The 115,343-nt window shown below is 57.9% G+C and carries 105 protein-coding genes (2 of these 105 running past the window's edge); 61 read left to right on the top strand and 44 right to left on the bottom strand.

The features are described 5' to 3' along the window. The 10 genes from GH722_02180 to GH722_02135 all read left to right on the top strand — a co-directional run. On the top strand, positions 1–930 hold the 3' portion of the coding sequence (locus GH722_02180; GenBank protein ID MRG70564.1) for an rRNA cytosine-C5-methylase. The gene continues 369 nt to the left of window position 1, outside the view; only the last 930 of its 1,299 coding nucleotides appear in the window; its start codon lies beyond the left edge, outside the window; it ends in the stop codon at positions 928–930. A 205-nt stretch (positions 931–1,135) separates the two neighbouring features. Continuing rightward, on the top strand, positions 1,136–2,686 hold the full coding sequence (gene guaA, locus GH722_02175) for a glutamine-hydrolyzing GMP synthase (GenBank protein ID MRG70563.1): 1,551 nt from the start codon (positions 1,136–1,138) through the stop codon (positions 2,684–2,686). A 49-nt stretch (positions 2,687–2,735) separates the two neighbouring features. Continuing rightward, positions 2,736–4,790 (top strand): acyltransferase family protein, encoded by a 2,055-nt coding sequence (locus GH722_02170; protein ID MRG70562.1) that lies wholly within the window; start codon positions 2,736–2,738, stop codon positions 4,788–4,790. Between the two features lie 101 nt (positions 4,791–4,891). Beyond that, a complete protein-coding gene (locus tag GH722_02165; GenBank protein MRG70561.1) occupies positions 4,892–5,212 on the top strand; it encodes a metalloregulator ArsR/SmtB family transcription factor in 321 nt (106 codons plus the stop codon). Further along, complete coding sequence (locus tag GH722_02160; protein ID MRG70560.1) at positions 5,209–5,703, top strand: polyketide cyclase; 495 nt, start codon at positions 5,209–5,211, stop codon at positions 5,701–5,703. Before GH722_02165 ends, GH722_02160 begins: the two co-directional genes overlap by 4 nt. Positions 5,704–5,821: 118 nt before the next feature. Then, on the top strand, positions 5,822–6,442 hold the full coding sequence (locus GH722_02155) for a methyltransferase domain-containing protein (protein MRG70559.1): 621 nt from the start codon (positions 5,822–5,824) through the stop codon (positions 6,440–6,442). A gap of 58 nt (positions 6,443–6,500) precedes the next feature. Next, on the top strand, positions 6,501–6,878 hold the full coding sequence (locus GH722_02150) for a hypothetical protein (GenBank protein ID MRG70558.1): 378 nt from the start codon (positions 6,501–6,503) through the stop codon (positions 6,876–6,878). Between the two features lie 65 nt (positions 6,879–6,943). Beyond that, positions 6,944–7,423: a copper chaperone PCu(A)C gene (locus GH722_02145; GenBank protein MRG70557.1), complete on the top strand. Its 480-nt coding sequence runs from the start codon at positions 6,944–6,946 to the stop codon at positions 7,421–7,423. Continuing rightward, the gene (locus tag GH722_02140; protein ID MRG70556.1) at positions 7,423–8,037 is read left to right on the top strand and encodes an SCO family protein; all 615 of its coding nucleotides are present in this window, start codon (positions 7,423–7,425) and stop codon (positions 8,035–8,037) included. Before GH722_02145 ends, GH722_02140 begins: the two co-directional genes overlap by 1 nt. Positions 8,038–8,075: 38 nt before the next feature. Next, on the top strand, positions 8,076–8,213 hold the full coding sequence (locus GH722_02135; protein MRG70555.1) for a hypothetical protein: 138 nt from the start codon (positions 8,076–8,078) through the stop codon (positions 8,211–8,213). An 18-nt stretch (positions 8,214–8,231) separates the two neighbouring features. Here the strand turns inward: GH722_02135 and GH722_02130 are convergent, their stop codons facing one another. The 4 genes from GH722_02130 to uraH all read right to left on the bottom strand — a co-directional run bounded on the left by GH722_02130 (position 8,232) and on the right by uraH (position 11,771). Then, positions 8,232–9,029, bottom strand: a complete 798-nt coding sequence (locus GH722_02130) for a DUF2927 domain-containing protein (protein ID MRG70554.1) — start codon at positions 9,027–9,029, stop codon at positions 8,232–8,234. Then, a complete protein-coding gene (locus tag GH722_02125) occupies positions 8,926–9,789 on the bottom strand; it encodes an oxaloacetate decarboxylase (GenBank protein MRG70553.1) in 864 nt (287 codons plus the stop codon). The genes GH722_02130 and GH722_02125 overlap by 104 nt, the downstream gene beginning before the upstream one ends. A 134-nt stretch (positions 9,790–9,923) precedes the next feature. Further along, on the bottom strand, positions 9,924–11,162 hold the full coding sequence (locus GH722_02120) for a cysteine desulfurase (GenBank protein MRG70552.1): 1,239 nt from the start codon (positions 11,160–11,162) through the stop codon (positions 9,924–9,926). 249 nt (positions 11,163–11,411) lie between these two features. Beyond that, entirely contained in the window at positions 11,412–11,771 is a 360-nt protein-coding gene (gene uraH / locus GH722_02115; protein ID MRG70551.1) for a hydroxyisourate hydrolase, read from the bottom strand. A 163-nt stretch (positions 11,772–11,934) separates the two neighbouring features. Between uraH and puuE the strand changes: the two genes are divergently transcribed. Genes puuE through GH722_02100 form a run of 3 tightly spaced genes read left to right on the top strand, consistent with a single transcriptional unit; the run spans position 11,935 to position 14,878 of the window. Then, positions 11,935–13,359 carry an allantoinase PuuE gene (puuE, locus tag GH722_02110; GenBank protein MRG70550.1) on the top strand — a complete coding sequence of 475 codons (1,425 nt, stop codon included), beginning with the start codon at positions 11,935–11,937 and terminating at the stop codon, positions 13,357–13,359. 14 nt (positions 13,360–13,373) lie between these two features. Then, the gene (gene alc / locus GH722_02105; GenBank protein ID MRG70549.1) at positions 13,374–14,384 is read left to right on the top strand and encodes an allantoicase; all 1,011 of its coding nucleotides are present in this window, start codon (positions 13,374–13,376) and stop codon (positions 14,382–14,384) included. Then, positions 14,381–14,878 (top strand): ureidoglycolate lyase, encoded by a 498-nt coding sequence (locus GH722_02100; protein ID MRG70548.1) that lies wholly within the window; start codon positions 14,381–14,383, stop codon positions 14,876–14,878. The genes alc and GH722_02100 overlap by 4 nt, the downstream gene beginning before the upstream one ends. A 52-nt stretch (positions 14,879–14,930) precedes the next feature. Here the strand turns inward: GH722_02100 and GH722_02095 are convergent, their stop codons facing one another. The 7 genes from GH722_02095 to GH722_02065 form a co-directional block, all read right to left on the bottom strand. Next, a complete protein-coding gene (locus tag GH722_02095) occupies positions 14,931–15,464 on the bottom strand; it encodes a cupin domain-containing protein (protein ID MRG70547.1) in 534 nt (177 codons plus the stop codon). A gap of 27 nt (positions 15,465–15,491) precedes the next feature. Beyond that, a complete protein-coding gene (locus tag GH722_02090) occupies positions 15,492–17,384 on the bottom strand; it encodes a TRAP transporter fused permease subunit (protein MRG70546.1) in 1,893 nt (630 codons plus the stop codon). A 63-nt stretch (positions 17,385–17,447) separates the two neighbouring features. Further along, on the bottom strand, positions 17,448–18,374 hold the full coding sequence (locus GH722_02085; protein MRG70545.1) for a TAXI family TRAP transporter solute-binding subunit: 927 nt from the start codon (positions 18,372–18,374) through the stop codon (positions 17,448–17,450). A gap of 254 nt (positions 18,375–18,628) precedes the next feature. Next, positions 18,629–19,516: a prephenate/arogenate dehydrogenase family protein gene (locus tag GH722_02080; protein MRG70544.1), complete on the bottom strand. Its 888-nt coding sequence runs from the start codon at positions 19,514–19,516 to the stop codon at positions 18,629–18,631. Beyond that, a complete protein-coding gene (locus GH722_02075; GenBank protein MRG70543.1) occupies positions 19,516–20,604 on the bottom strand; it encodes a histidinol-phosphate transaminase in 1,089 nt (362 codons plus the stop codon). The genes GH722_02080 and GH722_02075 overlap by 1 nt, the downstream gene beginning before the upstream one ends. Before the next feature lie 4 nt (positions 20,605–20,608). Then, complete coding sequence (locus GH722_02070) at positions 20,609–21,505, bottom strand: chorismate mutase (GenBank protein ID MRG70542.1); 897 nt, start codon at positions 21,503–21,505, stop codon at positions 20,609–20,611. 72 nt (positions 21,506–21,577) lie between these two features. Further along, positions 21,578–22,342 carry a methyltransferase domain-containing protein gene (locus tag GH722_02065; protein MRG70541.1) on the bottom strand — a complete coding sequence of 255 codons (765 nt, stop codon included), beginning with the start codon at positions 22,340–22,342 and terminating at the stop codon, positions 21,578–21,580. 63 nt (positions 22,343–22,405) lie between these two features. Here GH722_02065 and gloB point away from each other — a divergent pair, with 63 nt between their 5' ends. Genes gloB through GH722_02050 form a run of 3 tightly spaced genes read left to right on the top strand, consistent with a single transcriptional unit; the run spans position 22,406 to position 24,485 of the window. Next, complete coding sequence (gloB, locus tag GH722_02060) at positions 22,406–23,176, top strand: hydroxyacylglutathione hydrolase (protein ID MRG70540.1); 771 nt, start codon at positions 22,406–22,408, stop codon at positions 23,174–23,176. Positions 23,177–23,235: 59 nt separating this feature from the next. Further along, complete coding sequence (locus GH722_02055; protein MRG70539.1) at positions 23,236–24,060, top strand: EamA family transporter; 825 nt, start codon at positions 23,236–23,238, stop codon at positions 24,058–24,060. Continuing rightward, positions 24,057–24,485 carry a cupin gene (locus GH722_02050; protein MRG70538.1) on the top strand — a complete coding sequence of 143 codons (429 nt, stop codon included), beginning with the start codon at positions 24,057–24,059 and terminating at the stop codon, positions 24,483–24,485. Before GH722_02055 ends, GH722_02050 begins: the two co-directional genes overlap by 4 nt. Positions 24,486–24,492: 7 nt before the next feature. On the opposite strand, the gene GH722_02045 is transcribed toward GH722_02050, so the two are convergent. Beyond that, on the bottom strand, positions 24,493–25,260 hold the full coding sequence (locus tag GH722_02045; GenBank protein ID MRG70537.1) for a hypothetical protein: 768 nt from the start codon (positions 25,258–25,260) through the stop codon (positions 24,493–24,495). Then, positions 25,260–26,870 carry a hypothetical protein gene (locus GH722_02040; protein MRG70536.1) on the bottom strand — a complete coding sequence of 537 codons (1,611 nt, stop codon included), beginning with the start codon at positions 26,868–26,870 and terminating at the stop codon, positions 25,260–25,262. The genes GH722_02045 and GH722_02040 overlap by 1 nt, the downstream gene beginning before the upstream one ends. A 77-nt stretch (positions 26,871–26,947) precedes the next feature. On the opposite strand from GH722_02040, the gene GH722_02035 reads away from it, so the two are divergent. From GH722_02035 to GH722_02025, 3 genes are read left to right on the top strand one after another with little or no spacing between them, the layout of a single operon-like run. Beyond that, on the top strand, positions 26,948–27,328 hold the full coding sequence (locus GH722_02035; GenBank protein ID MRG70535.1) for a hypothetical protein: 381 nt from the start codon (positions 26,948–26,950) through the stop codon (positions 27,326–27,328). 27 nt (positions 27,329–27,355) lie between these two features. Beyond that, positions 27,356–27,946 (top strand): hypothetical protein, encoded by a 591-nt coding sequence (locus GH722_02030; GenBank protein MRG70534.1) that lies wholly within the window; start codon positions 27,356–27,358, stop codon positions 27,944–27,946. Positions 27,947–27,965: 19 nt separating this feature from the next. Then, a complete protein-coding gene (locus GH722_02025) occupies positions 27,966–29,663 on the top strand; it encodes a HAMP domain-containing protein (protein MRG70533.1) in 1,698 nt (565 codons plus the stop codon). 46 nt (positions 29,664–29,709) lie between these two features. Here the strand turns inward: GH722_02025 and GH722_02020 are convergent, their stop codons facing one another. Both GH722_02020 and GH722_02015 read right to left on the bottom strand, forming a co-directional pair. Further along, positions 29,710–30,798: a 4-oxalomesaconate tautomerase gene (locus GH722_02020; protein ID MRG70532.1), complete on the bottom strand. Its 1,089-nt coding sequence runs from the start codon at positions 30,796–30,798 to the stop codon at positions 29,710–29,712. Between the two features lie 233 nt (positions 30,799–31,031). Next, positions 31,032–33,434, bottom strand: a complete 2,403-nt coding sequence (locus GH722_02015) for a HAMP domain-containing protein (GenBank protein ID MRG70531.1) — start codon at positions 33,432–33,434, stop codon at positions 31,032–31,034. 188 nt (positions 33,435–33,622) lie between these two features. Here GH722_02015 and GH722_02010 point away from each other — a divergent pair, with 188 nt between their 5' ends. Beyond that, entirely contained in the window at positions 33,623–34,204 is a 582-nt protein-coding gene (locus GH722_02010; protein MRG70530.1) for a hypothetical protein, read from the top strand. 19 nt (positions 34,205–34,223) lie between these two features. Here GH722_02010 and GH722_02005 read toward each other — a convergent pair whose 3' ends face one another. After that, complete coding sequence (locus GH722_02005; protein MRG70529.1) at positions 34,224–35,093, bottom strand: EamA family transporter; 870 nt, start codon at positions 35,091–35,093, stop codon at positions 34,224–34,226. Positions 35,094–35,285: 192 nt separating this feature from the next. On the opposite strand from GH722_02005, the gene GH722_02000 reads away from it, so the two are divergent. Both GH722_02000 and GH722_01995 read left to right on the top strand, forming a co-directional pair. Continuing rightward, positions 35,286–36,059, top strand: coding sequence for a UTRA domain-containing protein (locus tag GH722_02000; protein MRG70528.1), 774 nt, complete (start codon positions 35,286–35,288; stop codon positions 36,057–36,059). Continuing rightward, complete coding sequence (locus tag GH722_01995) at positions 35,971–37,329, top strand: acetyl-CoA hydrolase (protein ID MRG70527.1); 1,359 nt, start codon at positions 35,971–35,973, stop codon at positions 37,327–37,329. Before GH722_02000 ends, GH722_01995 begins: the two co-directional genes overlap by 89 nt. A 3-nt stretch (positions 37,330–37,332) precedes the next feature. Here GH722_01995 and GH722_01990 read toward each other — a convergent pair whose 3' ends face one another. From GH722_01990 to GH722_01975, 4 genes are all read right to left on the bottom strand, one after another. Beyond that, on the bottom strand, positions 37,333–38,577 hold the full coding sequence (locus GH722_01990) for an MFS transporter (protein ID MRG70526.1): 1,245 nt from the start codon (positions 38,575–38,577) through the stop codon (positions 37,333–37,335). A 65-nt stretch (positions 38,578–38,642) separates the two neighbouring features. After that, on the bottom strand, positions 38,643–40,544 hold the full coding sequence (locus GH722_01985) for an AMP-binding protein (GenBank protein MRG70525.1): 1,902 nt from the start codon (positions 40,542–40,544) through the stop codon (positions 38,643–38,645). Between the two features lie 85 nt (positions 40,545–40,629). After that, the gene (locus GH722_01980; protein MRG70524.1) at positions 40,630–41,493 is read right to left on the bottom strand and encodes a carboxyvinyl-carboxyphosphonate phosphorylmutase; all 864 of its coding nucleotides are present in this window, start codon (positions 41,491–41,493) and stop codon (positions 40,630–40,632) included. Between the two features lie 141 nt (positions 41,494–41,634). Then, positions 41,635–42,831, bottom strand: a complete 1,197-nt coding sequence (locus GH722_01975) for an ABC transporter substrate-binding protein (protein ID MRG70523.1) — start codon at positions 42,829–42,831, stop codon at positions 41,635–41,637. A 202-nt stretch (positions 42,832–43,033) separates the two neighbouring features. Between GH722_01975 and GH722_01970 the strand changes: the two genes are divergently transcribed. After that, on the top strand, positions 43,034–43,561 hold the full coding sequence (locus GH722_01970) for a hypothetical protein (GenBank protein ID MRG70522.1): 528 nt from the start codon (positions 43,034–43,036) through the stop codon (positions 43,559–43,561). An 82-nt stretch (positions 43,562–43,643) separates the two neighbouring features. On the opposite strand, the gene GH722_01965 is transcribed toward GH722_01970, so the two are convergent. The 5 genes from GH722_01965 to GH722_01945 form a co-directional block, all read right to left on the bottom strand. After that, positions 43,644–44,717 carry a BMP family ABC transporter substrate-binding protein gene (locus GH722_01965; protein ID MRG70521.1) on the bottom strand — a complete coding sequence of 358 codons (1,074 nt, stop codon included), beginning with the start codon at positions 44,715–44,717 and terminating at the stop codon, positions 43,644–43,646. A 43-nt stretch (positions 44,718–44,760) separates the two neighbouring features. After that, positions 44,761–45,684, bottom strand: a complete 924-nt coding sequence (locus GH722_01960) for an ABC transporter permease (protein MRG70520.1) — start codon at positions 45,682–45,684, stop codon at positions 44,761–44,763. Continuing rightward, positions 45,681–46,730, bottom strand: coding sequence for an ABC transporter permease (locus GH722_01955; GenBank protein MRG70519.1), 1,050 nt, complete (start codon positions 46,728–46,730; stop codon positions 45,681–45,683). The genes GH722_01960 and GH722_01955 overlap by 4 nt, the downstream gene beginning before the upstream one ends. Positions 46,731–46,761: 31 nt before the next feature. Continuing rightward, positions 46,762–48,294, bottom strand: coding sequence for an ATP-binding cassette domain-containing protein (locus GH722_01950; protein MRG70518.1), 1,533 nt, complete (start codon positions 48,292–48,294; stop codon positions 46,762–46,764). Between the two features lie 149 nt (positions 48,295–48,443). Then, entirely contained in the window at positions 48,444–49,763 is a 1,320-nt protein-coding gene (locus GH722_01945) for an MFS transporter (protein MRG70517.1), read from the bottom strand. Between GH722_01945 and GH722_01940 the strand changes: the two genes are divergently transcribed. The 5 genes from GH722_01940 (at position 49,729) to GH722_01920 (ending at position 53,946) form a co-directional block, all read left to right on the top strand. After that, complete coding sequence (locus GH722_01940) at positions 49,729–50,514, top strand: helix-turn-helix domain-containing protein (GenBank protein ID MRG70516.1); 786 nt, start codon at positions 49,729–49,731, stop codon at positions 50,512–50,514. The two genes, GH722_01945 and GH722_01940, sit on opposite strands and share 35 nt — an antisense overlap. A gap of 85 nt (positions 50,515–50,599) precedes the next feature. Beyond that, the gene (locus GH722_01935; protein MRG70515.1) at positions 50,600–51,613 is read left to right on the top strand and encodes a zinc ABC transporter substrate-binding protein; all 1,014 of its coding nucleotides are present in this window, start codon (positions 50,600–50,602) and stop codon (positions 51,611–51,613) included. A gap of 48 nt (positions 51,614–51,661) precedes the next feature. Then, positions 51,662–52,246 carry a DUF1007 family protein gene (locus GH722_01930; GenBank protein MRG70514.1) on the top strand — a complete coding sequence of 195 codons (585 nt, stop codon included), beginning with the start codon at positions 51,662–51,664 and terminating at the stop codon, positions 52,244–52,246. Then, complete coding sequence (locus tag GH722_01925; GenBank protein ID MRG70513.1) at positions 52,092–53,228, top strand: hypothetical protein; 1,137 nt, start codon at positions 52,092–52,094, stop codon at positions 53,226–53,228. The genes GH722_01930 and GH722_01925 overlap by 155 nt, the downstream gene beginning before the upstream one ends. Before the next feature lie 58 nt (positions 53,229–53,286). Then, the gene (locus GH722_01920) at positions 53,287–53,946 is read left to right on the top strand and encodes an HAD-IA family hydrolase (protein ID MRG70512.1); all 660 of its coding nucleotides are present in this window, start codon (positions 53,287–53,289) and stop codon (positions 53,944–53,946) included. A 337-nt stretch (positions 53,947–54,283) separates the two neighbouring features. Here the strand turns inward: GH722_01920 and GH722_01915 are convergent, their stop codons facing one another. Further along, positions 54,284–54,880, bottom strand: coding sequence for a CDP-alcohol phosphatidyltransferase family protein (locus GH722_01915; protein ID MRG70511.1), 597 nt, complete (start codon positions 54,878–54,880; stop codon positions 54,284–54,286). Then, the gene (locus tag GH722_01910; protein ID MRG70510.1) at positions 54,877–55,866 is read right to left on the bottom strand and encodes an NAD-dependent epimerase/dehydratase family protein; all 990 of its coding nucleotides are present in this window, start codon (positions 55,864–55,866) and stop codon (positions 54,877–54,879) included. The genes GH722_01915 and GH722_01910 overlap by 4 nt, the downstream gene beginning before the upstream one ends. Before the next feature lie 96 nt (positions 55,867–55,962). On the opposite strand from GH722_01910, the gene GH722_01905 reads away from it, so the two are divergent. Then, positions 55,963–56,724 carry a TSUP family transporter gene (locus tag GH722_01905; GenBank protein ID MRG70509.1) on the top strand — a complete coding sequence of 254 codons (762 nt, stop codon included), beginning with the start codon at positions 55,963–55,965 and terminating at the stop codon, positions 56,722–56,724. Here GH722_01905 and GH722_01900 read toward each other — a convergent pair. The 4 genes from GH722_01900 to GH722_01885 are packed head-to-tail and all read right to left on the bottom strand — an operon-like array spanning position 56,674 to position 60,825. Continuing rightward, entirely contained in the window at positions 56,674–58,521 is a 1,848-nt protein-coding gene (locus GH722_01900; protein MRG70508.1) for a HAMP domain-containing protein, read from the bottom strand. The two genes, GH722_01905 and GH722_01900, sit on opposite strands and share 51 nt — an antisense overlap. Beyond that, the gene (locus GH722_01895; GenBank protein ID MRG70507.1) at positions 58,521–59,450 is read right to left on the bottom strand and encodes a hydroxyacid dehydrogenase; all 930 of its coding nucleotides are present in this window, start codon (positions 59,448–59,450) and stop codon (positions 58,521–58,523) included. The genes GH722_01900 and GH722_01895 overlap by 1 nt, the downstream gene beginning before the upstream one ends. Then, positions 59,447–60,208 (bottom strand): hypothetical protein, encoded by a 762-nt coding sequence (locus GH722_01890; GenBank protein ID MRG70506.1) that lies wholly within the window; start codon positions 60,206–60,208, stop codon positions 59,447–59,449. The genes GH722_01895 and GH722_01890 overlap by 4 nt, the downstream gene beginning before the upstream one ends. Beyond that, complete coding sequence (locus GH722_01885) at positions 60,208–60,825, bottom strand: hypothetical protein (GenBank protein MRG70505.1); 618 nt, start codon at positions 60,823–60,825, stop codon at positions 60,208–60,210. Before GH722_01885 ends, GH722_01890 begins: the two co-directional genes overlap by 1 nt. An 87-nt stretch (positions 60,826–60,912) precedes the next feature. Between GH722_01885 and GH722_01880 the strand changes: the two genes are divergently transcribed. Together GH722_01880 and GH722_01875 are read left to right on the top strand one after the other, a co-directional pair. Next, positions 60,913–63,522, top strand: coding sequence for an MMPL family transporter (locus GH722_01880; protein MRG70504.1), 2,610 nt, complete (start codon positions 60,913–60,915; stop codon positions 63,520–63,522). A gap of 36 nt (positions 63,523–63,558) precedes the next feature. Further along, the gene (locus GH722_01875) at positions 63,559–64,539 is read left to right on the top strand and encodes a flippase-like domain-containing protein (GenBank protein MRG70503.1); all 981 of its coding nucleotides are present in this window, start codon (positions 63,559–63,561) and stop codon (positions 64,537–64,539) included. Positions 64,540–64,562: 23 nt separating this feature from the next. Here the strand turns inward: GH722_01875 and GH722_01870 are convergent, their stop codons facing one another. Then, entirely contained in the window at positions 64,563–67,574 is a 3,012-nt protein-coding gene (locus tag GH722_01870) for an EAL domain-containing protein (protein ID MRG70502.1), read from the bottom strand. Beyond that, positions 67,571–68,092, bottom strand: coding sequence for a heavy metal-binding domain-containing protein (locus tag GH722_01865; protein MRG70501.1), 522 nt, complete (start codon positions 68,090–68,092; stop codon positions 67,571–67,573). Before GH722_01865 ends, GH722_01870 begins: the two co-directional genes overlap by 4 nt. Before the next feature lie 223 nt (positions 68,093–68,315). On the opposite strand from GH722_01865, the gene GH722_01860 reads away from it, so the two are divergent. Continuing rightward, on the top strand, positions 68,316–68,738 hold the full coding sequence (locus GH722_01860; protein ID MRG70500.1) for a hypothetical protein: 423 nt from the start codon (positions 68,316–68,318) through the stop codon (positions 68,736–68,738). A gap of 15 nt (positions 68,739–68,753) precedes the next feature. On the opposite strand, the gene GH722_01855 is transcribed toward GH722_01860, so the two are convergent. Beyond that, positions 68,754–70,757, bottom strand: coding sequence for a protein meaA (locus GH722_01855; GenBank protein MRG70499.1), 2,004 nt, complete (start codon positions 70,755–70,757; stop codon positions 68,754–68,756). Positions 70,758–70,954: 197 nt separating this feature from the next. Between GH722_01855 and ccrA the strand changes: the two genes are divergently transcribed. Together ccrA and GH722_01845 are read left to right on the top strand one after the other, a co-directional pair. Beyond that, on the top strand, positions 70,955–72,235 hold the full coding sequence (gene ccrA, locus GH722_01850) for a crotonyl-CoA carboxylase/reductase (protein ID MRG70498.1): 1,281 nt from the start codon (positions 70,955–70,957) through the stop codon (positions 72,233–72,235). Between the two features lie 290 nt (positions 72,236–72,525). Next, entirely contained in the window at positions 72,526–74,199 is a 1,674-nt protein-coding gene (locus GH722_01845) for an acyl-CoA dehydrogenase (GenBank protein MRG70497.1), read from the top strand. Between the two features lie 51 nt (positions 74,200–74,250). On the opposite strand, the gene GH722_01840 is transcribed toward GH722_01845, so the two are convergent. Both GH722_01840 and GH722_01835 read right to left on the bottom strand, forming a co-directional pair. Continuing rightward, positions 74,251–74,832 carry a hypothetical protein gene (locus GH722_01840; GenBank protein MRG70496.1) on the bottom strand — a complete coding sequence of 194 codons (582 nt, stop codon included), beginning with the start codon at positions 74,830–74,832 and terminating at the stop codon, positions 74,251–74,253. 112 nt (positions 74,833–74,944) lie between these two features. Then, the gene (locus tag GH722_01835) at positions 74,945–76,594 is read right to left on the bottom strand and encodes an adenylosuccinate lyase family protein (protein MRG70495.1); all 1,650 of its coding nucleotides are present in this window, start codon (positions 76,592–76,594) and stop codon (positions 74,945–74,947) included. Here GH722_01835 and GH722_01830 point away from each other — a divergent pair. The 5 genes from GH722_01830 to GH722_01810 all read left to right on the top strand — a co-directional run bounded on the left by GH722_01830 (position 76,499) and on the right by GH722_01810 (position 80,028). After that, the gene (locus GH722_01830) at positions 76,499–76,696 is read left to right on the top strand and encodes a twin transmembrane helix small protein (GenBank protein MRG70494.1); all 198 of its coding nucleotides are present in this window, start codon (positions 76,499–76,501) and stop codon (positions 76,694–76,696) included. The two genes, GH722_01835 and GH722_01830, sit on opposite strands and share 96 nt — an antisense overlap. A 9-nt stretch (positions 76,697–76,705) precedes the next feature. Next, complete coding sequence (locus GH722_01825) at positions 76,706–77,269, top strand: cob(I)yrinic acid a,c-diamide adenosyltransferase (protein MRG70493.1); 564 nt, start codon at positions 76,706–76,708, stop codon at positions 77,267–77,269. Positions 77,270–77,436: 167 nt separating this feature from the next. Continuing rightward, entirely contained in the window at positions 77,437–78,186 is a 750-nt protein-coding gene (locus tag GH722_01820; protein ID MRG70492.1) for an electron transfer flavoprotein subunit beta/FixA family protein, read from the top strand. Then, positions 78,186–79,124: an electron transfer flavoprotein subunit alpha/FixB family protein gene (locus GH722_01815; protein ID MRG70491.1), complete on the top strand. Its 939-nt coding sequence runs from the start codon at positions 78,186–78,188 to the stop codon at positions 79,122–79,124. Before GH722_01820 ends, GH722_01815 begins: the two co-directional genes overlap by 1 nt. A gap of 25 nt (positions 79,125–79,149) precedes the next feature. Then, positions 79,150–80,028, top strand: coding sequence for a 3-hydroxybutyryl-CoA dehydrogenase (locus GH722_01810; protein ID MRG70490.1), 879 nt, complete (start codon positions 79,150–79,152; stop codon positions 80,026–80,028). Positions 80,029–80,131: 103 nt separating this feature from the next. Here the strand turns inward: GH722_01810 and GH722_01805 are convergent, their stop codons facing one another. Continuing rightward, entirely contained in the window at positions 80,132–80,710 is a 579-nt protein-coding gene (locus GH722_01805) for a redoxin family protein (protein ID MRG70489.1), read from the bottom strand. 57 nt (positions 80,711–80,767) lie between these two features. Here GH722_01805 and argH point away from each other — a divergent pair, with 57 nt between their 5' ends. The 4 genes from argH to GH722_01785 are packed head-to-tail and all read left to right on the top strand — an operon-like array spanning position 80,768 to position 86,135. Then, positions 80,768–82,162 (top strand): argininosuccinate lyase, encoded by a 1,395-nt coding sequence (gene argH, locus GH722_01800; protein ID MRG70488.1) that lies wholly within the window; start codon positions 80,768–80,770, stop codon positions 82,160–82,162. A gap of 2 nt (positions 82,163–82,164) precedes the next feature. Continuing rightward, on the top strand, positions 82,165–82,302 hold the full coding sequence (locus tag GH722_01795; protein MRG70487.1) for a hypothetical protein: 138 nt from the start codon (positions 82,165–82,167) through the stop codon (positions 82,300–82,302). Next, positions 82,299–83,594, top strand: coding sequence for a diaminopimelate decarboxylase (lysA, locus tag GH722_01790; protein ID MRG70486.1), 1,296 nt, complete (start codon positions 82,299–82,301; stop codon positions 83,592–83,594). Before GH722_01795 ends, lysA begins: the two co-directional genes overlap by 4 nt. A gap of 15 nt (positions 83,595–83,609) precedes the next feature. Next, positions 83,610–86,135, top strand: a complete 2,526-nt coding sequence (locus tag GH722_01785; GenBank protein ID MRG70485.1) for a TIGR02302 family protein — start codon at positions 83,610–83,612, stop codon at positions 86,133–86,135. A 10-nt stretch (positions 86,136–86,145) separates the two neighbouring features. On the opposite strand, the gene GH722_01780 is transcribed toward GH722_01785, so the two are convergent. After that, positions 86,146–87,090, bottom strand: a complete 945-nt coding sequence (locus GH722_01780; GenBank protein ID MRG70484.1) for a hypothetical protein — start codon at positions 87,088–87,090, stop codon at positions 86,146–86,148. Positions 87,091–87,201: 111 nt separating this feature from the next. On the opposite strand from GH722_01780, the gene ftsE reads away from it, so the two are divergent. From ftsE to GH722_01750, 6 genes are all read left to right on the top strand, one after another. Then, entirely contained in the window at positions 87,202–87,945 is a 744-nt protein-coding gene (ftsE, locus tag GH722_01775) for a cell division ATP-binding protein FtsE (GenBank protein ID MRG70483.1), read from the top strand. After that, the gene (locus GH722_01770; protein ID MRG70482.1) at positions 87,945–88,826 is read left to right on the top strand and encodes a cell division protein; all 882 of its coding nucleotides are present in this window, start codon (positions 87,945–87,947) and stop codon (positions 88,824–88,826) included. The genes ftsE and GH722_01770 overlap by 1 nt, the downstream gene beginning before the upstream one ends. After that, entirely contained in the window at positions 88,775–89,371 is a 597-nt protein-coding gene (locus GH722_01765) for an HAD-IIIA family hydrolase (protein MRG70481.1), read from the top strand. The genes GH722_01770 and GH722_01765 overlap by 52 nt, the downstream gene beginning before the upstream one ends. Then, complete coding sequence (locus GH722_01760; GenBank protein ID MRG70480.1) at positions 89,371–90,015, top strand: YdcF family protein; 645 nt, start codon at positions 89,371–89,373, stop codon at positions 90,013–90,015. Before GH722_01765 ends, GH722_01760 begins: the two co-directional genes overlap by 1 nt. Then, entirely contained in the window at positions 90,015–90,779 is a 765-nt protein-coding gene (locus GH722_01755; GenBank protein MRG70479.1) for a 1-acyl-sn-glycerol-3-phosphate acyltransferase, read from the top strand. Before GH722_01760 ends, GH722_01755 begins: the two co-directional genes overlap by 1 nt. A gap of 133 nt (positions 90,780–90,912) precedes the next feature. Continuing rightward, positions 90,913–93,249: an adenosylcobalamin-dependent ribonucleoside-diphosphate reductase gene (locus tag GH722_01750; protein MRG70478.1), complete on the top strand. Its 2,337-nt coding sequence runs from the start codon at positions 90,913–90,915 to the stop codon at positions 93,247–93,249. 1,021 nt (positions 93,250–94,270) lie between these two features. Here the strand turns inward: GH722_01750 and GH722_01745 are convergent. Both GH722_01745 and GH722_01740 read right to left on the bottom strand, forming a co-directional pair. After that, entirely contained in the window at positions 94,271–94,807 is a 537-nt protein-coding gene (locus GH722_01745) for a gamma-glutamylcyclotransferase (GenBank protein ID MRG70477.1), read from the bottom strand. Further along, positions 94,804–95,694, bottom strand: coding sequence for an EamA family transporter (locus GH722_01740; GenBank protein MRG70476.1), 891 nt, complete (start codon positions 95,692–95,694; stop codon positions 94,804–94,806). The genes GH722_01745 and GH722_01740 overlap by 4 nt, the downstream gene beginning before the upstream one ends. Positions 95,695–95,785: 91 nt before the next feature. Between GH722_01740 and GH722_01735 the strand changes: the two genes are divergently transcribed. The 12 genes from GH722_01735 to GH722_01680 all read left to right on the top strand — a co-directional run bounded on the left by GH722_01735 (position 95,786) and on the right by GH722_01680 (position 111,609). Further along, entirely contained in the window at positions 95,786–96,811 is a 1,026-nt protein-coding gene (locus tag GH722_01735; GenBank protein MRG70475.1) for a DUF2125 domain-containing protein, read from the top strand. 107 nt (positions 96,812–96,918) lie between these two features. Continuing rightward, on the top strand, positions 96,919–98,310 hold the full coding sequence (gene tcuA, locus GH722_01730) for an FAD-dependent tricarballylate dehydrogenase TcuA (protein MRG70474.1): 1,392 nt from the start codon (positions 96,919–96,921) through the stop codon (positions 98,308–98,310). Further along, the gene (gene tcuB, locus GH722_01725) at positions 98,297–99,385 is read left to right on the top strand and encodes a tricarballylate utilization 4Fe-4S protein TcuB (protein ID MRG70473.1); all 1,089 of its coding nucleotides are present in this window, start codon (positions 98,297–98,299) and stop codon (positions 99,383–99,385) included. Before tcuA ends, tcuB begins: the two co-directional genes overlap by 14 nt. An 87-nt stretch (positions 99,386–99,472) precedes the next feature. Beyond that, positions 99,473–100,591: a class II histone deacetylase gene (locus GH722_01720; protein ID MRG70472.1), complete on the top strand. Its 1,119-nt coding sequence runs from the start codon at positions 99,473–99,475 to the stop codon at positions 100,589–100,591. A gap of 192 nt (positions 100,592–100,783) precedes the next feature. Further along, the gene (locus tag GH722_01715; GenBank protein ID MRG70471.1) at positions 100,784–101,791 is read left to right on the top strand and encodes an ABC transporter substrate-binding protein; all 1,008 of its coding nucleotides are present in this window, start codon (positions 100,784–100,786) and stop codon (positions 101,789–101,791) included. Positions 101,792–101,824: 33 nt separating this feature from the next. Continuing rightward, the gene (locus tag GH722_01710; GenBank protein MRG70470.1) at positions 101,825–102,604 is read left to right on the top strand and encodes an ATP-binding cassette domain-containing protein; all 780 of its coding nucleotides are present in this window, start codon (positions 101,825–101,827) and stop codon (positions 102,602–102,604) included. Next, entirely contained in the window at positions 102,601–103,365 is a 765-nt protein-coding gene (locus GH722_01705; protein MRG70469.1) for an ABC transporter permease subunit, read from the top strand. The genes GH722_01710 and GH722_01705 overlap by 4 nt, the downstream gene beginning before the upstream one ends. Positions 103,366–103,373: 8 nt before the next feature. Next, positions 103,374–104,798: a xanthine dehydrogenase small subunit gene (gene xdhA, locus GH722_01700; protein ID MRG70468.1), complete on the top strand. Its 1,425-nt coding sequence runs from the start codon at positions 103,374–103,376 to the stop codon at positions 104,796–104,798. Continuing rightward, positions 104,795–107,134, top strand: coding sequence for a xanthine dehydrogenase molybdopterin binding subunit (xdhB, locus tag GH722_01695; protein MRG70467.1), 2,340 nt, complete (start codon positions 104,795–104,797; stop codon positions 107,132–107,134). The genes xdhA and xdhB overlap by 4 nt, the downstream gene beginning before the upstream one ends. A 23-nt stretch (positions 107,135–107,157) precedes the next feature. Further along, a complete protein-coding gene (locus GH722_01690; GenBank protein ID MRG70466.1) occupies positions 107,158–107,637 on the top strand; it encodes a nucleoside deaminase in 480 nt (159 codons plus the stop codon). Positions 107,638–108,562: 925 nt separating this feature from the next. Continuing rightward, positions 108,563–110,734, top strand: coding sequence for a ferric reductase (locus GH722_01685; GenBank protein ID MRG70465.1), 2,172 nt, complete (start codon positions 108,563–108,565; stop codon positions 110,732–110,734). 14 nt (positions 110,735–110,748) lie between these two features. After that, positions 110,749–111,609: a peptidoglycan DD-metalloendopeptidase family protein gene (locus GH722_01680; GenBank protein ID MRG70464.1), complete on the top strand. Its 861-nt coding sequence runs from the start codon at positions 110,749–110,751 to the stop codon at positions 111,607–111,609. On the opposite strand, the gene GH722_01675 is transcribed toward GH722_01680, so the two are convergent. From GH722_01675 to GH722_01660, 4 genes are all read right to left on the bottom strand, one after another. After that, the gene (locus GH722_01675) at positions 111,603–112,373 is read right to left on the bottom strand and encodes a hypothetical protein (GenBank protein ID MRG70463.1); all 771 of its coding nucleotides are present in this window, start codon (positions 112,371–112,373) and stop codon (positions 111,603–111,605) included. The two genes, GH722_01680 and GH722_01675, sit on opposite strands and share 7 nt — an antisense overlap. 145 nt (positions 112,374–112,518) lie before the next feature. Next, entirely contained in the window at positions 112,519–113,652 is a 1,134-nt protein-coding gene (locus tag GH722_01670) for a mandelate racemase/muconate lactonizing enzyme family protein (protein MRG70462.1), read from the bottom strand. Continuing rightward, complete coding sequence (locus GH722_01665; protein MRG70461.1) at positions 113,652–115,154, bottom strand: hypothetical protein; 1,503 nt, start codon at positions 115,152–115,154, stop codon at positions 113,652–113,654. Before GH722_01665 ends, GH722_01670 begins: the two co-directional genes overlap by 1 nt. Continuing rightward, positions 115,151–115,343, bottom strand: partial view of a hypothetical protein gene (locus GH722_01660; protein ID MRG70460.1) — the end only. 269 nt of this gene lie beyond the right edge of the window; the window shows 193 of its 462 coding nt (coding positions 270–462); its start codon lies beyond the right edge, outside the window; its stop codon occupies positions 115,151–115,153. The genes GH722_01665 and GH722_01660 overlap by 4 nt, the downstream gene beginning before the upstream one ends.

Below are 115,343 nucleotides of genomic sequence, written 5' to 3'. Positions count from 1 at the left end.
CCGGTTCCGGTTCGTCTCGAAATACCGGACTGGCTGTATCCCCTGTTACAACAGTCCTTTGGTGACAACCTGATTGCTGAAATGCAGGGGCTGAATGCCGAAGCACCGGTGGATCTGCGGGCAAACAGCCTGAAGTCAGACCGGGATACGGAGCTTGCAGCCCTGCGGGCCGCCGATATTGAAGCTGAAGCCACAGCTTACTCACCCATCGGTATCCGTCTGTCCCGTCGCCTGACGCTCGGCAATTACCCTTCCTACAAGGAGGGCCGGGTCGAGGTTCAGGATGAGGGGTCGCAACTGGCGGCGCTGCTCTGTGGCGTGAAGCCAAAAATGAAGGTTATCGACTTCTGTGCAGGTGCCGGCGGCAAGACGCTGGCGCTGGCTGCTGCAATGAAAGGCCGGGGCGACCTGATTGCCTGTGATACGGACGGGCGTCGCCTTGCAGAATTGCAGGTCCGTGCCGATGCGGCGGGTATTACGGAGATGCTGGGCTATCGCGCTTTGTCCGGTGACGATGACCCCTGGCTGACTGAACATGCAGGCAAGGCCGATGTGGTGCTGGTTGATGCCCCCTGTTCCGGGGTTGGTGCCTGGCGTCGCAGCCCGGACGCCCGCTGGCTGCTGACGGAAGAGCGTCTGCAGGGGTATCTCGACCTTCAGAAAGAGATTCTGGACCGGGCCGCGACACTGGTAAAGCCCGGCGGCAAGCTGGTTTATGTGACCTGCTCGCTGCTTCGTGATGAGAACGAGGCGCAATCTGCGGCTTTTCGTGATCGTCAGCCCGGTTTCACCAGTCACGATCTTGGCCCGGAACTGGGCGAGCTGGGTCTGTCCGCTTTGCCGTCTCAGCAGGGGGAAGTCACCCTCAGCCCGGCGACAACCGGGACGGACGGTTTTTTCATCTCCGTGATGAGGCGTGCTGATGGCTGATGTGGTTTCGCATCGAGCCACAGCAAACAGCCCTGCCGCAATAATCACGACTCCAGATCACCATTTTTATCCTTCGGGGAGCGGCAAGGCTGCATCCCGGAGGATGGTGCTTGCCCCCATATCTCCCCACTTATTCATGACAAAGGAGTAGCCTGCCCATGCTCTGCCACTTGACCAATTCCTCCGCTTCGCGTCTAACCCGGTCATGACGGATAAGGTTCTCATCCTGGACTTCGGGAGCCAGGTTACCCAGCTCATCGCGCGCCGCGTCCGCGAGGGTGGGGTCTATTGTGAAATTCACCCTTTCAACAAGGTGACGGCTGAGAGCATTGCGGATTTTGATCCGAAGGCGATCATCCTGTCTGGCGGGCCGGCATCGGTCACCCAGATCGATACCCCCCGTGCACCGCAGGCGGTGTTTGATACGGGATTGCCGCTGCTTGGTATCTGTTATGGTGAGCAGACCATCTGCGCCCAGCTTGGCGGTGCGGTTACCCCGTCAGACCATCAGGAATTTGGCCGCGCCTTCGTTGACATCGTCGATGACTGTGCGCTGTTCCAGGATGTCTGGAGCGTTGGCGGACGCGAACAGGTCTGGATGAGCCATGGTGACCGCATTGATGCCATCCCGGAAGGCTTCAAGGTTGTCGCCCGGACAGACAGCGCCCCCTATGCCGCGATTGCCAATGATGAGAAGCGCATCTATGCGGTGCAGTTCCATCCGGAGGTGGTGCATACCCCGCATGGCAAGGAACTGATCCACAATTTCATTCATAAGGTTGCGGGCTGTAGCGGCGACTGGACGATGGCGGCTTTCCGAGAACAGGAAATAGCCAAGATCCGGGCACAGGTTGGTGATGGCAAGGTGATCTGCGGTCTGTCCGGTGGTGTGGATTCCTCGGTTGCCGCCGTGCTGATCCACGAAGCCATCGGCGACCAGCTGACCTGCATCTTTGTCGATCACGGCCTGTTGCGTCTGAACGAGGCGGAGGAAGTGGTCCGGGTGTTCCGCGACCAGTACAATATTCCGCTGGTGCATTCTGACGCGTCAGAGCGGTTCCTTGGCGACCTGGCCGGGGTTTCTGACCCGGAACAGAAGCGCAAGATCATTGGTCGTGATTTCATCGAAGTCTTCGAGATGGAAGCGGAGAAGATTGGCGGCGCGGACTTCCTCGCACAGGGCACGCTTTATCCGGATGTCATCGAGAGCGTCAGTTTCACCGGCGGCCCCAGCGTCACCATCAAAAGCCATCACAATGTGGGTGGCCTGCCGGAACGCATGAATATGCAGCTGGTCGAGCCGCTGCGGGAACTGTTCAAGGATGAGGTCCGTGACCTTGGTCGTGAACTTGGCATTCCCGAGACCATTGTTGGCCGGCACCCGTTCCCCGGCCCGGGCCTCGCGATCCGCATTCCCGGCCCCGTCTCGGCAGAACGCTGCGACATTCTCCGCAAGGCCGATGCCATCTATATCGAGGAAATCCGCAATGCGGGTCTGTATGATGCGATCTGGCAGGCATTTGCCGTGCTGTTGCCGGTACAGACCGTGGGCGTCATGGGCGATGCCCGTACCTACGACTTCGCCTGCGCCCTGCGCGCTGTAACCTCAACCGATGGCATGACGGCGGATTACTATCACTTCGACCATGAATTCCTCGGTCGCACCGCCAACCGTATCATCAACGAAGTCCGCGGTATCAACCGGGTGGTCTATGACGTAACGTCGAAGCCACCGGGCACGATTGAGTGGGAATGAGGACGGTCTGAACGTCTGACGGTCGGGTTCCGCGGTAAGGGTTGTTGTTTTGAAGTATCGTCCGGAGATAGACGGGTTACGGGCCCTTGCGGTTGTTCCGGTCATTCTGTTCCATGCCGGGTTCGGGGCGTTCAGCGGCGGGTATGTCGGCGTCGACGTGTTCTTCGTCATCAGCGGATATCTGATAACGACGATCATCCTGACGGAAATGGCAGAGGACAGGTTCAGCCTTGTCCGCTTCTATGAACGACGGGCGCGCCGGATTCTGCCGGCACTGATACTGGTGACGCTGGTCTCTCTGGCTTTCGGCTGGATCTTTCTCAATCCGATTGCGGTGAAAAGCCTGGCCACCAGTACCATCGGCGTGGCGACCTTTACGTCGAATATTCTGTTCTGGCTCGGTAAGGGATATTTTGAAGAAGCATCTGAACTGATGCCTCTGATCCATACATGGAGCCTTGCGGTTGAAGAGCAGTATTATGTGATCTTCCCGGTCGCCCTGATGTTGCTCAGCCGGGTGGGCGTGACAAAGTTTGCACCGGTTTTTGCTGCTCTGGTCGTCATCAGTCTGGCCGTCGCGGTCTGGGCGGTAAGTTTTCAGACACATCCCAGAATTGTCAGTGGTGCCTTTTTCCTGTTGCCGACCCGCGGATGGGAATTGCTGCTTGGCGGGATCGCCGCCCTGATACTGATGAAACAGCGGAATGGTGGCACGGGGAGCGTTCTTCAACAGGCTCTCGCAGCGCTTGGCCTTGCCGCCATATTGCTGTCGGTCGTGATCTATGATTCGCAGACGGCGTTTCCCGGTCTTGCTGCTCTGTTGCCCACCGTCGGGGCTTTTCTGATTATCCTTTATGGCACCGGTGACACGTTCACCGGCCGGTTGCTGGCCAATCCGTTGCTGGTCGGTCCGGGGCTGATATCTTACAGCCTGTATCTCTGGCACCAGCCGCTCTTTGCCTTCTACCGGCATATGCAGGGGACGACCGTCATTGATGTGACGGCAGCTGTGCTGCTGATCCTGGCTTCTGCCGTTCTGTCTTTCATCACATGGAAGCTGGTTGAAACACCTTTCAGAAGACGGGACTTCCTGTCTGTGAAACGCCTGCTGTCCGTCAGCTTTGTGGCGCTGCTGGCGGTCGGTCTTTGTGGTGCCTTCACCCGCATGACCACCAGTGGATATGAGGACTGGCTGGCGAAAGATCTGGCGAAATATGACTATGTCTATTTCGGGAACCTCGACGAGCGGCGCTTCATGGAAAGCCGGTTCCGGTATGAAACACGGCAGCCGGAGATTGTTGTCATGGGGTCCTCCCGGATGATGCAGATCGGCAGTCAGACACTGGACGGAAAGGTTCTCAATCTGAGCGTCAGCGGTGCATCGGTTGAAGATTATGTGGCACTGGTTGGTGAGGCGACGGCAAAGTTCGATATCCGGACCGTCTATCTTGGTGCTGACCCCTGGCTGTTCAACGCAGCGTCCGGACAACTGAGATGGAAATCTGTCGAGGGACTTTATGCCTATTGGCAGGATCAGATAAGCAGGGCAGTGCAGACCGCGCAGCCTGCCGAATATCCTCCACGGTCGGATCAGTATGACCCGGTGGATGCAGGGTTTGCCGAACGGTTATTCCGGTCCGTTAACCGGTCCGCCTTCCGGGCGGAGACGGGCAGGGTCGAGGCACAGCCGAAAAAGGTCTATGACGGATTCCACGTTAACAGCGAACTGGATATCGCCCGGACAGAGCAGGAGATTAAAAGCGGGTTTCCCGCACTGCTGAATTATGCCATGGCGACCTACAGGCCCTCGGACGCGGCAATCCGGGACTACAGTGATCTGATCCGGTTCCTGAAGCAGCAGGATATCGAGGTGTTTCTGGTCCTGCCTCCCTATCATCCGGAGATGATTGCAGTGATGCGGACAGAAAAGCCGTTGTTTCTGGAGATTGAAGAGCGGTTCCGGGAACTGGCGGATGACCTGTCTGTTCCTGTTCTCGGCTCTTATGATGCGGTCAGAGCCGGTTGCCCGGCAGAGGGATTCTATGACGGGATGCACCCGAAAGAAGCCTGTATGCGGGAAATTCTGATGCAGGGTCAGAACTGATAACAGCCTCTTAAAACTCAGGATGGAGGTCTGATTCAATCCTTTGACTTTACATGCAGGTAAATGCCTGCATATTGTCATCCAACAAAGCGAGATATGGAATGGATGCGGACAAGGTGTTCAGGGCGCTGGGGGATCCCAGCCGGCGGAAGCTGCTGGACCTGCTCTGTGAGCGGAACGGGCAGACGCTGGGGGAGTTGTGTAACCACCTTGATATGGCCCGGCAGTCGGCAACCCAGCATCTCGGTATTCTGGAGGCAGCCAATCTGGTGAGTACGGTCCGGCGTGGCCGGGAGAAGCTGCATTTCATCAATCCGGTGCCGCTGCATGAAGTTTATGAGCGGTGGGTGAGGAAGTTTGAGCGGCAACGGCTCAGTCTGTTGCACGACCTGAAAACAGAACTTGAGGGAGATGGACAATGAGCAAATCAACAACTGAATTCGTTTATGTCACTTATATCCGGTCCACAGCTGAAAAGGTGTTCGAGGCGATCACGAAGCCGGAGATTGCCCGGCAATACTGGCAGCATGAGAATGTCTCGGACTGGAAACCCGGCTCAAGATGGGAGCATGTGCGCAGTAATGACGAGCGCAAGGTCCGGCTGATCGGGGATGTGGTTGAATGCACACGGCCGACACGTCTGGTTATCACCTGGGCAGGTGCCTCTGATTACGAAGACCGTTCCAGCCACAGCCGGGTGACCTTCGAGATCGAGCCGTTTGAAGATATGGTCCGGCTGACCGTCATCCATGACGAGTTGCAGACAGGCAGCGAGATGGCGGCGGGTATCAGTCAGGGCTGGCCACGGGTGCTGTCGAGCCTGAAATCGCTGCTGGAAACGGGTGAGGCAATTGATGTTTTTGCCCGGCCATTATCAGGCGATGGCGATCAGATAGCCTGTGCCGGCGAGTAACTTCCGGTACGGCTTTGCCTGTCCGGTTTGCGACCGCCATGCGGATGGTCTACCAGTTTGCCAAAGACAGAGGCGGTGAGTGGCGTTGAGCAAATATCGGATAAATGTCGGTTGCGGAATGACCCTGACCGAGGGATGGCTGAATTTTGATAATTCCCCCAGCGTCAGGCTGGCTGCTTTCCCGGCGGTCTGGAAGATGCTGGGCGGAATTGGAATCATCTCACCGGCCCAGCGTTCCTATATTGAATTCTGTGCCCGGCATCAGGTGATTTATGCAAATGCGGTGCGCCGCATTCCGCTGGCTGATGGCTCGGTGGAGGTGATCTACAGCTCACATATGCTGGAGCATCTGAGCCAGAGGGAAGCGGCAGGTTTTCTCAGGGAGGCATTACGGGTTTTGCAGCCGGGCGGAATTATCCGTCTGGCACTGCCTGATCTGGCGATGGCGGTTGATGCCTATCGCCGGGACGGGGATGCAGATGCGTTCATGGACGGTCTGCTGGTGGCGGCCCCGCCCCTGTCATCCCTGAAGGACAGGCTGCGGCTGCTGTTCTCCGGTTACCGTCATCACCAGTGGATGTATGACGGTAACTCGCTGAAGGCGCTGGTTGAGCGGAACGGTTTTGCCGGGGCTGTCATCCAGCCGCCCGGTCAGACAATGATCGGTGATCCGGGGACTCTGGACCTTCAGGAACGGAGCGACCAGTCGGTTTATGTCGAGGCCCGTAAACCCGGTTGACCTTTAGCCGCTACCGATAATGGATGACGCTGCGGATTGCCGGTGGTAATTAGCGGTCATGAGCCTGCGAGTTTCATCACCGTCCTTTTTTGCCCGGCTGCGCCGGGAACGGCATTCCTTTGCTGTTCTCGCCGTTCTGTTGTTTTCATTGCAATGGATTGTGCCTGTCGCAGCGGTGGCCAGCGGCTCTGTCGAGATCTGCTACGGCAATGGTGAACCGGAGGGTGAGACAAACATCCATCTCGGGCATTGTCCCGGTGCGGTCGGTTGCGCCAGTCTCAGTGGCCCCGGTATGCTGGTTCTGGGTGCTGTTTCTTATGATGAACCGGGGCAACGGGTCTCCGGCCAGCCACTACGTCCCTGTGCAGAGTCCTTCGGCTCTGCCGGGCTGAACCCCTTTGATGCATTCGGACGCGGCCCGCCCGGTCATTCCTGACGATCACAGACTTCACAGATATTGATCAATTGCGCCCACCGTGGCGCTTCTCAGGGAATGACGAAATGAACACTCTTATCAAACAGGTCGCGGTTGCGGCCATCCTCGTGCTGTTTTCCTCCGTTGCCGGATCGGCTCACGAACTCAAACATGGCGACCTGATGATGATGCATCAGTGGGTGCGTGCCACGCCGGAGAAAGCCCCGACCTCAGCCGGCTATCTGATTATTCGCAATATGGGCAAAACCGCAGACCGGCTGGTTTCGGTTGAAAGCAGCATTGCCCGCAAGACCGAAGTTCACACCATGACCATGGATGGCGGCGTGATGCGGATGCGCCAGCTGGAAGACGGCCTTGAAATTCCGGCAGGGGGTGAGGTTGCACTGAAGCAGGGGGCTGAACATATCATGTTCATGGGACTGACAGGTCAGGTAAAGGAAGGCGCTGACGTGACGGTTCGCCTGAACTTTGAAAAAGCGGGACCGGTAGATGTTACTTTCCCGGTGCAGAAAAAGGATAATCACATGAAACACGGAACGCACTGATGAGCGGCATGAAGGTTCTGCGGTATGTCCTCTGGGGGCTGTGTGGTGTTGTCGGGATCGGACTGGGCGTACTTGCCTTCCGGGCCTTCGAACAGGGCACGGCTCCGGGCCAGCAGATATCGCAGGCCGGCAAGTTCGGCGTACCGTTCAGTCTGGTCCGTCATAATGGCGAGCCGGTTGATGAAACGCTGTTTACCGGCAAGCTGTCGCTGGTTTATTTCGGCTTTACCTTCTGCCCTGATGTCTGCCCGACAACCCTGACCGATATGACCGGCTGGGCGGATGAACTGGGGGCTGATGCCGACCGGGTCAATATGGTCTTTGTTACCGTTGATCCGGAGCGCGATACGGCCGAAGTGATGAGCAATTACATCACGTCGTTCTCGGACCGCATTATCGGTGTCACTGGTGAACCGGAGGCGCTGAAGAACATGCTGCGCGGCTATAAGGTCTATTTTTCGAAAGTCCCGCTGGAAGGTGGTGACTACACGATGGACCATACAGCCGGTGTTTACATACTGGACAGTCAGGGAGATTTCGCCGGCACCATTGCCTACGGTGCCAGTCAGGAAGATGCGCTTGTGAAAATTCGCAAGGTACTGGAACGCAGCTGACAGTCGACTTCGGATAAAGACAGGACTATATTGACGCCATGAAACGGACCGCACTCATTGCAGCCGCCTTCATGGCGTCAACTTTTCTGGTGGCCTTCGGCGCAAGCCTCTGGGCCAGTCAGGGAGAGGCGTATTATGTCTCCACGATTGTCACGGGGCTGCCGCACTGCTTCTGACAGTGAGGCACGTGCCGTTCAGCGCATTTGCTGGGCAATGATGCCAAGTGCAATTGGCATGGCCGTCCGCCGGTCCATTCCCGGTTTCAGCCGTTTATCATACAATGTCCGGATCAGAATCCGGTCAGTTTCGGTCAGGGAATGCCGGACGATCTGGTCGTTGAAGATGCTTTCCTCGACGATGGTCGAATCATTTCGCAAGCCGAGTGCCTGGGTGACCTCCTGATAGATGCAGTGCCGTGTCTTCTCGACCGTATCTGTTGAGATATAGACATCAGCAAAAGCAATCTCGCCATTCGATTTGCGACCGACACCAAAGGCGCAGTTTGCCCGCTTGAAGGGTGTCTTTTCCCGGATCTCTGCAGTGCTCATGAAATAGATCCGGAAGGTTGCTTTTCGTTTGCTCAGCTTTTGTGTCGTGAAGCCAAGTCCGGTCATCTTGCCGAGATCATTCAGCAGTGCGGCGAGTTCCTTGAAATGTGCTTTTCCGCCGACAACGTTGATCACCGGCTGACGTTCCCAGCGTGACAGCGGGGCCTCCTTGCCGGAGGCCTCAAGGAACAGGGCGACCTTCTCAAAATGTTTGGAGACCCGCTCTATTTCCTCCGGACTGGCAGCCCGGACGGGGCTGAACGTCGTTGTAACGACCAGACTGGCCAGCACAAAGGCGCTGGCCAGTACCGTCACCGGACGGAAGACAGAGCGGGACATTCTATTTACCGCCGTAGCCGAGATAATCGGCCTTGCCCGCATCATAGAAGGCGCTCCGGCTGTAGCGTTCCAGAATGTCGGCAGGGGGCTGCACGTCGGCGACATCAGTGCCTGTGCGCATTTTCACCAGCGTCTTGTAGATGCCCTCGACGGCGGCTTTCCAGGTCGGATGACCCTGCAGGCAGATGCGCACGCCTTCTGAAGCCAGACCTTCGAGATCCTTGAGATCCGCAGGCGCGCCACCCAGAACAAGGGGCAGGCTGGTTGCCGCCGTGGCTGCCTGAAGTTGTTCGCGTGACTTGAAACCAACGATGAAGAGCGCATCAACGCCACAGGCTTCCATTGCCTTCAGCCGCTCGGCAAGTTCCGGCCCGTCACACAGGCCCGCATGGGTCCGCCCGAAGATGCAGAGTTCCGGGTCACGGCGGGCGGCGAGTGCGGCCCGCAGCTTGCCGGTCATTTCCTCAATCGAAATCAGCTTTGCCAGCGGGAGCGAAGCATGGGGTGCCGGCAGCAGGGTGTCCTCAATGGACAGGCCGGCAACGCCGGACGTCTCCATCTCGATGATGGTCCGGGCGACATTGAGCGCATTGCCATAGCCATGGTCAGCATCGACGCAGAGCGGTAGATCGCTGGCCCGGCAGATCCGGCGACACTGTTCGGCAAATTCGGTCTGGGTCATCAGGGTGATATCGGGATCGCCGAGAATCACATAGGAGGCGATGGAGCCACCCAGCATACCGATCTCGAAGCCGATATCTTCCGCCATGCGGATCGACATCGGGTCGAATACGGGTGCGGGGTGAACGCATTTGTCACCGCTCAGAATTGCACGAAGTTTTTGCCGTCCGGAAATCGTCGTCACCTTGGTCTCCCTTATGATGTTCGGACAATTGAAGCATTCCGGAGCATGCAGGGGCAAGCGCATCCCGAAGGATAATTTCCACCTGACGTAATTTCTGTCGTCAGTACTGGTTTGCGATCGTGGCCGGGGTCTGGTTACAGGCCGTTGTTTTTGTACCAGCTGACGATCAGTTGCCGTTCCTCCGGCTCCATGTAGGAAACATTCGCAGGCGGCATCGCGTGGGTGACACCGGCCTGCAGGAAGATAGCCTTTGCATGGGTCAGAATGTCATTTTCGGTTTCAAGCCGGACATTCTTTGGCGCGACGGCAATGCCTTCCCATCCGGGCTCCGTCGCGTGACACATGGAACAGCGTCCCTGCACGGTGATGACGACATCCTCAAACCCGGCGGCTGAAGCCAGTTGCTGCTGCTGTTCGGTTAGCGGACGCTCTGCCGCTTCGTCAGGCCCGTCCGGGTTCAGCCAGAGCGGTGCCAGTGACAGCAGAATGATGATTGCAAAGACAGCGACTGTCGCCGGAATTGTCCAGACCGGTGTCGCACCACCGGCATGACGGGTGTTGAAGAAATGGCGGATCGTGACGCCCATCAGGAAGACCAGGCTGGCAATGATCCAGTTGTAGTCACTGGCAAAGGCAAGGGGGTAGTGGTTCGACAGCATCAGGAAGATGACGGGCAGGGTCAGGTAGTTATTGTGGGTCGACCGCAGCTTGGCGGTCTTGCCATATTTTGCGTCCGGTGTGCGGCCGGCTTTCAGGTCGGCGACGACGATCTTCTGGTTCGGGATGATGACGATGAACACATTGGCGGACATGACGGTCGCCGTGATGATCCCCAGATGCAGCAGGGCCGCGCGGCCTGTAAAGACATGGGTGAACCCCCAGGCCAGTAGCACGATGATGGCATAAAGCACGATCATCAGCAGGGTTGCATTATCGCCCAGCCTGCTGCGGCACAGCAGGTCATAGCCGAACCAGCCCAGCACGATGATACCAAGTGAAATCGCAATCCCCGCATAGGGCGGAATATCAAGGACGTTGGGGTCGACCAGATAAAGGTCGGCGCCGGCATAGTAGACCAGACAGAGCAGGATAAACCCGGACATCCATGTCCAGTAACTTTCCCACTTGAACCAGATCAGATGTTCCGGCAGGGCCTCCGGGGCGACCATGTACTTTCGGATATGGTAGAAACCGCCGCCATGTACCTGCCATTCCTCGCCACTGACACCCGGCGGCAGGTCGGGAGATTTCCGTAAACCCAGATCAAGGGCGATGAAGTAAAAGCTGGATCCGATCCAGGCGATTGCCGTAATGACATGCAGCCATCGCGCGGCGAATTCCAGCCAGTCCATGACCATGATTGTCTCTATCATCGCAATCTCCCCTTGCCGATGCGGGCAAGATTAGCAGATTTGATTGCCCCGGCTACCTTGATAATCAGCAAGGACTTTCAAATAAAATCTGTGATACCGGAATGGTTTCGGGGCCTGGCGCAAAGGTGTCTGAATGGGTGATCTCACCACAGTTCGCCTGTCCGTCCAGATGATTTGGCCGGGTGTCATACCGGCGGCTACCCCTGGTGCCGGACGCCGTTTTCTGGCCCCTGTCCCCGTGCCGGTGGTTCAGCTGCCCCGGTAGGTTGAATAGCCGAACGGCGAGAGCAACAGTGGCACATGATAATGCGATTCAGGATCGGAAATGCCGAACCGGACCGGAATGTCATTCAGAAACTTCGGCTCGGCCAGTCCCTCCGCGTGGTTGTCCAGATAGGCCCCGGCCCGGAAAACCAGTTCGTAACTGCCGGTCTGGAATTCTTCCTTCGGCAGGATCGGGCTGTCGGTACGACCGTCTGCGTTGGTGATGGCTGTCCGGATCAGTATTTTCTGGCTCTGCTCGATCCGGTACAGCGCAATTTCCAGCCCGGCGGCGGGCAGGCCGCGTGCCGTATCAAGAACATGGGTTGTCAGGAAGCCTTTATTCATCGCTTGATGACCTCTCGGAATTGCCGGAAGCATGATGAGCCAGACCGGTATGATTGGAAACAGTTCTCGCAGAAAAATCTTTCACTGTTTTTTTTGAAAATAGCCGGAATTACTTTGATCTGGTAATGGATGGAACAGACAACAGATGGATGAAGCGAACCGGATGACTGGTTATCCCCGTGACATGAATGGCTATGGTGCCGTGACCCCCGACCCGCAATGGCCGGGTGGTGCCCGCATTGCCGTGCAGATTGTCCTGAATTACGAGGAGGGCGGTGAAAACAACATCCTGCATGGAGATGCGGCTTCGGAAGCCTTCCTGTCAGAGATCGTCGGCGCGGCGGCCTGGCCCGGTCAGCGCCACTGGAATATGGAATCGATCTATGAATATGGTGCCCGCGCCGGTTTCTGGCGCCTGCACCGGCTGTTCACGGAACTTGATATCCCGGTGACTGTCTATGGTGTCGCCACGGCGCTGGCCCGTTCACCCCGGCAGGTTGAGGCTATGCAGTCGGCTGGCTGGGAAATTGCCAGCCATGGCCTCAAGTGGATTGAGTACCGGGATTATTCCCCGGAAGCAGAACGGGCTGATATGCTGGAGGCGATCCGCCTGCATACGGAGGTTTGCGGCGAGCGGCCACGCGGATGGTATACCGGACGCTGCTCCGTCAATACGGTAGATCTGGTGGCGGCGGAAGGCGGGTTTGATTATGTCGCCGACAGTTACGCGGATGACCTGCCCTACTGGCACCGTAAAGCAGACGGAGGCGCGCAGCTTGTCGTGCCCTATACCCTTGATGCCAATGACATGCGGTTTGCGACGCCGCAGGGGTTCAATGCCGGAGAGCAGTTTTTCAACTATCTGAAAGACAGTTTCGACGCATTATACAGCGAAGGCGCCGCCGGTTCGGCAAAGATGATGTCGGTTGGTCTGCATTGTCGCCTGATCGGCAGGCCGGGCCGTATCATGGCTATACGACGCTTTCTGGAATATGCCCGCAGTCATGAGGCGGTCTGGTTTGCGACACGCCTCGACATTGCCCGGCACTGGCAGAAAATCCATCCGTTTCAGGAAAACCGGATTCGCCCCGGCGATCTGTCGGAAGCAGAGTTTGTCGCAAAGTTCGGTGGCATATTCGAACATTCCCCCTGGGTTGCCGAACGCGCCTGGAAGCTGGAACGTGGACCCGCGCATGATACGGCGACCGGTTTGCACAGCGCCCTGAAACGCTGCTTCCGGTCAGCCGGTAAGGATGAAAAGCTGGCGTTGCTGAACGCGCATCCTGATCTGGCGGGCAAACTTGCACAGGCGAAACGGCTGACGGAACAGTCCTCCAGCGAACAGGCATCTGCCGGGCTTGATGCCCTGACAGATGAGGAACGGGCAACCTTCCAGAAACTGAATGCGACCTATGTGGAAAAATTCGGCTTTCCGTTCATCATCGCGGTGAAGGGGCTGACAAAGGACGCGATCCTCGACGCCTTCCATCGCCGTATCGACCATGACTATGACAGTGAATTTTCCGAAGCCTGCCGGCAGGTGGAGCGCATAACGCTGCTTCGTCTGCGCGACATTTTACCCGATTGAGAACAGGACCAGAGATGACACCGACAGATACAGCCACTCCCGCCTTTGTTCATAACAGTATCAACCTGGCCTCTGCCGGGCTGGGGGCGCGTGCGATCCGGGCGACAGATGAGTTCTTTGCCCCGCTGGAACGTATGCTGCAGGATTCCGACGCTGTCTTTCTGCCGGATGAGTATGACGATAACGGCAAGTGGATGGACGGCTGGGAAACCATTCGCCGTCGCAATGGCGGGCATGATGTGGCTGTTGTTGCGCTTGCCACAGGCGGACGGATTGCCGGGTTTGATGTCGATACCTCGCACTTTACCGGCAATTACGCACCGGCCTGCCGGATCGAGGCGATCAATTCCGTCGAGGATCCGGCTGATGATGCGGCCTGGGTTGAAATTCTCCCGACCCGTGAGCTCGGGGCCAGCGCGCATCATTACTTCGACTGCAACAGCGACGAGGTCTGGACCCATCTGCGCCTGCATATCTATCCGGATGGCGGTGTCGCCCGTCTGCGTGTCTATGGCACGCCGCAGATCGACACGGCGGCGGCAAAGGGGTGCGAGATTGATCTTGTCTCCTCGCTGAACGGGGGGCGTATCCTCGGGTTTTCCGATGCACATTACGGTTCGTACCATCGCCTGCTGGCACCGGGCCGCGGGCTCAATATGGGCGATGGCTGGGAGACCCGGAGACGACGTGAACCGGGATTTGACTGGATTGTTCTGGCTCTGGGCACACGTGGCGTCATCAGACATGCGGTGATCGATACCGGCTTCTACAAAGGCAATTACCCTGAGAGCTGCTCATTGCAGGCGGCTGATCTCAGCGACTTCGGGGGAGACCTCAACAGGTCGGTGATTACCTCGGCGATGTTCTGGGATGAACTGATGGAACGGCGCAAGCTGTCACCGATGACAGAGCATGTCATACCGGCAGATGATATCCGGTCACTGGGGCCGGTTACCCATGTCAGGATGAATATCTATCCGGATGGCGGTATCAGCCGGCTGCGGCTTTTTGGAACCATTGCATGACACGGAACATTCTCGTCCAGCCACTGACTGCTGCGGCGTTCGCACCGTTCGGTGATGTCATCGAGCTGTCGGGTGAGCCGGATTTCATCATCAACCGGGGGTTATGCGGCCGGTATCACGATCTGGTGGCCCCGGAAGTGGGAGAGGGGAGAGCGGGCATCAGCCTGTTCAAGTCCGAGACCCGCAGTTTGCCCTATCAGCTGGACATGATGGAGCGTCATCCGCTTGGCAGTCAGGCTTTCATTCCGATGACGGGGGATGCGTTCCTTGTCATCGTTGCACCGGATAACAATGGCAGACCGGGACAACCGGTCGCTTTCATGACCAGCCCCGGACAGGGGGTCAATTATGCCCGCAATACCTGGCATGGCGTACTGACCCCGCTGGCAGAACCGGGGCTGTTCGCCGTCATCGACAGGATCGGTGATGGTAATAACCTGGAGGAATACGAGTTCGACGCGCCTTTCATCATCACAATGAAGGATGCCGGATAACCGATAACACCCGGTCCCGGGACGTGATCTGTGGTCAGCGAAGAAGGGAGCGTCAGCGTTTTACCGCATCAACCAGAATGAAGGCGATCTGGCAGGGTTCCGTGCCTCGGTTTGACCAGGCATGGTTGGTGCCCTGCTGGACCACGGTATCACCGGCTTTCAGCAGCACTTCATCCTCATCCATCATCATGTAGATTTCACCGGTCAGGATAACCGCGTAATCGACGGAATCGGTCCGGTGCATGAAGGGATGGCGGGCACCTTCCACGACATTGGCACCGGCACCCATTTCGGCAAAGGCCGCCTTGCCGTCGAGCTTTGCCAGCACTTCCGGGTCTTCCGGGTCAAACTGCACGATCCGGAAGACGGATCCGTTCTTCGGGGGATGCAGGATCAGCGGGCCTTCAACCGGGTCGTTATGCAGTTCCATGTCTGCCGGTGTGCGGTCGGCCTTCCACAGATTGGTCAGTGTGACGCCCGGCCGGTTGGGGCGTTGCAGAATGGCGGTTGCCTCGCCATCCATGATCACCTTTGCCACGCCATTTTCATCATGTCCGGTGACAACCCGTCTTATTTTTCGGCCCATCCGGAATCTCCTCTTCTGTCTCTGTTCTCAGTCGGTGTTAAGTGAAGCTGAATGCCTGCTGCGCATCCGGCCAATGATGATCACGGTGACGGCCAGCGTCAGTCCGGCAAGGTCTGATATCCAGCCCTGTGCCAGCAGGGAAAGCCCCGCAATCAGTAACAGGCCCCGCAGTGGCATGGTCAGCGGGCGGTCCAGATAGCCGATGACAAAGGCTGCAAGGCAGACCACCCCGGCGAGCCCGGTGACAGCCGCCTGTGCAATATCCATCCAGGGACCGTCCATCATCAGGGCCGGGCCGAAGAAGAACATGAAAGGCAGCACATAGCAGGTGATGCCATAGCTGAAGGCGGTCCAGCCGACCTTGTTGATGTCGGCATTGGCAATGCCTGCCGCGACATAGGAGGCCAGTGCGACCGGAGGGGTTATGGTGGAAACGCAGCCATAGAAGAAAACGAACATATGTGCGGTCAGCAGGGGGACACCCAGATCGGCAAGCGCAGGTGCGACAACGGTTGCCAGGATCAGATAGGCCGCTGTGGTTGGCAGCCCCATGCCCAGAATGATTGCCGTTACCATGGTCAGCAGCAGCGCGAAAAAGGCGATGCCGCCGGATGCGGTGATAATCAGTCCGGAAATCTTTGATCCCAGACCAGTGATGCCGAGCGTTCCCGCAATGATACCGGCCGCGGCGCAGGCAATGGCTATCGGTACGACACTTTTCGCCCCGTCACTGATTGCCCGGGCGGCCCGGATGAACAGGTCTGCATTGATCCGCCGCGTCCAGATGATGTGACTGACAAACAGCACCAGAATCGAGATGAACGACGCCTTGAAGGGTGAATAGCCGTTCAGCATCATCGCAATCAGGATTGCGAAGGAGAGGATAAAACGGCTGCCTTTCAGCAGGATCATCCATGTTGCTTCGTCATCATTTTCCGGCGGGGGCAGAGGGGACAGATTGACCTTTGTTGCCTGCAGATGGACCACGAAGAAGACCGAGGCAAAGAACAGCAAAGCCGGTATCAGGGCGGCCTGCATGATGCTGGTGTAGGGCGTGCCGATGATTTCAGCCATGATGAAGGCGGCGGCGCCCATCACCGGTGGCATCAGCTGCCCGCCGGTCGACACGACGGCTTCAATGGCACCGGCCTGATGCGGCTGATAGCCTTCACGCTTCATCATCGGGATCGTCAGTGTGCCGGTGACGGCCACATTACCGGCAGCAGAACCGGAGATCATGCCAAGCAGGGTGGAGAAGATGACGGCTGTCTTTGCCCCGGCGGCGCGCATGCCCTGGGTCAGCCGCTGGGCGAGTTTGAAAAAGAACTCCCCGGCACCGAATTCGCTGAGAAACGCACCATAGATGGCGAACAGGATGATGTAGCTCGACGAGACCCCGATGGGGACACCATAGATACCCTGTGATGTGGTGGTCAGGAACTCGGCCATTCGTTCAAGGCCGTAGCCGCGGCCATAGAAAACGCCGGGCAGGTAGCTGCTGTAGAACGGATAGGTAAAGAAGATCAGGCAGATGCAGGAAAGCATCAGCCCGACACCGCGCCGGGCGGCCTCCAGAATCAGGAACAGGATCAGAATGCCGGACCATGTATCCAGCCATTCGGTTTCTCCACCGCTCATGGCGATATCCTGCCAGCGGCTCAGCATGTACAGGCCGCTGACGATGGAGATTACCGCAAGGACCAGGCTGACGGCACGGTCCGCAAAGCTGTGCTCTGACCGCCGGAAAGTCGGGCGCATCAGAAAGATCAGCCCCAGCATCATCAGCAGGTGAAAGATCCGGATATCGCGGGTCGACAGGACGAGCAGTCCGGAGACATTCAGCAGATGAAAGCTGCCGATGACGAAGGCCATGACCGCAATGATACGGCTGCGCAAATCAGGTTTCAGGATGTCTGTCATGACAGGGACGGGCCAGTGATCAGAGTCACTGGCCCGTTTTCCCGATACATTTTCAGGACCGCCCTATTTCCGGAAATACCGTTCTGCACCGGGATGCAGGGGGATACGCAGTTTCAGCGAGTTTTCCGGCACGATCTGGCGGGCGATGGCATTGTTAGCGGCGAACTCTTCCATGTTCCCGTAGATCGCCTGAGTGATCTGGAAGACCTTTTCCTCATCCATTCCGGCATCGACAATCAGCACGTTGTTGACACCCAGCACCACGCCGTCTGCGGCGGTGTTATAAACATCCTTTGGTACGATGACTTCGTTATAGTTCGGATATTTCTTCAGGGCTTCCGCCATCTTGTCAGCAGGCAGAGCAATGAATTTCAGTGACTTGTTTGCCTGTGCCTGCATGACAGCACCTGCCGGATAGCCGCTGAGGGCAAAAGCGGCATCGACATTACCGTCGGCCAGCTGGCTGAACCCGTCACCATAGGACAGGAAGCTTGGCGTGATGTCTTCAATGGTCATGCCATAGAGGCCAAGTACCTGATTCAGGAACGGGATGGTGCCGCCGCCGGCAGGGCCGACCGCAATCCGTTTGCCCTTCAGATCGGCAATTGTCTCGATCGGGGAATCGGCCAGCGTCATCATATGCAGGATGCTGAAATGCAGGGCACCGACGGCGCGCAGGTTCATCGCCCCGGCTTTCTTGTACATGGCCGCGCCCTTGTTCGCGAGCACTGCCAGATTGTTGTTGGTGATGGCAATTTCAACTTCACCACTGTTGACCAGACGCGGGTTCTGAACCGATCCCTGCGTGACGACGGGCACCATTGTCAGTCCGTCTGCATGTTTGTTCACAAGTGACGATATGGCCTGCCCGACCGGGTAGAAGGCACCGCCCTGACTGGCGGTTCCGATACGCAGTTCTTCGGCCTGTGCCGTGAAAACCGAAGTTGTCAGCGCGACGGCGCCGAGAATAGCTGTGACTGTAGATTTCATGAAATCCTCCCGTTGGATCAATCTGCTGCGGTAAGGCGGCTTGGCCGCTCTTGGTTTTCTGGTCGCCTGACAGCGCGGCCCCGCAATCCGGGCCATGCGCACGTTGGACAAAATATCGATAAAAATATTCATATGTCAAATATATGGTTATTTTTTGACAAGATGTCGTGCTGCTATGTGGGGGGATCGCGTCAGACATGCAGAAGCATCCTCTCCGCAGATGCGGAAAGAGTCAGAACCGGATGTCGGATGCTTTAAGCCTGCTTGGCGTCGATGATGCTGCGGCGGACGGCGCGGGTCCGGGTAAACAGTTCTTCCAGCGCATCACCGTCACTGCGGCGGATCGAGCGTTGCAGCGCGGTCAGGTCTTCCGTAAACCGGCCAAGAACTTCCAGAACGGCTTCCCGGTTGTTCAGGAAAACATCACGCCACATCACGGGGTCAGAAGCGGCAATGCGGGTGAAATCCCGGAAGCCACTGGCTGAATAGCGGATCACTTCCTGTTTCAGGTCGTCACCCAGTTCCGTTGCGGTCCCGACGATCGAGAAGGCGATGAGGTGTGGTAAATGCGAGGTGATGGCCAGCACCTGATCGTGATGTTCCGGTGCCATGGATTCAACCATGCTGCCAAAACCCTGCCACATCCGGGCGACGGTCTCCAGCGCATCAGGGTCGGTATCTTCAAGTGGTGTGAGGATCAGCCAGCGATCCTGAAACAGTTCCAGAAAGCTGGCGTCCGGACCGGAATGTTCGGTCCCGGCAATCGGATGGCCGGGAACCAGATGTACGCCCGCCGGGACATGGGGGCGGAGATAGCTGACAACCTTGGTTTTGACCGACCCGACATCGGTCAGGATGGCCCCCGGCTTCATGACCGGGCCGATCAGTGCGCCAATGGTTCCATAGGTTCCGATGGGGGTGCAGATGATGACGATATCCGCATCACGCACGGCTTCTGCCGGATCTTCGATGGCAATGTCACAAAGGCCAAGTTCCAGTGCCCGGTCACGGGTTTGCTTGTTGCGGGCACAGGCGACGATTTCAGTCGCCATCCCATGATGGCGCAAATTCCGGGCAATAGAGCCGCCGATCAGGCCAATCCCGATCAGGGTGGCCCGTTTGAACAGGGGAGTGTCAGTCATCAGCCGGTCGATTCAATATATTGTCTGAGTGCCGAGACACAGATTTCCATCTCGTCGGTCTGGCCGATGGATATCCGCAGCGAATCCGGCAGGCCATAGCCGCCCATACGCCGGACGATGATGCCGGAAGACTTGAGCGCCATATCTGCGCCTTCTGCGGTTGTCTGATCGCGGAACCGTACGAGGACAAAGTTACCGAGGCTGGGGACAGCAGTGACACCGGACATCCCGTCAATCTGGGACATGAACCAGGAGCGGGTGGTTTCATTATGCTGCAGGCTGCGTTCCAGGAAATCGGTGTCTTCCAGCGCAGCAACCCCGGCGGCCTGTGCCGCGGCGGTGGTGTTGAACGGGCCCCGCAACCGGTTCAGCACATCCATGATATGTGGCGGACCATAGGCCCATCCCAGCCGCAATGCACCGAGACCAAAGACTTTCGAGAAAGTCCGTGTCATGACCACGTTATCGCAGGCATCAACCAGTTCGTTGCCGGGGTCGTAATCGTTGCGGCTGACAAATTCGGCATAAGCCGCATCAATGACGAGGAGTGTACGGTCAGGCAGTCCGGCGCGCAGACGTGCAACCTCGCCCTTCGGCAGATAGGTGCCGGTGGGGTTGTTCGGATTGGCGAGGAAAACGATCCGCGTGCGATCCGTGACCGCAGCCAGCAGCGCATCGACATTTGCCGTAAGGTCAGTTTCCGGGGCAGAGACGGGGGTTGCCCCGACTGTATGCGCGGAAATCGGATACATCAGGAAGCCGTGCTCGGAATACAGAATTTCATCATCCGGTCCGGCATAGGCCCGGCACAGCATCGAGATCAGTTCATCTGATCCGTTGCCGCAGACAATCTGTTTGGCATCAAGGCCGAAATGGGCGCCGATTGCATCCCGCAGCCGGTTCGCGCCGCCGTCCGGATAGCGATGCAGATTAGCAGCCTCTGTCGTATAGGCAGCCATGGCTTTCGGGCTGGGCCCGAGAGCGCCTTCGTTCGAGCTGAGCTTGATGATCCGCTGCTGGCCATCCAGCGCAGATTCACCCCCGACATAGGGGCTGATTTTCATAATTCCGGGACGCGGGGTCAGCATCGGTCTAGTCCTTGTCTTCCGCGATCAGGGGCGCTGTCTGCAATGATTCTGCGCTCAGTGGGGTCGCATAGCTGCCAACCGAATAGATCGACCCGACATATTGTCCGACCTTGGCTTTGAACGCCTGAACGCTGTCATCAGCCGGATCGAGAAAACCTTCGACATCAATCAGTTTCAGCCAGCTTTCCGGGTCGCTGTCGGCCCGCCACATACCAAGGATCGAGCCTTTCAGGCCGGCATCGACAAGGGCGCTGTTCAGGCCGGAGCGGCTGATCCGTTCACTGGTTTCAACGGCCAGCATGGTCCGGTCATCACCGGTCGGCCGCCGGACCAGACGCGCGATGGCAAATGCTTCGGTTTCGCTGCGGCCATTGCTTTGTCCGCCGAACGGCAGACGGGCAAAAATCTTGGGGGAGCGCTTTTCATCACCCAGCAGCAGACGCCACCAGGGATAGGATTCTTCCTCATCCGGCATCGGAAGGATACCAACGGACTGAGAGCCGTCGCTGACAGCCTTCACCACATCGCCGGTTGAACGGTAGGAAACCATCGGCGTGAAACTGCCAAAATAATCGCGGGCGTGATCCCAGGTGCCGGGCTTGTTTTCAGGTGCAAACACCGCGACGGAAAAAGGCCCCTGCAGGCCAACGGTTGCCGACAGCATCTCCCGCCACATGCGGATCATGACCTTCTTCGGGAAGGCACCTTCATGCCGTTCGACAAGACGGCGCATCATCATGGCTTCACGGTCGGGCTGCAGCGGAATGACGCTGGTTTTACCTTTGAGTTTGCCCACACGGCCGACGACTTCGGCCCGGCGCTGCAGCAGTTTCTGCAATTCCGTGTCAATGGCATCGATTTCATCGCGCAGGGCGGAGAGGTCTGGTGGTAAATCTGTCATGGTTTCGTTTTCCGGCAGCCGGACGTCCGGCAAAGGGCGGATAGTTTTAGTGTGGGGCGGGCGGCAAGGCAATCATTCCGGTGTCGTATGTTTAATACTTTTACGGGCTTCCCGACGGGCACTTGCCGGACGAGGAGCCGGTAACAGACGCCGCCGTCGTTTCATGCTGGGTTCCGCATTGGCAGCATAGATCTGCTTGTTGGCCTCGACCAGCAGGACGCCGGAAAATGAGGGCATGATGTGGCTGGCGGCCCGTTCCCATGCCGGTGCCGAGCGTAACATCAGCCGGCGTTTGCTGGGCGGCATGAACAGGGCATTCCGGGTCTGTAACGGGGTAAACATCATGTCCCGCAGAAGCCGGGACAGCTGTGATCTCGAATAGGGCGTCCCATGGCCGAACGGGGTTCGTTCAAACCGCGCCCAGATACCCCGGCGATTGGGAGCCATCACCAGCAGTTTTCCGTTACCGGCCAGCACCCGCCAGCATTCGCGGAGCATCCGGCGTAACTGCTCACTGCATTCTACGGAATGGATCAGCAGCAACCGGTCAACACTAAGATCCGGCAGGGGCAGTTCCGCTTCATCGGCCAGCAGGGTCAGGCCCGGTTCTTCCCGTGGCCAGTGGATCACCCCCTGTCCGGCCGGCATGATGGCGCAGACACGCGACGCCTGTGCCATGAAGGGGCGAAGATAGGGCGTTGCGTAACCGACACCGACAACGCTCTGGCCGGTGACATCGGGCCATATCTCACGCAATTTGCGCCGCAGGATATACTGCGCTGTATGGCCCAGATGCGACTGGTAGAATTCGTGGAGGTCGACAACATCGCTAAACATGCGATAACGCTATCAGAATGCTAGCTTGCGGCAACAGCAACCGTGTGTCGGAACCGGAGAGATATGGCTGAACTGAAAATCGAACAGATCCCCGTCCTTGATGACAACTACGTTTATCTGATCCGGGAGCCGGACAGCGGCCTCTGTGCGGTCGTTGACCCGGCTGTGTCGGATCCGGTGCTGAAACGCGCCGACGATCTGGGATGGCGGATCACGCATATCCTGAACACGCACCATCATGGCGATCATGTCGGCGGCAATATGGCGATCAAGGCTGCAACCGGCTGCACCATCGTCGGCCCGAAGGCTGACCGCGACCGTATTCCCGGCATTGATATTGAACTGGCAGACGGTGATCGCTGGATGTTCGGGGAACAGGAAGTCCGGGTCTTTGATGTTCCCGGTCACACACGCGGGCATATCTGTTTCTGGTTTGCCGGGTCACAGGCATTGTTCATCGGTGATACCCTGTTTGCGCTGGGTTGCGGACGACTGTTTGAGGGAACACCGTCGCAGATGTGGTCGTCGCTGTCGAAACTGCGTCCGATGCCGGATGAAACCCGGGTTTACTGTGCCCATGAATATACCCAGTCGAATGCCCGCTTTGCGGTGACCGTGGAAACTTCCAACAAGGCACTCCGTGAACGTTCGGAGGCGATAGATCTGGCCCGGCAGGCCGGGCGTCCGACAGTCCCCTCGACCCTTGGTGAAGAGCGGGCGACCAATCCGTTTCTGCGGGTGGATCAGGCTGCCCTGCAACAGGATATCGGGATGGCCGGAGCGCTGCCGGAGGATGTCTTTGCCGAAGTCCGCCAGCGCAAGGACCGGTTCTGAGCCCGGCACGGGATCACCCGACAGACATTCGCCGCGGTATTCTCTGGGTGCTTGCGGCGATGTTCCTGTTTGTCTGCCTTGATACCAATTCCAAATATCTGGCGCAGACACTGCCGATCCCGCAGGTGGTCTGGGCGCGGTTCATGTTTCATTTCGTGCTGGTTGCCCTGTTGCTGCGCGGCCGGTTCATGCCGACCATCAAAAGCCGGGCGCCGGGTCTGCAACTGGTGCGCAGTGCCCTGCTGGCGACGACAACCGGGCTTTTTGTCTGGGCGCTCAGTCTGGTTCAGCTGGCGGAAGCGTCGACGATCATGTTTCTGTCGCCAATTCTGGTGACGGCACTGGCAGCCCCGTTACTGGGGGAACATGTCGGTATCCGGCGATGGATCGGTATCGGTGCCGGGTTTCTGGGGGCGATGATTATTATCCGGCCCGGCTTTGGCGTCTTTGCTTTTGCGGCATTGCCGCCGCTGGCCGCGGCCCTGACCAATGCCCTGTATCAGCTATCCACGCGCCGGGTTGCTGATTCAGACAGCCCGATTACGTCTTTTGCCATTGCCCCGCTGTTCGGTACGGCGCTGATGACAGTTGTTGTGCCATTTTACTGGATCGAACCGTCCCTGACGGAATGGATTCTGATGGTGACCGTTGGTTTGTTCGGAGCGATCAGCCATTATTGCCTGATCCGGGCTTTTGATGCTGCACCGGCGTCGGCGGTCATTCCATTCGGCTATACAACGCTGATCTGGGCTGTCGTGATAGGCTTTCTGGTGTTCGGGGAATTGCCGGATATCTGGACCTTTGTCGGAGCCGGGGTCATTATAACCAGCGGCCTGTACATCTTTCACCGTGAACGCGTTACCAAAGGCAAGCAGAAGGCATGACGCCGGAAAGACTGATCAAGCAACTGGGTTTGCAGCCGCATCCCGAGGGCGGGTATTACCGGGAAGTCTTCCGGTCCTCCGTGCTGGTTGATGAAAAGCGGGCTGCCTCCACATCAATTTATTATCTGTTGCAGGCGGGTGAAGTGTCGCACTGGCATCGCATAGATGCGGACGAATGCTGGCATCATTATGCGGGATCACCGCTCATCCTGTCGCTCAGCGATGACGGTATAACGACCCGGGATATGATTCTTGGTACTGCTTTTGAACGGGGTGAGGAGGCTTTTGCGGTGGCGCCGAAGGGTGTCTGGCAGTCCGCAAAAACCATGGGTGACTGGTCGCTGGTCGGCTGCAGCGTCGCGCCGGGGTTTCAGTTTGGCGGATTCGAGATGGCTGCTGCTGACTGGCAGCCCGGTCAGGGCTGACGCTGGTTCAGGACCGGCGCAGCAATCGCTTCACGACCTGTTCACTCGCCCTGCTCCAGGCCTTCAGGGCGTCTTCTGACACCAGCTGTGACAGCCCCTGTTCCGTGATGCCACCGGGCGTCGCGAGGTCATCAATCATATCCGATATCGGCTGACCGGGATGCTTCAGTATCATGCCGGTGGCGGCGCGAAAGCTGTGTGTCGTGATGTGACGGGCCACCGCCGGGTCCAGCCCTTCTGATATGGTGTAGTCCGTCACTTCGGCAATCAGGGCAAAGACCCAGCCATAGACAGCGGCATTGACCGTGGCGAGGTCGAAGGATGCCTCATCCGGCAGTGCGACAACCGGGCCCAGGGACTTCAGGGCTTGTCGCAAAGCCGGGCTGTCCGGGAACAGCAGTGTCGGGCTTTCGCCAATTCTGGAGGCAGTCAGCGGCATGGCGCGGTGACAGGCCGCAGGTTCGGCGGCTTTCAGGTCTTCCAGGGTAACGCCGGCGCAAACCGAAACAAGATGCTGACCGGCACGCCAGGGCAGCCCGGTGATGGCCTGTGCTGCCTGATCCGGACGGCTGGCGAGAATGACGATGTCGGAATGCTCCACAACGGCGGCGTTGCTGTCGGCGATGGTCAGGTCATATTCACGGGAAAGACTGGCAGCTTTCGAGGCGTTACGCGGCGACAGCAGAATTTCCGGTCGTTCTTCCGGGTGGCGCATCCAGCCAGCAACCAGTTCCTGAGCCAGATGTCCGACACCAATAATGCCAATGCGGGTCATTATGAAATGTCTCCGGTTTTGTTCAGATGCCGGTCAATGGCCAGAAGTGCGTCTGAGAGATTGGCACAGGGGATAACGCCGAGGGCTTCAAGCTCTGCTTCAACCTGTCGCGGCAGGGAAGTGTTGGAGCCGTCGGCAATTTCGTTCAGCCGGCCACCAATCAGGATCAGCGGGCGGGCCGGCCCCTCAGGCAGGCAGTCAGCGACCTGACGGGCAAAGGCGCTGGCAACACCGTTATAGGTGGAGATTGCGATCACATTGACGCCTTCAGCCATTGCGGTACGGGCCAGGTCATCAGCATCAACGGAAACACCGCCATCAAGCGTGTTTATCCCCACCCGCCGCCAGGCGGCCTCGACGAAATGCTTCCCATGTTCATGAACATCGGTGGAAGCGACAATGGCGTTGATCTCCATTGTCGGGATCGCCCGCAGCAGTTCAGGATCAATATCTTCAAGTTCCCGGTCGACCATGCGTTCAATGGCGGTCAGGGTGGGTGAGGGGGCAACAGGCTGGCGTCCATGGGCCGCTGCCGGATCTGGCGCGCCGGCTCCGAAAAGCTCCTCCAGCCGGCGTCCGCCAATGCGGCGCAGCGCCAGAAGCATTTCGAATGGATCGCTGGTGTCATAGCCGGCACTTGTCAGCCCGGTCATCAGGTTGCTGTGGAACTGCCGGGCACCGTCGACCAGCCGGTCTGTCAGCCGGTCAATGGCGCTGGTGTCGATCAGCTTCTCCATGCCGGAGAAGCTGTCCAGCAGCCGGATGGCAAATCGCTGCGCATCAATGACCTCGCTGATGTCGGGAATACGGCTGTTCTCGGTGACCGGAACAGGGTTGATGGCATGGCCGCTGGGCAGCAGATGCTGAGACAAAATGTCGGTGCTGAGATAACCGGCAAGCGCCGCATAGTTCTCCACGTCATCGCCGCGATAACCCATCGTTGCGCCATAGATCATGCTGCCGGGTGTCGGGTTCAGCCGGGCCTGTGCGCGCTGAAAGGCAAGGCGCGGGCCTGCTTCGGTAAAATGGTGGCCAAAGCAATGAGCCAGCGGCACGCCGCAAAGGGCCTCGATGATATGTTTCTCTGTCAGCACGGCGCCCAGCGCGCTCGACATATCGGTGAACTGTGCGGCAAACCCGTCATCGAGATTCGAATGGATGAGCATCTCGACCGGCTGACCGGAGATCAGGCCGATGGCCTCGACGGTGGCTTCCGTACAGGCGATATCGTCATCCCAGTCCGGCAGCCGGAAGGTGAAGTACTGACCGAGATTGCCAATCGTTGTCGAGCCGCCAGCCAGTGCCATACGGGTGTTTTCGACGGCGGCAGGAAAACCCAGAACAAAGTCACCAAAATGCGCCGCGACCGGGGCCTGGGCTGTCAGTTGCGCGACGGCTGCTTCGTCTGCGATGATCAGTCCGGTGCCACGCTGACGATCCTTTCTGTCGTCGCGCCGGTACCCCATGCTCCAGTCCAGACAAATTCCGTAACGTTCTGGTGGCTGACCGGCATCCAGCCCCTGCTGGTAAATTTCCGCCCAGGCCTTCCGTGTCAGCTCAGGATCGCGGTAGCCAATCTGGGCATGCAGGGCAATGGACCGGTTTGCCATATTCCGTCGCTTGCGTTCGATTTCGCTGCTGACCGCATAATGCGTATTGAAGGCAGAATATTCGACCGGGTACTGTGATGCGCTGGCTCGACCGCGTGCGAGAACGGCAGCACCAGAACCTGTCGGTAAATCCGCGAGCAATTTGCTGCGATGAGGAAGCTGGTTCGTCACGGGTGGAAAACAGTTCTCGGGAAATGGCGGGCGGATGGCCGGGTCCGGAAGGTTTTCTGTCCAGCGCGGGGGCTGGCGGAACGGTTGATTTCTCTGATTTTCATGGCTTCCGATTCTGGCTTGTCGATCACCAATCTTCACGTCCGATGCTGGTGACTGCAAGCCCGCATCGGAATGTTGGTGAGGGTCGTTGTGGTAAACACTTATTGAGTGACGGTCAGGTAATAGGCATAACCCCGCCATCAAATATTTTAATGCTGTTTTATTTATTTATGGCATTAGAGTAAGGGATTTGTATGTGGTGGGGAAAAGCTATGAAGTTGACTATCGCTGTTGTTTCGTTCTGGTATTTTATTTTGGGGGCGGTTGCGTACGCTAACTCGCCTTCTCTGGATCTGATTGACGAGTCAGTACTCGCCAAAATCCGAAGCACTCTGGATCACCCTATCGTTGTGATTTCTGTAAAGGCACAGAATAACATTTACGGAGACCTTGATGAGGCAGCCATTCTGAAACTCGACAAGCAATGGCGGGCTGAAACGAAGTCAGATGACCAGCCACTGATCGCAAGTGTCATGTCGGCACCGCTGTCGACCTTCCTTACATTGCAGCAGGCCCAGCATCAGGGGCTGTTTTCCGAAGTTTTTGTGATGGACCGTAATGGTCTCAATGTGGGGCAGGGTGCGGTCACGTCAGACTACTGGCAGGGCGATGAGGCGAAGTTCCTGAAAACCTTCCCGGTTGGGCCGGATGCGGTTTTTATTGATGAGCCTGAATTCAATGAAGATTTCAAGACGTGGCGTACGCAGGTCAGCCTGACGCTTTCGCGCGAAGGTGAGAAGCTGGGGGTGGCCACGTTTGAGGTGAACCTAACGGAGCTGGAGCGTCTGAAGAACGCCCGATAAGAGAAACGGAGAGACGCTGATGTTCGGATTTACGCAAAATATCAAGATACCGACGAAGCTGTTAATTGCGTTCGCGCTGTTGATTGTCGTAACGATTATCATGGCTGCAATGACGATACTTCAGGTGCTGCGTATTGGCGCGGCAGAGGAACGCCTGAACGCTGTATGGCAGGCAAATACGTCCTTTACGCAATATGAAAGAGCCTTCAACAAGCGCCGTGAAGCTGTTCTGTTCTACCTGATTACAGGTGACCGGAGCGCCGTTGCCCAAGTCACCAAAGCGCGGGAAAGCATGGCCAGCCTGACCTCTGCCCTGAACGGCATGAAAGGCAATCCTCATCTGCCGGCGAATCTGGAGCAGGCGGTTGAAGAAGCCATCGCACTGTCCGGGAATTATGATACTGCATTCGTATCCCCGCAGTTGCAGCTGATGCGTCATTTCGAGACAGTGACCGAAGCCCGCGTCACAGAAGTGACGAAAGAGCCGGAGAAGGTCGTCGCTCAGTTCAATATGGCGCAGGAAAAAGTGCAGGGTATTCTGGCAGACGAGATCAGTGATGCCGCAATGGCTGTCACCGGCGCGATTGAGCAGACCAAGATCACGTTGATCCTTGGTGTGTTGGTGCTTTTTGTCTCGGCGCTTGGTCTTGCCTTCATGCTGACCCGGCTGATTGCCCGGCCGATTACCGGCATGACCGATACCATGAGTGAACTGGCGGACGGTAATCTCGATGTTTCGGTTAGTGGCGGTGACCGCCGGGATGAGATTGGTTCAATGGCTGCGGCTGTTCTGGTCTTCCAGGAGAACGCCAGAGAACGGGTCAAACTGCATGCACTGGAAGAAGAGAAACAACGTGTTGAGGCAGAACGTCAGCGTCAGCTTGCTGAACTGACGAAGAAGTTTAGCAGCGAGGCCGAGGAACTGTCCGGCAGTGTTCAGTCGGCATTGCAGATCGTGTTGTCTTCTGTTGGGACCCTGTTGTCGAATGCAGCGCAAACCGGCCAGCAGGCGCAGGATGTCTCGGCTGGAGCTGTTGAAGCTTCTGCCAATATTCAGACCGTTGCGTCGGCATCGACTGAGCTGACAGCCTCGATTTCAGAAATCTCCAACCAGATTTCCCGGGCTGCTTCCGTCTCCCGGCAGGCTGTTGAAGATGCGGAGTCCACAAATACACGTGTCACGTCGCTGAGTTCGGCGGCCGAGCAGGTCGGACAGGTGGTTACCCTTATTCAGGATATTGCGGAACAAACCAACCTGCTGGCCCTGAATGCGACCATTGAAGCGGCCCGGGCCGGTGAGGCAGGCAAAGGGTTTGCCGTTGTTGCGTCGGAAGTGAAAAACCTTGCGAACCAGACGGCGCGTGCCACGGATGAGATCAAGTCGAAGATTGACGAGATCCAGAATGAAACCAGCGTGACAGCGGAATCGATCCGGGGGTTCCGGGAGACAATTCGCCAGATTGATGAACTGGCGACGGCTGTTTCTGCGGCGATCGAAGAACAGGGTGCGGCCACGGCCGAGATTGCCCGGAATGTCGAGCAGGCCGCTGCAAGCACCAGCGAGATATCAACTCTGATGGGGTCGGTTGCCAGTTCGGCGAACGAAACTGATGTTGTGGCGCATAATCAGGAAAATGCGGTTTCTGACCTGGGACGCCAGAACGATCAGCTTCAGAATTCGATCAAGAATTTCATCAGCGCCGTTGAAAAAATCTGACCGGTAGGCTGATACCGTTTCCGGGGGGCTGTTCCCGGGGATGGTATCAGCCGGTCAGTACGCTGTGAGGCACATATATTTCACCGGCAAACAACCTGCGGGTTGTGCGCAGGGTTCCGGCCTTCAGCAGATTGAAACCATCGCCCGTGCGGTCAACTTCCAGAACGGTCTTGAGAGACCCGGTGGGATGCTCAATCTCAATCGTTTCACGCGGCAGCCGTTCAACCCGTGCAATGCCGTCAGCGATCGTGCCGGGGATAACACAGCAACTGCCGACGCAGATTGACCCGGTAACGGCGAAGGCTGCATGGGTCTGTGTCGGGACAAAGTATCGCGACGCGACAGTCCCGCCATTGCGGGGCGGGGCGACAATCCCGAATTTTGGCAGGACCTTGCCGGAGACATCTCCAAATCCCATCCGTTCACCGGCTTCAAGACGAATGTCTTCCAGACGTTTGAAGAAGTCCCGGTCTGCATCCAGTTCCAGATGACTTTCATATCCGGTCTTGCCCATGGATTCTGCAGTTGCGAGAACCATCGGCATGGCAACGTCGATGCAGGTAACATCTATGCCGCCGATACGGTCTTTCGGATTACCTGTCGGGAACAGCTTCCCGGTCTTTGAGCCAACCACATCCATAAAGTTCAGCACCACAGGAGCGGCGGTTCCCGGAACCCCGTCAATTGCGGTATCGCCATCATAAGTCACTTTTCCTCCGGGCGTCTGAACGACAGCTTCAATCCGCGAATTTGTGTTGACGTTGCGGATCATTACCCGCGTTTCACCATCCGTGGCGGGAACCAGTCCCTGCTCGATGGCATAGGGTCCGACACCGGCCAGCATATTTCCGCAGGAGGGGCTGTAATCAACAAAAGGCTGGTCGAGTGCAACCTGGGCAAACAGGTAATCGACCTGAACGTCGTCCTGTTCTGCCGGCGAGATAATCGCGACCTTGCTGGTCAGCGTCGTGCCGCCACCAATCCCGTTGGTCTGACGTGTGTCGGGGGATCCCATTGCTGCGAGCAGGGTGCGGTCGAGAGCGGCCTGTGCCTCAGGGAGGTCGGATTTCAGGAAATAAGGCCCGCGGGACGTGCCGCCTCGCATCATGACGCAGGGTATTGCTAACTGACTCATCAGGTTTCTCCAGTGAAACGATCGGATCAAATGTCGACCGAAGGGGACCCTGATTTCAACCTATAAAACCCTGTGATGCAAAGACCGGAGACAGTCGCTGCATCCGGTTGTCACAGAATGTCTGTGCAGATGAATTGTGCGTGTGCCCGGAAGGATAAGGAGATTATGTCTGCGGCAGGTCATCACTCTGTCAGGATCTGACATGATGGCCTGCCGCAGACAGTTTGCTCCGGTCAGTCGCCGCTTCTGACCTGTGCGAGGAAGCGGTTGATCTCCGAATTGAGCTTCTCTGACTGTGTAGACAGGTCGCTGGCTGCGGTGAGAACGCTTGTTGAGGCCGTTCCGGTTTCACCAATTGCCTGACTGACAGCGCCAATACTTTCCGTGACGCTGGTTGTCCCGGTTGCTGCTTCCTGGGTGTTGCGGGCAATTTCCTGGGTTGCAGCACCCTGTTCTTCCACGGCGGCAGCAATTGTCGCCCCGACTTCGTTGACGCGCTGGACCATATTGGCAATACGGGCAATGGCGTCGACGGTATCGCGGGTTTCTGCCTGTATCGCCGCGATCTGCTGGCTGATTTCCTCGGTCGCCTTTCCTGTCTGGCTGGCGAGGTTCTTGACCTCGTTTGCGACGACCGCAAAGCCTTTTCCGGCATCACCGGCGCGTGCGGCTTCAATCGTTGCGTTCAGGGCAAGAAGGTTGGTCTGCTCTGCGATATCGGTGATGAGAGCCACAACCGCGCCAATTTTTTCTGCCGCAGCGTCGAGCTGCTTCACTTTGGCATCGGTTTCGTCCGCTTCCCGGGTTGCCTGTTCGATCATGTTGCTGGATTCAGTAACCTGCCGGGATATTTCAGCAATCGAGCTGGACAGTTCTTCTGCCGCCGCGGCCACGGTATTCACATTACCTGCTGCCTGTTCGGCGGATCCGGCAACAGTATCCGACTGACGGGTTGCCTGATCCGCAGAATGGGACATGCCTTCCGCAGTCGCCTGCAGTTCGGTTGCCGCGGCCGAGACACTCTGGACAATGTGGCTGACACTGGCCTCAAACCCGTCTGCCATTTCCAGCCGGGCCTTTTTCTGTTCGGCTTTCTGCCGATCTTCCAGGGCTTTCTGATCTGCCTGAAGCTGACGGACACGCAGCGAATTGTCCTTGAACACCTGTACGGTCCGCGCCATGGCAGCAATTTCATCCTTGCGATCGCTGCCGGGAACATCGATTTCCAGATTGCCGTCGGCCAGTTCCTGCATGGCACCTGTCATGGCACCGACAGGCCGGGTGATTGATCTCGCAATCAGGAAGGCAAATGCAATACCGGCGATGATGCTGCCGATTGCGACAGCAACAATCAGCATGGAGCTTGATTCAAAAAGCCCTTCCAGCAGATTCACTTCCGTCAGGATAGCGAGGTTGGTCCGCATGGTCAGGTCTTCCTGCAGTCCGAACAATTCGTCCCGTACATTGGTGTAGGACTGTCGGGCGACAGCATATTCTTCAAACTGTGTCAGATAGGAGCGTGCTCCGGTGATCATTGATGTAATCAGGTCGTTTCCGGCGGAGTTCTTGGCCAGCGCCGCCATTTTCTCACCGCTCACGAGAATGCTGCCAATGGCATCCTTGGTTTTCTCTGCTTCAGCAGGGTCTCCGGCATACTGAAATTTTGTCTGCGCTGTTTTTGCCCGCTCTACTTCTGCGACAACATGCATTGTGAGCGAGAGCTGGAAAGACGCTTCTTCGATAGCGCCCTGTGCGACCACGGCGATCTGATCGGCGGCGTCAGCCTTGTTGCTGATATTCTTGGCAAAGGCTTGCGTGAAAGAGGAGACCTTGCCGGATTCGCTGATCAGATTCTGTTCGATTTCATAGGTGGTTGCGCCTTCGGAAATAGCCGTCGACAGACTGGCAAAAGCCTGACGGTATTTAGCAACATGACTGGCAACGCTTGCCGCTGCTTCCTCAACCGGCTGTCCGCTCGACAGTTTTTTCAGGCGCAGGGCGCTGAGAAACATTTCCTTGATGCTGTCGGCAGTTTTTTCACCAGCCGACGGAAGGTTGGTCTCGATATATTCTGTCTGTGCAACCCGTGCAGCCAGTGTGGCACGGAGCAGTTTCTCGGACTCATCTTTCAGACCTTTCGCAGAGAGGCGGATTTTGTTGGCTGCGGTCAGGTTGTCGAGGGATTTGCGGAACAGATCATTTTCTGCTTCCACAAGACTGGCTGCGTCTTCCGAAATTCTGGTGCTGCTCTGCAACATTGCCTGACGGGCATTACTGTTCTGCTGGCTGAGTTCCCGGATCGTCGTGACTTTTTCCTGATAGAGTTTCAGGCCGTCTTCGAGAATTTTCTTCTGTGCCCTGGCTTCATCGGTTTCGACTTCAATCTGTTCCTGCCTGTTGATCGCCTGCAGCAGATATCGGTCAGCTTCGTCGAGATAAGAATCTTCGGAAGTGTTGATGAAGTTACGGACAGCGCGGTCAGCATTGCCGAAATAGCGTCCGACTTCCTGTAGCTGCTGGGTGAAAGAAACCCCGCTATTGAAAGAGTTCAGGGCGCTCCAGCCAATGAAACCAACGGCTGCCAGCATCAGTACCAGCGCGCCAAAACCCAGTGAAATCCGTGATCCGATAGTCATATTCCCTCCCGAAGACGTCTGACCGCGTCTGTTTTTCCAAACGGTTGGGAAGGTCGCATATGCATCCGCTCATTTCGATACGTACTTGTACGATAAGTATGATTGCGAATTGCCGGAAAATGCCCGGTTCGTTTTTACTCAGGGTGGTTAGACCGCGTTCTGCGGGCACCAGGAGGCAAAACAAGGAGATGGGAATGTTTAGGAAAACAATGGCGGCACTGGTTTTCACAGCGGTCGCAGGTTTTGGGCTGACAGCGTCGGCAAATGAATTCCGGCCGGAGATCGAGACATTCATGAAGCAGGAAATCATGGGCTGGTTGTCTGATCCGGCCGTTATTTCTGCGATCAAGGCTCAGAACGAGAAACATGCTTCGATCTCCGACGGAGATATTGACACGCTGGACAAGACCTGGCGGGCAGAAGCAAAAGCCGGTGGCGGAGATCTGACGGCCGCAGTGCTGGGCAATGATCTGTCAAAGCTCCTGAAAACAAAGAAAGATGCAGCCGGCGGGAAGATCGCCGAAATGTTCATCATGGACAACAAGGGGCTGAATGTCGGCCAGAGCGACATGACGTCAGATTACATGCAGGGCGATGAAGCCAAGTGGCAGAAGACTTTCAGTCAGGGTGCCGGGGCGATGTTCATCGACGAAGTGGAGTTCGATGACTCCAGTAAGGCTTTCCAGAGTCAGGCGAGCGTGACCATTGTTGATGAGTCTGGCAAGCCGATTGGTGCGATCACCGTTGGTGTCAACGTCGAGAAACTCTGACGCTGAAATTATCGGGTAATTAGGTCTGGCGGCGAAACATGTCTTTCGCCGCCAGAACCGCGCCGGCGACAATGAGCAGGCAGGCGATACTGATGCGCCAGGTCAGTTCAGTTTCGCCAAAAACAACAAGCAGCAATGTTGACAGCAGCGGCGCACAGTAACTTGCCGCTCCGAGCACCCGGATATTGCCTTTTTTCACCCCGTAGTCCCAGGTGAAGAAGGCAAGTCCGACCGGCCCCAGGCCGAGCGCGACAATGGCCAGCCATTGTCCGGTTCCAGACGGAACCACTGTTACCTCAAAAACGAGATGGCACAGGGTGGCAAGAATTGCAGTCGCGGCGCAGAAGCCCCCGACAGCATCGGTCGGAATATGCCCGAACCGTCTGCTCAGAACCGAATAGCCTGACCAGGTCAGCGCGCAGACAGCGGCAGCCAGATAGCCGGTGCTGTACCGGCTGTCGAATGCCAGTCCCTCATCACGGATGATGAGAATCACCGACCCGGCGAGCCCCATGACAGCGCCGGCAATATGATGCCATCTCAGTGTCTCCCCCGGCAGCAGTGCCGAGAAGACGACAATCAGCAAAGGCCACAGATAGGCAATCAGGCTGGCGTCAATGACCGGGGCATTCTTCAGTGCCATGAAATAGAAAAAGTGGTAGCCGAACAATCCTCCGACGCCGAGCAGCCAGACCGGCACAGGTAAAGCCAGGCGATGAAACGGGTTCTGCCCGGCTCGCGCCCATTGTGCGAGCCCAAGAAGGAAGGCCACGGCAAAGGTCATGGCCAGCAACTGAAATGGCGGAATACCGGCGGTTGCCGCGGTAAACAGCGCCAGCGCGCCCCAGAGGAGGATCGCGGAAAACCCGATCAGAGTTGCTTTTTGCATCAGGATCCGCCGGAAAGTCTGTTGAAAGAAGCTGTGTGCAGCAGCCTGCGAAGGTCCGGCAAAATAGGTAGAGTGTCGCCCCCGTGCAAGACCGTGACCGCCGCAGGTTGCAACACCCGCTCATCCCGATATTCTGGCAAATTATCAAGCGCCCGTCAGAGGCGCTGCAGGCGAGGCGGAACAGGAAGAATTATGGCGGCTGCAGTAAGCAGGCGAGCTCCCTTGTATCAGAAGGTCGCGACCGAACTGACAGGGCGTATCGCCAATGAGGTCTATCCGGTAGGGTCAACTTTACCGACTGAAATTGAAATCTGTCAGGAATTTGCCATTAGCAGGCATACGGTCCGGGAAGCGCTGAGAATGCTGTCAGCGGCCGGGCTGATCAGTCGGCGCCAGAAGGCGGGCACCCGGGTCATTGCGAGAACGCCGCCGGCGCGATTTGCCGAAAGTCTGTCGAGCCTTGACGATATCCGGCGTTATTCAAACCGGACCCGGGCAAAACTGGTGAAGCAGGGCGATTTCATTGTCGATGAAACACTTTCAAAACTGCTGGAATGCCCTCCGGGAGAACGCTGGCTGATATTGCAGTCTGTTCGCCGGGAATTGCAGACAGACCGGGCCATCAGTTACACCCGGACCTATCTGAATGTTGTGCTGGAACCGCATCTCGACAAAATTGCAGCATCCGAGACTTCCCGGTTCGCAATTGTCGAGGAAGTGCTGGGTCTGACGATTGAACGGGTGACACAGGATACCAGTGCGACGGCCGTTCCGGCGGATATTGCAGAGCATCTGGGGATTCGCAGCGGGTCGCCAGCTTTGCAGATTGCCCGGCGTTATTATGACGCTGCGGACCGCCTGCTGATGGCGTCCATCAATGTGCATCCGGCGGATCAGTTCAGTTATTCCATTGAAATGCGTCGTACAGACGGCCATTTGCCGCTGCCACAACCGTCGACAATCTGACCCTGTGACTGACCTGCTTCCCCTGTCCGCACTGGATGCGGAATTTGCTGCGGCTGAGAATATCTATCTTCCCGGCAGCATGGCTGAATCACCGGCGCTGCGGGATTATCTGGTCAGAAATCCGGGATTGCTGGCGCAGAAGACCATCTATGGCGTCTGGATTGCTGGTATCAACGCATTCGATTATTCCGGATTGCACCCGTCGGCCCGGAATGTGGCCTATTTCACCGGTCCGGCGCTGGATGACGGTATCCGGAGCGGTCGAACCCGGTTGCTGTCTTTGTCATTCTCTCAGATCTACCGGCATCTTGCGACAGAAGCTCCGCTGGACACAGCCTTCCTGCATGTCTCTCCACCAGACGAGCAGGGGCGTTGCAGCTATGGCGGATGTTCTGATTTTGGCCCCGCTGCACATGGCAGGGCAAAACGGCGGGTCGGACTGGTCAACCGCAACCTGCCGCACACCTTCGGCAGCGCCTGGGCACCGGCTGACAGTTTTGATCTGCTGGTCGATGCGACGGGGCCGGTTCACACATTACCGGTTTCGGAACCGAATGAAGTAACCCGGGCCATCGGCGGACATGTGGCATCACTGGTCCGTAACGGTGACCAGTTGCAACTGGGTATCGGGTCCATGCAGGCTGCGGTGTTTCAGGCCCTGGCGCAGCATCGTGACCTGACCATCCATAGCGGCATGATTTCTGATGCTGTGATGGATCTGGAAGCATCCGGTGCGCTGGCAAATCGCGAGGGGGTGGTCAGAACGGGTATCGTTGCCGGGGATCTGCCGCTGATGCGCTGGATTGACCGTAACCCGAAGGTCCATATGGTTCCGGTGTCAGAGACGCATGAACCGGGTGCCTTGCTGGGGCGGGAAAATTTTGTCGCGATCAATTCGGCGCTGGAAGTCGATCTGCTGGGTCAGGTGAATGCGGAAGCGCGTGGCGGACGGATCATCAGCAGCTCCGGCGGTCTGACCGATTTCATCCGGATGGCCGGATTCTCGCCGGGCGGGCGGCCTGTTGTGGCGCTTGGGTCGACGGCTGCCCGTGGTAGGCTGTCCCGCATCATACCGACGCTTGCGCCGGGTGTGCCTGTCGGTGTTGTCAAAAGTGATCCGCTGATCGTTGTCACCGAACATGGTGTGGCCGATCTTCGCGGGCTGGGTTTTGACGAGAAGGCTGCGGCCCTGATCGCGGTGGCGGCTCCGGATCACCGGGATGCGTTGTCAAAGGGCTGGGCTGACCTGCGGCAACAGCTTTTCGGTTAAGGGTCAGGGCAACGGAGTTATTTCACGCTCGACAACCACGGCCAGACGCCCGAACCCGATTGAGACCACAACCAGATAAACAGCCATTACCAGGCTTTGCGTGCTGAAATGGATGCCAAGGTCGATCAGGCTGCCGGTGACGCCGGGGCCAAGTGCGGTTCCCAGAACCATGCCGGCGACGGCCATGGCGCGAATGGAACCCAGATTTCGTGTGCCATACAGTTCGGCCCATAATGCACCGAGGATGGTCGAGGCGGTTCCGGAGGTCAGGCCAATCAGGATCAGATAGGGAAACATGACCCAGGTTGCATCTATCGACGCCAGAATCAGCAGAGCCCCGGCCAGCGGCAGCAGATAGAAAGGAAGCAGCCTTGGCGTTCCATAGCGGTCGACGAGGACACCGCTGACCAGTGCGGCGGTGATGCCGGCACCGGAGAACAACGGAAAGGATGCGGCATAGGTCAGGATATCCCAGCCTTTGATCGAGATGATATGCGCCTGATGAAAGAACAGGGCCGTCGAGATGAAGGGCGGGGCCAGCACACCGGGCATCAGCGCCCAGTAGGCGGCGTGGCGAAGGACCTGCGGTCTGGTCCAGTGCTGTCCGCCAATGCCGGCAACCAGCCCCGCCTCATCAGCATCTGACGAGGGAATGCGTTCCCGCCGCAACAGGAACATCAGCAGCGGGGTCAGGATCAGCGCCAGTGCGGCTGCCGCTGCCAGCCAGGTCTGCCGCCAGCCGATCCCGGCAATCAGGGCGACCGCAATGAACGGAAACAATGCTTCGCCGAGCGGGTAGCCAAGGGCCGCGAAGGCGACGGCCTTGCCCCGCCGGCGTGCGAACCAGCGACCCATGGCCGTCATGGAAATATGGCTCATCATGCCCTGACCGCAGAACCGCAGCCCGAAGATAACCAGCCCCAGCATCAGCGCAGACTGCACATGGGCCATGGCAATGCAGACGGCCACGAATGCAGCGTAGACCAGCAGGGCCAGCGACCGTACCCGCATGACATCGGCCAGTCGTCCGACCTGTATCAGGGCGGCGGCCGAACAAAGCGTGGCAATGGTATAAAGCCTGCCCCATTCGCCGTGCGACAGGTTGAATTCTGCCTGCAGAGGTTCTGCAAACAGGGCGATGAAATAGGTCTGTCCGAAGCTGGAAGAAAAGGCGAGAACCAGCCCGGCGGACAGCCAGGGGGCATTGTCGCGCAGGAAGTCAGGACCGCCTATCTTGCGGACGAGCATGGGTCAGTCTTTCAGACTTCTGAGCCAGTCGGAACATGGACCGGTCAGACGATTTCAGGTTCGGATCAGCCGCCGGCATAACCGATGGTTTTGAGGGCGTCGCGGATTTCGTCGAGGATTGCCGGGTCGTCAATGGTTGCCGGTGTCTTGAATTCCTGATTGTCGGCAATCTTGACCATGATGGCTCTCAGGATTTTGCCCGACCGGGTTTTTGGCAGGCGCTTGATCACAACCGCATGCTTGAAGGCGGCGACCGGGCCGATTTTCTGCCGGACCATTTTCACAACATCGGCAACGACAGTTTCATGCGGTGTTTCCGTGCCGGCACTCAATACCATGAAGCCAACGGGAAGTTGTCCCTTCAGGTCGTCGCTGACCCCGATCACCGCGCATTCCGCGACATCAGGATGCTCGGCCAGAACTTCTTCCATGCCGCCGGTGGACAGCCGGTGACCCGCCACATTGATGATGTCATCGGTGCGGGCCATGACAAAGATATAGCCGTCTTCATCCATGATGCCGGCATCACCGGTTTCATAATATCCGGGGAAGGCTTCCAGATAGGCAGAATTAAACCGTTCCGGCGCATTCCAGATGGTCGGCGCACTGGACGGCGGCATGGGAAGCTTGCCGACGATGGCACCAATCTGGCCCGGCGGCAGCGTTTCATGGGTTTCCGGGTCCATGATGCTGATATCCCAGCCGGGTACGGCACGTGTCGGTGATCCGGGTTTTACCGGCAGGGGTTCAATCCCGATGCAGTTCGCGGCAATCGACCAGCCGGTTTCGGTCTGCCACCAGTGGTCGATGACAGGCACTTTCAGGGTGTCTTCTGCCCATTTGAGGGTGTCGGGATCACAGCGTTCACCGGCGAGGAACAGAACCCGGAATTTCGACAGGTCATACTTTTTCAGCAGTTCGCCTTTCGGATCCTGCTGCCGGATCGCCCGGAAGGCAGTGGGGGCGGTGAACATGGTGACGACACCATGCTGTTCAATCACCCGCCAGAAGGCACCGGCATCCGGTGTGCCCACCGGTTTGCCTTCATACATTACCGAGGTCGCCCCCTGTAGCAGCGGGCCGTAGATGATATAGGAATGACCGACAACCCAGCCAATGTCAGAGGCCGCCCAGTAGACTTCCCCAGGCTCGATATTATAGACCGCCTTCATCGACCATTTCAACGCAACCGCATGGCCGCCATTATCGCGGACGATCCCCTTCGGCTGGCCCGTCGTGCCCGAGGTGTAGAGGATATAAAGCGGGTCTGTGGCCTTTACCGGCACGCAGGGATGGGGCGGTGCACTGGTAATGAAATCGTTCCAGTCATGGTCACGGCCCTCAATCATCGTTGCCGTCGCTTGTTCCCGTTGCAGCACGACACAGAAGTCTGGCTTGCTGGTTGCGAGCTCAATGGCCTGATCCAGCAGCGGCTTGTATTCAACGACACGTCCGGGCTCGATCCCGCAGGAGCCGGAGATGATTGCCTTTGGTGCGCAGTCATTCAGACGCACGGCCAGTTCATTCGCCGCGAAACCGCCAAAGACGACAGAATGCACAGCCCCGATGCGGGCGCAGGCCAGAATGGCGATAACCGCTTCCGGAACCATCGGCATGTAAATGATGACGCGATCACCTTTGGAGACGCCCTTTGCAGCAAGACCACCGGCAAAAGCAGCGGTCAGGTCGCGCAATTCACGATAGCTGTAGGTTCGCACAGTGCCGGTGACCGGGCTGTCATAGATGAGGGCCGCCTGATCCGCCCGTCCGTCGTCGACATGGCGGTCCAGTGCGTTGTAGCAGGTGTTCAGTTCAGCCCCGGCAAACCAGCGATAGATCGGTGCTGCACTGTCATCAAGCACCCGGTCCCAGGGCTTGTCCCAGTGGATATCTGCGGCGACTTCGCCCCAGAACTCCTCCGGGTTTTCTATCGACCGTTTATGGGCAGCATCGAATTCACCAGCCATCTCAATATTCCCTCTGCTTCAGCCCACCTTTGTGGTGGATCTGTGACACTTTTATCAAAACCCGGCCCGGCACAAACAGTGCTGATTACTGCTCGCGACTCCACTTTTTGTCAAAATCCCAGACCCGCTCGAAACCCATCAGGCGGCTGAAAGCCTCGAAGTTTTCCAGCGGTGTTTCGATCTTGTCGGTAGAGCCTTCGGTCTTCAGCGTGCCGTAGGCGGCTTTCAGTGTTGCCCCGACGGCAAGGAAACCGGTGGCCGGGAAAATGGCAATGCTGTAGCCGATTTCCTCCAGTGCCTGCTTTGACAGGACAGGTGTGCGCCCGCCTTCAACCATGTTGGCAAGGGTTGGCAGGTCAAAGCGTTCGTTGATGGTGCGCATTTCCTCTTCGGATTCCGGCGATTCCACGAACAGCACATCCGCACCGGCCTTGGCGAAAGCTTCTGCCCGGCGCAATGCCTCGTCGAGGCCCAGTGTGGTGCGGGCGTCGGTGCGGGCGACAATCAGCATGTCGCTGCTGTCACGGGTGTCGGCGGCAACGCGGATTTTCAGGATCATGTCTTCAAGCGGGATAACCTTGCGGCCCGGCGTATGGCCGCATTTCTTCGGAAATTCCTGATCTTCAAGCTGAATGCCCGCGGCACCGGCCTTTTCATATCCCCGGACGGTATGTTCGACATTCAGCAGACCGCCATAGCCCGTATCACCATCAGCGATGACAGGTGTTTTCGTACCGCCGGCGATGGTTTCCACCCGGTTCAGCATGTCACTGTAGGTGGCAAGCCCGGCATCAGGCAGACCCAGATAAGAGGCAACAACCCCATAGCCTGTCATGTAAAGGCAGTCGAAGCCCATGCTGTCGGCAACCTTGGCAGAAATCATGTCGAAGACACCGGGGGCAACAAGCAGTTCGTCTGCGGTGAGTTTGTCTTTCAGGCTATGCGTCATGGAGGTCCTTCCGGGAGGCTTTGTTTTGTAAGGTATAAAAAGCAGTACCATCCCGCACTGTCAGGATGGCACTGTGATGATAGTCGGTAACCGCCAGCCCCGGATCCAGTGAAGCCGGGGCTGGCGGCTGACGTCAGGCTGTTACTTGGCGCATTTGCCGACGCCGAGTTCCTTGCAGGGATCCTTGACCTGTCCCATCGTATCGATGACTTCAATCATCAGGCGGCCATCTTTCTTCACAACGCGATGGACGTTTTCGTTATGCACGATGTCACGGGTTTCCGGATCAATCATGATCGGACCGCGGGGACTGTCGAACTTCCAGCCCTTCAGGGCGGCCATGGTGCCGTCAGCAGAGACATCGCCTTTCTGGGCCTTGATTGCATGGGCGATTGCCGCCATGCCGTCCCAGCCCGCAACGCCCATGAAGTCAGGCGTTGTGTCAGCGCCATAAGCTGCTTTCCAGGCAGCAACGAAGGCCTTGTTGATCGGTGTGTCATAATCAGCGGAATAGTGATGCATGGTCAGCAGACCTTCTGCCGCATCGCCCATGCCCTGCAACTTGGTGTCCTGGGTGATATCGCCCGGGCCAATCAGCTTGATGCCGGCACCGGCCATGTCGAGGTTGGCGAAGGTTTTGGCAACAGCGGTGGCGTGGTTACCTGATGGCACGAAGACATAGAAACAGCCCGGCTTGGCATCCTTGACCCGCTGGAAGAACGGCGTGAAGTCAGGCACATCGCCCGGGCCGCCCATCGGAATTGTATCGATGATTTTACCGCCGGCTTTTTCAAAACCCATCTGGAAGGCTGCGAGGCTGTCCTTGCCCGGCGGATAGTCGCTGTAGCCAATGGCGGCTGTTTTGCAGCCGATCTTGTTGAAGGCGTAATCACCCATCGGATAGCCGGACTGCCACATGGTGAAGGACACCCGGGCGATATAGGGCGAGAGGCTGGGAATCCAGGCAGTGCCTGCATTCATCACAATCATCGGTACTTTGCCCTGTGTTGCCAGCGGTGCTGATGCCATGGCGTTCGGTGAAAAAATGAAGCCCGCCAGCATATCCACCTTTTCGCGGGTGATGAGTTCAAGAACCGCGTTCTTGGCAATGTCTCCGCCGGGGCGTTTCGAATCCCGTTTGACGAGTGTAACCGTATGACCGTCGAAGGCTTCGGGATGTGACTTCAGATAAAGTTCCATGCCGCGATCGACTTGTTCGCCAAGTTCTGCAGCCCCCCCGCTGTAGGTCAGTACGACCCCGACCTTGACTTCCTTCGCCTGCGCAGCGGCCGTGAGCATCAGGCCTGCGACAGCGGCCGTAATTGTCTGTTTAAGCATCGTTATATTCCCTCCCTGGAAAAACGAAGTGACGGGGCCACAATTATGACACCCCGGACATTCAGTATAAGTGCAGACAAAAAGGCAATTCAATCAGCTTGACGATGCCACGGCTTTATCGCCTGCCAGTTCTTCTGCTATGGCGTCCGGTGTGATGATCTGCCAGACTGCCACAGAACAGTTCACTGGAGAGGCGCCCGGTTTGAAGAACAAGCATCTTCGCATTGCGATATTCTGCAGAAACCGTCCGGGACTTGTTCAGTCAATCACCGATAAGCTTTCTCGGCTGGGAGCAAATCTTGGCCCGACATCCTTTGCCGTTCTCGGCAACGGAGCGGAGTTTACCTGTGTCGCAACAGTTGGAGGCGACCGGGAAATCTGGGAATTTGATTCCGCCATTCTGGTGATGCCGGAACTGGTTGATGCACAGATATCAGTGCATGAGTACGGTTTTGGAACAGAGTTTGGTGCAGAGAACAGGGTCAATTTTCTGCTGACGATTGCCGGAACTGACCGACGGGGCCTGCTGGCTGACTTCACCGCATTTCTGGGCTCTCTGGATGTCGCTGTGGTCCGGATGACGACAGAGGTTACCTCGTCACCTGTTGATGCGATTTTCACAACCCGTTTTACAGTCTGGATTGACCCGGAACATGCGGCGGAAACGCTGACTAAGATTGATGCTCATGCGCAGGCACATAAACTCGGTGTAACTCAGATGATTCTTTAGAAACGTTCAGGCAGTTTCACCCCGGATATAAAAACGCCCGCCGCAATGCGACGGGCGTTTCTGTTTTCAGTTGAAGGACAGCTTATTTCGGGAGCTTGCCCTGAACGCCTTCGACGTACCAGTCCATCGTCAGCAGAGCCTTGTCGTCAAGCCGTTCACCGGCTTTGACCACGACTTTACCTGACTGGTCCTTGATCGGTCCCGTGAAGGGGTGGAGCTTGCCGGACTTGATATCGGCAACCGCCTGTTCGGCCATTGCAATGGCGTCAGCCGGCAGATCCTTGTTGTAAGGAGCCATTTCCAGCATGCCCTTGTCCAGACCGTCCCAGACATCCTGTGACTTCCAGGTGCCGTCGATGACCGCACGGGTTCGCTCCACATAATAATGATCCCAGACATCGATGATCGCTGTCATGTGCGATTTCGGAGCGAACTTGCTCATGTCAGATGCCTGACCGATGGCCCAGACGCCACGTTCCTGTGCGATCTGCACCGGGGCCGGGCTGTCCGTATGCTGAGAAATGACATCAGCACCCTGATCAATCAGGGCCTTGGCAGCATCACTTTCCTTGCCCGGATCGTACCAGGTGTTAACCCAGACAACCTTGACCTCAGCTTCCGGCTTAACGCTGCGCAGTGCCATGGTGAAGGCATTGATGCCGCGGACAACTTCCGGAATCGGGAAGGAGGCGATATAGCCGACGACATTGGATTTCGTAACCTTGCCGGCAAGCAGTCCGGCGACATGGCGACCTTCATAGAAGCGGGCAGCATAGGTCGAGACGTTCGCATCCCGCTTGTAGCCGGTCGCATGTTCGAACTTCACCTTAGGGAACTGTTTCGCGACCTTCAGGGTCGGGTTCATGAAGCCGAAGGAGGTTGTGAAAATCAGGTCATGACCTTCCTGTGCCAGTTTGCGGATAACACGCTCTGCGTCGGCACCCTCGGAAACACTTTCAACAAAGGTGGTTTTTACCTTGTCGCCAAACTCCTTCTCAATGGCGAGACGGCCCTGATCATGGCGATAGGTCCAGCCGTGATCCCCGACCGGCCCAACATAAATGAAGCCGACTTTTGTCTGCGCGCTGGCAGTTGTTGCCATCAGGCCGACCGCAAGGGCGGCGGCGGTGGCGGTACCCAGCAATTTCTTGATCATGATCACCTCACTGTTTCGGGTTGTGTTTCATTGTGCTCCATCCTCAGGAGTCCGGATGGAAGACCTTGCCGATGCAGGCCGGTGCATTCAACCGGATTCGCAGGCTGTCACGCGAGATCATGACCAGCACGGCGATGGTTGCAAGATAGGGCAGCATCGACAGGAATTGTGATGGAATATCGACCCCCAGCCCCTGCACATGCAACTGGGCAATGGTGACGCCGCCGAACAGATAGGCACCGATCAGCACCCAGCCCGGTTTCCATGTTGCGAAGACGACCAGCGCCAGGGCAATCCAGCCGCGGCCAGCGGTCATGTTTTCAATCCACATCGGGGTATAGGCAAGGGACAGATAGGCTCCGCCGATACCGGACATGGCGCCGCCGAACATGACGGCGAGATAACGGATGCCGATGACATTGTAGCCAATGGCATGGGCCGCATGATGGTTCTCGCCAACAGCGCGCAGAACCAGTCCGCCGCGACTGTGATTGAGGAACCAGTATACCGCCCCGACAAGGGCAACAGACAGATAGACCAGCGGGTCATGACCGAACAATACAGGGCCAATCAGCGGGATGTCGCTGATCACCGGAATCGCCAGTTTTGGCAGCGCGTCCATGGGGGTGCCGACAAAATCCTGTCCGATCAGGGCGCTGAGACCGACACCGAACAGGGTCAGGGCAAGGCCGGAGGCCACCTGATTGGCCAGCATGGTCAGGGTAAGGAAGGCAAACAGCAGCGACATTACAATCCCGGCCAGTGCCCCGGCGACAACGCCCAGGGCCGGGCTGCCGGTGGCAACCGTTGTGGCAAATCCGGAGACGGCACCCAGCAACATCATGCCTTCAACCCCGAGATTGAGAACGCCAGATTTTTCGGTCACCAGTTCGCCGGTGGCGGCAAACACCAGTGGCGTCGCGGCGGCAATCATCGACAGCAGAATGGCAGCGGTTGTGTCGATCATTCTGCGGCGGCCTTCATGGTGGCAGGGCGACTGACGACCCGCCGGATGCGATAGCGGATCAGCACGTCGGCGCTTAACAGGAAGAACAGCAGCATCCCCTGAAAGACACCGGTAACGGCAAGCGGCATTCCCATGTCGATCTGTACGGCTTCGCCTCCGATATAGGAGAGCGCCATCAGCAACCCGGCAAACAGGATCCCGACCGGATGAAGGCGGCCCAGGAAGGCGACAATAATCGCCGTGAAGCCATAGCCGGGGGAGATGACCGGCAGCAGCTGGCCAATAGGGCCGGCCACTTCACTAATACCGGCCAGCCCGGCCAGCCCGCCGCTGACCAGTAGGGTAAACCAGATGATCCCCCTGGCGCTGAACCCTGCGAAAGACCCGGCTGAAGGCGTCATGCCGATCACCCGGATCTGGAAGCCGATCAGGCTGCGGCTTAACAGCATCCAGGCTGCCAGCACGACAAACAGGGCGATGATCGCCGAAATGCTGACCCGTGACCCCTCGAACAGAATCGGCAGGGTGGCCGCATCATGGAAGATGCGTGATTCCGGGAAATTGAACCCGTCCGGATCGCGATAGGGGCCGTTCACAAGATAGCTGAGCAGCAATGTGGCGACATAGGTCAGCATCAGGCTGGTCAGGATTTCATTGGCATTGAACCGGGTCTTCAGAAAGGCCGGAATGGCTGCCCAGGCCATGCCACCGGCAATGCCGGTTACAATCATCAGCGGCAGCAGCCAGAAGCCGTTGCTGTCATGAAACAGCAATGCCATGCCACCACCGGCAATGGCACCGGCGATCAGCTGGCCTTCTGCACCGATATTCCAGACATTGGCCCGAAAGCCGATGGCGAGGCCGGTTGCACAAAGAATGAGGGGTGTGGCCTTCACCAGTAACTCGGACATTCCGTAGACATCACTGACCGGCTTGATGAAGAAGGTATAGAGCGCGGTTTGCGGGGCGTGGCCCATCAGGGCGAACAGCCCGGACCCGAACAGCAGTGTCAGAGCGATGGCAATGAACGGGGTCGCATAGATCATGACCTTTGAGCGTTCGCCCCGGGGCTCCAGCTTAAGCAACATCTGCAGCCTCCGTTGTGGCGTCGGCACCACCCATCAGCAGTCCGATTTCCTCAATCGTGGTCTCAGCGGTGGGGCGGGCATCGCTGAGCCGCCCGTGATGTATGACGGCGATCCGGTCGGTAATTTCAAACAGCTCATCCAGATCCTGTGAGATCACCAGAATGGCCGCTCCCCGGCCTCGCAGATCGATCATGGCCTGCCGGATGGCCGTGGCGGCACCGGCATCAACCCCCCAGGTCGGTGCGGCGACGATCAGCAGTTTCGGATCCTGCATGATTTCACGACCCATGATGAATTTCTGCAGGTTGCCGCCGGACAGACTGCGTGCCTCCGCCATGTCGCCGCGTGCCCGGACGGAATAGGTCGTGATGATGTCGCGGGCAAAGCTGACGGCTTTGCCGAGGCTGATCATGCCGCTGGAGACCATGCCCTGCTGCTGATAACTGCTCAGCAGGGCATTCTCTGATAATGACATTTCCGGCACGGCGCCCTGTCCAAGGCGCTCTTCCGGTACAAACCCCATGCCCAGCAATCGCCGCTGGCGAGGGCCGGTCCAGCCGACACCGACACCGCCGATACGAATGGCATCGGCTGTCAGGCAAAGCGCTTCGCCATTCAGGATTTCCAGAAATTCGGCCTGTCCGTTACCGGCAACCCCGGCAACCCCGACAATTTCACCAGCGCGGACAGTCAGGGAAAGGTCATGCAGATCGACGCCGAAGGGCCGGTCGCTGGGGAATGACAGTCCGGTCATCTCCAGTACCGGTTCACCGGCATTACCGGCGGCTCCCCGCCGGGATGCACCGACTTCGCTGCCAATCATCAGGGCGGCAAGTTCGCGGGCTGTCGATGCCTTGGGATCGGCAAAGCCGACAACTTTGCCACCACGCAGAATGGTGGCACGATGGCAGAGTGCCCGGATTTCTTCGAGTTTGTGGCTGATATAGAGGACGGAACATCCCTGAGTGACCAGTTCGCGCAGGGTCTCGAACAGGCCGTCAGCTTCCTGCGGTGTCAGCACCGAGGTTGGCTCGTCCATGATCAGCAGTTTGGGGTCCTGCAACAGGCAACGGACAATTTCGACCCGCTGTCGTTCACCAACCGACAGGGAATGGACATGCCGGTCCGGATCAATGGCCAGACTATAACGGCTGGCGATGGACCGGATTTCTTCCGCCAGCCGGTTGATCGGCGGATTGCTGTCCAGCCCAAGGGCAATGTTTTCGGCAACCGTCAGGGAATCGAACAGGGAGAAGTGCTGGAATACCATACCGATCCCAAGCTTGCGGGCGGCGGCGGGTGATTCAATCTGGACCGGCTGGCCTTCCCAGAGAATTTCTCCCTCGTCCGGCTTCAGCACGCCATAGACGATCTTCATCAGGGTGGACTTACCCGCCCCGTTTTCACCCAGCAAAGCGTGGATTTCTCCTGCTTTGACGTCGAGATCAACATGGTCGTTGGCAATACAGCCGGGGAACCGTTTGGTGACCTGAGACAGGGTTAGCAGAGACGCCGCTGTCACAGCTGTCCCCTGTCAACCTGCATCAGTCCTTTATAGCCCAAGGATAACGTCATTCTTGCGAAGCCGCTCAGCCATAGTTCTCCCCACTTATGGCTATTGTAACGGTCGCGGCTGGCCGTGCACCTGCTTTATTGCATTCGCGATGACGTTTATTCTGCGGGTTGTGGCGCGGCGGCCTCAGCTTCGGTCTTGCTGTCCGGTAACAGCATGGATGAAAAGGCAACGAGGGTCATCAGTCCGCCGAGCAGCATATAGAGTTCATCAAAGCCGCCGAACCGCGCATGCAGCGTGGCAACCAGCCAGTAGGCCAGTGCGGCAACTGTCAGGCCGAGTGTGTATTTCAGGGCATAGAACCGCGCCCGCCATTCGTTTGCGGAATAATGGCCAACAAGCCAGTCATTGACCGGAATCTGGCCGAATACGGCAAACATCATGCCGAACAGCAGGATCATCAGAATATAGTCAGACCCGGCCGGGGCCAGAAACAGGAACAGCGCCTGGGTGCCGGTGACACAGGCAAGGATCCAGCGCGCCTCGAATTTTTCGATCAGATTGCCGATAATCAGCTGGGCGATGGAGGCCACAGCGAAGATCAGCATGGCAAACAGGCCGATTTCTGACAACCGGCCGACAACGCCGCTTGCCCCCTGCTCGATGATTTTTGGCAGGGCTGTCGATGTGGCATGGAATACCAGACCGCCCAGGGTGGCAGCCATTGCCATGGCGAAGAAGATGCGGGCCATCAGGCCCTGATTCGTCAGCGCAACAGCGGCTGACTTGCGTTTGGCGATCACCGGGTCGCCCTGCTGTCCATAAGTCATGGCATAGGCAACGCCGATCAGAACCGAGATTGCTCCGGGGATAAAGAAAGCATATTTCCAGCCGATCAGTTCGGTGATGGTCGCGGCTGTTACGGCAGCCGCCGCCAGTCCGAGATTGCCCCAGACACCGTTGACCGCAAGGTCACGCCCGGCATTCTCGGCACCGGAGAAAACCATCGCAATACCGACGGGATGATAGATCGCGGCAAAGATGCCGATCGCCAGCATTCCCATGCCGATCTGGAATGGCGTGGTGGCAAATCCGGCCCCGATGGCAGAAAGACCAATCCCGATGAAGAAGACCGACATCATGCCGTGACGGCTCCACCGGTCGCCCAGCCAGCCCATTGGAATGGAGGCCGCGCCAAAGGCAAAAACACCGAGAGAGCCGTAAATCAGCAGATCGTCATAGGCAAAAGACCATTCATCCTGCAAGGCGAGCACGACCGTCGGATAGATCAGAATGAACATGTGATCGAGGAAATGGCCGATATTGAGGAACATGAAATGTTTGCGCATGGGATTGCCGGAGCTCCGCTGGTGGTGTGTAGTAAACGCGATGTTCTGAATAGCAGCTTGCCTGCCTAGCTGTCTCAAGACAGAATGACATATTATGTCGTTAAACAGACAAAACCCCGGCCCAACCATCGATCCGCCCGTCCGTGACTGGGACGGACCGCTTTATGCCCGGGCACGTGTCTATTCTTCCGGCCACAGATTGCCACCGCACAGTCACCCGACGGCACAGCTGCTTTATGCGGCTTCCGGTGTGATGACGGTTATGTCGGAAAAGGGGGTCTGGGTCGCCCCGCCACAGCGTGCTGTCTGGGTGCCGGTGCATACGGACCATGAGACGATGGTGCGCGCTGAACTGTCTTTGCATTCACTTTATATTCGCCCGGAAGCGGCTCTCTGGATGCCGGATGAACCGGCGGTAGTGAAAGTCACCCCGTTGTTGCGGGCCCTGATTCTGGCAGCGATTGATTTGCCGGCGCATTTTGCACCGGGTGGCCGTGAAGAACGTATTCAGGCCCTTATACTCGATGAGATGAAGGCCCTTGCCACGGCTCCGCTGCATCTGCCGGAACCGGCGGACAGACGGCTGCGCCTGATGACAGATGCCTTGCGGGCCGAACCCTCTGACCCCCGGGGGCTTTCGGAATGGGCGGAGACAGCCGGAGCAAGTGAACGGACACTGGCCCGGCTGTTTGTGGCAGAGACGGGGATGACTTTCGCAGAGTGGCGGCGGCAGGCACGCTTACTGGCTGCGTTGTCTGCGCTTGCAGAGGGGGTGCCTGTTACCCAGGTAGCCTTCGATGTCGGCTATGAAAGCCCGTCCGCCTTTGTTGCCATGTTTCGCCGCAGCCTTGGACAGACCCCGGCACGCTACTTCGATTGAAAAAGTTGCATCAGAAATCGCTTCACGCCGGAAGCATTTTGATTTATCTGTTATGTTATAACATAACGATTCGAGCGAATGACCAATGCAACGTCTCTTTCTCCCCTCACTACTGCTGAGTTTCTTTTTTCTGTCGCCGGCATTTGCGCAGGTGCCAGCCCCCCGGGTCGTGGTCTCTATCCCGCCGCTGCACAGTATTGTCGCCCGGGTGATGCAGGATGTCGGGGAGCCTGATCTGCTGCTCTCGGGTGGCGCATCACCACATGCCTTCAGCCTGAAGCCGTCACAGGCCCGGTTGCTGCAGGATGCTGGTATGGTGGTTTATACCGGTCCCGGACTGGAACGGTTTCTTGAACATACGCTGGAAAATATCGGTTCCGGCACCCGTATCGTCGAGGCGATGGAACTGGCTGGCGTGACGGTTGTTGCCCGCAGGGAAGGCGGGGTCTGGGAGGCCGAAGACCATCATGAACACGAGCATTCTGAAAAGGACGCCCATGGACATGCCAAAGAACAGGATCATGATCATGCGAAAAAGCATGACGATCATGAGAAAGCTGGCGCGCATGCCGGGCACAATCATGGAAATACTGACCCGCATATCTGGCTTGATCCGCATAATGCGGAGGCCATTGCCTTGCAGGTAGCGGAGCATCTGTCTGAACTGGACCAGAGAAATGCCGATACCTATCGCCGGAATGCCCGGAATTTTGTAACAGAACTGGAGGCGCTGGAAGCCAGTCTTCAGGCTGTCCTGAAACCGGTGGCTGATCGAAAGTATGTCGTCTTCCACGATGCCTACCGGTATTTTGAAGATCATTTCGGCCTTACACCGGTCGGTGCCGTGACACTGGATCCTGAGAGCACACCCGGGGTGGCACAAGTTCTGGAAATTGCTGGCCTGATCAAGGCACGTGGTGCGGTCTGCCTGTTTGCAGAACCGCAGTTTGAACCGCGGCTGGTTCGTCGTCTGGCAGAAGGTAACGAAATTCGTGTCGGGGTTCTCGATCCGCTTGGCGCGGACCTGACACCGGGTCCGGGACTTTATCCGGCATTGATGACGGGGCTGGCAAAAGCATTTGCATCCTGTCTCGGATAAAGCGAGTGGGGACTGGAAGACCGCTCTGTTTGAGATTACGATCCGGGCATGAGCTTCATGCGTTTCATTCTTGTTTCAGTGTTTTATCTGGCCGGATTTTCTGTGCCGGTGGCGGCCCATCCACATGTCTGGATAGATGTTGCGGCAGAGATGGCAAGTGCGCCGGGCAAGCCACTGGAACTGGTGATGCGCTGGCGGATGGATGAATTTCTGTCGTCGGCATTGCTGGAAGATTTTGACCAGAACAAGGACGGGAAGCTGACGGACTCAGAAATCTCGGCCATGCGGGATACCGCCTTCAAGGCGCTGGAGGGCGGACATTATTTCACGGTTGTGGTGGCAGGCGGGCGCGACCACAAGCCGACCGGTGCCGGCAGCTTTACCGCTGTTGCGGAGGATGGGGTTGTTACCTATCAGTTTACCCTGACATTTGCCGACCTGCCGGCGGCACAAACCAGCAAATGGGACCTGTTTGTCTATGACACGGAAAATTACGTGGATTTCCAGTTTGTCGCGGATCGTCCCGTCGTTCCGGAAAGCTGCAACGCGAGCCTGCAGGATGCGCCGGAACGACCTTACTATTCCGGCATGCTGTTCCCCCGGAAGGCTCAAATTCGCTGCACTGGCAGTTAGTCTGTTCCTGCTTTTTGCTGCGGGGGTGGGTGAGCAGGCATATGCGCAGGGCTATTTCGGGCCGGGTGCAGGTAAATCCGCAGAAACGGTTACACAAGATGAAAGCTGGCTGCCGGGGCCGCTGGTCACGCTGGGGCGTGAGATTGCGGCCTATCAGAACCGCTTTTCCCGGGAACTCCGTACGGCGGTTTCAGGCCAGCAGGGGGGCGTCGGGCTGGCCGGGGCTGTCAGCGTTATCTTTCTCTCGTTCCTGTACGGGATATTCCATGCCGCCGGACCGGGGCATGGCAAAATGGTAACCGTCACCTATTTCCTGACCCGGCGCGGACGATTGTCGAGCGGGCTGGCGCTGGCTGCCGGTATCGCCCTCGTTCAGGCATTGTCAGCGATCCTGATTGTCGGCGGCCTGTCCTGGCTGCTGGGTGCGACATCCCGCGACGTTATCGGTATGGCAACCACGATCGAGATTGGCAGTTATGTCATCGTTGTCGCCGTCGGATTGTTCATGCTGGTCAATATTCTGCGCGGTCGCGATGCCTGCGGGCACCGGCATGACCATGAACATGGGGACCACCACCATCATCACCACGATCACAACCATCACCACCATCATGACAGAACAGATGGCGGGGACGGGCCGACTGAAGGCGTGCCGGACCGGGGCAATATCGTCGGGTTGTCTCTTGCGTCCGGGTTGCGTCCCTGTACCGGGGCCATTCTGGTCCTGCTGTTTACACTGGCGAACGGGGTGTTTCTGCTGGGGGTTGTCGCAACTCTGTTCATGGGACTTGGCGTTGCCATTACCATCGGTCTGATCGGGCTGGGCGCGATTGCGGCACAGCGCGGCCTGTTTCGCCTGCTGCCGCAAGGCGGAGGCGGCAAGGTGAGCCGGTATCTGGGGGCGGCGGGAGCAGTGCTGGTGATGCTGATGGGACTGGCTTTATTGCTGGGCGCGGTCAGTGGCGGGGCCGTGGCTGCTTGAAGCAGGGGATGACAGCGGTTATCACCCGGCATCCTCTTCGCAGCCGGAAAGCAGATTGATGCGCCTGGATGATTATGACGGTGTTGTCTTCGACCTTGATGGCACGATTCTGGATTCCGAACGAATCTATCATGCGGTCTGGATGGATGCTGCCGAGGCTCTCAGCCTGCGCTCTGATGCCGAGTTTTTTCGTAGCCTGCTCGGTCTGAGCTTTCCGGCAGCGATCGAAAAAGCGGCGGTTTTTTTCGGACCTGATTTTGACCCTGCCGAATTCGACCGGGTCAGCCGGGAAGCGGTGGAGGAACGTCTGAAAGCCGGGGTTCCATTGAAACCGGGTGTGGGCGACCTGATTGAAGTCTTTGCCACAGCAGGCTTGCCGCTGGCGATTGCAACTTCGTCACGGCGGATCTCCATTGACCGTCACCTTGCACCACATGGGCTGGTCAGTGCGTTCAGAACCATTGTCACACAGGAAGATGTACGCTCAACAAAACCGCATCCGGAACCCTATCTGACGGCGGTCAGCAGGATAGGCGGTGTGCCGGAGCGGTGTCTCGCAATCGAAGATTCTGCGAACGGGGTTCGTTCTGCCGTGGCGGCGGGCCTGTCCGTCGTCGCGATTCCGGATATTGCCCACCTGCCGGAAGACCTGATTGAAGACTGTTTTCATGTGCTGGAAAATCTGGCGGACCTGCAGGGCCTGATCAAATTCGACTGATGACACCGGGCCGGACTCTGGCACCCTGAAAGCTGGTAAAGAAAAGGCCTGGTGAACGAATTCACCAGGCCTCAACCTCGGTCAGCGACTAGTCACGCCGTATCCCGAGATCAACGACCAGCACTAGAGGGGTAGGGCAGGCGCACCAGCCGTCGATCTGTTCTTGTGAGTGCAGGTGTCATGCCAGAATTACAGAATTCAGTCGTAAATTTTAAGTCGTTGAATTTTATGAATTTATTTGGGTTTTCTTGTCTATTGTCGACAGTGTGAAATATGCATCAAAGAATCGCTCGCAAAATGCAAAAGTCTTTTGACCAGACAAATTGCATTCTGCGAATTATTTGCGAAATGCACGCCGGAACTTGAGCGCGAGAACCAGGGCGAAGGTTGGTGCGCCAACAACTGCCAGCAGCAGCAGGATGTCCTGAAACCCGAGAAGGATCAGGACAGGCACCGCAAACATGCCGTCATCCGGGTCGATCCCCTTGAAGCCGGTTACTTCCCCTGCACGTTCGCCTTCGATGGCTTCCATCCGGGTGACGAGCCAGAAAATGAAGGCAACGGCCAGCCCGGCGGCTGTACCCATGACGATTGACCATTCGCCGTATGACCCGGCCCGCAGACCGACCCCAAGGCCGATGAAAGCGAGGGCATTGCAGAAGGCATCGCTGAACAGATCATATTTGTGTCCGAACGGGGATTTCTTGCCGGACTGGCGGGCCAGTTCGCCATCAGCCCGGTCGAGAACCATGGAGAGGATGAATAACCAGCCTCCCCAGGTCCAGTTTGCCGTCTCGCCGGTTGCGAACAGGACCGTCGCCCCGATACCCGCAGCCAGACGAAGTGTGGTGATCTGATTCGGGGTCACCGGTGTGTTGACCAGCGGGCGCACCAGACCGCGCACGGCGCGATGGATATAGGTATTATGGCTCATGTCAGATATCCGTTTTGCTGGAACCAGATGATGGCATCATGGATCGCGTCGGGGGCGGGGCGATGGGTGTAACCCAGTTCGGCTTCAGCTCTGGCACTGGTAAACCACATTTTCTTTTTAGCCATGTTGAGGCCGTCGACGGTTGCAAAGGGTTCTTTACCCGTCAGTCGTGCAATCTGCTCGGCGCACCAGGCGAAAGGCAGGATGAGGTTATGCGGCAGGCTTACCGTTGGCGGTTTCCGGCCCTGCTGCCGTGCGACGATGCCAAGAATTTCTGCAAGACTGAGATTATCACCGCCGAGAATATAGCGTCGTCCGGCGCGGCCGTTTTTCCAGGCCAGCAGGTGACCGGCGGCAACATCATCCACATGCACGATATTCAGGCCGGTATCGACAAAAGCCGGCATTCGTCCGGCAGCCGCCTCGACGATCATCCGTCCGGTCGGGGTCGGCTTTACATCCCGGGGGCCGATGGGGGTTGATGGATTGACGATGACAATGTTCATCCCGTCCCGTTCCACCAGTTCATCAACTGCTTTTTCCGCATCAAACTTTGACTGCTTGTAAGGGCCGATCATGTCGGCGCGGGTTGATGCCGTATTTTCGTCAGATGGCTCTGCCGATTTGTGCAGGCCCAGAACAGCGACGCTGGAGGTGTAGACCATGCGGTCGACGCCTGCTTCGGCGCTGGCCCGGAACAAATTGACCGTGCCGTCCACATTGGCGGTGAACATGGGGCGCGGGTCCGGTGCCCAGAGCCGGTAATCCGCAGCGACGTGGAAAACCGCCTGACAACCTTTCACCGCGGCCCTGAGGCTGCGTGAATCGGTGAGGTCGGCTTCGACAATTTCTGCCTGCAACCCGTCCAGATTTCGCCGGTCGGAACCGGTGCGGGCAATCAGCCGCAGATCATTGCCGTCGGCGATCAGCGCCCGCGCGACAGCGGCACCGACAAATCCGGTTGCGCCTGTTACCAGAATGGTCATGGTCGGATCACGATGATCGGCTCCTCAGCGGGCGCGGTGCAATGAACCGCAGGGTACCGGGAATATGCCGATTAAAGCTTGGACAGCAAGGGTACGATGACAGGAATTGAATGGACGGCGTTGGATTACGTCTGGCTGGCGGCCTTTGCCGTTGCTGTCGGCATTGCGATCGGGGCAACCGGCATTGGCGGTGTGGTTCTGGCCCCCTACCTGATTTCCGTCGCGGGCTTTCCGGTGATTGTTGCCATTGCAACCAGCATCGCCGCCTTCATTTTTGTCGGGCTGGCGGGGACGGTCATTTATACCCGGCAGGGTGCGATGGACTGGCGAATGGCGGGCTGGCTTTCGCTGGGAGCCGCGCCCGGCGCCTGGGCGGGGTCAGTTGCCGTTGCTGCGATCCGTCCCGAAATTGTCGCGATCGGCATCGCGGTGCTGATGGTGGTGACCGGTCTCAACAGTTTTCGCAAATCAGCGCCTCTGTTCCGGGGATGGCAGCCGGGAGCCGCCGCCTTTACGCTTATCGGGCTGATTGTTGGTGTGGTGTCCGGTCTGTCCGGTACCGGCGGCCCGGTGACAATGGTGCCGTTGCTGGTGGCGATCGGTCAGCCAGCGCTGGCCATCGTTGCGGTCTCACAGATCATTCAGATTCCGATATCCGGCAGTGCCATTGTGGCACATCTGTCAGAAGACAGGATCATCTGGCCGGTGACGATCATTCTGGCGGTTGCGATGGCTGCGGGGCTGCGCCTTGGCGCGGCACTGATCACCGGGCGGGACCCGTCCGTCCTGCGCCTGATACTTGCCGGTTCACTGGTCGTCGCCGGCAGTTTCCTGCTGGTGCGACAGCTGATGTTTTAAGATCGAATAAACGGTAACGGTATGCTGTTTTCCGCGAATGCCGAGCTCACCCATCATCTCGAATTCGACGGGAATTGTTATCTGGCGCCGGGTGGCATCTGAAATCAGGACCAGGGTTCCGAGATCCTTGTTCATGACTTCCAGCCGGGCTGCAATATTCACCGGGTCGCCATGCACGGTATAGCCCAGCCGCCCGCCGGCACCGACGGTGCCACCAACGATATCTCCGGTATTGATACCGATACGTGTCTTGATGGGGATGCCGGGGCCGAATGTCCGTTCAGACAGAATCTGTTCAATCCGGATTGCGGCCTTCACGGCATCATCTGCATGCCCCGGACGATCCGTCGGGATATTGAATGTCGCCAGCATGGCATCGCCCTGATACTGCTGGATCACACCTCCGTTGGCTTCGATGGGCTCGACAACGGCAGAGAAATAATCGTTCAGCACCTCAATGGTCTGTGCCGGAGTGAGATTTTCGCACAAGGTTGTGAAACCGGCGATGTCGGTAAACATCACCGTTGCGTTTCGTAACCGGGGTTCCTGCACGAAAGTCCGGTTTTCAAGAATCTGACTGGCGACACTTTCCGGAACATACTTGCCAAAGGTCGCCCGCAAAAAGGCCCGGTCTTTCAGACCGGCAATCATCCGGTTGAAGGCATCGCTGGCCTGATCGAGTTCGCGGATCCGGCTGGGTCTCATCGGTTCGATATGTTCCGGATCCTGCACGGCGATCTGCTCGGCGGTTTCCGCCAGCAGTTGTACGGGACGTGATATGCGCATCCCGAGCCATAATGCGGCAATGATGCCCAGTATCAGTACACCGCCGCCTGCCAGTCCGACAGTTGTCAGCAACCAGCGTTCAGCGTTGAAGGCCTCGCCGTTGACATAAACACCGACAGTCCAGACCGGCTGGCCAAATTCCTGAATATCCCGATAGGCAATGATATAGGGCCAGTCCCTGCCGGGAAGCTCGATCACTTTCAGATTGGGGTAGGTTTCAGGACTGAACAGATCAGTCACCATGAACTGATTGCCGACGAAAGCCGTGACAACCGGGTCTCCAACATCTGCAACAAGGGGCAGTGGTTTGTCCTGGCTGATGCCAAAACCATGCGGATCCGTCATTTTTGCATGGGCAAGCATCCGGTCACTGTTCCACAGGATGAAGGTGCCTGTCGTTATTTCGGACCTTCTGTTCGCCATCTGCGCAGACAGCTCCGTAACCTTTACGGTGGAGGCCACGAAACCCGCAAATTCACCGTCGATCCTGAAGGCCTTTACCACGTTGATCAGTGTGCCAACTTCAGGGACATAAATCGGTGTCCCCCAGAAGGCTTCGTCAGAGGTTCTGGCTTGTGTCATGGCCCGCCGGATAACCGGATTGTTCTCTTCATTGCTGAAGATCACGCTGGCGTCACTCGGTTGCTCCTGTAACGCAATCAGGGCCCGGAAATCCGGCTCGACAACCAGCACCGCATTGATATGCGGCGTTGCGACCAGAGCACCCTGCAGAACGTCGGTCAGTTGCGATTTTTCGTCCGGATAGAGGCGTTTGTCCGACAGCAGTTTTGCGATGCGTTCGACCTGATTTCGGGCAGGCTGTAACTGGTCGCGCAAACGCTCAACCGTGGCCTCGATATCCTGAGACGCCCGCTTGGAAATCTGGTCCTGCGTTGCCTGTTGCAGGGTGCTCAGGCTGAAAGCTGTCATGCCGCCGACCGACAGAATGATCAGCAGGCAAAATGCGATCGCCAGAACCCGTGAAATAGGCCAGGTGTGGCGAGGCCGCATCAGTCGCTGAAATAATCGTGGAGATGCGAGATCGCGCTTTGTCCCATCGCGGTTACGGCCTCGATGGTATTACCGCCGATATGCGGTGTGAAGGCCATGTTCTCAAATGCCAGAAGTTCTGTGTCGGTAACGGGTTCGGTATTGTAGACATCCAGCGCCGCGCCGCCGATCCAGCGTTCCCGGAGTGCCTGCTTCAGATCCTTTTCGACAACAATTTCACCGCGGGCCGTATTGATCAGGATCGCATTGTCCTTCATGGCACGGAAAACGGGTTTGCACATCATGCCCTCTGTCTTGCGGGTCAGTGGTGTGTGGATCGTGACAATATCACTTTTCGCGATCAGTTCATCAAATGTGACCGGCTCGCACCCGGCAGTCCGGATGGCATCGGCAACAGGCAGGATTTCACTGACCAGTATCCGGCAGCCCAGCGGTTTCAGCAGGGCAGCAACATCCCGTCCGATATGGCCGAAGCCGACAATGCCCACGGTGCATTGTGAAAGTTGCCGACCGCCATCGCGAAGCCACACACCGCTGCGCAGCTGGCGGTCAGAGCGGAACAGGTTATGGGTCAGGCCCAGCATGAAGCCCAGTGTCATTTCAGAGACAGACCGGCGATTGACACCGGACTTCCAGCCGAGTTTCACGCCGTGATCGGCCAGTGCGTTCTGATCGATATTGTTCAGGCCGACGCCGAATTTGGCGATGATCTTCAAATCAGGACAGGCTTTCAGGATTGTACTGTCGATCTGTTCCAGCCCGATGATGGCACCATCCGTGTCCTGAAGAAAATCGATCAGGGTCTGGCCGGCCAGACGGGTTCCCGTGTCATTGAAAACTGTTTCCGGAAACCGGGTGATCAGTTCGGACCGGAGAATGTCATTCTGGCAGAACGCATTCGGTGCTGCCTTGATACGGTGTTTTCTCATCTCGGGTCCTCGAAGCGGCCGCCACGTACCGCTGTCGCGAACAGGGCTTCGATCATGGCATCATCGGAGAGGTTTGGGGAGAGTATTGTTGTCGGCAGGGACAGGGAAGAGGCCAGTCGCCAGCCCGTCAGTCCCTGCGCCAGCGCGCCGCCGGGCTGGTCCAGGATGGCAAGGGCATCATATCCGGCCAGCAGCCCCTCCAGTTCATCTGCCGGGTGCGGGAACATCCGCCCTATCCGGATGACGGCAGGCTGCAGCCCGGATGCGATGCAGGCTTGTCGCAGACTTGTGGCTTTCGCCATGAGGGCGGGTGTTGCGGCAATGCCGATGACGCCGCCTTCTTTCGCTTCCCAGACAGACGCAAAAGCGGGGCGGACGGACAGATCTGCAGGCTGAAGATCATCGGACCGGAAGATCAGGCCGTGTCCTGTGGTCTGGCTGAACGCAGTGATGGCTGCATTCAGTTCATCTGTGCCGGCGGTAAACCAGACATGACTGATTGTGGCGGCATTCAGGGAAAGGCCGGTCTGTTGTTCCGGGTTGTCCTGAATGATCGCCAGCAGGCCGGTTTCACCCGGATCAATGTCACTGAAGGCGCGAAGCAGGGCCCAGTCCGGGAAGCCGGTCAGCAGGGGAGTGCGGTCAATGGCCGCAATCGCCCGGATACGGGTCAGGATATAGGACCAGAGTGCATCGGCATCAAAGCTGATTTCATGAACCCGGTCGAGATCATCAGCGGAAGATATGTTCGTTGTCATCACGTTCGTTTTCGTTTGCCCATAACATTAATCAGACTGAAGGCGGTCCAGACCAGATAGGCGAGTGAACCAATGCCGACAGCAATGAAAAACCAGTCGAGCCAGCCAAACCAGGCAATCGGTGCGATCAGATAGATGCCATCTTCCAGTTCAAATCGCCAGAGGCCGGGATATCCGACGGTAGCACCGTCTTCCAGTTCCATGGCGGCGTCCAGTTTCAGATTGAGAAACATGGATATGACCGAAGACGCAAAACCGGCGGCACCCAGCGCCAGCGCCCAGTCGCCCAGCCAGGTTGATTGCAGTCCGATACCGATACAGGCAAAAAAGATGGCGTGCAGTGACCCGCCGACGAAATAGTCGAGATAATAGCCGAGGCGGGTTTTCTTGCCGCTGGCCCGGGCGAGTTCCCCATCGAAATGATCAAGGAAGCGGGCGAAGATGAATATGGTCGCCCCCCATCCCATATCGCTGTATTCGCCGGAGAGCATCAGCAGCGAGCCGGCAACGCCCACAAGAAACGAAAAGATCGTGATATGGTTGGGATGAATGGGCGTATTGATGAGCGGCTTTACTAGCACGCGGGCAATCGCCTGATCGTAAGGTAAATTTGACATGATCTGGCAGGGAATAGTCCGGCTTGGGTCGTTGTCAAGCCGGTGTGCCAAGGCTATGTAGCCATTTCATAAGTTCAGGCCTTTTTCTTGTCCAGATTTGATCAGTTTTACGCCCGCCTCGTCGACCTGCTGATAGCCGGAACGGCGCTGTCTGTCCGCCGGCCGGTCCTGACCGTCCTGACGGCTCTTGCACTGGCTGTGGTTTCCGTCTGGTTCACGATCAGCCATGTCCGGATCAATACCAGCAACACGGACATGCTGTCGGCGGAATTGTCATTCCGGCGTGATGCGATTGCCTTCTCCAGGGCATTCCCCGTTCTGTCAGAGAATCTTGTAATTGTCGTCGATGCAGCAACCCCGGACGCGGCGGAAGATGCCGCGCGGCAACTGACAGGCAGACTGACGGCGAAGACGGACCTGTATGAATGGGTATTCTACGAGAAGTCTGATCCCTTTCTGCGCCGACAGGGTCTGCTGTATCTGACAACGCCGGAACTCGAAAAGGTTGCGGACGATCTGGCAGCCGCCCAGCCACTGCTCGCCAAACTGCATGCCAGCCCCAATCTGGCCGGGCTGGTCTCGGTGGTTGATCTGGCGGTGACACAGGGCGACAGCGCTGCACGGGAAGCGCTGGGGCCGTCGCTGGACCGGCTTTCTGCTGTCTTTGAAGGTGTCGCAGCCGGGCAGCCAAAGCCGCTTTCATGGGTCAGCCTGCTCGGTGGGGATGATATCACAGATGGCGGACGCGAGGTGGTTCTGGCCCGTCCCCGGCTGGATTTCGGTTCGCTTTCCCCATCCGGTGATGCGATCTCGGGTATCCGGGATGCGGTGACCCAACTGGCCTTTGATCCGGCAATGAATGTGCGTGTCGGGATAACCGGCAGTGCCGCACTGGAGCAGGAAGAACTGAGCAGTGTCCGTGATGGTCTGGGGCTTGTTGGCCTGATTTCTATGACACTGGTTCTGGTCCTTCTGCTGATTGCATACCGGACAGCAAGGGCGGTCGCGGCAACACTGGTCCTGCTGGTCTGTGGTTTGTGCATGACTGCCGGTCTGGCGACGCTGGTTGTCGGACAGTTCAATCTGATTTCCGTGGCCTTCGCTGTCTTGTTTATCGGGCTGGGGGTCGATTTTTCCCTGCACTATACCCTGCGGGCCCAGGAAGAGGCGGCGTTGACAAATGACCGGGCAGACGCCCTTCGCCGGGCAACGGGGCATGCAGGTGCCGCCTTGTTGCTTTGTGCGGTTTCTTCGGCAGTAGCGTTCTTTTCCTTCACCCCGACAGACTATCGCGGCGTGGCAGAACTGGGGCTGATTGCCGGCATGGGGATGTTTGTGGCCCTGATCCTGAGCCTGAGCCTGTTACCGGCATTGCTGATGTTGCTGGGGACAGGAAGAGGCTCCGTTTCTGACCGGGGGCTGTTTGTCGCGCCGCTGGCATCCTTTGCCGTGCGCAAACCGATCCATGTTCTGGCTCTGGCAGCGGTCTGCGTGATGGCATCTCTGGTGGTTATTCCGCAACTGCGGTTTGACCATGATCCGATGAACTTGCGCGATCCGTCTGCGCAGAGTGTACAGCTTGCGCGCCAGCTTATGGCGGACCCTGATCGTCAGACTTATGCCATCGACATTCTTGCTGATGATGAGACTGCGCTGGCTGACCTGACGGCCAGACTGGAAAAACTGGAAACCGTGGCGGACGTGCGGACGGCAGGGTCTCTCTACCCGGATGATCAGGATGAAAAACTTTTCATCGTACAGGACCTGTCATTTTTCCTCGGGCCAATGGCGGTCCAGCCAACCGTAACGACACCGCTGACAGACGCAGCGCGACAACAGGCGGCAGAGCGGCTTATGACGCTGATTGGCACTGCCCCGGAAGATTTTGGCGAGGCCGGGAAGCGGCTTGTTGCTGCTGTCTCGTCCGTTTCCGGACAACCGGATCTGTTGCGCCGGGCCGAGTTCTTGCTGCTGGCCGGGCTGGATGGCCGGCTACAGGCGATTTTCGACGCTCTTCGGGCCAGCGCCTTTGCAGTATCCGATATCCCGCAAGGACTGACCCGGTTCTGGATATCTGATGCCGGGCAGTATCGTCTGGAAGTCATCCCCCATGCGGATATGAGCGATGATGCCCGGCGGGCGGATTTCGTCGATGAGGTGGTTGACGTAGCGCCCCATGCCACGGGAACGCCGGTGATTATCCGGGCTGCGGGCGAGGCTGTTGTTGAGGCTTTTGTTCTGGCGATTCTCTATGCCAGTCTGGCTGTCGCGGTTTTGCTGGTGCTTATGCTGCGAAACCTGCTGGATGTAATCATCGTGGCGATCCCCGCAATAACAGGGGCCATTGTTACCGGCGGTCTGATGTGGGCAATCGGTCTGTCCCTGAACTTTGCCAACATCATCGTGCTGCCGCTGCTGTTTGGTCTCAGCGTTGATTTCGGTATTCATATGGTGATGCGGGCCCGTGAGGGACGGCTGGAAGATATTTATGAGGTCTCGACCATGCGGGCGATTGTCTACAGCGCCGCGACAACGGTCGGATCATTTGCTGCATTGTCGCTGTCGCCGCATACGGGGACGGCAAGTATGGGGCTGCTGCTGACGCTTTCACTGGCTGTCACCATCGTTGCCACCCTGCTGATCACACCGGCCCTGCTTCAGCTGACCGTGGGCTGGCGTCAGGGGCGGGATGCCTGATTTGTCATATCATTTCCATATCATGAGGCAGGCGGGATGCTGATGCGCCTGTTATATCTGCTTGTCGGGATTGGCTTGCTGGTCTGGATTGGCTCTTCCGTCGATCTCTCGGCAGTTGGCGAACAGTTGCGACAGATTGCGCCCTCTCTGGCGCTGGCAATCGTGGCGGCCTATTTCCTCGCCTTTCTGATCGATACGATGTCGTGGCAACTGACCCTGCCGAGTATCGACATGAAGTTGCGCTGGCTGTGGCGGCTCTGGTCTGTCCGGATGGTTGGTGAGGCCCTGAATTCTGCCTTGCCGATGGCGTCGCTTGGCGGCGAGCCTGCGAAAGTGCTGATGCTGAAACGCCGGTATGACATTGGCCTGTCAGAAGCAACAGCTTCGCTGGTGATGGCACGGACCATCAATCTGATAGGCCTTATCCTGTTTCTGATTGTGGCGCTGGCGCTGGCAATGGGGGATGACCGGCTGCCGCAGAATGCCAAAACGGCCTCTGCTATTGGCCTGGCAGCCCTGCTGACAGGGGTTGCCGGCTTCTTTGTTGTTCAGAGCAGGGGGGTAAGCTCCTGGCTGCTCGGTTTTTTCCGGAACGGGCGGCTGGCAGAACGGGTGGCCGGTCTGATCGGTCATATCCGGGAGCTGGAAAGCCGCTTTACGGCCTTTTATGCGCGGACACCCCGTCGTTTTGCGCTGGCTGTGCTGCTGGCTCTGATTAACTGGATTGTCGGGACGGTTGAGCTCTGGCTCACCATGTGGGCGGTTGGTGTTCCCGTCAGTTTTTCGGATGCTGTGATTATTGAAGGCGTGACACAGCTGGTAAGGACGGGGGCTTTCTTCATCCCGCTCAGCCTGGGTGCGCAGGAAGGGGCAATCGTGCTGATCGCCGGCTCCCTGAGCGGCTCTCCCAGTGCCGGACTGGCGGCAGCTCTGGTGCGCCGGGCGCGTGAACTGCTCTGGATTGTCTGGGGTCTGTGGCTTGGCCGGGATCTGCTGGCACGGAAAGTGGCGGATTAACCGGCTGTCCGGACAGCTTTCTGTCAGCCTGTATAGTCGCCGGGGTTGAAGTACTTCTTGCGCTCACTGTAATGCCGCTCGGCGTCTTCTTTTTCGACTGCTTTGGAGAACAGATAGCCCTGCCCGTACTGGCAGTGCAGTTGTGACAGCAGCCGCAGGTGGGTTGTTGTCTCGACACCTTCAGCCACAACCTTGAAGGACAGGGAGTCAGCCAGGGCCGTTACGGACCTGACAATCTCCGAATTCTCGCCGTTTGGTCCCATGCGGAAGACGAAGGTCCGGTCGATCTTCAGCGCATCAATGGGAAAACTCTGCAAATGCCCGAGTGAGGAATAACCGGTGCCGAAGTCGTCGACATAGAGCGTCACACCAAGCTGCTTCAACTGTTCAAGCCGTTCGGTGATCAGGGTCCGGTTTTCCATGATCGCGCTTTCGGTGATCTCCAGTCGCAACAGTTCCGGTGGCATTCCGGTATCGGCCAGTACAGCGGCAACATTGCTGACCAGCGATGGCTGGCCAAGCTGGCGGGGGGCAACGTTGACGCTCATCGCGATGGGCGGGACATCCGGATATTTGCGCATCCAGTCGACGGTCTGCCGGCAGGCTGCACGAAGTACCCAAAGGCCGATATTCTGGATCAGACCGCTGTCTTCGGCGATGGGGACAAACTCGGTCGGTGAGATTTCCTCTCCGTCCGGGCTGCGCCAGCGCAGCAAGGCCTCGAAGCTGGCAATATGGCCGGTCTTCAGGTCGACAATCGGCTGGTAGACCAGTCGCAGCTGGTCGCGTTCGATGGCCCGTCGCAGGTTGTTTTCGATCTGCAGGGCACGAACGACGGAAACGCCCATCTCGTTGTTGAAAACGATATACTGGTCCTTGCCGCCATGTTTGGCTTCGTACATCGCAATGTCGGCATCCCGCAGCACTTCTTCCGAGCGGGTGTAGGAACCGTCGCCGATGGCGATGCCGATGGATGCGGAACTGACGATATCATGCCCCTCCAGCTTGAAGGGCTTGCGCATGGATTCGATGATCCGCTCGGTGACGACAATCACCTGTTCGTGGTCCTGAAGGTCCTCGATAAGAACAGCGAATTCATCACCGCCAAAACGGGCAACCGTATCTGTCGGACGCAGGCAAAGCGTCAGTCTTCCGGAGATTTCCATCAGCATCCGGTCGCCGACCTGATGGCCCAGCGTGTCGTTGATCATCTTGAAACGGTCAAAGTCGAGGAACAGGACGGCAAAATGTTCAGCCCGTTTCCGGGTTGACCGCTGGATCGCGTGGTTCAGCCGGTCGGTAAACAGGGCGCGGTTCGGCAGGCCGGTCAGGTTGTCGTGAAAGGCATCGTGAAACAGCTGGTTTTCAAAGGTTTTACGGTCTGTGATCTCTGTGAAGGAGCCGGCCATCCGGTTCGGTTCGCCGTCATCATCGAAAACAATCAGGCCGCGGGCTGATACCCAGCGATAATCCCCCTCCTTGTTGCAGACCCGGTGTTCGCTGGCAAAGTGGGGGGTGACCGAGAGGGTGTGTCGTTCAATGGCGGTGCGGACATCGTCGATATCCTCCGGATGTACCCGTCCGAGCCAGGCATCCAGACTGCCGTCCATGTCGTCTTCGCTGTAGCCAAGCATCTTCTGCCACCGGTCGGAGAAGTAGGCTTTCCCGGTGCGGATATTCCAGTCCCAGATACCGTCATTCGCGCCTGCCACGGCGAGCGCATAACGCTGCTCACTTTCCTCCAGTGCCTGTCGTGCGGCAACCCGGTCGGTAACATCTTCGATCAGGGCGACAAAAGCGGTGACCTCGCCTTTTTCGGATGAGACCGGGTTGAGGCTGATCTGGGCCCAGAACGACTTTCCGTTCTTGCTGTGGGTCCGCATGTCGAGGGTGAGTGCGCGCCGGTTCAGCAGGGAATCGGTGATCTGGTCGATATTTTCCTGCCGTGTCTCGGGGCCAAACAGGATTTCGATTCCCTGAAGGGCAACATCCTCATCCTCGAAATCGGTGATTTCCTGAAATGCCTTGTTGGCAAAGATGATCGCGGGTGGTGTGCGGGTCGCATCGAGAATCAGAACACCGGATGATGTTGCCGAGATTGCGGTGAGCAGTTGCCGGTTGCGTAACAGCAGGTCGCGCAGGTCGTCTTCCCGTTTCCGGATATCGGAGATATCGGTATAGGTTGCGACAATATAGCCTTTTGCTGTCCGGCGTTCGGATACAAGGATCCACCGGTTGTTGGAGTAATTCAGTTCGGTTTCGACAGGGAGTCGCTGCCGTTCGGCTTGACGTCTCTGGCTGAGTTCTTCGAGAGTCCGATGCCCTGCAAGGGTCATGATGCCGGCGGTGACGAGCGCCCGCAGGATGGTGTCAAAACGTGTTCCGGGGGTCGCAATGTCGCGGGCGGGGTCAATCAGTTCCCGATAGGCTTCATTGCAGATGACCAGTCTGTCCTGATCGTCCCACAGCACAACCCCGGTGGAGAGCGATTCCAGTGTTGTTGACAGGGTCTGCTTCCAGGCATTGGCTTCGGTATCGGCGCGTATCTTGTCTGTCAGGTCCGAGCCGGAACCCTTGTAGCCGAGAAAATCGCCAAGTTCGTTGAAGACGGGCACCCCGGATATGGAGACATGGTGGACAACACCGTCTTCTGTACAGATGTGATAGATGAAATTCTTGATGGGCCGGTGTTCTTCGAGATCGGTCAGATGCTTGCGCAGGACTTCATCCTGATCGGTATGATCAAAAAAATCCTCCCGCGACCGGCCGATAACTACTGACGGATCAATACCAAGCGTTCTTTTCAGCCCGGAGGATACATAGCTGAACCGCAGGTCCGGACCCATTTCCCAGAACCAGTCACTGTTGCTGTTGGCCAGGCTTCTGTAGCGCTCGGCATCTTTCCGTGCAGCTTCCAGAGATTCCGCCATCATGGCCAGACGTTCAGTCATTTCCCCAACCGGGTGGTTCTCGTCGATTGCGGCCGGGTGAGATTTGTCAGGATCGGATGACATGGTCTGTCCGGCGGACTTCATTCACCAGCGGCGACAACGATTGTCGGTGCCGCCGGAGATTCCTGCTGAAGCTTTGGTGCTTCTTCTTTTGTTTCTTCTGCTTTGGGCAGACTGATGGCTGTGCCGGCCATGGTGACCAGAAATGTCTGCCGGCCTAGCCCGGACAATTGTTTGCAGTCAACCGTCACGCCAATAACAGCATCAGCCTTTACAATCAGCGCCTCGCGCTTCAGTTCGGTCTCGCAGGCTGTCCAGGCATCGCGCAGAATCCGCTGTCCCGCCGGGGTCCTGCCTGACCGGAAGCGGCGTGCACGCTCCAGAAGAGGCCGCAGAAGATGCATGGCGACAGGCATTTCAGCGCAAACAATGCCAAGGCGTTTCTCTATCACCAGACCGGCCGGTGCGTCCTCAGTCGTGATGATAATGTGAGAAGCCAGGTCGGCGATGACCTCTGGCGGCAAATCCTCATAAGATGCGCCATCGATCAGTTGTTTGATCTTAGCGTCCTTGCGTTTGCTCAGGAAAGAAAACATCGCCAATTCACAGTCCGTATTCTGCTAATATTTATCTTCTTCTAGCGTAAATCTGAAGGCTTTGAAATCAAGTTAACGAGTGCCGGAGGGCGGCCCTGATATCATCCTCTGGCCCTTCGGCAAGACTTCATCGAAATATTTCTTACAGTTTTGTTATTCCGGCGAAATATAGTAGAGTAGTTAGTGATCTTTGGATCGCGCTTGGGAAAATTACGGTGTGGGAGCCGGCATGGGTTTGTTTTCGCTGTTCGGCGGTAATGCCGACGAGGATTTTTCGGCTGTCCGAAAGCCATTTGATCCGGAATGGCAGGCGTCTGCCCGCGGATATTATCGTATGCTGACGGTTGGCTCGGACGGACCTGATCTGAAGAATATCGGTGGTGTCTACGTTGTCTGGCACCGGGGTGAGCAACCGGCATGGGTTTATGTCGGGCAGAGCGCCAGTCTGGCTGATACCTTCGAGGAATTGCTCAAGAACGATCAGGTGATGCAGTTCCACAAGCGTGGCGGCCTGTATGTTACATGGTCTCAGATTCTGGATCAGTATCGTGATGGTGTGACACGTTATCTGGTCGAAACCCTGCAGCCGGTATCCGGTAATGATTCTTACCGGAAAAACGCCAACTCAATTCCGGTGATGATTCCCGGCTGATCCGCCCTGACGGACTCAGGCTGCCAGACGGCCGTCAGCTTCCAGCATATTCACGATATCTGCCATGATTGCCGTGATGTCGAAATCCTTCGGCGTATAGACACGTGCAACACCGGCCTCAAGCAGAGCGGCTTCATCTTCCGGCGGAATAATGCCGCCGACGATGACCGGAATGTCGCCGGCACCTAGTTTTTCAAGCCGCTCCATCACATCCGTGACCAGGGCAATATGGCCACCGGAAAGGATCGACAGCCCGACCACATGAACCGCCTCTTCAATGGCAGAGTTCACAATCTGTGCCGGGGTCAGGCGAATACCCTCATAAACAACGTCAAAGCCAGCATCCCGGGCACGGACCGCAACCTGTTCGGCGCCATTTGAATGACCGTCGAGGCCGGGTTTCCCGACCAGCATTTTCGGGCGACGGCCCAGCTTGCCGGCAAGCGCATCGACCCGGCGGGCAATCAGGGCCAGTCCTTCTGCCTGTGCGTCATCATTGCGACCGCCAATTCCGGTTGGCGCACGATATTCACCATAGACACCGCGCAACAATTCGCCCCATTCGCCGGTGGTCACGCCGGCATGGGCGCAGGCGATGGAAGCTTCCATCACGTTGCGGTCTTCGGTTGCGGCTGACCGGAGGGCATCAAGAGCAGCTTTGACCGCCTTCCCGTCCCGTTCGGACCGCCAGACGTTCAGCCGTTCGATCTGTTCCCGCTCTGCGGCATCATCGACAGTCTGGATGGCCTCGTTGCCGCCGCCAAGCGGGCTGGGTTCGCTGTTGGTGAAGGCGTTGACGCCGATGACCGTCATTTCACCGCTTTCAACGGCGGCGATCCGGCGACGGTTTGAATCGACGAGATGGCGTTTCATATAACCGCTGTCGATGGCTGTGAGGGCACCACCCATGGCATCGATACGGGCGATTTCCTCACGGGCGAGGCTTTTCAGATCCTCGACCTTGCGTTCGATTTCCGACGAGCCGCTGAAGATGTCGCCGAACTCCAGCAGGTCTGTTTCATGGGCAACGATCTGTTGCAGGCGAAGCGACCATTGCTGGTCCCAGGGCCGGGGCAGGCCAAGGGCTTCATTCCAGGCTGGCAACTGCACGGCGCGGGCACGGGCGTTCTTCGACAGCACGACCGCCAGCATTTCCAGCAGAATGCGATAGACATTATTTTCCGGCTGCTGTTCGGTCAGGCCGAGTGAGTTGACCTGTACGCCATAGCGGAACCGCCGCATCTTCGGGTTTTCAATGCCAAACCGGTCGCGGCAGATTTCATCCCAGAGTTCGGTGAATGCCCGCATTTTGCAGATTTCCGTCACGAAGCGGATACCCGCATTGACGAAGAAGCTGATCCGTCCGACCAGCATTGGGAAATCCTCAGCCGGAACGTCATCCCGGCTGCGGGCCGCTTCCAGAACCGCAATGGCGGTGGCCAGGGCGAAGGACAGTTCCTGCTCCGGCGTCGCACCGGCTTCCTGCAGGTGATAGGAGCAGACGTTGGTAGGGTTCCATTTCGGCACTTCCCGACAGGTAAAGGCGACCACATCGGTTGTCAGCTTCATCGATGGCTCTGGCGGGAAAATATAGGTGCCTCGCGACAGATATTCCTTGATCACGTCGTTCTGCGTGGTGCCGCTGAGCAGCTTACGGTCGACCCCGGTGCGCTCTCCGGTCGCGATATACAGTGCCAGCAACCAGGCTGCGGGTGCATTGATGGTCATCGATGTGTTCATGCGGTCCAGCGGAATGCCGTCCAGCAGCGTCATCATATCGCCGAGATGGCTGACCGGAACGCCAACCTTGCCGACTTCACCGCGCGATAACGCATGATCACTGTCATACCCGGTCTGGGTTGGCAGATCGAAGGCGATGGACAGGCCAGTCTGACCTTTGGCGAGGTTCCCGAGATACAGCCTGTTACTTTCAGCCGCACTGGAATGTCCGGAGTATGTCCGGAAGATCCACGGCTTGTCGCGCTGCGGCATTTTTGAGGTTGTGTCGCTGTCAGTCATGGCGGTTTCCGTCGGTGACGTTTGTTTGTGACTTTTAACCCATAACAAAAGACATATTTATTCACAATAATTAAATTTATTGGAATAAACTTACGTTTTGCGTTGCGGTAAAATGCTGCACTTGCTAAACAGCTTACTGCCAGAATGAAAAACCGTCTACTGAAACGGATTTGATGAACAGGACGAGGGACTAAGCCATGACAAACACAGCAGAAATCATCGATTTCACCGCGCACGGTGAGAAAAAGGACCTGTATGAGATCGGCGAAATTCCGCCGCTTGGGCATGTCCCGAAGCAGATGCATGCCTGGGCGATCCGTCGCGACCGGCATGGTCCGCCCGACAAATCCTTCCGGGACGAGATTGTCGATGTACCGACTGTCGACAGTCATGATGTGCTGGTCATGGTGATGGCTGCGGGCGTCAACTACAACGGCGTCTGGGCGGGGCTGGGTGAGCCGATCTCTGTCTTTGATGTTCATAAAGCCGACTATCATATCGCCGGCTCGGATGCCTCGGGCATTGTCTGGGCAGTGGGATCGAAGGTTACCCGCTTCAAGGTTGGTGATGAGGTGGTTGTCCATTGCAATCAGGATGATGGCGATGACGAGGAATGTAATGGTGGCGACCCGATGTTCTCGCCAACCCAGCGTATCTGGGGATACGAGACGCCGGATGGCTCCTTTGCCCAGTTCTGCCGCGTCCAGGCACAGCAATGTATGCCACGCCCGAAACATCTGACCTGGGAAGAAAGCGGCTGCTATGTGCTGACGCTGGCCACTGCCTATCGCATGTTGTTTGGCCATCGTCCGCATATTCTGCGGCCGGGCCATAATGTGCTGGTCTGGGGGGCTTCTGGTGGTCTTGGTTCCATGGCCATCCAGCTCATCAATACGGCGGGTGCCAATGCCATCGGCATCATTTCGGAAGAGAACAAACGGGAATTCGTCCATTCACTTGGTGCAACCGGTGTCATCAACCGCAAGGACTTCAATTGCTGGGGCCAGTTGCCGCCGGTGAATGGCGACGCGTTTGGCAATTACATGAAGGAATGCCGCAAGTTCGGGAAAGCGATCTGGGAATTTACCGGCAAGGGTAATGATGTCGATTTTGTCTTTGAACATCCGGGTGAGGCAACCTTCCCGGTTTCCTGTTTCGTGGTAAAGCGCGGCGGTATGGTTGTGTTCTGTGCCGGGACCACGGGTTACAACCTGACCATGGATGCCCGGTTCGTCTGGATGCGCCAGAAGCGCATTCAGGGCAGTCACTTTGCCAATCTGAAACAGGCGGCACAGGCTAACCGCCTGATGATCGAGCGTCGCATTGATCCCTGTATGTCGGAAGTCTTTGGGTGGGATGATATTCCCGGTGCCCATACCAAGATGATGGCGAACGAGCACAAGCCCGGCAATATGGCGGTTCTGGTTCAGGCAAAACGTCCGGGGCTGCGGACGCTGGAAGACTGCATCGAGGGCTGAGGCTGATTCAACCTTGAGACCATTCTTCGGGGAGCGGCAATGCCGTTGCCTGAAGAATGGCAGCATCTTTTGCCGGAACGACCTGTTGGTAGCTGACATTCCCCCCGGCAATGCCTAGTTAATACCCGTACTCCTCATCCTGAACCCGTTTCAGGACCTCATTCGTGTGGCCCAAGTCTGTCAGATGATCTGGCAAGCGCCGGGTCGGGATCCATAAACGGATTCAGGATCAGGGAACGGTCAAGGGTGAGGGGGCCTGAAATTGCCTGTTCATCACGAGAGACTGCATCATGCCTGAAGCCATTGCCGACGCCCATATCACGACCAGTGACCTGTTCACTGCCTGCCGCTCTGCTCTCGGTTCCGCCGATAGCCTGCTGGCTGCGGCCCGTCAGGGTGTGGCCGGTCTGGTCAGCCGGGACGGCAAGGTTGATAACGCGGCCTTCGAGCGGGAACAGTTTGCGGCCCACGGCCTGTCCTGGACCACGACCTATGTCGAAGGTCTGCGGCAGATGCTGGCCTGGGGCGAACGGCTTCAGGAGGTCGGGAATTTCAGAGAGCTGGAGCAGCTGATCCTGCGGGCGGCATATGGTGAATATCTCAACCAGCTTGCCGGTGGCCTGTCGCTCAGTCAGGGCGAAGTTCTGCGCCCGGCCGATATGGGTGTCCCGGCAGAAGCTGTTGCGGCCTTCCTGACAGAGGATGTGCGCCTGTTGCAGACGACCGGCAACACGCCCCCGGTGCGGGCCCGGATCGCAGAACTCATCGCTGATGGTGACTTTGGCAATCCCGGTTTCGATGATGACATGCTGGGGATGGTGCAGGACCAGTTTCGTCGCTTCTGCGAAGACAAGGTCACGCCCTTTGCCCATGACTGGCATCTGCGGGATGAACTGATCCCGATTGAGGTCGTCGAGGAGATGGCTGAACTCGGTGTCTTCGGTCTGACCGTGCCAGAGGAATGGGGCGGTCTCGGCATGGGCAAGATGGCGATGTGCGTGGTGACAGAAGAACTCAGCCGCGCCTATATCGGCGTTGGCTCGCTCGGCACCCGCTCCGAAATTGCCGCAGAACTGATCCGCCTCGGCGGGACGGACGGCCAGAAGGAACATTATCTGCCGAAGATTGCCTCCGGGGAAATTCTGCCAACCGCTGTCTTTACGGAACCGAATACGGGTTCTGATCTGGGGGCGCTGCGGACCCGCGCCGTGCGGGATGGCGACAGCTATAAGGTGACAGGCAACAAGACCTGGATTACCCATGCCGCCCGCACCGACATGATGACCCTGCTGGCCCGGACCGACCCGGATCAGCCCGGCTACAAGGGCCTGTCCATGTTTCTGGCGGAGAAGCCACGCGGCACGGCGGACAATCCGTTCCCGGCAGACGGCATGACCGGTGGCGAGATCGAAGTGCTCGGCTATCGCGGCATGAAAGAATACGAACTGGGTTTTGACGGCTTTGATGTCCCCGCCGGTCAGTTGCTCGGTGGCGAGGAAGGGCAGGGCTTCAAACAGCTGATGGCGACGTTCGAGAGCGCCCGCATCCAGACCGCCGCCCGCGCCGTCGGTGTTGCCCAGAACGCCATGGAACTGGGCATGGCCTATGCGCAGGACCGGGTGCAGTTCGGCAAACCGATCTATGGCTTCCCCCGCGTTCATGGCAAGATCGCGTGGATGGCAGTGGAAACCATGATCGCCCGTCAGCTTACCTATCACTCAGCCCGAGAGAAGGATTCAGACCGTCGCTGCGATGTCGAAGCGGGCATGGCCAAGCTGCTGGGCGCCCGGGTTGCCTGGTCGAATGCCGACAACGCCCTGCAAATTCACGGCGGCAACGGCTATGCGCTGGAATATCCGATCAGCCGCGTCATCTGTGACGCCCGCATCCTCAACATCTTCGAAGGCGCGGCAGAGATACAGGCCCATGTGATCGCACGCGGGCTGCTCAACCGACGGAACTGATGCTCATAAGGTTAAGAAAAATTATAATATATTGCCAATAAACATGGTTTATTATCTGGTATTTGATTTTTTAAATGAATTATTTCTGTCTATTTGGGAGAGTCTAATTATCAAATTTTTTGCCATATCAGCATCGCTATAAATAGTGCACAATTTAATTGCGTTGAGATGGGTTAGTAAATTTGTGATTTCATTTCTATAATATTTTATAAGATTTAGTTTTTTATTATAACTATACAAAGAATAAATAGAAAACATTTCCATATTTATAAATATTAGCAATCCCGCAATTGCTAAATAAATGCTTGATGAACCATATTCTCTGTTAATCATATAATTTACTGATAAGTACAGCATTGGGGCCAAAAATATAATTCCAATAAATCCAGATGTAACTCCATTGTTTAGAATTGATTCTGCCTTTTCTTTTATTGATGGAATTTCATTCTCTATTTTAGCAATCATTGTGTATGAATTTGAACAAATACTACTAATTGCATTTAATTTTTGTTCGTCGGTCAAAATTCTGACACCAGAACCATCATAAGTCTCAATTTTGGGTAGGAAATTTCTCAGAGCTTTTATCTCTTCTGAGCTTAATGGCGAGGTATCTTTCCCTGTTTCGTCACCCATAGAATTTCACTCTTCATGCTGGAAATGAATTTGGTGTGTCATATTTTAATAGTACGATTTTCATCATATTCTGACGCAATTTATGGCGTCAATTTATATATAAAATTGAACTTTAAATAAGCCTGACTTTTCTCACCGTTTCCCGTGTCAACTGTTCTGCCAGTCCCGTATAGTTTCCGGCGTCCAGTGCGGCTTCCAGTCCGGCCCGGTCGGTGGCGCCGGCGATTTCCGCGTCCGACATCAGGGCGTCGATGAAGGGGATGGATTGGGCCACGGCCACAGCTGCGGCGTGATGCACCAGATCATGCGCGTGCGTGCGGCCCAGTTTCGGGGCGAGGGTCATCATGACGTTTTCGGCGGCGATCAGTCCGCCGGTCAGGTTGAGGTTCTTCTGCATGGCTTCCGGCACCAGACGCAGCGCCGGCAGCAGGGCCTCCAGATCGGTCAGCATGTCATAGGCCAGTGAAACCGGGCCGGAGGTGCAGTCATACATCAGATGGTTGGTGGCGCTGTCACTTTCGTTCTTTGGCTGCATGGCCTCGAAGGCGGTGGGCACAAAACTGCGCAGGCGGGCCGCATCGGCGATGACCTTCACCGCCAGTTTGGAATTCACCTTGTGCGGCATGGTTGATGAGCCGATGACATCGGCACCAAGGTCTTCGATGACCTCCCCATATTCATCGCCCATCATCAGATAGAATTCACTGACAATCCGCCCGATGGACGTGCCGAACAGGGCCAGCAACAGCACATATTCGCTGATATGGTCGATGGCAGAGCGGGCGGGGATATGCAGATGACCAAGACCGAGCCGCTTCGAGACCGCCACGTTCAGCGCCGGGCCGTCCTTTCCCCATGCATGCATGGCACCAACCGCACCACCCATCTGGCTGGTGAAGGTGCGTTTGCTGACCTCCGCAAACCGTTCCTGATGGCGTTGCAGTTCCTCGATGGCGATGGCCAGCTTGTAGCCCATGGTAACGGGCAGGGCCTGACGGTGGTTGGTCCGGCTGACGGCGGGCATGTCTGCGGTGTCTTCCGCCATCTGGCAAAGATGTGCCATGACGCGGTCCAGCCGGTCCATCAGGGAGGCATGGGCGCGCTTCATCAGCAGGATACGGCCGGTCTGGCTGATATTCTGTGTGGTTCCGCCCCAGTGGACGTAGCCGGCGGCTTCCGGTGAGCAGGCTGCGGACAGCAGCCGGGCAATAGAAGCGACGGGGGCACGGGTGACGGCGATGTCTGCGGCAAGTTTTTCTGCCGGTATAACCGTCAGGTTTGCCTTCGCAGCGATTTCTTCACCGGCAGCCATCGGGATCATGCCGATGTTGCCCTGTTCCAGCGACATGGCGGCTTCGACATCAAGGTAGGATTGCCAGAGACTTTCCCGCGTAAACAGATCGCGGATTTCCTGAGGCGTGGGAAGGTCGGTCATGAGCTGGGGTCCGGAACAGAGTGAAGGTGCCGGAATTGTCGTCAGTGATGAAGATATTGCAACAGATGCATGAGTATCGCTTTCAACTTTTGCTTCCTTCTCCTTTGGAACCGGTTTTGCTTTCCCCTCATTCTGAACCCGTTCCGGGGTGAGGGGGCGTTTGCGGATGAGAATCCGGGCTGTTTGTAAATTTCCGGTGGAACTCCCGATGATCGGGTCCATATTCGGAGAATGAACTCTTTCCTTCCTTATCTGGTGATGATTGGCGGGTTTGCCACGATAGCCGTGCTGATGTTCGGTATCTTCACCTTCACCCGTTCCGGCCATACGGATGGCCGGCGGTCCAACAAGATGATGCAGCTTCGCGTCATCTTTCAGTTCGTCACCATCATGCTGATGGGCCTGCTGGCTTTGCTCTCGATCGACTGAGGTATCTCAATGGTAACGCTCGACAAGATCTACACCCGTGGCGGCGATGCCGGACAGACATCGCTGGGCGATGGCAAGCGCGTTGACAAGCACAGTCTGCGGGTCGCGGCCTACGGCACCAGTGATGAGGCAAACGGCGTCATCGGCATGGCACGGCTGCACAGTGACGGTGAGGTCGATGCGATGCTAAGCCGCATCCAGAACGACCTTTTTGATCTGGGTGCCGATCTCTGCACCCCGGAAGACGGACGCAAGGCCGAGGGAGCGCTCCGCATTTCACCGGAACAGGTGGCGCGGCTGGAGCAGGAGATTGATGCCATGAATGTTGACCTTGCACCGCTGAAATCATTCATCCTGCCGGGGGGAACACCGCTGGCGGCGCATCTGCATCTGGCCCGCACCGTGGTTCGGCGGGCCGAGCGTATCATGACAGAACTTGCCGCAATCGAGCAGATCAATCCGGATGTCATCCGCTATGTAAACCGCCTGTCGGACCATTTGTTCGTGCTGGCCCGCGTTGCAAACGACAATGGCCGGACGGACGTTCTCTGGCAGCCGGGAGCGAACCGCTGAGCGGGTGCGGTATGCCCGCTAACGAGCCGTCGTCGTGAAATTGACATAGATTTAACGAGGGCATAGTGTGCACTGCACAAACCAAGAGGTGGGGGCCTCATTGCGCTATATCTTTGCGCTCATGACCCCATCAACGCCAATCTCATGAGAGGGTCGTCAGGTAAGCAATGAAGGTACTCGTCGCAGTCAAACGCGTCATCGACTATAACGTCAAGATACGCGTCAAAGCGGACCAGTCGGGGGTCGAAACGGCCAACGTCAAGATGTCCATGAATCCATTCGATGAAATCGGTGTCGAAGAAGCCGTTCGCCTCAAAGAGGCTGGCATTGCCACTGAAATCATCGCGCTTTCCGTCGGCCCGCAGCAGTCGCAGGAAACCATCCGTACGGCGCTGGCCATGGGTGCAGACCGCGGCATTCTGGTTCAGACCGATGACGAAGTGCAGCCCCTGTCGGTTGCGAAGATCTTCAAGGCCATTGTCGAGAAAGAGGAGCCGGGTCTGGTTATCCTTGGCAAACAGGCCATTGACGATGACAGCAACCAGACCGGACAGATGCTTTCTGCGCTTATGGGCTGGGCACAGGGCACCTTCGCCTCCAAAATCACCGTGGATGGCGACAAGCTGAACGTCACCCGCGAAGTTGACGGTGGTCTGGAAAGCATCGTTCTGAAGCTGCCGGCCATTGTGACGACTGACCTGCGGCTGAACGAGCCGCGTTATGCCTCCCTGCCGAACATCATGAAGGCGAAGAAGAAGCCGATTGATACAACAACACCTGATGAACTCGGTGTTGATATCACGCCACGGCTGAAAACCCTGAAAGTTGTTGAGCCGCCGAAGCGTGAAGCCGGTGTGATGGTGGAAAGCGTCGCCGAACTGGTCGACAAGCTGAAGAACGAAGCGAAGGTGATCTGATGGCTATTCTGGTACTGGCCGAGCATGATAACTCGGAACTGAAACCCGCCACTCTCAATGCAGTTGGCGCGGCCAAGGCAATCGGATCGGATGTCACCCTGCTGGTCGCAGGCGAATCCTGCCAGGCCGTTGCGGATGCCGCTGCGAAGGTTGAGGGCGTCTCGAAGGTACTGCTGGCTGACAATGCGATCTACAGCAACCGTCTTGCAGAAGATACCGCGAGCCTTCTGGTGAAACTGGCCGGTGACTACAGCCATGTGCTGGCCCCGGCGACAACATCCGGCAAGAACATCCTGCCACGCGTTGCAGCCCTGCTGGACGTGGCGCAGATTTCGGACATTTCCGGGGTTGAAAGCGACGATACCTTCATCCGTCCGATCTATGCCGGTAATGCGCTGGCGACGGTTCAGAGTTCGGACAGCATCAAGATCATCACGGTGCGGACAACCGGTTTTGATGCGGTTGCTGCCGAAGGTGGCTCTGCCTCGATTGAGACGGTTGATGCCGCGGACAGCACAGGTCTTTCGACCCATGTCGGTGCGGAACTTTCCAGCTCTGAGCGCCCGGAACTGACCAGCGCGAAGGTCATCATTTCCGGTGGCCGTGGCATGCAGTCCGGCGATAATTTCGTCATGCTTGAAAAGATTGCGGACAAGCTGGGTGCTGCTGTCGGTGCTTCCCGTGCCGCTGTCGACGCAGGCTTTGTGCCGAACGATTATCAGGTCGGCCAGACCGGCAAGATCGTGGCGCCGGACCTTTATATTGCTGTCGGGATTTCCGGGGCGATCCAGCATCTCGCAGGGATGAAGGATTCCAAGGTTATTGTTGCAATCAACAAGGACGAGGAAGCACCGATTTTCCAGGTGGCTGACTATGGTCTTGTTGCAGACCTTTTCAATGCCGTGCCGGAACTTGAGGCGGCACTGGATAATGCTTGATCAACCAGCAAGGCAATCATCTGAAATGACTAAATTACAGACCGTTGGCGTGATCGGTGCCGGTGCCATGGGTAATGGCATCGCGCATGTTTGTGCCCTTGGCGGTCATGATGTCGCAATTGTCGATCTTTCAGACGATATTCTGGAGAAGGCGATTGAGCGGATCGGCCATAATATGGACCGTCAGGTCGCAAAGGGGCTGATTACGGAGAGCGAGCGGGACGCGGGTATGAAGCGTCTCACGACCAGCACCTCCTACGACATTTTTGCCGAGACGGACCTCGTCATTGAAGCGGCAACGGAAGATGAATCGATCAAGCGGTCGATCTTCAAGAACCTCTGCCCCTATCTGAAGCCGGAAGCAATGATCGCGACGAATACCTCGTCGATCTCGATCACCCGGCTGGCGGCAGGGACCGATCGTCCGGGCCGGTTCATGGGTATGCATTTCATGAACCCGGTTCCGCTGATGAAGCTGGTGGAACTGATCCGCGGTATTGCGACGGAAGACGAAACCTTCAATGCGGTGCGCAAGCTGACCGATGACCTCGGCAAGCAGGTTGCCGTTTCTGAAGATTTCCCGGCTTTCATCGTCAATCGTATTCTGCTGCCGATGATCAATGAAGCGGTCTACACGCTTTATGAAGGCGTCGGATCGGTTGAAGCCATTGATACGGCGATGCGTCTGGGGGCCAACCATCCGATGGGTCCGCTGCAACTTGCGGATTTTATTGGTCTGGATGTCTGTCTTGCGGTCATGCATGTGCTGCATGATGGCCTGGCGGATACCAAGTATCGCCCCTGCCCGCTGCTGGTGAAGTATGTCGAAGCCGGCTGGCTTGGCCGCAAGACCAACCGCGGCTTCTACGATTACTCAGGTGACGAGCCGGTTCCGACCCGCTGATCCCACTGATCCGGAGTCTCGTTCTCTTTTCTGCTTTCCCTTCATCCTGAACTGGTTTCGGGATGAGGGAGAGTGGTTTCAGCCGGGACGAAGCACCTCCGTCTTACCCGGCCAGTGCCTGTTCCTGACGCCGGGCGATAATGCCTTTCAGCCAGTCGACGATTTCCGGTGCAGTCCAGTCCAGTGCGCCGGCGACAGAGCCGAGCAATCGGCCTTCGGCGTCAATGATATAGGTTGTCGGCAGACCGCGGGCTCCGAGCGCCCGGGCTATCCGGTTTTTCGGATCCAGATAAATCTCCAGATGATCGACATTGGTGCGGCGGAAGAAGGGTTCGACCTTCTCGACGCCACCCCGGTCTGATGACAGGGCAACGACCTCAAAGTCGGCTCCGCCCAGCATTGCCTGCAATTTATCCAGATGCGGCATCTCCCGGACGCAGGGGCCGCACCATGTCGCCCAGAGATTGAGCAGCACCACCTTGCCGTGAAAATCACCCAGCTGCATTTCGACACCCAGACCGTTGGTGAAGCTATCGGACGGGAGGCTGGTTTCGCTGTCCAGCCGTTCATAGTTCTTTGGCGGACCGGCGACAGCCAGTGCAGGCGTCATGATCAGCAGGATGGCGATGGCCCTGATGAGCGGTATCATTCTGAATTCTCCGGCGTAAACGGCTTGAGACATCGGCAGATATGGGGACAATCGCCGAAATAACCACCCTTTTTCAGCCGGGATTGCCGCATGACGCAGTCGAATGATATGTGGGGCGGCCGGTTTGCGGCTGGTCCCTCCGAAATTATGGAACGCATTAACGCCTCGATCGATTTCGATCAGCGGCTCTATGCACAGGATATCCGCGCCTCTGTCGCTCATTGTCGTATGCTGGTCGCGCAGTCGATCATCGGTGCAGAAGATGGCGATGCTATAATTGATGGCCTGCAGAAGATCGAAGGTGAGATCGAAAGCGGCAATTTTACTTTTTCGTCAGCCCTGGAAGACATTCATATGAATGTCGAATCCCGGCTGGCTGATCTGATCGGCGCATCGGCGGGCCGGTTGCATACCGGACGTTCCCGTAACGATCAGGTCGCAACCGATTTTCGTCTGTGGGTCCGCGATGCCATCGACAATGTCGATCAGTCGCTGGCTGACCTGCAGGCCGCGTTCATTGACCAGGCAGAGGCGGGGGCGGATATCGTCATGCCCGGATTCACCCATTTGCAGACGGCGCAGCCTGTCACTTTCGGCCATCACATGCTGGCTTATGTCGAGATGATCGGTCGTGATCGTTCACGGCTGGCGGATTGCCGCCGGCGGTTGAATGAATCGCCGCTTGGTGCTGCGGCACTGGCGGGAACGTCCTTCCCGATTGACCGTCATGCCACGGCGGCGGCGCTCGGCTTTGACCGGCCAACGGCGAATTCGCTCGATTCCGTTTCGGACCGGGATTTCGCCATGGAATATCTGTCGGCATTGTCCATTCTTGGTATTCACCTCTCCCGCTTTGCCGAGGAAACGGTGATCTGGTGTTCGGCACAGTTTCGTTTCATCACGCTGACCGACGCCTTTACCACGGGCTCGTCAATCATGCCGCAGAAACGCAATCCGGATGCGGCGGAACTGGTGCGGGCCAAGTCCGGACGGCTGTTCGGTTGTCTGCAGGGCTTCATGGTGGTCATGAAGGGCCTGTCCCTGACCTATTCCAAGGATATGCAGGAAGACAAGGAGCCGGTATTCGAAGCGACAGACACTATTGCGCTCTGCATTGCCGCGACGGCAGGCATGGTCCGTGACATGAAGCCGAATGCGGATGTGCTCCGGCAGGCTGCGGGGCAGGGCTTTTCCACCGCGACAGATCTTGCGGACTGGCTGGTGCGCAGTCTGGGCATGCCGTTTCGGCGTGCGCATCACGTCACCGGAACGCTGGTGAAGATGGCTGAGGACCGCTCCGTTGGTCTGGAAGACCTGACCCTGGCTGACATGCAGTCGGTTGAACCGGGGATAACCGGGGATATCTTTGACGTTCTTGGTGTTGATAATTCTGTTGCGTCACGCACCAGCTTTGGCGGCACGGCCCCGGCGAATGTCCGGGCGGCTGTTGTCGAGGCACGTAAGCGCTTTCTGAAGGAGGCATGAAAATGCAGTTGCTGACCCGTATCCTGATCCTGTCGCTGCTGACGGCTGGTCTTGCGTCCGGCCTTTCCGCCTGCGGCAAAAAGAATGCACCGCTGCATCCCGCCGGTTCTGAATATCCGAAGAAGTATCCGAACAAATGAGCCGCTGGGATTTTGAATATGTCGATGGTGAGCTGACAACCGAAGGCGTGCGGCTGAGCGATATTGCACAGGCTGTCGGCACCCCGACCTATGTATATTCAGCGGCGGGTATCCTGCGCCGGTTTGCTGCCTATCGCGATGCGCTGGAGCCGCTGGGCGGACATGTCTGCTACGCCATGAAGGCGAATGATAACATGGCGGTCCTGCAATTGCTGGCAAATGCAGGCGCTGGCCTGGATGTGGTTTCCGTCGGCGAGTTGCGGAAGGCGCTGGCGGTGGGTGTTTCGCCGGAAAATATCGTGTTCTCCGGCGTCGGGAAAACCGATGTGGAGATTGCCGCCGCACTTGATGCGGGGTTGCTGTCGCTGAATGTCGAATCTGAAGATGAAATGGAAAGCCTTGCCCGCATCGCAGCGGAAAAGGGGATCCGTACGTCAGCGGCCATTCGTGTGAATCCGGATGTGGATGCCAAGACCCATGCCAAGATCACCACGGGCAAGGCCGAAAACAAATTCGGTATCTCGCTGGAGCGGGCCCGGCTGCTGTTTGACCGGGCGCGTGAGTACAGTCATGTCGACCTCGATTGCATCGCGACCCATATCGGCTCGCAGCTGACTTCGCTGCAACCCTATCGTGAGGCATTTGCTATTGTCGCCGATCTTGTCCGTGAATTGCGGGCAGCAGGTCATACCGTCTCCCGGCTCGACCTCGGCGGGGGGCTTGGTATCTCCTATGAAGGCGAGAGCATTCCGGAGATGAGCGATTATGCGGCGGTAGTCCGGGAGACCGTTGGCGACCTTGGCTGCGAACTGGTGTTTGAACCCGGTCGCTCGATTGTTGGCCCGGCGGGTGCGCTGCTCTCGTCCGTGGTTCGCCTGAAGGAGGGCGAGGCAAGACGCTTTGTTGTTGTTGATGCGGCAATGAATGATCTCGTCAGACCGGCCATGTATGATGCCTATCACGAAATTCTTACCGTCAGGGAAAGCACCCCCGCTGCGGGTGACAGACCAGCGGATATTGTCGGCCCGGTCTGCGAAACCGGGGATACTTTCGCCCGCCAGCGGGCTTTACCGGCGCTGAAACACGGGGATCTGGTCGCTTTCATGAGTGCCGGGGCCTATGGCGCGGTGATGGCTTCCAGCTATAACGCACGCCCCCCGGCGGCTGAAGTTCTGGTCAGCGAGGGACGATATTCAATAATTCGGCCACGTGAAGATATTGATGCTATAATGGGTCGTGACCAGATACCTGAATGGATCGGGTCTCATCAGCCCCGAAAGGGTGCTGCCTAGCAACAGGATTGCAACATGACGGACCAGCGGGATACCAGAAACAGCGGCGTGAACAGCCCGTCATTCTCGGGTGTTCTCTGGCGGACCGGGTGGTCCATCTCATGGGAACGGGCCGTCAGATGTCTGTGGCTTCCTGTCGCATTTATCCTTCTCGGTCTTGGTCTGGCTCTTTCCGGAATTCTGCCCGCGCTGCCTGTCTGGCTGCATCTTGTTCTTCTGGTCCTGATGGCCGGCGTGACAGGCTTCAGCCTGTTTCGCGGGCTGCGTGGTTTCAGCCTGCCGGGCATGGCCGAGATACGGGCCCGGGTTGAACAGTCCAATAAGCTGCAACATCGTCCGATTGAAGCTGTCGAAGACCGTCTTGCGGACGGCAACCAGAATCCCCTGACAACTGCATTATGGCGTCTGCATCAGCAACGTGAGCGCGCCAGACTGGCTGGTCTGAACAGCGCAGCCCCGCGGCCGACACTGGCCGGGTCTGACCGGTATGCTGCGGTTGGCGGGGCCTGTCTTTTGCTGCTGGTTGGTTTCGTGGTTGGTGATGGCCGTCTGGCAGACCGGTTTTCTGCGGCGATGGTTCCTGACTTCAGTCGTTTCGGAACCCAGACACCCCTGCAGGTTGAGCTCTGGATAACGCCGCCTGCCTATACACGGCTTGCGCCGGTTTATCTCACCTATCGGGAAGCCTCCCGGCAGGAAGAGGCAGCCACAGCCAGCCCGGCGTCAGAGGTCAAACGGGTCGTTGTGCCGGAAGGCTCGCGCCTGCTGGCGTCCCTGCAAGGCAGGCTGGAAGCGCCGCAGCTTGATACCGGAAGCAGCCAGACCCCCTTGTCAGTCGTTGGAGAAAGCAGCTTCACGCTGGAGACTGAATTATCAGGCGGGACAACGCTGCGTTTTACGGATGGTGACAGAACGCTGGCTGAATGGCCGGTCGCCGTTGTGGCGGATAGTCCGCCGACAATATCCTATCTCAAGCCTCCAACTGGCGATAAGCGTAACCAGCTGGCGCTGGAATATGAAATTTCCGATGATTTCGGGGTGGAGGATGCGACAGCGACAATCCGCCGTCCGGATGGTGCCGAAATTCTTGAAGGCTCACCACGTGAGATTTCCTATACCCTGCCGTTGCCCGGCTTGTCGCCCACAGGGGCGAAGGGACGTCACGCAAATGACCTGACCGCTCACCCCTGGGCGGGGCTGATGGCCTCTGTACAGCTGTCCGTAACCGATGCAACCGGGCAGACAGGTCAGACCGAATGGGTCGAACTGAACCTGCCGGAACGGAGCTTCAACCAGCCGGCAGCCCGTATGGTGGTCGGTGCACGCAAGCAGCTGACCCTGCATCCGACGGACCGGGAGAGTGTGTTCGAGGTTCTGAATGCCATTTCCTCCCGCCCCGGCCTGTTCAACAGTGATATCGGGGTCTTCCTGGCGATGCGTTCGGCGGCAGCCCGTCTGCGCTATGCGCCGGAAAATGCCGCGGGTCTTGCCTCGATTCAGGAATTGCTCTGGACCATTGCCCTCAGGATCGAGGACGGTGAACTGGCACTGGCGGAACGCCGGCTGGCCGAGGCTGAAAAGCGGCTGCAGGAAGCGATGGACCGCGACGATGTCACCGATGCAGAGATGCAGCAGCTCATGAACGAGCTGGCGCAGGCGATGCAGGAATATTTCAAGGAGCTGGCCCAGAAACTTCAGGAGATGGGGCCAAGTGACCAGCCCATTGATCCGGATGCCCAGGTACTGTCGTCCCGCGAGATGCAGGATATGCTGGAGCAGATGCGTCAGCTGAATGAAATCGGTGCGAAGGAAGCGGCCAAGCAGATGCTGAGTCAGCTTCGCCAGATGCTGGAGCAGATGAAGAACATGCCGCTTGCCGGCATGCGTCAGCAGCCCGGCCAGAATGGCGAGATGCAGAAGCGTATGGGCCAGATGCAGGAAATGATGCGTCGTCAGCAGGAACTGATGGACGAGACATTCCGTAACAGCCAGCAACAGCAGCAGCGCGGTATTCAGGGGCAGCAACAGTCACAGGAAGATATGAAGCGCGGGGCCGGTGAACAGGAGGCTCTGCGGCGTCAGCTTGGTGAAATGATGCGCCAGCTTGGTGAAAATGGTCAGATACCCGATGCGCTGGGGCGCGCAGAGCGGGCCATGCGGGATGCTTCAAAGCAGCTCGGTGAAGGATCGGCAGAAGATGCCATGCAGGCACAGGGTGATGCGATGAATGCCCTGCGGGAAGGTGCCCGGGACATGGCCGAACAGATGGCCCGCCAGCAGCAGATGGGCCGCCAGCCGGGTAATGGCCGGGGCGGTCGCGGTAACCAGCAGCAGTTGCAGGGCGATGGCCGCGATCCGCTGGGTCGCCGGTTTGAACAGGACAGGGGTGGAGAAGTGGATGATGGCCGGACAGCCATCCCGACCAAGGGGGATGTTCAGCGCGCCCGCGACATTCTAGATGAACTCCGCCGCCGGTCTGGTGACACGGCGCGCCCGGAAACTGAACTGGACTATATCGATCGTCTGCTGGAGACGTTCTAGACCGGGTCAGCTACATCCTGTCAACAAAGTCGACATCCATCCGCAGTGCCCGGCCGACGCCGCTGACTGTCGGCGAGAAGACAACCACCTCACCCGGTGTAACGATGGGCTGAGGCGGAGCGATGATTTCTTCCTTATGGATAATCGTACCGTTGATGTTGGTCAGGCGGATCCGGACCTGAGGAAATTCGACCGGCCGGTCGGTGATATTGCTGACCGTGCAGACCGCGGTGATTGATTCATTGCCGGCAGAATCGCTGTCCCGGGACAGTTTGTCAGCGGGACAGTCCAGTTCAAGGCCGGCACCCGGATATTCAGGTGGCAGACCAAGCAGATCAATCAGCTTGTGGTACTGTACACGGGTTGAGGGGAAGACATCCTGTACAGTTGAGCGGAAGAACCACAAGGCAGCAGCCGTGCCCAGAATAAGGAACAGCACGATGAAGAATGTCAGTGCTCCTTTGCCGCCGCTCTTGCGCTTGCGCTGGGGTGCCGACATGCCGGGGCTGAAGACATTCGGAATGGGCTCCGGTTCAGGCGGCAGCACATCATTCAGTGCCGGGCCACTCCGGTCGGTTTCTGTTCCGGCAGCCGGTTCCGGGGCATCCTGTACCTCCAGCGTTGGCATGCCATCGTCGGGATCATCGTCAACGGTGACATCCTCGATCGGAAAATCAGGGGTTGCCTCATCCGGCTCGTCCGTGACCATTTCCGCGACATCAACCGGTTCGTTCTCTTCCGGCTCTGGCTCCGGCTCTGGCGGAGGAGGCGGTGGTGGAGGTGGTGGAGGTGGTGGCGGTGGTGGCGGTGGCGGGGGCGGAGCCACTGCTGCAGCGACGGCTGTCGCATGCCATGAATGTTCACAACGCGCGCATTTTACCTTTCGGCCTGCCGGGCCGATGAGTTCATCACGAATGTTGTATTTCGCCGCGCAATTCGGACAGCTTACTAACATGGGCCTCGGTAACCGCGTAATGTGAAACAATTGTTTATAGTTGCGGGCTGAATCCGAGACAAGTGGGCTAGCCCACTGGACGTTCAGACTTTCCCCGGTTAAGTCTCAGAGATTGAGGGAGATGCGTTAATTTTGGCTGAAGATCAGTCTGTTGTCAGGTTTGAGAATGTTGGTCTCCGATATGGCTCGGGGCCGGAGATCCTGCGCGATATCAGCTTTCGGCTCGCTCCGGGGGATTTTCGGTTCCTGCTGGGGCCCAGCGGCGCTGGAAAATCGTCGCTGCTTAAACTGCTTTATCTCGCAAATCGACCGACCCGTGGCATCGTTTCCCTGTTTGATCGCAATGTCAGCAGCATAAGGCGTCATGAAATTGCCGCGATTCGACGGCGTATTGGTGTCGTGTTTCAGGATTTTCGTCTGCTGGATCAGTTAAGCGGCCTTGAGAATGTCGCTTTGCCGCTGCGTATCGCCGGGGTGCGGGATGCGGAAGTAAAGCGGCATGTCGAGGAATTGCTGGGCTGGGTTGGCCTGGAAGATTTCCTTGATGCGACGCCGAAGACCATGTCGGGCGGACAAAAACAGCGCATCGCGATTGCCCGGGCCGTGATTTCCCGCCCGCGACTGTTGTTGGCCGACGAGCCGACGGGAAATGTCGACGACAAGATCGCCATGCGGCTGATGTATCTGTTCGAGGAACTCAACAAGCTGGGTACGACCATCATTATTGCGACGCATAATGAGGGGCTGGTGCGCCGGTTTCAGTATCCGGTCATGCGGATCAATCAGGGCGTCATGCAGCTTCCGGTAACCGATGCCCTGCCGCCACGGCCTGCCGGCAAGCAGGGTGACAGATAATGGCGCAACCTTCTGCCGGTCAGTTGTTTGCGCGCGATAATGCCCAGCGGTTTCTGCCCTGGGTGACGGCTTTCATGGTCTACCTCGCGTTTCTGGCTCTGTCGGCGGTGCTGAGTGTTCACACGATGGTCGATGCCTGGAACGCTGAAATCAGCGGGACAGCGACGGTACAGATCGCGCCTGAGACGCTGGAGGGTGGCGTGCAGGAAGACACGGTCAGCCGGGCGCTGGATGTGCTAGAATCACAGCCGGGAGTGCTGGGTGTTGAGGCCCTTTCCGTTGAGGCGGCAGCCGCCCTGCTGGAACCCTGGCTTGGGTCCGGCGAGCATATCGTCGATCTGCCCCTGCCGCGGCTGATTGATGTGCGGCTGGACCCGGATGTCGCAGACCTGCAAACCATTGCGCGGGAGTTACGGGCGGCGGTGCCCGGTGCCCGTCTTGATGACCACCGGGTCTGGCTGCAGAATTTCATCAATGTTGTGCTATGGTTTGAAATCGCGGCAGTCGGGGTGTTTGCCATTGTCTTGCTGGTCACCATTCTGACGGTGATGTTCACCACCCGGACCGGGCTTGCCATTCATCATGATGTGGTTGAAATCCTCCATCTTGTCGGGGCCAGAGATTCCTATATTGCCCGCAAGTTCGGGGCCCGTGCGCTCTGGCTCGGGCTGCGTGGCGGGCTGATTGGCGGGGTGTTTGCAGCAGGAACGGTCTATGGGTTTTCCTGGCTGGCAAGCCGGATTGATGCCGCGCTTCTGCCCTCAGCCCAGCTGTCTCCGCTGAGCTGGACGATCCTTGCACTGACACCGCTGCTGGTTTCGGCGATTGCATGGGCAACGGCGCGGGCAACGGTTTACGCTGCCCTCAGGAAACTGTCATGACCATGCCGCTTGTAATTCTCGACCGCGACGGGGTGCTGAACGTCGATCTTCCGGCCTCGGTCACCCGGTTTGCCGACTTTGACCTGATACCGGGTGCTGTTGCAGCCACGGCCCGATTGAGTCATGCCGGATACAAGATTGCGATTGCGACCAATCAGGCCTGTGTCGGCCGAGGTGAACTGGCGCCTGCGGTGCTGCGTCAGATTCATGACCATCTTCGTCGGGAAGTCTCTCGTGAAGGCGGGCGGATTGATGCCATTTATGTCTGCCCGGAAGCTGCCGGGGAGGCGAATGACAGACGCAAGCCCGGACCAGGCATGTTGCGGGAGGCGCTGGCGGATTTCAGTGCAGTGGCTGGTGATGTCTGGTTTGTTGGTGATTCACTGGGTGATCTCCGGGCTGCGAAGGCGATTGGCTGCCGCCCGGCACTGGTGAGAACCGGTAAGGGGGCTTCGATTATGGCGGCTGGTTTGCCGGATGATGTCTCTGATGTTGCGGTCTTCGATGATTTGACTAGTTTTGTGGATATGGTGGTGAGCGGGTAATGATTGGCAGGCGGAAACGACGGCGCGGCAGTTTGCTGCGCCGGATCTACTGGTCGGTCGTTCTGCTTGGCCTTGTGATTGCCGGTTGGGGGGCCGGGCTTGTTTGGTTTGTTGGCCAGATGCCGTCGGAAACGACGGATGATCTCAGGCCGGCGGAAGCGATTGTCGTGCTGACGGGGGGGCAGGATCGTCTGTCCCGCGGCTTTGATCTGCTGTCGGCGGGCAAAGCAGCCAAACTCTTTATTTCGGGCGTCTATCGCGGGCTGGATGTACGGGCCTTGCTGGAAATGTCACAGCAGTCCCCGGACGAACTGGAATGCTGTATCGAGCTTGGTTATGCAGCACCGGATACCATTGGCAATGCAATGGAAACCGGCGGCTGGGTGAAGCGGAACAATATCAGTTCGATCATTCTGGTGACGGCACATTATCACGTGCCGCGCAGCATGCTTGAATTCCGCGATGCGATGCCGAATGTCGATATCCAGATTTCGCCGGTTTTCCCGGATAACGTGCGCCGGGATGACTGGTGGCAGTGGTCGGGGACGGCCCGGCTTTATGCTGCGGAATACAGCAAATATCTGTTTGCCCGTCTGCGGCGGCTGGTTAACCGCACTGTCGACCGGGTTGGAGAGGCGATGTGATGACCTGGCTGCGGTCCCTGCTGTTCAATGTGCTCTGGTTCTGCGCCATTCCGTTGCTGCTGATTGTGCTGCTGCCAATGCTGCTGATGTCGCGCCGTGTGATGCAGTATGGTGCAAAGCTGTTCACGGGCATGACCTCGGGTTTGCTGAGGTTTGCCGTCGGGTTGCGCTGGCGTGTCATCGGGCTGGAGCATCTGCCGGAAGGCCCGTTCATCATCGCGGCAAAACATCAGTCGGCGTTTGATACGATGGTGTTTCACCTGTTTCTCAGTGACCCGGTTTTTGTCCTGAAACAGGAACTTACAAAACTGCCGATCTATGGCCGGATGGCACTGCATGCCGGTATGATCTCCGTCGACCGGTCTGCGGGCGCCAGTGCATTGCGGCATCTGGTGCTGGAAACCCGTGCGGCCGCCGCGAACGGATCGCAGATCATTATCTTCCCGCAGGGGACGCGGACCGCACCCGGACAGCATGTGCCCTATCAGCCGGGAGTTGCTGCGATGTACAAGAACACGGGGTTGCCGGTCGTTCCCTGCGCCCTGAATACCGGAATGTTCTGGGGGCGACGGACTTTCCTGAAGCATCCCGGTGTTATGACAATCAAGTTTCTGGAGCCGATTCAGCCGGGGCTGGCCCGGGCTGAATTCATGGAACGTCTGGAGACTGTGATTGAACAGGAAACGGATTTGTTGTCAGCTTCCTCCGGAGGCGATGCCAGTTCGGTACAGCATCTTGCGGTTGCTGACCGGAAAGAAACATAACAAGAACATTTCTGTTGCTTTCATCCCCCTGTGAGGATGATTATCATCAGACCGGAGGCCGGGCCGGGGCTGGGTTTAGCCCTTTGCTGGCCGGAATTTCTGTAATGCCGACATACCGGGGAATAACGCGCATATGGCGCAGATAGCTGCAATATCTCAACAGATCTGGGACATGAAGTATCGTCTGAAAGACGAGGCTGGCCGCCCGGTTGACCGTACCATTGCCGACAGCTGGAACCGGGTGGCAACGGCGCTGGCTTCTGTTGAGGAAGATCAGGAAGCCTGGCGTGAACGGTTTCTGACATGCATGCAGAATTTCCGCTATCTGCCAGCCGGGCGGATTCTGGCCGGTGCCGGTAGCGGCCGCAAGGTGACCCTGTTCAACTGCTTTGTTATGGGGACAATCCCCGATGACATGAGCGCGATTTTCGAGAATCTGCGCGAGGCGGCACTGACCATGCAGCAGGGCGGGGGGATCGGCTACGACTTCTCGACCATTCGTCCGAAGGGCGCGCCGGTACATAGTGTCGGCTCCGACGCCTCCGGGCCGCTGTCTTTCATGGATGTGTGGGATGCCATGTGTCGCACCATCATGTCTGCCGGGTCGCGCCGTGGTGCGATGATGGCGACCTTGCGCTGTGATCATCCGGACATTCTGGCCTTTGTGGATGCCAAGCGTGATCCGGGCCGCCTGCGCATGTTCAACCTCTCGGTGCTGGTGACCGATGCCTTTATCCGGGCGGTGCGCGAAGACGCGCCCTGGCAACTGGTCTTCGACGGGGTGGTTTATGACAATATTCAGGCCCGCGATCTGTGGGACCGGATCATGCGGGCGACTTATGCCTATGCGGAACCGGGGGTGATTTTCATCGACCGGATCAACGCCCGTAACAACCTCCGCTATTGCGAGGAAATCTGCGCCACCAACCCCTGTGGTGAACAGCCCCTGCCGCCTTATGGTGCCTGTCTGCTGGGGTCGGTCAATCTGGCGCGGCTGGTCAATAATCCGTTTCAGGCCGATGCCAAGCTGGACCTCGCTTTACTGGATACGATTGTCCGCGACGCAGTGCGGATGATGGATAACACGATTGATGTCTCCAATTACCCGCTGGAGGCACAGCGACAGGAAGCCCTGACCAAGCGCCGGATCGGCCTTGGTGTCACGGGGCTGGCAGATGCGCTGATCATGTGCGGCACCCGCTATGGCGGTGCCCGTTCGATCCATCTGGCGGAAACATGGATGCGGGAGTTGCGGCGCTCGGCCTATCTCGCCTCCATTGATATCGCGGCAGAGAAGGGGGCGTTTCCGCTGTTCGACGCGGAAGCCTATCTGGCAGGGGAAAGCGTTGCGGAACTGGATCAGGATATCCGGGACGGCATTGCCCATTTTGGCATTCGTAACAGCCTGCTGACCTCCATCGCGCCGACCGGAACGATCTCGCTTTATGCAGATAATGTTTCATCGGGGCTGGAGCCGGTGTTCAGCTTTTCCTACAGCCGCAATATCCTGATGCCGGATGGTACCCGTCGCGAGGAACAGGTCTCCGACTACGCCTATCGCCTCTATCGCAAGATGTTCGGGGAAGACACGCCGCTACCTGACTATTTTGTTGATGCGCAGTCGCTGTCACCGTCAGACCATATCGCCATGCAGTCCGCCGTGCAGAAATATGTGGATTCGAGCATCTCGAAAACCATCAACTGCCCGGAAGATATCAGCTTTGAGGCCTTCAAGGATATCTACATGAAGGCCTATGATACGGGCTGCAAGGGCTGCACCACCTATCGTCCGAACGATATTACAGGCGCGGTTCTGTCGGTGGAACCGAAGGCGGCGGAAAACAAGTCAGAGCCGGAATTGCCGCTTGGTGTGCCAGAAGTACGACCCGCCGACCAGTTTGATGCCGGCGGTGTGGTCTATATGACCCAGCCGCTGGAACGTCCGGAAGAACTGACCGGTGGCACCTACAAGCTGAAATGGCCGGACAGCGAACATGCGATGTACATCACCATCAATGATGTCATTCAGGACGGCCGCCGTCGCCCGTTTGAGGTGTTCGTGAATTCCAAGAATATGGAACATTTCGCCTGGACGGTCGCCCTGACCCGGATGATCTCCGCCGTTTTCCGACGGGGTGGTGATATCTCCTTCGTGGTCGAGGAACTGAAAGCCATCTTCGATCCGCGGGGTGGCCAGTGGGTCAACGGCAAATATGTGCCCTCCCTGCTTGCTGCTATCGGCGATGTCATCGAACGCCACATGATCGAAATCGGTTTCATCCCGACCAAGGAAAATCACAACCAGCATCAGCAGGACCGCATGGTCCTCACGGTCGGCAAATTGACCGACGGCCAGTTGTCCCCGGCCCCGACCGCTTTCCGCCAATGCCCGAAATGCGGCGGCCTGTCGCTGAAACGCGAGGAAGGTTGCGACAGTTGTGTGGAGTGCGGTTATTCGAAATGCGGGTGAGTTTCTGTCTGGTATCCTTCGAGGCGCGCTTTCAGCGCTCCTCAGGATGATGTCGCGACTTTCGGCAGAGCAGCGACGAAGATATATTTTCGTCGTCCCGGGATGGCCGCAGGCCAGCTACCCGGGACCTCTCCGGCAATCTCGACAGACCCGGAACAACCTGCTGGCTCCTCGTCCTGAGGAGGCTGCGCAGCAGGCGTCTCGAAGGATGGCGGCACTGGTCGTCCTCCAGGTGATTCAATCACAGAGGAACACATAACCGCAATGTTCTTCAATATGTTGATTGGGTTTTGATCCTAACTGAGACTGGTTTGAATTTGCCTGACAGCACTAAATTTTACTATAAACTGTATTCTGCTCGGGGTGTACAGATTGGTGGATGTTAAATGTTGTTTATCAGGAAGATTGAACAAAACCGTGGTTTTTTACTACCGGTGGTGACTAGTTTTGCGTTTTTTGTTCTTGCAAAACCTGAAAATAATTTCTCCTCATTTGGATTTATAAACTTTTTATTTTTATTAATTTTAATGTTTTTTTTCTCTTCCACTATTTTGATGCTGATTGGGAGTTCTTTTGTTTTTGGGGTTCATTCATTTAAAGATTTTAATAATAGTAAAAATTATGTTTTTTTCTTTTTGGCTAGTATATTTTTGCTTGGTGTAAATATGTATTTTAATAGAGATTACGCTTATTTATTCGGGGTCCCGTCGGAGTTGATTTTTTTGAATTTTTTCTCGGTGCTCTGCGGCTCGATTTTTGTTCAGTTACTGAAAGGACGTGTATCCGATGACGATAGATAATCGAGGGGGCATGTCTGGCGGGGTTGCGAGGGCTGGGAGAGGGCTTGAGCAGTCCGGACTGCCTTCCGCCAATGCCCGAAATGCGGGTGAGTTTCTGTCCGGTATCCTTCGAGACGCGCTTTCAGCGCTCCTCAGGATGAGGAGCCATGTAACTTAACCTCGTCCTGAGGAGCCTGCGCAGCAGGCGTCTCGAAGGATGGCGGCACCGGGATGCGGAGTGTTTACTTCTCCAGCGCCCGCATCAGTGCATCCAGCTTTGCCGAGCTGATGCCGACGGCCCGCATATGTTCGACCGTTGAACTGACATAATCGATGTTGATCCCGCTGACGCCCTTGCCCTGCCGGACAAAACGGACCTGTTCCTCGATGCTGAGGACGCCTGCATACTGGGCGTGGTCGCGCACCGCGATGAAGCTGTAGGCTTTCAACGGTCCGACGGCGGTGTCGACGCGGAGCCAGCGGGGCTCGTACACGGCGGTGACCATTTCGCGATCGTCGAGATATTTCTTGATGGCGGGCCATTTCACCGGGTCGACACGGAAGACCTTGCCCTTGCAGGCCCCGCCACGGTCGAGGCCGAAGACCAGACCGGGGCAGTCCTGGGTGCCGCGATGATGCCAGGAATAGATACAGAGCGAGCGGTGATAGCCCCGGAGCGTGCCGTCGCGTTCCTCCAGAAAATCAAAGTCGGGGCGCCACATCAGGGAGCCATAGGCAAAGACCCAGATCGGGTTCTCGATAGCAGGTGTTTTGGTCATTTACGGGTTACCAGTGCGACACCCCCGGCAGCGATGGCAAAGCCCATGATCGCGAGAGGTGACAAAGATTCATCAAACAGCAGCCAGCCGAACAGGGCAGCACCAGGCGGGACAAGATAAAACAGGCTGGTGACTTTCGTTGCAGCGCCATTATGGATCAGGAACAGCAGCAGCCCGACCGCGCCCCAGGACAGCACGACCACCAGCCAGACAAAGGCGAAGACAAACTCGCCGGTCCATTCAATCCGGAAGTCCTCCAGCAGCAGGGCACCGACCAGTGTTGCCGCACCGGCAGCCATGAACTGGATGGCCGACCCGCTGCGCAACGGCATATCCGAGCAGAAGCGTTTCTGGTACAGCGTGCCGACGGTAATGGCGATCAGGCCGCCGACGCAGAGGCCAAAGCCCAGCCCGTCGCCCTGACTGAAATCCATCTTCTGCCAGACCACCATGGCCACACCGGCAAGCCCGAGCAGCAGCCCGGCCCATTGTCGCCAGGTGACGGTTTCACCCAGCAGGCGGGGGGCAATAAGTCCGGTCAGCAATGGCTGGAGGCCGACGATGAGGGCAGAAACCCCGGCGGTGACGCCCATATGAATGGCCACGAAGACGGCCCCGAGATAGCCGCCATGGGCAAGCAGTCCGAAGACGCAGATATGGCCGGCCTGTCGCCAGTCGCGTGGCCAGGCGCTGCGGGTCAGGACCACCAGCAGGGCAAGTCCGGCGGCGGCAACGGCAAATCGCAGGGTCAGGAAGCTGAGTGGTTCGGCATAGGGGGTGCCCATGCGGGCGCCGATAAAGCCGGTCGACCAGATCGGGACAAAGGCCCAGGAGGCCAGAGTTACCTTCAGGGCGTTGGTTTCTGCTTCGGTGCGCTGTGATACCATTGTCGGGATATGACCTGTCGGCTGGGATGACGGGTTGAGATGTTCTATAGAGGGGTTACCGTAGGTCCGTCAAAACATCCCTCTGGTAACCATGCGCAGACTGATCGTCTTTCCCGTCCTTGTCATCTTCCTGATCATCGTCGGCTATTCCGGCTGGTGGTATCTGCTGGCGGCCCGGACAGAGGCCGGATTTCAGGCATGGATTGACGAGCGTCGCGCCGAAGGGATGGAGGTTACCTATCAGGGTTACACCATCAGCGGATTCCCCCGTGAAGTCCGGCTGGCCATTGACCAGCCGAAAGTCCGTACCGCCGGGCCTAAAGGGGTCACCGTATGGACCACACCCTTTGCGGCGGCCTGGGCAACCCCATGGTCGCCCCTGACCATCATGGTCGAGCCATCCGGGCAGCACAGTCTGCTGATTCAGCAGGGCGACCAGCGTACGGAACTTGATGTCAGGGCGACGGCTCTGCTGGGGCGCGTGATGATTGGCAATGACGGGCAGGTTCAGTCTGTCGATGTGTCGGCTGACGGACTTGTCGCAACTGCAAATGCCGAGGAAGTGGGGCGGTTCAGCCGCTTCGTGCTGCGTCTTTCGGATCTTGGGAATCTCGGGACGACAAGTCCGAAGAACCTGCGGATGGAAGTTGCCAATCTTATCCTGCCGCAGCTTCGCGGGCAGCCACTGGGCTCGCGGCTGGAAGCGCTTGCACTGGATGCAGACCTGACCGGCGTGATTGCCGGGCGTGCCCCGTCGCAGATGGTGACGATGTGGCGCGATACAGGTGGCCGGGCTATTATCAACAACTTCCGTGCAACCTGGGGGAATCTGGCGCTGGCCGCGAACGGGGAAGGCAGTGTCGACCATGACCTGCAACCCAATCTGAAACTGGACACAAGAACCACAGGCCTGCCGGAAACCGTCGATGCACTGGCGGCGAAAGGTTATCTGAAATCCGGGGCGGCCACGGCAGTCAAGTTTGCCCTGACCGTGCTTGGCAGCCGTTCATCCTCCGGACCGCGGGGTGCCATCGACCTTCCCGTTTCCATCCGCAATCAGACGGTTTTCCTTGGTTCCATCGGGCTGGCAAAAGTGCCAGATGTTGTCTGGTATTGAACTGAATCACGGGGGAACAGATGATTGCATCGTAAAAATGACAGGGTATATTGTCTGGACAAAACGGATCGACAAACCCGGTTCAGTCCGGGAGTGGGGAAGCACTGATGACCGTACGAAATTATGACGTCCTTGTTGCCGGGGGCGGTAACGCCGCTGTCTGCGCAGCGATAACCGCAGCGCGTGACGGCGCGTCCGTTCTGCTGGTCGAGGCCGCGCCGAAATTTTGGCGTGGGGGGAATACCCGCCATACCCGCAATTGCCGGATCGCCCATGACAGCGCAAATGAAGTCCTGACCGGGCCTTATCCGGTTGAGGAGTACATGGAAGACCTGCTGCGCGTGACGGACGGTGAGACCGACATGAAGCTGGCGCAGATGACGCTGGAGCAATCGAAAGACCTCTGGGACTGGCTGAATGAACAGGGCGTTCTGTTTCAGCCGTCGATGGGGGGAACGCTGACACTGAGCCGCACCAATGCGTTTTTCCTCGGGGGCGGCAAGGCGATGCTGAACGCGCTGTATCGTACGGCGCTCAGTCTGGGTGTGACGGTTGAATATGATACGGAAGTCATCGATGTGGATATCGTCGACGGCTTTGCCAAAACGGTCACCGTGCAGAAAGGTGAAGACACGGAAACGATCAGCATCCGGGCCTTTATCGCTGCCTCCGGAGGTTTTGAAGCCAATATCGACTGGCTGAAGGAAGCCTGGGGGCCATCGGCGGAGAATTTCCTGATACGCGGCACGCCTTATAACAAGGGGCGGGTGCTGCGCATCATGATGGACCGGGGCGTGCAGATTCTGGGCGATCCGAAACAGTGCCACGCAGTTGCCATCGACGGGCGTGCGCCGAAGTTCGACGGTGGTCTGATCACCCGGCTGGATTGCGTGCCGTTCGGCGTGGTCGTGAATGCCAATGGCGAACGGTTCTATGACGAAGGCGAAGATTTCTGGCCGAAACGGTATGCGATCTGGGGGCGGCTGGTTGCCGCTCAGCCGGAGCAGGTCGGTTATGTGCTGATTGACGAGAAGTCGATCAATTCCTTCATGCCGTCGCCCTTCCCGCCGGACAAGGCGGATACCATCGAGGAGCTGGCAGAGATCATGGGGCTGGATGGTGCGAAGGTGAAAGCCACGGTTGAGGAATTCAACAAGGCCTGCAGGGGCACGAACTTCAATCATAATGAACATGACGACTGCCATACGGAAGGGCTGGAAATCAACAAGACCCACTGGGCGCGTCCTATCGACAAGCCGCCCTTCTATGGCTACTCGCTTCGTCCGGGTATCACGTTCACCTATCTCGGTGTGAAGGTGAATTCGGATGCGCGGATGATCATGGCTGACGGCAAGCCGTCGGGGAACATGTTCGCATCCGGGGAAATCATGGCCGGGAATATTCTCGGCAAGGGATATCTGGCCGGTATCGGCATGACAATTGGCAGCGTCTTCGGGCGCATTGCAGGCAGGGAGGCCGCAGGAAATGCTCGCAACTGAGGCACTCACCGAAGCACATCGTCAGACTGGTATCTGCAATTCCTGTCGCTATTGCGAAGGTATTTGCGCGGTCTTTCCGGCACTTGAGCGACGCCTGACCTTTTCGGAAGGCGATATCGACTACCTGTCGAACCTCTGCCATGCCTGTGGCGCCTGCTATCATGACTGCCAGTATGCGCCGCCGCATGAGTTCGGCATCAACTTCCCGGTCGCAATGGCGGAAGTACGGGCGGAAAGTTATGGCCGTTACGCCTGGCCGGGCTTTCTGGCGCCGGCGTTTGAACGCAATGGTCTGGTGATTGCCGTGCTGACGGCGCTGGCTGTCGCGGCCTTTATCGGCGGGTTCATGGCTTTCGGCTCGGCCGAGGTGATGTTCACCACCCAGACCGGCAGTGGCGCTTTCTATCGCATCATGCCTCATAACACGATGGCTGCCCTGTTTGGTGGGGTCTTCCTGTTCTCGATGATCGCGTTGTGGATGGGCCTGCGGAAATTCTGGAAAGCAACAGGTGGTGGCAAGGTTACCTGGGCGGCCTTCCGGGGGGCAGGTGCTGCGGCTGCGACACTCCGCAATCTCGATGGCGGCGGCGGTGGTTGCATGAACACGGATGAAGATCCGGATGACAAGCGGCGGCATTACCACCACATGACCTTCTATGGCTTCCTGCTCTGCTTTGCCTCGACCTCGGTCGCGACCCTGCAGCATTACCTGCTTGGCTGGGAAGCGCCCTATGCCTGGTACAATCTGGCGGTCATCCTTGGCACAGTCGGCGGCTTCGGTCTGGTGATTGGCCCGCTTGGCCTGTGGAAAGAGAAGAAGTCGCGGCTGGTTGATATCAAGACTTCGACCCGTGGCATGGATCAGGCATTCATCCTGATGCTGTTTCTGACGGGGCTGACCGGCCTGCTGCTGCTGTTCCTGCGGGCGACGCCTGCAATGGGAACCCTGCTGGCTATTCATCTCGGTGTGGTCTTTGCACTGTTCCTGTCTTTCCCCTACGGCAAGTTCGTTCATGGCATCTATCGCTATGCGGCACTGGTCCGCAACGAGCTGGAAGCGGCGGCCGAAAAATAGCCGGGCGCGCTTCTGATCACCGGATGACATCTGTTGTCCGGGCGATAGACTGACTCCGTCAATGCGAATGGACGGAGAGGCAGGCAGATGGCGTCGACGGCTTTTTATTCAGATGAACGATGCTTCTGGCATTCCGGCGGCAACTACGCCTCCGTTGTACCGGTTGGCGGGCTGGTGCAGCCGCTGGCAGCCGGTGGTCTGCCAGAAAATCCGGAGACCAAACGCCGGCTGAAGAACCTGCTGGAGGTCACCGGGCTGGCGGGTGAACTGGATTGCCTGACCGCAGCCCCCGCGACAGAAGAGCAACTGCGTCACGTCCATCCGGCGTCGTACCTCAGCGAGTTCAAAAGAATGAGCGATGCCGGTGGTGGCGAACTCGGCCAGCGCACGCCTTTCGGTCCCGGTGGCTATGAAATTGCCACCCTGTCCGCCGGGCTTGTCAGCGGTGCCCTGCAATCGGTTCTGCGCGGACAGCACAGAAATGCCTATGCGCTCAGCCGTCCGCCGGGGCATCATTGCCTGCCTGAGACGCCGATGGGTTTCTGTCTGCTGGCAAATATCGCCGTGGCGATCGAGACGGCGCGGGCGGCCGGTCTGGCGGAGCGTTTTGCCGTCGTCGACTGGGATGTGCATCACGGCAACGGTACGGAGGCGGTGTTTATCAACCGTCCGGATGTGCTGACCATCTCGCTGCATCAGGAGAACAACTATCCCCGCGATACCGGTGGCGTTGCCGAGCGCGGGCAGGGTGCCGGAGAAGGGGCGAACATCAACATTCCCCTGCCGCCGGGCAGTGGCCACAGTACCTATATTCGCGCTTTCGAGAAGATCGTTGAGCCGGCGCTGCGGAATTATCGCCCGGATGTGATCATCATCGCCTGCGGCTTCGACGGCTCCGGCGTTGATCCCCTGTCCCGGATGCTGATGACCTCCTCAACCTTTGCCGGGATGACGCGCCGGGTGAAGGCAATTGCCGATGCACAATGCGGCGGACGGCTGGTCATGGCACATGAAGGTGGTTACTCGGAAGTACATGTGCCGTTCTGCGGTCATGCCGTGATTCAGGCTATGGCCGACTCTGACATTGCTGCTCCGGATCCGCTGGAAGACCGTATCATGGCGCACCAGCCGACCCAGCGGTTCCAGACCTTTCTGGACGGGCTGGTTGACGAACTTGCCGCCTTTTACAGCAGTCAGTCTGCCTGAAATTGCATCTTGTCGCAAAATTTGCACAAGATTTAATCGACAATATCCGCTGCTGCTGCCAGCATTCTCGCCGGATCTTTGCAAAGCCGGACTGGCACAGGCTTTGCGTCATTGGTGCGGATAGTCTGCCGGCAGAACAGGGCCTGATGCCCTGTTGCTGGCACGACCGGTTTTTACAGGAAAGGGTTTTCCATGCTTCGCGGAATTATCGTTGGCCTTGCCGCCCTGGCGGGGATTACAGCCACATCGGCTGTGGCGGAAACGCCGGTCAAGTTTGCGCTGGACTGGAAGTTTGAAGGTCCGTCTGCGCCGTATTTTGTTGCCATCGACAAGGGTTACTACAAGGAGCAGGGCCTTGATGTGACGGTCGATTCCGGGCCGGGTTCGGTACAGGGTATCGCCCGTGTTGCCGCGGGAACCTATCCGCTCGGTTTTTTCGACATCAATTCGCTGGTCAAATATCTTGACCAGAACCCGGGAGCACCTGTTACGGCTATCCTGATGGTCTATGACAACCCGCCTTTCGCTATCGTCACCACAGCCAAAAGCGGTATCAGGACACCGAAGGATCTGGAAGGTCGGATCCTCGGCGCACCGGCTCCCGATGGGGCCTATGCCCAGTGGAAAGCCTTCGTGAAGGAAAATGGTATCGATGCCTCGAAGGTGAAAATTGAAAATGTCGGCTTCCCGGTTCGGGAGCCGATGCTGGCGAAGGGCGATGTCGACGCCATCACGGGCTTCTCGTTCTCGTCCTTCTTCAACCTTCAGCGCAACGGTATCCCGGCGGAAGACATCAACGTGATGCTGATGTCCGATTATGGTCTGGTGCTGTATGGCAACGCCATCATGGTCAATACCGACTTTGCCAAGGCCAACCCGGATGTGGTGAAGGGCTTTGTTGCCGCCACCATCAAGGGGGTCCAGGCAACCGTTGCCGACCCGGAGACTGCGATCAAATCCGTGATGAAGCGTAACGAGATTGCCGATGAGGCGATTGAGCTGGCGCGGCTGAAGATGGCACTGCGCGATAACTTCGTCACCGACTATGTCAAAGCCAACGGGTTTGGCGATATCGATCCGGACCGGCTGGTCAAATCGATCGGCCAGATCGGCGTAACCTATGATTTCAAGGCGACGCCGGATCCGAAGGCGGTGTTTGACCCGTCCTACCTGCCACCGGCTGCGGACCGCAAGCTCTGAGCCCTCGTTACGCTGACAGAGCGGGGTTATATTGTGGTCATCATTGATGATGTCACCCTGACCTACCGCGGGGCCTCGCAGGAGGTCGTTGCGGTACAGGGCTGTAACCTGACCGTCGGCCGGGGTGAATTCACCTCGGTCGTCGGCCCTTCCGGATGTGGCAAATCCACGCTGATGCGACTGGTCACCGGGCTGGTGAAGCCGACCAGGGGTCAGGTCTCCGTTGATGGCAAGCCGGTTGACGGCCCGGTGAAGATCGCCGGTATGGCCTTTCAGAATTCCAACCTGCTGCCCTGGCGGACGGTGCGGGACAATGTGCTGCTGCCGCTGGAAATCGTGCAGCCGCATCGCAGCCGTTTCCGGTCGCATCGCAGGGAATATGAGGACCGGGCTGAGGCGCTGCTGGCAACGGTCGGCCTGGCCGGATTTGGCGATCGTTTCCCGTGGGAGCTTTCGGGGGGGATGCAGCAGCGGGCCTCGCTCTGCCGGGCGCTGATTCATGAGCCTGAACTGTTGATGCTGGATGAGCCCTTCGCCGCGCTGGACGCCTTCACCCGCGAGGAGTTGTGGTGTGTGCTGCGCGACCTTTGGCAGCGCAACGGCTTTACTGTGGTTCTGGTTACCCACGACCTGCGGGAGGCCGCCTTTCTGGCGGACAGCATTCACGTGATGAGTGCCCGGCCCGGCCGCATCACCCTGACGAAACAGGTCAACCTGCCGCGCCCGCGCGATCTGGATGTCTGCTTCACCACTGACTTTACCGATATCGTCCACGAGCTGCGCGGCAAGATTGCCGAGGTACGGCAGGCATGATCACGCTCAATGAACGGCTTGCCCCCTGGGTCTTCACCATCGGGCTTTTTGTGGTCTGGGAGCTGGTCTGCCAGCTCTTCGATATCAGCCAGATTATCCTGCCTGCACCCAGCGATATCTTTGCTGCATTTCAGCAGCACTGGCGCCCGGTGCTGCGCCATTCCGGTGTCACCCTGTGGACGACACTTGCCGGGTTTGCGCTGGCAGTTGTGTTCGGCGTCTTCCTGGGGCTGGTGGTCGGATGGTCGAAGACGATCTATCGCGGGCTGTATCCGGTGATGGTCGGATTCAATTCCATACCGAAAGTGGCGGTTGTGCCGATTCTGGTGATCTGGTTCGGCATTGGCGAGGTTCCGGCGATCATCACCGCCTTCCTGATTTCGTTCTTCCCGATTGTCGTCAATGTCGCGACCGGCCTGGCGACGACCGAGCCGGAGCTTGAGGATGTGCTGCGGGCTCTTGGTGCCCGCAAGCTCGATATCATGCTGAAGGTCGGCATTCCCCGCGCACAGCCGTATTTTTTCGGCTCCCTGAAAGTTGCGATTACACTGGCATTTGTCGGGTCAGTGGTGTCCGAAACTGTCGCTGCCAATGCGGGGATCGGCTATCTGATGGCACTGGCCGGATCGAATTTCCAGATGCCGCTGGTGTTTGCGGGATTGGTCGCACTGGCAATTGAGGGTATCGTGATGTACGCGCTGTTCGCCTGGATTGAACAGCGGACAACCCGATGGGCCTTCCGGTCCTCGATGGGTGGCTGAGGTGCTGGATGTCTTCGATCACATTTTTGCTGAACGGCGAGAAGGTTTCCGTCAGTCAGCAACCGCCAACGACGACTGTTCTTAACTGGCTGCGTGAGCAGGCGGGGCTGACCGGCACAAAAGAAGGCTGCGCAGAAGGCGATTGCGGTGCCTGTACGGTGGCGCTTGGCAACATCATACGGGGCCAGATGCACTGGCAGGCGGTGAACGGTTGCCTGCTGACACTGGGACAGATCGACGGGAAGGCCCTGAAAACTGTTGAAGGACTGAGCGGGGCCGAAGGCGGGTTGCATCCCGTCCAGCAGGCCATGGCAGATGGCGACGGTACTCAGTGCGGTTTCTGTACCCCCGGTTTCATCATGTCGATGTATGCTTTCGGCGCCGGTGGAGAGCCTGCGGAAGACAATCTTATTCATGAGGCGCTGGCCGGAAATCTCTGTCGCTGCACCGGTTACCGCCCGATCATTGATGCCTGCCGTGAGAGTGCCCGGACCGAAAGTGGTAATGACAGTCAGGACGTCGCTGCGCTGTCCCGCCTGACGCCATCACCCAGTCTCCGCACGGGAGAACATTTGTTTCTGGCCCCGACAAGCAGCCGTGAACTCGGCATCATGATAAACAACCATCCGCAGGCCTGGCTGCTGGCGGGTGGTACGGATATCGGGCTCGAATTTTCCAAGAAAGGGGCGACACCACCGGTGGTGATTTCCACCGCGCATGTGCGGGAGATGCGTGAGGTTGAACAGACCGCCGATACCCTGACCTTCGGTGCTGCCGTAACCTATAGTGAATTGCTCCCCCACCTCGACCAGATCACACCGGCGTTCGGTGATCTGCTGCGCCGGATCGGATCGCGCCAGATCCGGAATCTCGGTACGGTTGGCGGCAATCTGGTGACGGCCTCGCCGATCGGTGACACGCTGCCCTGTCTGATGGCACTGGATGCCTCGGTGATGATACGGTCATCTGACACGGCACGCAGCCTGGCGGTGAGCGATTTCATTACCGGCTACCGCAAGACGGCTCTTATGCCGGGTGAGTTTGTGGAGAGCATTTCAATTCCTGTACCGACGGCAGGTGCCCGCTTTGCCGCCTACAAGATTTCCCGCCGCTTCGATCAGGATATCTCTGCCGTGGTTGCGGCCTATCTGCTCTGTCTCGATGGCGGCAGGGTCCGGGAACTGCGGGCCTGTTATGGCGGGGTCGGGGCGACCACCATTCGTGCGGTCAAGCTGGAGCAGGCGGTGACGGGCAAGGCCTGGACGGCAGAGACCGTGGCCCTGGGCATGGCGGCGCTGGCGGAAGATATCTCGCCGATGGATGATTTCCGGGCGACGGCAGCCTATCGCAACCGTGTCGCCGCAAATCTGCTGCAACGGCTCCATGCCGAGACTACGGATGGGGACACACCCGTCCGGCTGGAGGCGTTATGAACGAGACAACAAAGACCACCGGGGCCAGAGGGGCAGCCATCAGGGGCGGCGTGCATCAGTCTGTCCGTCATGACAGCGCCCGGGGGCATGTCACGGGCCGGGCGATCTATCTCGACGACATGCCACTGCCGCAGGGCAGTCTGCATGCAGCCCTGGTGCTCAGCCCGCATGCCCATGCCGGGGTGGTCAGCATTGATGCGACAAAGGCGCTGGCCGCGCCGGGGGTGCGAGCCGTCATCACGCCTGCGGATATTCCGGGCCGCAATGATATTGCCCCGATTCTGAAGGACGAACCGGCGCTGGCAGAGGTGGCGGAATATGTCGGCCATCCGGTCGCCGCCGTTATTGCCGACAGCTTTGCTGCCGCACAGGCAGCGGCAAGGCTGGTCGAGGTGGAATGGGATCAGCGTCCGGCCATCCTGACCATTGAGCAGGCACTGGAGGCGGGCAGCACCGTCGCCCGCGATCAGGTGATGCGCCACGGCGATCCGGAGGCTGCACTTGAGGCGGCCCCGCTGCGCCTGAAAGGCGAAGTCCGCTGTGGCGGGCAGGATCATTTCTATCTGGAAGGTCAGGTTGCCGTTGCCATTCCCGGTGAAGCCCGCGAGATGCAGGTCTTTTCCTCCACCCAGCACCCGACCGAGGTACAGCATGGTGTCGCCCATGTTCTGGGCCTGCCGTTCAATCAGGTCACAGTCGATGTGCGCCGTATGGGCGGGGCATTCGGGGGCAAGGAATCGCAGGCCACCATCATCGCGGCTATTGCGGCGCTGGGGGCATACAAGACGGGGCGACCGGTGAAGCTGCGCCTGCCCCGTGACGATGACATGGTGGCCACCGGCAAGCGTCATCCCTTCCTGATCCGCTATGATGTGGGTTTTGACGCAGAGGGCAGGCTGCTGGCACTGGATATGCTGCTGGCGGCAAATGCGGGCAATGTGGCGGACCTGACCGGCCCGGTGGTGACCCGTGCGCTGTGCCATGCGGATAACTGCTATTACCTGCCGAACGCCAGCCTGCGCGGGGTTGCCTGCAAGACCAACACCGTCTCCAACACGGCCTTTCGCGGCTTTGGCGGGCCGCAGGGCATGATCGCGATCGAGGGGGTGCTCGACGATATCGCCCGGCATCTGAAACTGCCGCTGGATCTGGTGCGGGCCCGCAACTTCTATGGCGGGGAGGGGCGCGAGGTCACCCCCTACGGCATGGAAGTGACCGACAACATCATCGGGCGGGTAACATCGGAGCTGGCAGCGCAGGCCGACCTCACCGGCTGGCGGGAAGAGGTCGATGCCTTCAATGCCCGCGGCGGCGTGATCCGCAAAGGTCTCGCCACCATGCCGATCAAGTTCGGCATCTCCTTCAACCTGCCGACGCTCAATCAGGCGGGTGCGCTGGTGCATGTCTATACCGACGGCAGCGTGCATCTGAACCATGGCGGCACGGAAATGGGGCAGGGGCTGTATATCAAGGTCGCCCAGGTGGTGGCCGAGGCGTTCCAGATCGATCTTGACCATGTGCGCATCACCGCCACCTCTACGGGCAAGGTGCCGAACACGTCGGCCACGGCGGCGTCATCCGGCTCCGACCTTAATGGCATGGCGGCTCTCAACGCGGCGGAGACCATAAAGGCACGTATGACGACCGTCGCCGCCGCCCATTTCGGGGTGGAGGAGGCAGAGATCGAATTTGCCGCGAACCGCGTCTTCGCCGGCAACCGCTCGCTTTCCTTCCCGGAACTGGCACAGAAATGCTGGGAGGGCCGGGTCTCCCTGTCTTCCACCGGCTTTTACCGAACGCCGGATATCCACTGGGATTTCAAGACCTCGAAGGGCCGGCCATTCTATTACTTCACCTATGGCGCGGCGGCGGCAGAAGTTGCCATCGACACCCTGACCGGTGAAACGCGGGTGATGCGGGCCGAACTGTTGCAGGATTGCGGCCGCAGCCTCAACCCGGCCATCGATCTCGGCCAGATCGAAGGGGCCTTCATTCAGGGCATGGGCTGGCTGACCGCAGAGGAATTGTGGTGGGACGGGGAAGGGCGGCTGCGCACTCACGGCCCCTCGACCTACAAGATTCCCGGCAGCCGCGATGTACCGCCGGTCTTCAACTGCCGCATTCTCGATGACGCGCCGAACCGGGAGGCGACGATCTTCCGCTCCAAGGCCATCGGCGAGCCGCCTTTCATGCTGGCGCTGTCGGTCTGGCTGGCCATCCGTGATGCGGTGGGAAGCCTCGGCCAGCCGGGGCAGCCCGTCCCCCTGCAGGCCCCGGCCACACCGGAACATATCCTCGCCGCCATCAGCGCGGTTACAGAAGGAAGCCCCTCTTGACCGATCCTCTCCCGGACTCTCGTATGGCCACCGATGACGACCGCCGTTTCCTCGCCCGTGCCGTCGAACTCTCCCGTCAGGGGATGAACAGCGGCACCGGCGGCCCGTTCGGCGCGGTGGTGGTGAAAGACGGGGTCATCATCGGCGAAGGCTGTAACGAGGTCACGACATCCTGCGACCCGACCGCCCATGCCGAAGTCGTCGCCATCCGCCGCGCCTGCACCCGTCTCGCTGATTTCAGCCTGAAAGGGGCGACCATTTACGCCAGTTGCGAACCCTGCCCGATGTGCCTCGCCTCCATCTACTGGGCAAGACTCGACCGCCTCGTCTACGCCAACACCCGCGACCAGGCCGCCCAGATCGGCTTCGACGACGCCTTCCTGTATGATGAGGTGCCCCTGGCCCCGCTGGAACGGAGCCTGCCGACCGTGCATCTGCCGGACGACGACGCGGAGGGTGTGTTCAGGTTGTGGGAGGAGAAGGCGGATAAGGTGGAGTATTAGCTGTTCGATTTCCGTACTATAATTTTCTGTTGATGAACGCAGCACGTACCCCAGTAAATATATCAAGCAGCATGAGAGACATGACTCCGTCTCGAATGAAAAACACGACTAGTATCAATATGCCGGATAGAACACCCTGGACAGGCACGCCGCGCAGGCCAATAACGCCGTCAGTGAGGAAAACAAAAATAATCAAATCAGAAGCACATATAATGACAATAAAAAATGGGTATACAATGAATACTTTTACTATTTTTTGTGACGAATTGTTTATTTTATGCGTAATAGTATTGAATCTAATTAATAGACATATGGAAATGGAAGTTATGGCAATAAAGTGTATTGTTGAATAAATTATAATATACGTAATATTTTCATATTTAAAATTATATTTGTAAAAAAATACCAGTGAAAATGTGTGTGCGATAGAATTTTGGTAAAAATATCCAATTTTTATAATAAAAATATATATAATTATTATTAATATTGAAATGTATAAAATTTTTTCTTTTAACTTATAGTAAAATTTATATTTATCGTTTATGTGATTTGATATGCACATTGAGGTGAAGATTGAAAAGATACATAATAATATGTATATCATAATAATTTATACTCAAATTAATGCGTAAATTTTACAAATAATCATCATTATTTCATTTAGTGTTATTACTTGATTGGCTGGCTGCAGTCCAAGGCTGGTGCGGGCTGGGTGACAAATCGTCTTAGATTTGGCCGATGCTCCAACCCCTTTGCCACCACCATCAGGTTTATAGATATCATATTAAACGCGGCAAGCGCGGCGGCATCAAGGCTGCTGTCCAATGCCCTGCTGCTGGTCGCCGTAAGCAGGGTAAATACGGTGAGGATCAGCTTTATCGAAAGAGTTCAGGTCGGTTTAGTTTGCAGCGGAAGATGTTTCGCTATGACTGATGGGGGAAATCAAGTTTGGGATGACAGGACGGTGCGTCCGGGTGCCAGTTTAAGGGGGGGGGGGCGAAAAATCCCTGCGGCTTTTCCGGGGCTTCCTTTAGACTGTGAGTCGGGGCCGTTGGGGAACGGCTGTGCAGGTCTTTCAGGGGGTATCATGGCGGATGGCAATGTGGGGGCGGCTGAGGCTGCGCTGCTAGCGGATCTGGAGCGGCGGTTCAGGTCAATTGCCGGTGAAGACGGGGTTATTGACCGGGATGAGTTTGCCGGTGCCCTGAAGCTGGGGGATGATTACTACGCTGACCGGCTGTTCGTCATGGTGGATGATGACAACAGCGGGTCCATTGAGCTTTCTGAATTCATGGGCTTTGTGGGCACCCTCGTTGATGGCGGCGAGCGCGAGCGCCTGCATTTTGCTTTCCGTCTGCATGACCCGGATGACAGCGGCGAGATTGATCGCGATGAATTGCGGCAGGTGATCGCCGCCAGTATCTCGCAGAACGATATCGAACTGCCGAAACAGGCGGTCGACGGGCTGACCGATGCCCTGTTCCGCCGGGCCGATACAGATGGCGGCGGCGGGATCAGCTTTGAGGAATTCATGGGCGTCATGGATGCCTATCCGGATTTCCGGAAGCATATGACACTCTCGGCAACCTCCTGGTTGCGGCAGCGCCGTCCGGCGGGTGAGAAGCGGCGTGGGCCGACACTGGCTGACCGGGTGCGGAAATTCGGGCGGCTGGTCAACAACAACCGGGCGGCCAGTGTTTTTCTGGTCATCTATGCGGCGGTCAATGTGGCGCTGTTTACCCATGCCATGCAGACCTATGCCGAACAGGGCGCGACGATTTTCGTGCAGATTGCGCGCGGCTGTGGTGCCTGCCTGAATTTCAACGGGGCGCTGATTCTGGTGCCGATGTTGCGGCATCTGCTGACCTGGCTGCGCCAGAGCCTGATTGGCGGGCTGCTGCCGATTGATGATTCCATCGCGTTTCACAAGCTGGTGGGCCATGTGATGATGGCCTTTGCCCTGGTGCATACGGCGGCGCATCTGGTGAATTATTCCAGCCTGCCGGAAAGCATGGGGCATTATCTGTTTTCCACGCAGGCCGGTCTGACCGGGGTGCTGCTGACCGCTGTCTTCGTGGTGATGTGGGTCTGTGCGATGGATTTCATCCGCCGTGGCGGACATTTCGAGCTGTTCTATTTCACCCATTTCTTCTTCATCCTGTGGTTCGGTTTTGCCCTGTTCCACGGACCGTCCTTCTGGCAGTGGGTGCTGCTGCCGGTGGCTGGCTATGTGATCGAGCGGATCGTGCGGACCGTGCGGACCAGCCGCAAGATGCCGGTTACCGCCATCGAGGCATTGCCGTCCAGCGTGACCCGGTTGCAGTTGCAACTGCCGGACGGGTTCCGCTATCAGCCCGGCGATTATGTCTTCATCCGTTATCCGCAGATATCCGGTCATGAATGGCATCCCTTCACGGTAACCACCTGCCCGGAAGAAACCGGCAAGCTGTCGGTGCATGTGCGTGGCCTTGGTAACTGGACCCGCAAGCTGCATGAACTGGCGAAGGCGCGGGCGGCAGGGCAGGCGGCGCCTAAAGCGGGGCTGGATTATGCGCTGATCGACGGCCCCTACGGGACGCCCAGCACGTCGATCTTCAAGTCGACGAATGTGGTGCTGATCGGGGCGGGCATTGGTGTGACCCCCTTTGCCGCGATCCTGAAAAGCCTGTTCATGCGGCTGGCCACGGGGGACAAGTCGGTCACCGTGGAAAAGGCACATTTCATCTGGATGAACCGGGACCAGTATTCCTTTGAATGGTTTTCCGGCATGCTGGCCGATCTGGAATCCCGCGACCCCGACCGTAAATATCTGGATGCGCAGGTTTATCTGACCGGGGTGAAGGTGGACATGACCTCTGCCGCGCTGGATGTGGCGATGGATGTCTATCAGGCGGAGACCGGCCGGGACCTGTTCACGGGCCTGCGCAACCGCACACATCTCGGGCGGCCGGACTGGCGGGCGATCTTTGCCACGCTGGCGAAGGAGCATGAAGGCGAGAAGGTCGATGTCTATTTCTGTGGCCCGGCGCCGCTGGCTGCCGTTCTGGCGACAGAAGCGGCCCGACAGGGCTTTGGTTTCCACAAGGAAAACTTCTGAGGACAACAGGCAGCATGATGACGACGGGGACTGACATGTCGGTTATCGCCGGTGTTCTGGCCGTCACGATGATTTCACTGGTCGGGATTGCTGAGGCAAAGGCTGAGAGTTGTGACGCCTGCAAGTCGATAGAAGGCTTTGTCGAGCCGTCGGAAATTGACCGTGAAGTCTCCATGATGGTGGGTGTCTTCAATGGTGGCACCGGCGATGACAATGTCGCAGTTCAGAAAGCCCGGGGGGTGATCGAAACCGGACTGGTAACGGCTTTCGCGAATGGCGGGCAATGCCCGGAAATCGACAGTGAGGCCTGGGCGATTGACTATTCCCATAAACGGCCCAGAGCGGCGTTACATAAAGGGGTCGATATTCCCCAGCCCAGAGGAACGGCAATACGCGCCGTCGCGGCAGGCGTGGTGGTCGGGAAATCGCGTAACCGGAGATCGCGCAAGGGGATCGAAGTAATCCTGCGCCATCGTCCGGAAGATACCGGTCTGCCGTTCTGGACCTATTCGCAATATACCCATCTGGAAGACATGTCGCCGCTGGCCATTGGCACGGCAGTTGCCATGGGCGATGCAATTGGCAGTACCAGCAACAGTGGCAAACAAGGCAGGCGTGAACGCCGGGATGCCCTGCATTTTGCTGTGCTCTACAGCCCGGTTCCTGAATGGTCGAACGATGGCAAGGCGGTTCTGCCGAAGGATGGTCGCTTCATGGACCCCACGGCTTTCTATCGTTTGTCAGGGCCGTGGGAGTCGGTTGCGGTGAGTAAATTGTCCGCTGCGGAAAAGCAGGTTTCTGTGCCCTGGATGGACGCCAGTGGCAAAACCACCCCGCCCGATACAAAGCGCATCTGGCCCTATCCCTGTCAGTAGAATGTGGTGCCCTGTGGCCGAGTCAGAAGAACAATCCGGTCGCCGGGGGCTTTCCCGCTGTCATTGGAAGAAGCTCGGGATGGCAGAAAGCTGCCGCCGCTTTCTTTATACTTTTTGATGGCGCTGACGATGGCGGCCATCCGGACGTTGTGCCGTTTTGCCAGATAGACATAGACGGGCAGTTCTCTGACCGGCGCAGCATGAAGCTGTGGATGGTGCTTTTTCAGCGCGGCCCATTCCACTGAATTGAGAAGCACAGCCACCGTTCGTTTGCTTTCCAGCATGTCGAGCAGGCGGGCCGCTGTGGTTGCGGTTACGGGATTGGCCAGGTTTCTGTGCTCACGCTCAGCCCAGCTGTTGCCCAGCAAAACACCGACCGGACGGTTGCCGATCTGGGTCAGTGAACGCAGCTCCGGATCGGGGCTGACCAGCAGGCCCTGAATCTCGAACAGTTTTTCAGGTACCGGTTCGGCGATTTCCTGAACGATTTCTGCATAGAAGGAATAGCGCAGTAATTCGCCGTCAATGTCGCCGGACAGCAATTGCCGGGATATCCGTCGGGGCGGCAGATAAACCAGGCTGTGACAGATTCCCGCCTGCGTGAACACTTCAGAAATGGTTGCGGCTACAACCCGGTGAACCGGCAAATCCTGAACGCCAAACCGCAGGCAGGTCTTGTCATCGGCAAGGGATCGTTCAGATAATCCGCTGAGCAGCAGTGCCAGAACGAAAAGCCAGACGGGGGTCGATATCACTCTTTTCATGGGGATAGACATCCCGGGATGATAATCAGATATCCGGATATATGCATAAACTTATTTGTTCTGTCTTATCCATAAAAATCAATTTCAGGTATATAGGCGCAAGAAGTGATAATCTTTAGTTGCACTTCGCAGCTGATTTATCAGATCAGAATATGCGGAATGCTTCGATATCGCAGCTGTCCGGGTCAACGCCATGTCCGGCTGTGTCCGGCAGGATCATGTCGCCGTCACGGATCAGCGAGAAGGGGCTGCCAAGCTGATCCCGGAAGGGGTTTTCGGTCAGGTCGAGTTCCAGCAGGCCGTCCCCGCCGAGGGCCGCCATCAGGTGAGCGGTGGCCATCAGCCCGACACCGCCGCCGAGATAATGCGGACAAAACCGCAGGCCCGCTGCATTGATGGCGTTGCCAAGCTGTAGCATGCCGGACAGGCCGCCCCACTTGATGATGTCCGGTTGCAGCACGCGGATGCAGCGATTGTCGATATAGGGGTCGAAAGCCGCAGATCCCCAGAAGTTTTCGCCAGCCGCCAGCGGGGCGCTGGCGATGCGCCCGAGGTTGCGCCATACGGATGGCGCGGAGTCGGCAGGAATTGGTTCTTCCACCCAGTTGAGCGGCGCAATTTCAGTCAGTTCACCAATCCGGGCGGCGGCATTATCGGCAGACCATGCCTGATTGACATCCACGGTCAGTCCGGCCCCGTCACCGGCAAGGGCGGCGAGTTCACCAAGCGCGTTCCGGTCTGCATCGGTGCCGAAGCCTACCTTCAGCTTGAAATGACGGATCCCCATGTCGCGGGCAACGGGCACCAGGTCAGCCTGGGTTCCGGCCGTCAGCGCGCTGGCATAGCAGGTCAGCCGGGTCTGGCCGGCAGTGCCGAGCATTTCATGCAGGGGCTTGCCGGCCCGGCGGGCGACCAGATCCCAGATGGCGATATCGACGGCGGCAATGGCCTGATCGATGGCACCGTGATCGCCGCACTGAATACGGATCGAGCGCAGACCGGCTGTCATCTGCTTCATCAGAGCCTGCGGGGTTGTGATGGTCTGGCCGGTGATCAGCGGTGACAGCATCTCCATCACGAAGCGGGCACGATATTCCGCCCCGAAGGCAGGCCAGTTGGAGAAACCCTCGCCCCAGCCAAACGATCCGTCCGATGCCTCGACACGGACCAGAAAGGCACTGCGTTCCGTCATGACCCCGAAGGCATTGCGCCGGGGGGTGACAAGGGGCGCACGGTAAACCCGGGCCTCGATCCGGGAGATGGTGACAGGTTCGGTCATCAGAGGCCTTTCGACTTGCGGGCAAACAGGCCCTTTAACAGGATGAAACTCAGTAATCCGACTGTTGAGACAGTCAGAATGGCAGTGATTGGACTGGCCAGTGCGGACAGTGGATCATCGCCGAACAATATCAGCACCCGCTCCATGTCTTCATCAAGCTGGCGTCCCAGAAACAAACCGATCATGAAGCTGAGCAGGGTGAAGTGATAGCGCCGGAAAAACCAGCCGATAAGCCCGAAAGCGAACAGCACGAAGACATCGAACATCAGTCCGCGAAAGGCAAAGGCGCCGACCGACATCAGCACCAGCAGCAGCGGCACCAGAATGCGTGACGGAACCGTGACAACACGACCGACGAAATAGGCCACGATGACGGCAAAGAAGCCAAGCAGCAGCATCTGAAGCATGTTGCCGAGGATCAGGCCATAAACCAGCGGGCCATTGTCGCGGAACAGCCCGATGCCGGGGACCAGCCCATGCAGCAGAAAACCGCCGAGAATGACGGCGGTGGAGGCGCTGCCGGGGATGCCAAGCGCCATCAGGATTGCCATTGCGCCACCTTCGGATGCGTTGTTGGCGCTCTCTGCGGCAATGACGCCATCCGGTTCGCCCTCACCGAACTTCTGATCCCGCCGTCCCAGTTTTTTCGCCAGCGAGTAACTGCTCAGTGAGGCGAGGGTGGACCCGGCCGCGGGCAGAACGCCGACGACAATACCGATGATGCTGCCCTGTGCCCAGATGCGGACCCGCCGGAAGACAAGGGTGACGCCCTGCCAGAGTTCGCGAAGATTGTTACCCCGGCTGACATCGCTGTCGCTGATGGCCGGGCGGGTGACGAGCGAAATCAGTTCGGGGATGGCGAACATACCGATGACGCAGAGGATAAGCGGCAGGCCGTCTTCCAGTTCGGAGAACCCCATCGTGCCGCGGGTGACACCGGTTGCAACGCTGGTACCGATGGTCGACATCAGCAGGCCTAGGGCACCGGCGAACAGAGAGCGGGTCAGATATTTGCCCTGCAACACACCAACGAAGATGATGACGAAGATGGTCAGTGCCAGCATTTCACCGGACCCGAACTGGAGGGCAAGCCAGGTCATCGGATGGATGGCCACCAGCAAAACCAGATAAGACAGAAGTCCGCCAATCACGGAAGCTGCGATCTGCAAGCCAAGCGCCAGATTATGTCGTCCCTGCCGGGCCATCGGATAGCCGTCGAAGGTTGTCGCGACCGCCCCCGGCGTGCCGGGTGTGTTGATAAGGATGGCAAGGATCCCCCCGCCTGTCAGACTGCCGGTATAAACGGAGGTCATCAGGATCAGGGCGGTCAGGGCATCCATCGAAAAGGTAAGCGGCAGAATGATCGCCAGCCCCAGTGCTGCCGTCATGCCGGGAATAACACCGATGATCAGGCCCAGCATCATGCCGGCGAAAATGACCAGTGGTGTCTGCCAGTTGAGCAGCAGGTCGAGGCCGGCTGACATGTTTACCCAGTCAATCATACGCCGCCTCCGGTAAGAAAGACCGGCCAGAGCGGCAGGCGCAGCCCCAGCATGAACGAGAAAAATCCGAGAATGAGGGCCATGCAAATTACGGGGGTGAGCACCAGCCATCGTCCGCGCAGGCCAAGAGCTGCGGCAAGTCCGACTGAAAACAGGACAGAGGAAATGACAAAGCCCAGAAAGGGAAGC

The organism is Alphaproteobacteria bacterium HT1-32 (assembly GCA_009649675.1).
GTDB lineage: Bacteria > Pseudomonadota > Alphaproteobacteria > Rhodospirillales > HT1-32 > HT1-32.
This window is presented reverse-complemented; position numbering and strand designations above follow the sequence as displayed.

Coding starts and splice junctions, on each gene's coding strand:
- guaA (MRG70563.1), top strand. CDS start 1,136: ATGACGGATAAGGTTCTCATCCTGGACTTCGGGAGCCAGGTTACCCAG.
- GH722_02165 (MRG70561.1), top strand. CDS start 4,892: ATGGATGCGGACAAGGTGTTCAGGGCGCTGGGGGATCCCAGCCGGCGG.
- GH722_02160 (MRG70560.1), top strand. CDS start 5,209: ATGAGCAAATCAACAACTGAATTCGTTTATGTCACTTATATCCGGTCC.
- GH722_02155 (MRG70559.1), top strand. CDS start 5,822: ATGACCCTGACCGAGGGATGGCTGAATTTTGATAATTCCCCCAGCGTC.
- GH722_02150 (MRG70558.1), top strand. CDS start 6,501: ATGAGCCTGCGAGTTTCATCACCGTCCTTTTTTGCCCGGCTGCGCCGG.
- GH722_02145 (MRG70557.1), top strand. CDS start 6,944: ATGAACACTCTTATCAAACAGGTCGCGGTTGCGGCCATCCTCGTGCTG.
- GH722_02140 (MRG70556.1), top strand. CDS start 7,423: ATGAGCGGCATGAAGGTTCTGCGGTATGTCCTCTGGGGGCTGTGTGGT.
- GH722_02135 (MRG70555.1), top strand. CDS start 8,076: ATGAAACGGACCGCACTCATTGCAGCCGCCTTCATGGCGTCAACTTTT.
- GH722_02130 (MRG70554.1), bottom strand. CDS start 9,029: ATGTCGCCGACGTGCAGCCCCCTGCCGACATTCTGGAACGCTACAGCC.
- GH722_02120 (MRG70552.1), bottom strand. CDS start 11,162: ATGATAGAGACAATCATGGTCATGGACTGGCTGGAATTCGCCGCGCGA.
- uraH (MRG70551.1), bottom strand. CDS start 11,771: ATGAATAAAGGCTTCCTGACAACCCATGTTCTTGATACGGCACGCGGC.
- puuE (MRG70550.1), top strand. CDS start 11,935: ATGACTGGTTATCCCCGTGACATGAATGGCTATGGTGCCGTGACCCCC.
- alc (MRG70549.1), top strand. CDS start 13,374: ATGACACCGACAGATACAGCCACTCCCGCCTTTGTTCATAACAGTATC.
- GH722_02100 (MRG70548.1), top strand. CDS start 14,381: ATGACACGGAACATTCTCGTCCAGCCACTGACTGCTGCGGCGTTCGCA.
- GH722_02095 (MRG70547.1), bottom strand. CDS start 15,464: ATGGGCCGAAAAATAAGACGGGTTGTCACCGGACATGATGAAAATGGC.
- GH722_02090 (MRG70546.1), bottom strand. CDS start 17,384: ATGACAGACATCCTGAAACCTGATTTGCGCAGCCGTATCATTGCGGTC.
- GH722_02085 (MRG70545.1), bottom strand. CDS start 18,374: ATGAAATCTACAGTCACAGCTATTCTCGGCGCCGTCGCGCTGACAACT.
- GH722_02080 (MRG70544.1), bottom strand. CDS start 19,516: ATGACTGACACTCCCCTGTTCAAACGGGCCACCCTGATCGGGATTGGC.
- GH722_02075 (MRG70543.1), bottom strand. CDS start 20,604: ATGCTGACCCCGCGTCCCGGAATTATGAAAATCAGCCCCTATGTCGGG.
- GH722_02070 (MRG70542.1), bottom strand. CDS start 21,505: ATGACAGATTTACCACCAGACCTCTCCGCCCTGCGCGATGAAATCGAT.
- GH722_02065 (MRG70541.1), bottom strand. CDS start 22,342: ATGTTTAGCGATGTTGTCGACCTCCACGAATTCTACCAGTCGCATCTG.
- gloB (MRG70540.1), top strand. CDS start 22,406: ATGGCTGAACTGAAAATCGAACAGATCCCCGTCCTTGATGACAACTAC.
- GH722_02055 (MRG70539.1), top strand. CDS start 23,236: ATGTTCCTGTTTGTCTGCCTTGATACCAATTCCAAATATCTGGCGCAG.
- GH722_02050 (MRG70538.1), top strand. CDS start 24,057: ATGACGCCGGAAAGACTGATCAAGCAACTGGGTTTGCAGCCGCATCCC.
- GH722_02045 (MRG70537.1), bottom strand. CDS start 25,260: ATGACCCGCATTGGCATTATTGGTGTCGGACATCTGGCTCAGGAACTG.
- GH722_02040 (MRG70536.1), bottom strand. CDS start 26,870: ATGGCAAACCGGTCCATTGCCCTGCATGCCCAGATTGGCTACCGCGAT.
- GH722_02035 (MRG70535.1), top strand. CDS start 26,948: ATGCGCTGGCTCGACCGCGTGCGAGAACGGCAGCACCAGAACCTGTCG.
- GH722_02030 (MRG70534.1), top strand. CDS start 27,356: ATGAAGTTGACTATCGCTGTTGTTTCGTTCTGGTATTTTATTTTGGGG.
- GH722_02025 (MRG70533.1), top strand. CDS start 27,966: ATGTTCGGATTTACGCAAAATATCAAGATACCGACGAAGCTGTTAATT.
- GH722_02020 (MRG70532.1), bottom strand. CDS start 30,798: ATGAGTCAGTTAGCAATACCCTGCGTCATGATGCGAGGCGGCACGTCC.
- GH722_02015 (MRG70531.1), bottom strand. CDS start 33,434: ATGACTATCGGATCACGGATTTCACTGGGTTTTGGCGCGCTGGTACTG.
- GH722_02010 (MRG70530.1), top strand. CDS start 33,623: ATGGGAATGTTTAGGAAAACAATGGCGGCACTGGTTTTCACAGCGGTC.
- GH722_02005 (MRG70529.1), bottom strand. CDS start 35,093: ATGCAAAAAGCAACTCTGATCGGGTTTTCCGCGATCCTCCTCTGGGGC.
- GH722_02000 (MRG70528.1), top strand. CDS start 35,286: ATGGCGGCTGCAGTAAGCAGGCGAGCTCCCTTGTATCAGAAGGTCGCG.
- GH722_01995 (MRG70527.1), top strand. CDS start 35,971: ATGTGCATCCGGCGGATCAGTTCAGTTATTCCATTGAAATGCGTCGTA.
- GH722_01990 (MRG70526.1), bottom strand. CDS start 38,577: ATGCTCGTCCGCAAGATAGGCGGTCCTGACTTCCTGCGCGACAATGCC.
- GH722_01985 (MRG70525.1), bottom strand. CDS start 40,544: ATGGCTGGTGAATTCGATGCTGCCCATAAACGGTCGATAGAAAACCCG.
- GH722_01980 (MRG70524.1), bottom strand. CDS start 41,493: ATGACGCATAGCCTGAAAGACAAACTCACCGCAGACGAACTGCTTGTT.
- GH722_01975 (MRG70523.1), bottom strand. CDS start 42,831: ATGCTTAAACAGACAATTACGGCCGCTGTCGCAGGCCTGATGCTCACG.
- GH722_01965 (MRG70521.1), bottom strand. CDS start 44,717: ATGATCAAGAAATTGCTGGGTACCGCCACCGCCGCCGCCCTTGCGGTC.
- GH722_01960 (MRG70520.1), bottom strand. CDS start 45,684: ATGATCGACACAACCGCTGCCATTCTGCTGTCGATGATTGCCGCCGCG.
- GH722_01955 (MRG70519.1), bottom strand. CDS start 46,730: ATGATCTATGCGACCCCGTTCATTGCCATCGCTCTGACACTGCTGTTC.
- GH722_01940 (MRG70516.1), top strand. CDS start 49,729: ATGTCGTTAAACAGACAAAACCCCGGCCCAACCATCGATCCGCCCGTC.
- GH722_01945 (MRG70517.1), bottom strand. CDS start 49,763: ATGGTTGGGCCGGGGTTTTGTCTGTTTAACGACATAATATGTCATTCT.
- GH722_01935 (MRG70515.1), top strand. CDS start 50,600: ATGCAACGTCTCTTTCTCCCCTCACTACTGCTGAGTTTCTTTTTTCTG.
- GH722_01930 (MRG70514.1), top strand. CDS start 51,662: ATGAGCTTCATGCGTTTCATTCTTGTTTCAGTGTTTTATCTGGCCGGA.
- GH722_01925 (MRG70513.1), top strand. CDS start 52,092: ATGACACGGAAAATTACGTGGATTTCCAGTTTGTCGCGGATCGTCCCG.
- GH722_01920 (MRG70512.1), top strand. CDS start 53,287: ATGCGCCTGGATGATTATGACGGTGTTGTCTTCGACCTTGATGGCACG.
- GH722_01915 (MRG70511.1), bottom strand. CDS start 54,880: ATGAGCCATAATACCTATATCCATCGCGCCGTGCGCGGTCTGGTGCGC.
- GH722_01910 (MRG70510.1), bottom strand. CDS start 55,866: ATGACCATTCTGGTAACAGGCGCAACCGGATTTGTCGGTGCCGCTGTC.
- GH722_01905 (MRG70509.1), top strand. CDS start 55,963: ATGACAGGAATTGAATGGACGGCGTTGGATTACGTCTGGCTGGCGGCC.
- GH722_01900 (MRG70508.1), bottom strand. CDS start 58,521: ATGCGGCCTCGCCACACCTGGCCTATTTCACGGGTTCTGGCGATCGCA.
- GH722_01895 (MRG70507.1), bottom strand. CDS start 59,450: ATGAGAAAACACCGTATCAAGGCAGCACCGAATGCGTTCTGCCAGAAT.
- GH722_01890 (MRG70506.1), bottom strand. CDS start 60,208: ATGACAACGAACATATCTTCCGCTGATGATCTCGACCGGGTTCATGAA.
- GH722_01885 (MRG70505.1), bottom strand. CDS start 60,825: ATGTCAAATTTACCTTACGATCAGGCGATTGCCCGCGTGCTAGTAAAG.
- GH722_01875 (MRG70503.1), top strand. CDS start 63,559: ATGCTGATGCGCCTGTTATATCTGCTTGTCGGGATTGGCTTGCTGGTC.
- GH722_01870 (MRG70502.1), bottom strand. CDS start 67,574: ATGAAGTCCGCCGGACAGACCATGTCATCCGATCCTGACAAATCTCAC.
- GH722_01860 (MRG70500.1), top strand. CDS start 68,316: ATGGGTTTGTTTTCGCTGTTCGGCGGTAATGCCGACGAGGATTTTTCG.
- GH722_01855 (MRG70499.1), bottom strand. CDS start 70,757: ATGACTGACAGCGACACAACCTCAAAAATGCCGCAGCGCGACAAGCCG.
- ccrA (MRG70498.1), top strand. CDS start 70,955: ATGACAAACACAGCAGAAATCATCGATTTCACCGCGCACGGTGAGAAA.
- GH722_01845 (MRG70497.1), top strand. CDS start 72,526: ATGCCTGAAGCCATTGCCGACGCCCATATCACGACCAGTGACCTGTTC.
- GH722_01840 (MRG70496.1), bottom strand. CDS start 74,832: ATGGGTGACGAAACAGGGAAAGATACCTCGCCATTAAGCTCAGAAGAG.
- GH722_01830 (MRG70494.1), top strand. CDS start 76,499: ATGAACTCTTTCCTTCCTTATCTGGTGATGATTGGCGGGTTTGCCACG.
- GH722_01835 (MRG70495.1), bottom strand. CDS start 76,594: ATGGCCGGAACGGGTGAAGGTGAAGATACCGAACATCAGCACGGCTAT.
- GH722_01825 (MRG70493.1), top strand. CDS start 76,706: ATGGTAACGCTCGACAAGATCTACACCCGTGGCGGCGATGCCGGACAG.
- GH722_01820 (MRG70492.1), top strand. CDS start 77,437: ATGAAGGTACTCGTCGCAGTCAAACGCGTCATCGACTATAACGTCAAG.
- GH722_01815 (MRG70491.1), top strand. CDS start 78,186: ATGGCTATTCTGGTACTGGCCGAGCATGATAACTCGGAACTGAAACCC.
- GH722_01810 (MRG70490.1), top strand. CDS start 79,150: ATGACTAAATTACAGACCGTTGGCGTGATCGGTGCCGGTGCCATGGGT.
- GH722_01805 (MRG70489.1), bottom strand. CDS start 80,710: ATGTCTCAAGCCGTTTACGCCGGAGAATTCAGAATGATACCGCTCATC.
- argH (MRG70488.1), top strand. CDS start 80,768: ATGACGCAGTCGAATGATATGTGGGGCGGCCGGTTTGCGGCTGGTCCC.
- GH722_01795 (MRG70487.1), top strand. CDS start 82,165: ATGCAGTTGCTGACCCGTATCCTGATCCTGTCGCTGCTGACGGCTGGT.
- lysA (MRG70486.1), top strand. CDS start 82,299: ATGAGCCGCTGGGATTTTGAATATGTCGATGGTGAGCTGACAACCGAA.
- GH722_01785 (MRG70485.1), top strand. CDS start 83,610: ATGACGGACCAGCGGGATACCAGAAACAGCGGCGTGAACAGCCCGTCA.
- GH722_01780 (MRG70484.1), bottom strand. CDS start 87,090: ATGTTAGTAAGCTGTCCGAATTGCGCGGCGAAATACAACATTCGTGAT.
- GH722_01770 (MRG70482.1), top strand. CDS start 87,945: ATGGCGCAACCTTCTGCCGGTCAGTTGTTTGCGCGCGATAATGCCCAG.
- GH722_01765 (MRG70481.1), top strand. CDS start 88,775: ATGGGCAACGGCGCGGGCAACGGTTTACGCTGCCCTCAGGAAACTGTC.
- GH722_01760 (MRG70480.1), top strand. CDS start 89,371: ATGATTGGCAGGCGGAAACGACGGCGCGGCAGTTTGCTGCGCCGGATC.
- GH722_01755 (MRG70479.1), top strand. CDS start 90,015: ATGACCTGGCTGCGGTCCCTGCTGTTCAATGTGCTCTGGTTCTGCGCC.
- GH722_01750 (MRG70478.1), top strand. CDS start 90,913: ATGGCGCAGATAGCTGCAATATCTCAACAGATCTGGGACATGAAGTAT.
- GH722_01745 (MRG70477.1), bottom strand. CDS start 94,807: ATGACCAAAACACCTGCTATCGAGAACCCGATCTGGGTCTTTGCCTAT.
- GH722_01740 (MRG70476.1), bottom strand. CDS start 95,694: ATGGTATCACAGCGCACCGAAGCAGAAACCAACGCCCTGAAGGTAACT.
- GH722_01735 (MRG70475.1), top strand. CDS start 95,786: ATGCGCAGACTGATCGTCTTTCCCGTCCTTGTCATCTTCCTGATCATC.
- tcuA (MRG70474.1), top strand. CDS start 96,919: ATGACCGTACGAAATTATGACGTCCTTGTTGCCGGGGGCGGTAACGCC.
- tcuB (MRG70473.1), top strand. CDS start 98,297: ATGCTCGCAACTGAGGCACTCACCGAAGCACATCGTCAGACTGGTATC.
- GH722_01720 (MRG70472.1), top strand. CDS start 99,473: ATGGCGTCGACGGCTTTTTATTCAGATGAACGATGCTTCTGGCATTCC.
- GH722_01715 (MRG70471.1), top strand. CDS start 100,784: ATGCTTCGCGGAATTATCGTTGGCCTTGCCGCCCTGGCGGGGATTACA.
- GH722_01705 (MRG70469.1), top strand. CDS start 102,601: ATGATCACGCTCAATGAACGGCTTGCCCCCTGGGTCTTCACCATCGGG.
- xdhA (MRG70468.1), top strand. CDS start 103,374: ATGTCTTCGATCACATTTTTGCTGAACGGCGAGAAGGTTTCCGTCAGT.
- xdhB (MRG70467.1), top strand. CDS start 104,795: ATGAACGAGACAACAAAGACCACCGGGGCCAGAGGGGCAGCCATCAGG.
- GH722_01690 (MRG70466.1), top strand. CDS start 107,158: ATGGCCACCGATGACGACCGCCGTTTCCTCGCCCGTGCCGTCGAACTC.
- GH722_01685 (MRG70465.1), top strand. CDS start 108,563: ATGACTGATGGGGGAAATCAAGTTTGGGATGACAGGACGGTGCGTCCG.
- GH722_01680 (MRG70464.1), top strand. CDS start 110,749: ATGATGACGACGGGGACTGACATGTCGGTTATCGCCGGTGTTCTGGCC.
- GH722_01675 (MRG70463.1), bottom strand. CDS start 112,373: ATGAAAAGAGTGATATCGACCCCCGTCTGGCTTTTCGTTCTGGCACTG.
- GH722_01670 (MRG70462.1), bottom strand. CDS start 113,652: ATGACCGAACCTGTCACCATCTCCCGGATCGAGGCCCGGGTTTACCGT.
- GH722_01665 (MRG70461.1), bottom strand. CDS start 115,154: ATGATTGACTGGGTAAACATGTCAGCCGGCCTCGACCTGCTGCTCAAC.